Annotated in this window: 105 protein-coding genes, 1 tRNA gene, 1 other RNA gene, 2 pseudogenes and 2 riboswitches (1 of these 111 cut by a window edge); of the genes and pseudogenes, 40 read left to right on the top strand and 69 right to left on the bottom strand. The window is 71.6% G+C overall.

The features are described from left to right. The 5 genes and pseudogenes from EXE59_RS25040 to EXE59_RS00020 all read right to left on the bottom strand — a co-directional run. A partial coding sequence (locus tag EXE59_RS25040; RefSeq protein ID WP_168218342.1) for a cutinase family protein occupies window positions 1-1,563 on the bottom strand: 1,563 nt, incomplete at its 3' end. Between the two features lie 88 nt (window positions 1,564-1,651). Next, window positions 1,652-1,906, bottom strand: a complete 255-nt coding sequence (locus EXE59_RS24730) for a YqgE/AlgH family protein (protein WP_281280278.1) — start codon at window positions 1,904-1,906, stop codon at window positions 1,652-1,654. A 118-nt stretch (window positions 1,907-2,024) separates the two neighbouring features. Then, window positions 2,025-2,207 (bottom strand): annotated as a pseudogene (locus tag EXE59_RS24735) (YqgE/AlgH family protein); the annotation flags it as partial. Between the two features lie 49 nt (window positions 2,208-2,256). Then, on the bottom strand, window positions 2,257-2,781 hold the full coding sequence (locus EXE59_RS00015; RefSeq protein WP_135837072.1) for a hypothetical protein: 525 nt from the start codon (window positions 2,779-2,781) through the stop codon (window positions 2,257-2,259). Between the two features lie 391 nt (window positions 2,782-3,172). Further along, window positions 3,173-4,261 carry an IS110 family RNA-guided transposase gene (locus tag EXE59_RS00020; protein ID WP_135837073.1) on the bottom strand — a complete coding sequence of 363 codons (1,089 nt, stop codon included), beginning with the start codon at window positions 4,259-4,261 and terminating at the stop codon, window positions 3,173-3,175. Between the two features lie 135 nt (window positions 4,262-4,396). Between EXE59_RS00020 and EXE59_RS00025 the strand changes: the two genes are divergently transcribed. After that, on the top strand, window positions 4,397-5,053 hold the full coding sequence (locus EXE59_RS00025) for a TetR/AcrR family transcriptional regulator (RefSeq protein WP_135837074.1): 657 nt from the start codon (window positions 4,397-4,399) through the stop codon (window positions 5,051-5,053). On the opposite strand, the gene EXE59_RS00030 is transcribed toward EXE59_RS00025, so the two are convergent. The 3 genes from EXE59_RS00030 to fabG form a co-directional block, all read right to left on the bottom strand. Further along, complete coding sequence (locus EXE59_RS00030) at window positions 5,037-6,059, bottom strand: DUF3048 domain-containing protein (protein WP_168218343.1); 1,023 nt, start codon at window positions 6,057-6,059, stop codon at window positions 5,037-5,039. The genes EXE59_RS00025 and EXE59_RS00030 overlap by 17 nt on opposite strands. Before the next feature lie 127 nt (window positions 6,060-6,186). Next, window positions 6,187-6,744 (bottom strand): C40 family peptidase, encoded by a 558-nt coding sequence (locus tag EXE59_RS00035; RefSeq protein WP_135837076.1) that lies wholly within the window; start codon window positions 6,742-6,744, stop codon window positions 6,187-6,189. 2 nt (window positions 6,745-6,746) lie between these two features. Further along, window positions 6,747-6,909: riboswitch (cyclic di-AMP (ydaO/yuaA leader) on the bottom strand. 147 nt (window positions 6,910-7,056) lie between these two features. Then, on the bottom strand, window positions 7,057-7,824 hold the full coding sequence (gene fabG / locus EXE59_RS00040) for a 3-oxoacyl-ACP reductase FabG (RefSeq protein ID WP_135837077.1): 768 nt from the start codon (window positions 7,822-7,824) through the stop codon (window positions 7,057-7,059). Between the two features lie 129 nt (window positions 7,825-7,953). Here fabG and EXE59_RS24280 point away from each other — a divergent pair, with 129 nt between their 5' ends. After that, entirely contained in the window at window positions 7,954-9,018 is a 1,065-nt protein-coding gene (locus EXE59_RS24280; protein ID WP_135837078.1) for a phosphatase PAP2 family protein, read from the top strand. Between the two features lie 190 nt (window positions 9,019-9,208). Here EXE59_RS24280 and EXE59_RS24960 read toward each other — a convergent pair. Both EXE59_RS24960 and EXE59_RS00055 read right to left on the bottom strand, forming a co-directional pair. After that, window positions 9,209-9,463: pseudogene (locus tag EXE59_RS24960) on the bottom strand (HIT family protein); the annotation flags it as partial. Between the two features lie 25 nt (window positions 9,464-9,488). After that, on the bottom strand, window positions 9,489-9,860 hold the full coding sequence (locus EXE59_RS00055) for a PH domain-containing protein (RefSeq protein WP_135837080.1): 372 nt from the start codon (window positions 9,858-9,860) through the stop codon (window positions 9,489-9,491). Window positions 9,861-9,989: 129 nt separating this feature from the next. On the opposite strand from EXE59_RS00055, the gene EXE59_RS00060 reads away from it, so the two are divergent. Beyond that, a complete protein-coding gene (locus EXE59_RS00060; protein WP_135837081.1) occupies window positions 9,990-11,438 on the top strand; it encodes a hypothetical protein in 1,449 nt (482 codons plus the stop codon). Window positions 11,439-11,466: 28 nt separating this feature from the next. Here EXE59_RS00060 and EXE59_RS00065 read toward each other — a convergent pair whose 3' ends face one another. Continuing rightward, window positions 11,467-12,201 (bottom strand): matrixin family metalloprotease, encoded by a 735-nt coding sequence (locus EXE59_RS00065; RefSeq protein ID WP_135837082.1) that lies wholly within the window; start codon window positions 12,199-12,201, stop codon window positions 11,467-11,469. Window positions 12,202-12,419: 218 nt separating this feature from the next. Here EXE59_RS00065 and EXE59_RS24965 point away from each other — a divergent pair, with 218 nt between their 5' ends. The 6 genes from EXE59_RS24965 to EXE59_RS00095 all read left to right on the top strand — a co-directional run bounded on the left by EXE59_RS24965 (window position 12,420) and on the right by EXE59_RS00095 (window position 16,403). Continuing rightward, complete coding sequence (locus tag EXE59_RS24965; protein WP_210428828.1) at window positions 12,420-12,956, top strand: excalibur calcium-binding domain-containing protein; 537 nt, start codon at window positions 12,420-12,422, stop codon at window positions 12,954-12,956. After that, window positions 12,934-13,113 carry a hypothetical protein gene (locus EXE59_RS24970; RefSeq protein WP_210429251.1) on the top strand — a complete coding sequence of 60 codons (180 nt, stop codon included), beginning with the start codon at window positions 12,934-12,936 and terminating at the stop codon, window positions 13,111-13,113. The genes EXE59_RS24965 and EXE59_RS24970 overlap by 23 nt, the downstream gene beginning before the upstream one ends. Window positions 13,114-13,131: 18 nt before the next feature. Next, window positions 13,132-13,650: a putative immunity protein gene (locus tag EXE59_RS00080; RefSeq protein WP_135837084.1), complete on the top strand. Its 519-nt coding sequence runs from the start codon at window positions 13,132-13,134 to the stop codon at window positions 13,648-13,650. A gap of 103 nt (window positions 13,651-13,753) precedes the next feature. Then, the gene (locus EXE59_RS00085) at window positions 13,754-14,353 is read left to right on the top strand and encodes a SigE family RNA polymerase sigma factor (protein ID WP_135837085.1); all 600 of its coding nucleotides are present in this window, start codon (window positions 13,754-13,756) and stop codon (window positions 14,351-14,353) included. A gap of 1 nt (window position 14,354) precedes the next feature. Beyond that, on the top strand, window positions 14,355-15,500 hold the full coding sequence (locus tag EXE59_RS00090; protein ID WP_135837086.1) for a hypothetical protein: 1,146 nt from the start codon (window positions 14,355-14,357) through the stop codon (window positions 15,498-15,500). A gap of 30 nt (window positions 15,501-15,530) precedes the next feature. Further along, on the top strand, window positions 15,531-16,403 hold the full coding sequence (locus tag EXE59_RS00095) for a cobalamin-binding protein (protein WP_135837087.1): 873 nt from the start codon (window positions 15,531-15,533) through the stop codon (window positions 16,401-16,403). A 9-nt stretch (window positions 16,404-16,412) separates the two neighbouring features. Here the strand turns inward: EXE59_RS00095 and EXE59_RS00100 are convergent, their stop codons facing one another. The 9 genes from EXE59_RS00100 to napA all read right to left on the bottom strand — a co-directional run bounded on the left by EXE59_RS00100 (window position 16,413) and on the right by napA (window position 21,757). After that, on the bottom strand, window positions 16,413-16,904 hold the full coding sequence (locus EXE59_RS00100; RefSeq protein ID WP_135837088.1) for a GNAT family N-acetyltransferase: 492 nt from the start codon (window positions 16,902-16,904) through the stop codon (window positions 16,413-16,415). 13 nt (window positions 16,905-16,917) lie between these two features. After that, entirely contained in the window at window positions 16,918-17,541 is a 624-nt protein-coding gene (locus tag EXE59_RS00105; protein ID WP_135837089.1) for a class I SAM-dependent methyltransferase, read from the bottom strand. After that, window positions 17,538-18,122 carry a GNAT family N-acetyltransferase gene (locus tag EXE59_RS00110; RefSeq protein ID WP_135837090.1) on the bottom strand — a complete coding sequence of 195 codons (585 nt, stop codon included), beginning with the start codon at window positions 18,120-18,122 and terminating at the stop codon, window positions 17,538-17,540. The genes EXE59_RS00105 and EXE59_RS00110 overlap by 4 nt, the downstream gene beginning before the upstream one ends. Before the next feature lie 96 nt (window positions 18,123-18,218). Then, window positions 18,219-18,589: a transfer-messenger RNA gene (gene ssrA / locus EXE59_RS00115) on the bottom strand. Between the two features lie 79 nt (window positions 18,590-18,668). Beyond that, window positions 18,669-19,421 carry an HlyC/CorC family transporter associated domain-containing protein gene (locus EXE59_RS24300; protein ID WP_246056384.1) on the bottom strand — a complete coding sequence of 251 codons (753 nt, stop codon included), beginning with the start codon at window positions 19,419-19,421 and terminating at the stop codon, window positions 18,669-18,671. Continuing rightward, on the bottom strand, window positions 19,418-19,723 hold the full coding sequence (locus tag EXE59_RS24305) for a hypothetical protein (RefSeq protein WP_246056386.1): 306 nt from the start codon (window positions 19,721-19,723) through the stop codon (window positions 19,418-19,420). Before EXE59_RS24305 ends, EXE59_RS24300 begins: the two co-directional genes overlap by 4 nt. A gap of 10 nt (window positions 19,724-19,733) precedes the next feature. Next, window positions 19,734-19,872, bottom strand: a riboswitch (SAM riboswitch). An 88-nt stretch (window positions 19,873-19,960) separates the two neighbouring features. Further along, window positions 19,961-20,791 (bottom strand): trehalose-phosphatase, encoded by an 831-nt coding sequence (gene otsB, locus EXE59_RS00125; protein WP_135837092.1) that lies wholly within the window; start codon window positions 20,789-20,791, stop codon window positions 19,961-19,963. A gap of 73 nt (window positions 20,792-20,864) precedes the next feature. Next, on the bottom strand, window positions 20,865-21,410 hold the full coding sequence (locus EXE59_RS00130; protein ID WP_135837093.1) for a LytR C-terminal domain-containing protein: 546 nt from the start codon (window positions 21,408-21,410) through the stop codon (window positions 20,865-20,867). Between the two features lie 53 nt (window positions 21,411-21,463). Beyond that, a complete protein-coding gene (gene napA / locus EXE59_RS00135; protein ID WP_129453301.1) occupies window positions 21,464-21,757 on the bottom strand; it encodes a nucleoid-associated protein NapA in 294 nt (97 codons plus the stop codon). A gap of 189 nt (window positions 21,758-21,946) precedes the next feature. Between napA and EXE59_RS00140 the strand changes: the two genes are divergently transcribed. Then, window positions 21,947-23,389, top strand: a complete 1,443-nt coding sequence (locus tag EXE59_RS00140; protein WP_135837094.1) for an alpha,alpha-trehalose-phosphate synthase (UDP-forming) — start codon at window positions 21,947-21,949, stop codon at window positions 23,387-23,389. Between the two features lie 12 nt (window positions 23,390-23,401). Here the strand turns inward: EXE59_RS00140 and EXE59_RS00145 are convergent, their stop codons facing one another. The 4 genes from EXE59_RS00145 to EXE59_RS00160 all read right to left on the bottom strand — a co-directional run bounded on the left by EXE59_RS00145 (window position 23,402) and on the right by EXE59_RS00160 (window position 27,081). Continuing rightward, the gene (locus EXE59_RS00145) at window positions 23,402-24,973 is read right to left on the bottom strand and encodes an FMN-binding glutamate synthase family protein (protein WP_135837095.1); all 1,572 of its coding nucleotides are present in this window, start codon (window positions 24,971-24,973) and stop codon (window positions 23,402-23,404) included. A gap of 68 nt (window positions 24,974-25,041) precedes the next feature. Next, window positions 25,042-25,761, bottom strand: a complete 720-nt coding sequence (locus EXE59_RS00150; RefSeq protein WP_135837096.1) for an anti-sigma factor — start codon at window positions 25,759-25,761, stop codon at window positions 25,042-25,044. Next, window positions 25,748-26,389: an RNA polymerase sigma factor gene (locus EXE59_RS00155; RefSeq protein WP_210428829.1), complete on the bottom strand. Its 642-nt coding sequence runs from the start codon at window positions 26,387-26,389 to the stop codon at window positions 25,748-25,750. The genes EXE59_RS00150 and EXE59_RS00155 overlap by 14 nt, the downstream gene beginning before the upstream one ends. Before the next feature lie 41 nt (window positions 26,390-26,430). After that, a complete protein-coding gene (locus tag EXE59_RS00160; RefSeq protein ID WP_210428830.1) occupies window positions 26,431-27,081 on the bottom strand; it encodes a fasciclin domain-containing protein in 651 nt (216 codons plus the stop codon). 96 nt (window positions 27,082-27,177) lie between these two features. Between EXE59_RS00160 and EXE59_RS00165 the strand changes: the two genes are divergently transcribed. The 6 genes from EXE59_RS00165 to pdxY are packed head-to-tail and all read left to right on the top strand — an operon-like array spanning window position 27,178 to window position 33,630. Next, the gene (locus EXE59_RS00165; protein ID WP_135837098.1) at window positions 27,178-28,470 is read left to right on the top strand and encodes an alpha/beta fold hydrolase; all 1,293 of its coding nucleotides are present in this window, start codon (window positions 27,178-27,180) and stop codon (window positions 28,468-28,470) included. After that, a complete protein-coding gene (locus EXE59_RS00170) occupies window positions 28,467-29,828 on the top strand; it encodes an MFS transporter (RefSeq protein ID WP_135837099.1) in 1,362 nt (453 codons plus the stop codon). Before EXE59_RS00165 ends, EXE59_RS00170 begins: the two co-directional genes overlap by 4 nt. Beyond that, a complete protein-coding gene (locus EXE59_RS00175; protein ID WP_210428831.1) occupies window positions 29,821-31,269 on the top strand; it encodes a pyridoxal phosphate-dependent decarboxylase family protein in 1,449 nt (482 codons plus the stop codon). The genes EXE59_RS00170 and EXE59_RS00175 overlap by 8 nt, the downstream gene beginning before the upstream one ends. Continuing rightward, window positions 31,266-31,961: a uracil-DNA glycosylase gene (locus EXE59_RS00180; protein WP_135837100.1), complete on the top strand. Its 696-nt coding sequence runs from the start codon at window positions 31,266-31,268 to the stop codon at window positions 31,959-31,961. The genes EXE59_RS00175 and EXE59_RS00180 overlap by 4 nt, the downstream gene beginning before the upstream one ends. Before the next feature lie 22 nt (window positions 31,962-31,983). Then, a complete protein-coding gene (locus EXE59_RS00185; RefSeq protein WP_210428832.1) occupies window positions 31,984-32,757 on the top strand; it encodes a dioxygenase family protein in 774 nt (257 codons plus the stop codon). 9 nt (window positions 32,758-32,766) lie between these two features. After that, window positions 32,767-33,630: a pyridoxal kinase PdxY gene (gene pdxY, locus EXE59_RS00190; protein WP_135837101.1), complete on the top strand. Its 864-nt coding sequence runs from the start codon at window positions 32,767-32,769 to the stop codon at window positions 33,628-33,630. A 6-nt stretch (window positions 33,631-33,636) separates the two neighbouring features. Here the strand turns inward: pdxY and EXE59_RS00195 are convergent. Then, window positions 33,637-33,709, bottom strand: a tRNA-Thr gene (locus EXE59_RS00195). A 61-nt stretch (window positions 33,710-33,770) separates the two neighbouring features. On the opposite strand from EXE59_RS00195, the gene EXE59_RS00200 reads away from it, so the two are divergent. Both EXE59_RS00200 and EXE59_RS00205 read left to right on the top strand, forming a co-directional pair. After that, window positions 33,771-35,633 (top strand): glycoside hydrolase family 13 protein, encoded by a 1,863-nt coding sequence (locus tag EXE59_RS00200; protein WP_135837102.1) that lies wholly within the window; start codon window positions 33,771-33,773, stop codon window positions 35,631-35,633. A 9-nt stretch (window positions 35,634-35,642) separates the two neighbouring features. Further along, window positions 35,643-36,851: a DUF4032 domain-containing protein gene (locus tag EXE59_RS00205; RefSeq protein WP_135837103.1), complete on the top strand. Its 1,209-nt coding sequence runs from the start codon at window positions 35,643-35,645 to the stop codon at window positions 36,849-36,851. Here the strand turns inward: EXE59_RS00205 and EXE59_RS00210 are convergent. From EXE59_RS00210 to cysS, 3 genes are read right to left on the bottom strand one after another with little or no spacing between them, the layout of a single operon-like run. Continuing rightward, a complete protein-coding gene (locus EXE59_RS00210; RefSeq protein ID WP_246056388.1) occupies window positions 36,835-38,370 on the bottom strand; it encodes a metallophosphoesterase in 1,536 nt (511 codons plus the stop codon). The genes EXE59_RS00205 and EXE59_RS00210 overlap by 17 nt on opposite strands. Beyond that, the gene (gene rlmB / locus EXE59_RS00215) at window positions 38,367-39,326 is read right to left on the bottom strand and encodes a 23S rRNA (guanosine(2251)-2'-O)-methyltransferase RlmB (RefSeq protein ID WP_135837104.1); all 960 of its coding nucleotides are present in this window, start codon (window positions 39,324-39,326) and stop codon (window positions 38,367-38,369) included. Before rlmB ends, EXE59_RS00210 begins: the two co-directional genes overlap by 4 nt. Before the next feature lie 4 nt (window positions 39,327-39,330). After that, window positions 39,331-40,734: a cysteine--tRNA ligase gene (gene cysS, locus EXE59_RS00220; RefSeq protein WP_135837105.1), complete on the bottom strand. Its 1,404-nt coding sequence runs from the start codon at window positions 40,732-40,734 to the stop codon at window positions 39,331-39,333. A 110-nt stretch (window positions 40,735-40,844) separates the two neighbouring features. On the opposite strand from cysS, the gene EXE59_RS00225 reads away from it, so the two are divergent. Further along, window positions 40,845-42,047, top strand: coding sequence for a C39 family peptidase (locus EXE59_RS00225; protein ID WP_135837106.1), 1,203 nt, complete (start codon window positions 40,845-40,847; stop codon window positions 42,045-42,047). A 60-nt stretch (window positions 42,048-42,107) separates the two neighbouring features. Here the strand turns inward: EXE59_RS00225 and EXE59_RS00230 are convergent, their stop codons facing one another. After that, window positions 42,108-43,625: a molybdopterin-dependent oxidoreductase gene (locus tag EXE59_RS00230; RefSeq protein WP_135837107.1), complete on the bottom strand. Its 1,518-nt coding sequence runs from the start codon at window positions 43,623-43,625 to the stop codon at window positions 42,108-42,110. Between the two features lie 36 nt (window positions 43,626-43,661). Between EXE59_RS00230 and ispF the strand changes: the two genes are divergently transcribed. Further along, entirely contained in the window at window positions 43,662-44,147 is a 486-nt protein-coding gene (gene ispF, locus EXE59_RS00235; protein ID WP_135837108.1) for a 2-C-methyl-D-erythritol 2,4-cyclodiphosphate synthase, read from the top strand. Beyond that, window positions 44,144-44,851 carry an IspD/TarI family cytidylyltransferase gene (locus EXE59_RS00240; protein WP_135837109.1) on the top strand — a complete coding sequence of 236 codons (708 nt, stop codon included), beginning with the start codon at window positions 44,144-44,146 and terminating at the stop codon, window positions 44,849-44,851. The genes ispF and EXE59_RS00240 overlap by 4 nt, the downstream gene beginning before the upstream one ends. On the opposite strand, the gene EXE59_RS00245 is transcribed toward EXE59_RS00240, so the two are convergent. Together EXE59_RS00245 and EXE59_RS00250 are read right to left on the bottom strand one after the other, a co-directional pair. After that, a complete protein-coding gene (locus tag EXE59_RS00245) occupies window positions 44,832-45,245 on the bottom strand; it encodes a 2-C-methyl-D-erythritol 4-phosphate cytidylyltransferase (protein ID WP_246056390.1) in 414 nt (137 codons plus the stop codon). The genes EXE59_RS00240 and EXE59_RS00245 overlap by 20 nt on opposite strands. Window positions 45,246-45,415: 170 nt before the next feature. After that, window positions 45,416-45,901: a CarD family transcriptional regulator gene (locus tag EXE59_RS00250; protein WP_056602200.1), complete on the bottom strand. Its 486-nt coding sequence runs from the start codon at window positions 45,899-45,901 to the stop codon at window positions 45,416-45,418. 169 nt (window positions 45,902-46,070) lie between these two features. Here EXE59_RS00250 and EXE59_RS00255 point away from each other — a divergent pair, with 169 nt between their 5' ends. Genes EXE59_RS00255 through EXE59_RS00265 form a run of 3 tightly spaced genes read left to right on the top strand, consistent with a single transcriptional unit; the run spans window position 46,071 to window position 48,016 of the window. After that, a complete protein-coding gene (locus EXE59_RS00255; RefSeq protein WP_135837111.1) occupies window positions 46,071-46,781 on the top strand; it encodes a UbiA family prenyltransferase in 711 nt (236 codons plus the stop codon). 21 nt (window positions 46,782-46,802) lie between these two features. Continuing rightward, entirely contained in the window at window positions 46,803-47,276 is a 474-nt protein-coding gene (locus EXE59_RS00260; RefSeq protein ID WP_135837112.1) for a copper chaperone PCu(A)C, read from the top strand. Continuing rightward, complete coding sequence (locus EXE59_RS00265) at window positions 47,273-48,016, top strand: phosphoglyceromutase (protein WP_135837113.1); 744 nt, start codon at window positions 47,273-47,275, stop codon at window positions 48,014-48,016. The genes EXE59_RS00260 and EXE59_RS00265 overlap by 4 nt, the downstream gene beginning before the upstream one ends. Before the next feature lie 247 nt (window positions 48,017-48,263). On the opposite strand, the gene phoU is transcribed toward EXE59_RS00265, so the two are convergent. Next, complete coding sequence (gene phoU / locus EXE59_RS00270) at window positions 48,264-48,914, bottom strand: phosphate signaling complex protein PhoU (RefSeq protein ID WP_135837114.1); 651 nt, start codon at window positions 48,912-48,914, stop codon at window positions 48,264-48,266. Window positions 48,915-49,047: 133 nt separating this feature from the next. Between phoU and EXE59_RS00275 the strand changes: the two genes are divergently transcribed. From EXE59_RS00275 to EXE59_RS00285, 3 genes are all read left to right on the top strand, one after another. Next, window positions 49,048-50,271, top strand: coding sequence for a sensor histidine kinase (locus EXE59_RS00275; protein WP_135837115.1), 1,224 nt, complete (start codon window positions 49,048-49,050; stop codon window positions 50,269-50,271). Next, window positions 50,268-50,945, top strand: coding sequence for a response regulator transcription factor (locus EXE59_RS00280; protein ID WP_135837116.1), 678 nt, complete (start codon window positions 50,268-50,270; stop codon window positions 50,943-50,945). Before EXE59_RS00275 ends, EXE59_RS00280 begins: the two co-directional genes overlap by 4 nt. A gap of 110 nt (window positions 50,946-51,055) precedes the next feature. After that, complete coding sequence (locus tag EXE59_RS00285; RefSeq protein ID WP_246056392.1) at window positions 51,056-51,976, top strand: DMT family transporter; 921 nt, start codon at window positions 51,056-51,058, stop codon at window positions 51,974-51,976. Here the strand turns inward: EXE59_RS00285 and EXE59_RS00290 are convergent. The 4 genes from EXE59_RS00290 to EXE59_RS00305 all read right to left on the bottom strand — a co-directional run bounded on the left by EXE59_RS00290 (window position 51,973) and on the right by EXE59_RS00305 (window position 55,156). Then, window positions 51,973-52,497, bottom strand: coding sequence for a type III secretion system chaperone family protein (locus EXE59_RS00290; RefSeq protein WP_135837117.1), 525 nt, complete (start codon window positions 52,495-52,497; stop codon window positions 51,973-51,975). The two genes, EXE59_RS00285 and EXE59_RS00290, sit on opposite strands and share 4 nt — an antisense overlap. Further along, entirely contained in the window at window positions 52,494-53,750 is a 1,257-nt protein-coding gene (gene mshA, locus EXE59_RS00295; RefSeq protein ID WP_246056394.1) for a D-inositol-3-phosphate glycosyltransferase, read from the bottom strand. Before mshA ends, EXE59_RS00290 begins: the two co-directional genes overlap by 4 nt. Window positions 53,751-53,865: 115 nt before the next feature. Further along, window positions 53,866-54,234 (bottom strand): hypothetical protein, encoded by a 369-nt coding sequence (locus tag EXE59_RS00300; RefSeq protein WP_135837118.1) that lies wholly within the window; start codon window positions 54,232-54,234, stop codon window positions 53,866-53,868. A 37-nt stretch (window positions 54,235-54,271) separates the two neighbouring features. Next, entirely contained in the window at window positions 54,272-55,156 is an 885-nt protein-coding gene (locus tag EXE59_RS00305) for a ribonuclease HI family protein (RefSeq protein WP_210428833.1), read from the bottom strand. 25 nt (window positions 55,157-55,181) lie between these two features. Here EXE59_RS00305 and EXE59_RS00310 point away from each other — a divergent pair, with 25 nt between their 5' ends. Then, the gene (locus EXE59_RS00310; protein WP_135837119.1) at window positions 55,182-55,937 is read left to right on the top strand and encodes an SDR family NAD(P)-dependent oxidoreductase; all 756 of its coding nucleotides are present in this window, start codon (window positions 55,182-55,184) and stop codon (window positions 55,935-55,937) included. A 17-nt stretch (window positions 55,938-55,954) separates the two neighbouring features. Next, window positions 55,955-56,650 carry an aspartate/glutamate racemase family protein gene (locus tag EXE59_RS00315; protein ID WP_135837120.1) on the top strand — a complete coding sequence of 232 codons (696 nt, stop codon included), beginning with the start codon at window positions 55,955-55,957 and terminating at the stop codon, window positions 56,648-56,650. Here the strand turns inward: EXE59_RS00315 and EXE59_RS00320 are convergent. The 4 genes from EXE59_RS00320 to EXE59_RS00335 all read right to left on the bottom strand — a co-directional run bounded on the left by EXE59_RS00320 (window position 56,647) and on the right by EXE59_RS00335 (window position 61,045). After that, window positions 56,647-57,531, bottom strand: coding sequence for a hypothetical protein (locus tag EXE59_RS00320; RefSeq protein WP_135837121.1), 885 nt, complete (start codon window positions 57,529-57,531; stop codon window positions 56,647-56,649). The two genes, EXE59_RS00315 and EXE59_RS00320, sit on opposite strands and share 4 nt — an antisense overlap. After that, window positions 57,524-58,735: a class I SAM-dependent methyltransferase gene (locus EXE59_RS00325; RefSeq protein ID WP_135837122.1), complete on the bottom strand. Its 1,212-nt coding sequence runs from the start codon at window positions 58,733-58,735 to the stop codon at window positions 57,524-57,526. Before EXE59_RS00325 ends, EXE59_RS00320 begins: the two co-directional genes overlap by 8 nt. Before the next feature lie 121 nt (window positions 58,736-58,856). Continuing rightward, a complete protein-coding gene (locus EXE59_RS00330) occupies window positions 58,857-60,122 on the bottom strand; it encodes a hydroxyacid-oxoacid transhydrogenase (protein WP_135837123.1) in 1,266 nt (421 codons plus the stop codon). Continuing rightward, complete coding sequence (locus EXE59_RS00335; RefSeq protein WP_135837124.1) at window positions 60,119-61,045, bottom strand: NUDIX domain-containing protein; 927 nt, start codon at window positions 61,043-61,045, stop codon at window positions 60,119-60,121. The genes EXE59_RS00330 and EXE59_RS00335 overlap by 4 nt, the downstream gene beginning before the upstream one ends. Before the next feature lie 31 nt (window positions 61,046-61,076). Between EXE59_RS00335 and EXE59_RS00340 the strand changes: the two genes are divergently transcribed. Then, window positions 61,077-62,135, top strand: a complete 1,059-nt coding sequence (locus tag EXE59_RS00340) for an acyltransferase family protein (protein ID WP_135837125.1) — start codon at window positions 61,077-61,079, stop codon at window positions 62,133-62,135. Here the strand turns inward: EXE59_RS00340 and EXE59_RS00345 are convergent. Next, a complete protein-coding gene (locus tag EXE59_RS00345; protein WP_135837126.1) occupies window positions 62,110-62,898 on the bottom strand; it encodes a lysophospholipid acyltransferase family protein in 789 nt (262 codons plus the stop codon). The two genes, EXE59_RS00340 and EXE59_RS00345, sit on opposite strands and share 26 nt — an antisense overlap. 13 nt (window positions 62,899-62,911) lie before the next feature. Then, entirely contained in the window at window positions 62,912-64,147 is a 1,236-nt protein-coding gene (locus EXE59_RS00350; RefSeq protein WP_135837127.1) for a geranylgeranyl reductase family protein, read from the bottom strand. 83 nt (window positions 64,148-64,230) lie between these two features. Here EXE59_RS00350 and EXE59_RS00355 point away from each other — a divergent pair, with 83 nt between their 5' ends. Together EXE59_RS00355 and EXE59_RS00360 are read left to right on the top strand one after the other, a co-directional pair. Further along, on the top strand, window positions 64,231-64,815 hold the full coding sequence (locus EXE59_RS00355; protein ID WP_135837128.1) for a TlpA family protein disulfide reductase: 585 nt from the start codon (window positions 64,231-64,233) through the stop codon (window positions 64,813-64,815). A 2-nt stretch (window positions 64,816-64,817) separates the two neighbouring features. Continuing rightward, the gene (locus EXE59_RS00360) at window positions 64,818-65,585 is read left to right on the top strand and encodes a cytochrome c biogenesis CcdA family protein (protein ID WP_210428834.1); all 768 of its coding nucleotides are present in this window, start codon (window positions 64,818-64,820) and stop codon (window positions 65,583-65,585) included. A 235-nt stretch (window positions 65,586-65,820) separates the two neighbouring features. Here the strand turns inward: EXE59_RS00360 and EXE59_RS00365 are convergent, their stop codons facing one another. From EXE59_RS00365 to EXE59_RS00425, 13 genes are all read right to left on the bottom strand, one after another. Then, window positions 65,821-69,666 carry a DNA-directed RNA polymerase subunit beta' gene (locus tag EXE59_RS00365; RefSeq protein ID WP_135837129.1) on the bottom strand — a complete coding sequence of 1,282 codons (3,846 nt, stop codon included), beginning with the start codon at window positions 69,664-69,666 and terminating at the stop codon, window positions 65,821-65,823. 89 nt (window positions 69,667-69,755) lie between these two features. Beyond that, complete coding sequence (rpoB, locus tag EXE59_RS00370; protein ID WP_135837130.1) at window positions 69,756-73,337, bottom strand: DNA-directed RNA polymerase subunit beta; 3,582 nt, start codon at window positions 73,335-73,337, stop codon at window positions 69,756-69,758. A gap of 257 nt (window positions 73,338-73,594) precedes the next feature. Beyond that, complete coding sequence (locus tag EXE59_RS00375) at window positions 73,595-74,386, bottom strand: J domain-containing protein (RefSeq protein ID WP_135837131.1); 792 nt, start codon at window positions 74,384-74,386, stop codon at window positions 73,595-73,597. Next, a complete protein-coding gene (locus EXE59_RS00380) occupies window positions 74,383-75,069 on the bottom strand; it encodes a hypothetical protein (RefSeq protein ID WP_135837132.1) in 687 nt (228 codons plus the stop codon). The genes EXE59_RS00375 and EXE59_RS00380 overlap by 4 nt, the downstream gene beginning before the upstream one ends. Before the next feature lie 64 nt (window positions 75,070-75,133). Beyond that, window positions 75,134-76,447, bottom strand: coding sequence for an MCE family protein (locus EXE59_RS00385; RefSeq protein ID WP_135837133.1), 1,314 nt, complete (start codon window positions 76,445-76,447; stop codon window positions 75,134-75,136). Beyond that, entirely contained in the window at window positions 76,444-77,853 is a 1,410-nt protein-coding gene (locus EXE59_RS00390; RefSeq protein WP_135837134.1) for an MCE family protein, read from the bottom strand. Before EXE59_RS00390 ends, EXE59_RS00385 begins: the two co-directional genes overlap by 4 nt. Then, entirely contained in the window at window positions 77,850-78,998 is a 1,149-nt protein-coding gene (locus EXE59_RS00395; RefSeq protein ID WP_135837135.1) for an MCE family protein, read from the bottom strand. The genes EXE59_RS00390 and EXE59_RS00395 overlap by 4 nt, the downstream gene beginning before the upstream one ends. A gap of 3 nt (window positions 78,999-79,001) precedes the next feature. Then, window positions 79,002-79,964, bottom strand: coding sequence for an MCE family protein (locus EXE59_RS00400; RefSeq protein ID WP_135837136.1), 963 nt, complete (start codon window positions 79,962-79,964; stop codon window positions 79,002-79,004). Beyond that, complete coding sequence (locus EXE59_RS00405; RefSeq protein ID WP_135837137.1) at window positions 79,961-80,998, bottom strand: MCE family protein; 1,038 nt, start codon at window positions 80,996-80,998, stop codon at window positions 79,961-79,963. The genes EXE59_RS00400 and EXE59_RS00405 overlap by 4 nt, the downstream gene beginning before the upstream one ends. After that, a complete protein-coding gene (locus tag EXE59_RS00410; protein ID WP_246056396.1) occupies window positions 80,995-82,269 on the bottom strand; it encodes an MCE family protein in 1,275 nt (424 codons plus the stop codon). Before EXE59_RS00410 ends, EXE59_RS00405 begins: the two co-directional genes overlap by 4 nt. A 19-nt stretch (window positions 82,270-82,288) precedes the next feature. After that, window positions 82,289-83,113, bottom strand: coding sequence for an MlaE family ABC transporter permease (locus EXE59_RS00415; protein WP_135837139.1), 825 nt, complete (start codon window positions 83,111-83,113; stop codon window positions 82,289-82,291). A gap of 2 nt (window positions 83,114-83,115) precedes the next feature. Beyond that, window positions 83,116-83,901, bottom strand: coding sequence for an MlaE family ABC transporter permease (locus EXE59_RS00420; RefSeq protein ID WP_129453249.1), 786 nt, complete (start codon window positions 83,899-83,901; stop codon window positions 83,116-83,118). A 6-nt stretch (window positions 83,902-83,907) separates the two neighbouring features. Further along, window positions 83,908-84,864, bottom strand: a complete 957-nt coding sequence (locus EXE59_RS00425; RefSeq protein WP_135837140.1) for an ABC transporter ATP-binding protein — start codon at window positions 84,862-84,864, stop codon at window positions 83,908-83,910. 415 nt (window positions 84,865-85,279) lie between these two features. On the opposite strand from EXE59_RS00425, the gene EXE59_RS00430 reads away from it, so the two are divergent. Next, window positions 85,280-85,558, top strand: coding sequence for a hypothetical protein (locus EXE59_RS00430; protein ID WP_135837141.1), 279 nt, complete (start codon window positions 85,280-85,282; stop codon window positions 85,556-85,558). A gap of 168 nt (window positions 85,559-85,726) precedes the next feature. Here EXE59_RS00430 and EXE59_RS00435 read toward each other — a convergent pair whose 3' ends face one another. The 11 genes from EXE59_RS00435 to EXE59_RS00485 form a co-directional block, all read right to left on the bottom strand. Then, on the bottom strand, window positions 85,727-86,707 hold the full coding sequence (locus tag EXE59_RS00435; protein ID WP_135837142.1) for an electron transfer flavoprotein subunit alpha/FixB family protein: 981 nt from the start codon (window positions 86,705-86,707) through the stop codon (window positions 85,727-85,729). Further along, window positions 86,704-87,477, bottom strand: coding sequence for an electron transfer flavoprotein subunit beta/FixA family protein (locus tag EXE59_RS00440; RefSeq protein ID WP_135837143.1), 774 nt, complete (start codon window positions 87,475-87,477; stop codon window positions 86,704-86,706). The genes EXE59_RS00435 and EXE59_RS00440 overlap by 4 nt, the downstream gene beginning before the upstream one ends. Continuing rightward, window positions 87,477-90,014 (bottom strand): GcvT family protein, encoded by a 2,538-nt coding sequence (locus EXE59_RS00445; protein WP_135837144.1) that lies wholly within the window; start codon window positions 90,012-90,014, stop codon window positions 87,477-87,479. Before EXE59_RS00445 ends, EXE59_RS00440 begins: the two co-directional genes overlap by 1 nt. Window positions 90,015-90,157: 143 nt before the next feature. Then, window positions 90,158-91,864, bottom strand: a complete 1,707-nt coding sequence (locus tag EXE59_RS00450; protein ID WP_135837145.1) for a BCCT family transporter — start codon at window positions 91,862-91,864, stop codon at window positions 90,158-90,160. 137 nt (window positions 91,865-92,001) lie between these two features. Continuing rightward, complete coding sequence (locus EXE59_RS00455; RefSeq protein ID WP_210428835.1) at window positions 92,002-92,991, bottom strand: ABC transporter substrate-binding protein; 990 nt, start codon at window positions 92,989-92,991, stop codon at window positions 92,002-92,004. A gap of 27 nt (window positions 92,992-93,018) precedes the next feature. After that, on the bottom strand, window positions 93,019-95,079 hold the full coding sequence (locus tag EXE59_RS00460; RefSeq protein WP_246056398.1) for an ABC transporter permease: 2,061 nt from the start codon (window positions 95,077-95,079) through the stop codon (window positions 93,019-93,021). Beyond that, window positions 95,076-96,104, bottom strand: a complete 1,029-nt coding sequence (locus EXE59_RS00465) for a quaternary amine ABC transporter ATP-binding protein (protein ID WP_135837146.1) — start codon at window positions 96,102-96,104, stop codon at window positions 95,076-95,078. Before EXE59_RS00465 ends, EXE59_RS00460 begins: the two co-directional genes overlap by 4 nt. Before the next feature lie 338 nt (window positions 96,105-96,442). Beyond that, window positions 96,443-98,473 carry a choline BCCT transporter BetT gene (gene betT, locus EXE59_RS00470; protein WP_135837147.1) on the bottom strand — a complete coding sequence of 677 codons (2,031 nt, stop codon included), beginning with the start codon at window positions 98,471-98,473 and terminating at the stop codon, window positions 96,443-96,445. A gap of 29 nt (window positions 98,474-98,502) precedes the next feature. Beyond that, complete coding sequence (gene betA / locus EXE59_RS00475) at window positions 98,503-100,218, bottom strand: choline dehydrogenase (RefSeq protein ID WP_135837148.1); 1,716 nt, start codon at window positions 100,216-100,218, stop codon at window positions 98,503-98,505. A gap of 4 nt (window positions 100,219-100,222) precedes the next feature. Next, the gene (locus EXE59_RS00480; RefSeq protein WP_135837149.1) at window positions 100,223-101,704 is read right to left on the bottom strand and encodes an aldehyde dehydrogenase family protein; all 1,482 of its coding nucleotides are present in this window, start codon (window positions 101,702-101,704) and stop codon (window positions 100,223-100,225) included. Between the two features lie 80 nt (window positions 101,705-101,784). After that, window positions 101,785-102,603 (bottom strand): IclR family transcriptional regulator, encoded by an 819-nt coding sequence (locus EXE59_RS00485; protein ID WP_135837150.1) that lies wholly within the window; start codon window positions 102,601-102,603, stop codon window positions 101,785-101,787. A gap of 106 nt (window positions 102,604-102,709) precedes the next feature. On the opposite strand from EXE59_RS00485, the gene purU reads away from it, so the two are divergent. Continuing rightward, window positions 102,710-103,576, top strand: a complete 867-nt coding sequence (purU, locus tag EXE59_RS00490; RefSeq protein WP_135837151.1) for a formyltetrahydrofolate deformylase — start codon at window positions 102,710-102,712, stop codon at window positions 103,574-103,576. 62 nt (window positions 103,577-103,638) lie between these two features. After that, the gene (locus tag EXE59_RS00495; RefSeq protein ID WP_135837152.1) at window positions 103,639-105,318 is read left to right on the top strand and encodes a formate--tetrahydrofolate ligase; all 1,680 of its coding nucleotides are present in this window, start codon (window positions 103,639-103,641) and stop codon (window positions 105,316-105,318) included. A 10-nt stretch (window positions 105,319-105,328) separates the two neighbouring features. On the opposite strand, the gene EXE59_RS00500 is transcribed toward EXE59_RS00495, so the two are convergent. After that, entirely contained in the window at window positions 105,329-106,129 is an 801-nt protein-coding gene (locus EXE59_RS00500) for a class I SAM-dependent methyltransferase (protein WP_246056401.1), read from the bottom strand. A gap of 156 nt (window positions 106,130-106,285) precedes the next feature. Continuing rightward, the gene (locus tag EXE59_RS00505) at window positions 106,286-107,815 is read right to left on the bottom strand and encodes a trimethylamine methyltransferase family protein (RefSeq protein ID WP_135837153.1); all 1,530 of its coding nucleotides are present in this window, start codon (window positions 107,813-107,815) and stop codon (window positions 106,286-106,288) included. Between the two features lie 61 nt (window positions 107,816-107,876). On the opposite strand from EXE59_RS00505, the gene EXE59_RS00510 reads away from it, so the two are divergent. The 5 genes from EXE59_RS00510 to EXE59_RS00530 are packed head-to-tail and all read left to right on the top strand — an operon-like array spanning window position 107,877 to window position 112,810. After that, entirely contained in the window at window positions 107,877-108,671 is a 795-nt protein-coding gene (locus EXE59_RS00510) for an IclR family transcriptional regulator (protein ID WP_168218345.1), read from the top strand. Then, on the top strand, window positions 108,668-109,333 hold the full coding sequence (locus EXE59_RS00515; protein WP_135837155.1) for a corrinoid protein: 666 nt from the start codon (window positions 108,668-108,670) through the stop codon (window positions 109,331-109,333). The genes EXE59_RS00510 and EXE59_RS00515 overlap by 4 nt, the downstream gene beginning before the upstream one ends. Then, window positions 109,330-110,208, top strand: a complete 879-nt coding sequence (locus tag EXE59_RS00520) for a dihydropteroate synthase (RefSeq protein ID WP_135837156.1) — start codon at window positions 109,330-109,332, stop codon at window positions 110,206-110,208. The genes EXE59_RS00515 and EXE59_RS00520 overlap by 4 nt, the downstream gene beginning before the upstream one ends. Window positions 110,209-110,232: 24 nt before the next feature. Beyond that, window positions 110,233-112,221 (top strand): ASKHA domain-containing protein, encoded by a 1,989-nt coding sequence (locus EXE59_RS00525; RefSeq protein ID WP_135837157.1) that lies wholly within the window; start codon window positions 110,233-110,235, stop codon window positions 112,219-112,221. Then, a complete protein-coding gene (locus EXE59_RS00530) occupies window positions 112,154-112,810 on the top strand; it encodes a DUF1638 domain-containing protein (RefSeq protein WP_135837158.1) in 657 nt (218 codons plus the stop codon). The genes EXE59_RS00525 and EXE59_RS00530 overlap by 68 nt, the downstream gene beginning before the upstream one ends. Here EXE59_RS00530 and EXE59_RS00535 read toward each other — a convergent pair. Beyond that, on the bottom strand, window positions 112,807-113,305 hold the 3' portion of the coding sequence (locus tag EXE59_RS00535) for a methylenetetrahydrofolate reductase (protein ID WP_135837159.1). It continues 353 nt past the right edge of the window; only the last 499 of its 852 coding nucleotides appear in the window; its start codon lies off the right edge, out of view; the stop codon is at window positions 112,807-112,809. The genes EXE59_RS00530 and EXE59_RS00535 overlap by 4 nt on opposite strands.

Below are 113,305 nucleotides of genomic sequence, written 5' to 3' on the forward strand. Positions count from 1 at the left end.
CTCGCCGCTCGCAAGCACCGACCCGCGACCGAGTCCCAGATCCGCAGGGTCGCGCCGTCGACGAGCGCCAGGAGCATGCCGTCGCGCGACGCCGCCTGGAAGCCGGCCACGCCGAGGTCCTCGACGACCCCGCTGTCGGCGTTCCAGCGGCGGGTGGTGCCGCCGTCCGCGAAGGTGACGTTCGTCCGTCCGTGACAGGCTGGCCGCCCGCACGACGCCCTGGGGGACGGCCACCGACGTGCCCGCGACGCGGTCACGCAACCACCTGACACCCGCGTGGGGGTCGTGGAAGAGCACGTACCTGCCCGAGCCCGACACCTGGACGTCCGAGGCGCCGACGGGACGGCCGCTCGCGTCGACGCTGACCAGCTCGGTGCGCCCGGTCGTGGCGTCCCACGCGTACGCACGCGCGCGCAGCCGTCGGCCGGCCGGCCTGTCGCCGCGCACCAGGTTGGTCGCCGTCGACACGTACGCCACCACGCGGGCGTCGTCGGAGACCGAGGCGCCCCACGACGGGGCGTTGGCGGGCCGTGAGTCGACACCGCGACTGACAGGACGGTGCCGCGCTCGGCGGCCTGCCGACGCGCGTCGAGGACCACGGTCACCGTCCGGCGCACGCCGGCGCGACGACCCGGCTCCACACGCGGAGCCTGACGGCCGTACGCCCATGGGGAGCCCGTCCGACGATGTGCCCGCCTGAGATCCGCAGGCCCCGCGCAGTTTCCGCACCGCTGCCGCCCGAACCCTCGCAGGCCTCGCGGACTCAGCGGCACCCGCACCTTGTGCCTGCCGATCGCCGGCACGTGGCCTTCTCCGCGATCGCAGCCGGCCGGCCCGTCCGAAGAAGGAGGTCCGGTCGTAGCGTAGTGCCCCCACATGTCGTCCTCGGTCGCGCCCGGCCACGCACCTGTCCGCAGACGGGCTCGTCCCGAAGCAGGAGCGCGCGAGCATGTCCGCGCGCCGGATCCAGCGCGGCACGGCAGGTCCCCGGCCGGCGAGCACGCCCTCGAGCACCCGCTGCCCCTGGTCCCGGCGTCGTTCGTGCAGGGGGTCGCCGAGCAGCCAGAGGCCGCCGAGGTGCCGGCGCGCGGCGTCGTGCCCGGGTCTCGTCAGCCGCCGTGCCGCCTCGCGCGCGACGACGGCACCCTCCGAGTGCCCACCCAGCACGAGCATCGTGCCGGGGCAGGCCTCGGCGGACCGGTCCAGGACACGGACCGCGTGCCGGGCGTGCGCCCGCCAGCCGGCGAAGTGTCGGTGCCGCAGCCCCTGCCTGCGGACGTCGTCGAGGTCCGCGAGCGAGAGCCTCGGTGCCGCTGCCACCACGGCCGTCACCGACACGCGCTGTCCGGGCACGCGCCGGAGCTCGCGTACCGCCGCTTCGCGCGAGCGACCCCCCGCCCAGACCACTCGTACGTCGGGGCAGCCACCGGGCCTCGCCGGCGCGGCCGTGGGAGCTCCCGACGCCGGGGCGGTGGTCACCGCGGTCGTCGTCACCGCGGCCAGCCCGGTCACCAGCGCCGTGGCAGCCAGCCACGTCACGCCGTTGCGCAGTCGTCCGTGCACCGTGCTCCCCCTCGTCCCGATCGCCGCGCGGTCGCGCGCGCATGGGAGACGCGGACTCCACGGAGAAAGTTGTGGCCGGTGTGGGAGATCAGTTCAGGTCGGGATCGACCGGCCGGTTCACGTGCCAGGCGAGCATGCCCGGCTGGCGACGCATCACGTCGCGGCGCAGGCCGCTGGTGTCGCCGCGGAACGCGTCGCCCACCTCGCCGCTCACGACGTACCAGCTGCCCTCCTCGACCTCGCCGTCGAGCTGACCGGCGCCCCAGCCGGCGTAGCCCGCGAAGACCCGCATCGCGGTCAGGGCGCCGTCGACGAGCTCGGTCGGGGTGTCGAGGTCGACCATGCCGAGCAGGCCCGCGACGGGCCCGCCAGCCGACCGGTGGGTCCTGCGGGTCGCGCAGGGACGCCAGGGCGAGGGCACCGTCGGTGCCGACCGGCCCGCCGCGGAACAGCACCTCCGGCTCGGCGACCGCGTCACGCCACGGCTCGAGCACGTCGGCGACCAGCACCTGGGAGGGTCGGTTGAGCACGACGCCGAGGGCACCCTCGTCGCTGACGTCGAGCAGCAGCACCACCGTGTCGACGAAGTTGGGGTCCTGCAGGGCCGGCGTCGCCACCAGCAGCATCCCCGATGCGAGCTGCATGCCCTCCACTATGTCCGATGCGGCCGCACCGCACACCACCCTGGCGGGGTCAGGCCGCGAGCACCGCCCGGATCCGCTGCACCAGCGACGGCGCCGGGGCCGACCGCGGCGCGGCGCCCGGGACGTACGACGCACGAGCCGCGAGCTCGATCTCGCGGCCGACCCGCTGGGCCGCCTCGCCGGGTGCGCTGGCCCGTCCGGCCATGAGGGCGAGCAGCTCGTGCTCCTTGGCGGTCGCGACGCGGGTCGCGCGGGCCATCCCGGGGCTCGTCGGGTGGGCGGTGTGGTGGTCGATGATCGCGCGGGTGCCCGGCATGTCGTCGGCGGCCGCCAGCCAGGCGATGGCCACCGCGTTGCCGAGGTCGAGGGGCTGCTCGGCCAGCTCGCGCTCGATGTGGCCGGCCAGGCGGGTGTGCCAGCGCAGCTGCAGCGCGCCGAGGAGGGTGGGCTCGTCGCCGAACGTGTCGGCCGCGCCGTCCACGTCCATGGGCAGGCGGCCGTCGAGGCGGGTGTCAGCGGTACGGATCACGTCGCGGAGCACGTCTCCGCGTCGGTGGTGGGACGTCCAGGTCATGGCGGTCTCCTTTGGCTACATACCGACGGTACGTACTTTCAGTATGCCCACCCGAGTCGTCGTCGTTCAAACGCCGCGGCCGTGAGTCGGGTCACCTGATATGTAGGTGCCTTCTGTCAAGGGGCATGGCGAGGCGCCCGTCCCCGTTGGTTGCGGGGCGGGCGCCTCTTGCTTCGTCGTCGTCCTCGCCTTGGCGAGCGTGTCTTCGCGACGCGCGGGTCAGACTGATATTCGCGGGTTGGGTACCGCAAGACGGGGTTTCGGCTGGAGCGTTTTCGCGTGTCTAGGGGCGAGCGTCGCCCGGCGTGCGCCGGACTGCTCATAGGTGAATCGCGGGTCGCTCCACGCGCTGCCACCAGGTGTGGTTGGCGACGAAGCAGATCGTGGGGTGTTAGTCCATGACGGCCAGGGACCAGCACCAGCCGGCCAGCTCGCGAGCGATGGCCACGTTGGCGACGTTGTGGGTCTTACGGCGGTCGATGAACTTCACCCACCGCTGGTGCAGACGACGGTTGCCCTCATCGCCGCGGACCCGTGCCTGGGCTGGGGCCAGGTCCCAGCGGTCGCGCAGAGCTTTCCCGACCAGGTAGCGGGCGCGGTGGTGCCAGGCGGCCTCGACCAGGAGCCGGCGCGCGTGGCCGTTGCCGGTCTTGGTGATCGACCCGCGGTTCTTCGACTCCCCCGAGGAGTGCTCGGTGGGGGTGAGACCGACGAAGGTGCCGATGGAGTTGCCGGTGAACCGGTGCCAGTCACCAATCTCGACCGCGAGCCCGAACCCGGTCAGGGTGCTGACCCCACGCAGACAGCCGAGCCGGCGCACGACGGGGGTGAACTCCGAGTCGGCGGCCATCTCCTCGATCGCGGCGTCGAGCCGGTTCCGTCGGGCCTTCACTGCGAGCACGGCCTCGTAGTCGTTGTCGAAGGTCAGCCGGGTCGCGGGCGCGGTCAGCTGGGGAAGCGCCTCGTGGCGCAGCCAGATGTCGTGCTTGCCGGTCCACGCCTGGCCGCCGTAGTAGACGATGCCGTGGCGCAGCAGCAGTTTCGAGAGCCGGTGCCGGGCCCGCATCAGATCGGCGCGGCAGTCCTCCCGGGCCCGGACCAGGTTGCGAGCGGCTTCCTGGTCCGGGGTCGGGATCGACACCGTCGTGATCTCGTCGAGGCGCAGGAGCTTGGCGAGATGGATGGCGTCCTTGGCGTCGGTCTTGACCCGATCACCCGCCGGTTTCTGCAGCTTCGACGGCGCGAGGACCTCGCACCGGATACCGGCAGCGGTCAGGTGCCGGTACAGCCCGAAACCGGTCGGCCCGGCCTCGTAGGCCACCGCCACCGATCCCGGCAAGCCGACCAGCCACGACTCGACATGCTCATAGGACGGGGTCAGCTTCGTCTGGAACAGCTCGCCCGTGACGCCATCGATCGCCGCTGCTGCGACAGATCGGGCGTGCACGTCGAGCCCAACACTCGTACGCTCGGTAAACACCGGGGCCTCCCACAATTGTCGGATAGGCCGAGCAGGCAGCCCCTGCTCGGTAACCCACGAATCTTGTGAGTGAGGCCCCGGCCCGCAACCCCATCACGCCGAAGGGGTCACGTCATACCGTCTAGGCTGCGGGCCATGAGGACCCGGCGTCAGCGCTTCTCCGACTCGACCAAGCGCGCGCTCGTCGACGTCGCCGAACGGCTCTTCACCGAGCACGGCTACTCCGCCACGTCGCTGGACGCCATCGTGGCGGGCGCCGACGTCACCAAGGGCGCGCTCTACCACCACTTCAGCGGCAAGCAGGCGATCTTCGAGGCCGCCTTCGAGCGGGTGGAGTCGCGGGCGACGGCCGGCATCGCGCAGGCGACGGAGGGCCACCAGGACCCCTGGCTCAAGGCCCAGGCCGGCCTGCGTGCCTTCCTCGACGCGGTGCAGGAGCCGGGCTACCGCCAGATCGTGATCTCCGACGGCCCCTCGGTGCTCGGCCACGAGCGCTACCGCGAGCAGGAGGAGCGCTCGACGTACGCCATCGTCGACGAGATCGTGCGTGCGGTCCTGACCGACACCGAGTGGGACCTCGACGACGCCATGCTCGACACCTTCACCCGGATCTTCTTCGGCGCCATGTCGGCCGCGGGCGGGTCCGTCGCGGTCAGCGAGGACGCCGCCACCGCGGCCTTGCGGGTCGAGGCCGCGATCGGGTTCATCATGGCCGGCCTCCAGCGACTGCTGGAGGACGGCACCGAGCCGCCCGACCCCGTTCGTAGGTCCGGGGCTACTTCGCGAACGTGACGTTGCCGTTGACCGCTGGCACGAGCTCCATCCACACGTGCCCGGCCGGGACCGTGAGCTCGCCGTCCTTGGTCGACAGCTCGATCGCGCCCTTCAGGCCGTCCTTGCTCCACGTGCCGCGGATGACGCGACCGCCGTGGAAGAGCAGCGCCGCGCCCTTGCCCTCGAGCTTGGTCTCGGGCACCGGGTAGCCGGCGGGGTCGCGGTAGCCGGCGTCGCCGACCTTGACCCGCAGCACGAGGATCGAGTCGGCGGGGAACTGGTCGCCCTGGGCGGCGTAGGAGTCGGTGTTGACGTAGCCGCCCTTCTGGAACTGCCAGCTGGTGGAGTGCGCTCCGAAGTCGGCCGTGAGGGTGCGGGCCTTGCCGCCCCTGGGCAGGTCGGCCGGCGTGCCCCACGGCAGGTAGGGGGGCGGCTCGTCCTCGGCCTTGAGCCGCTTGGCGATGTCGCCGAGGCGGGCGAAGAGGTTGTAAGGGGCCGAGCGCGTGGTCTCGCGGTAGACCCCGGCGTCGCCCTCGGTGATCCACGGGATGCCGGCGCCGTTGATGCGGTTGATCGTGACCGGGGCGGCACCGCTCGTCACGACGGTCGCGCCGTCGGGGACGATGCCGATGTCGCTGGCGCGCATCGAGCGCACCGGGCCGATGCTGGCCGGGACCTTGGAGTAGTAGAAGGCCGCCAGGCGGGTGTAGCCGCCCTCGACGAGCTCCTCGACGACGAGGTCGGCAGTGCCGAGCCCGACCTGCGGGGCGCTGGAGGACGTGTTGTCGACCTTGGTGACGATCACCGGGTGCTTGGGCGCCTTGCTCGTGCGCTCGAGGCCGGTGAGGGGCCAGTAGGTCGGCTCCGGCGGCTCGGAGGTCTCCGAGGCGGTGGGCTCCGACGGCTCGTCACCGGCCGGCGTCGCCTCGTCGTCCCCGCCGCTGCAGCCGGCGAGCACCAGCGACGCCGCCACGAGGACGGCGGCGACTGCCTTGTACGACGGGAGGTGGGGGCGGTGACGCACGGGGGGCTCCGTTCGAGCGGGGGATCTCTGCCTTGCAGTGTGGGGGCGCGCCTCCTCCGATCGGAGAAGGCGCGCCACAGGGTAGATCAGCCGGGACTGCCTACCAATCCGAGCCTGTCACGGGGATTCAGGCGCGACGCAGGGTGCCGCCGAACCACTGCGAGGTCCATGGCACGGCGACCCGGACCCGGTCGCCGGAGCCCGGCGCGTGCAGCATGACGGCGTGCCCGCGCGACCAGCGCAGGAAGATCGCGGCGTGGTAGACGCCGCCGCTGCCGTGGAAGAACATCAGGTCGCCGGCGCGCATGTCCTTCTTCGCGACGCGGCGGGCGTGACCGGCCTGGGCGCTCGACGTACGGGGCACGTCGAACCCGGCACGGGAGTACGCGTAGCGGATCAGCCCGGAGCAGTCGAAGCGGTGCGGCCCGGCAGCGCCGTAGCCGTACGCGTCGCCGCGCTGCCGCATCGCGACGTCGCGGGCGCCGAGGACGCGCTGTGCGACGCGGCGCTTGGCGCTGAGCCGGGTCTTCTGGGAGGTCGTGGTGGTGACCTGGTCGGTGTCGCCGGCTGCGGTGTCGGCGTCGCCGGCGGCGGTGGCGGGCAGGGCCGTCAGCGTCGAGGCGGTGACGCCGAGACCGGCGAGGGCGAGCGCGCAGGCTCGCGCCGTACGAGTGGTCGCAGGCATGGAGTGTTCCTTTCCCACGCCTGCGGGGTGAGCTGTCGGGTTGGGACTGGAAGGTGTCCCGCCGCGCACTCCGAGACGGGCGCGGCTTCACCCCGAGCCGACATGTGTCGGCGTGGAACCTGTGGGTCCCCCACTCCTGCCCTCGTGACTCGGGGGTACGTCCCGGTCGGGCAGGACTCGGCGTAGCCCGGGACGGATCGGTCTCCCGATCGCGATCCAACGTGGCAGGGGCCTCGCCCGGATGCAAAGCCGGCCACGGTCCCGAGCGTGGGACCGTGGCCGGGATCACGCAGATCCACGCTCGTCAGGGGCTCAGCCGAGCTTGCGGCCTCCGTCGACGTACAACGTCTGCCCGGTGATGAACGACGCCTCGTCGCTGCACAGGAACGCCGCGGCCGCGGCGATGTCCTCGGGCTGGCCGACGCGGCGGACGGGGGTGGCCTCGGCGTTGAGACGCTGGAGCTCCTCGGGCTCGAGCTTGAGCCGGCGCGCGGTGGCGTCGGTCATCTCGGTGACGATGAAGCCGGGCGCGATGGCGTTGGCGGTGATGCCGAAGGGGCCGAGCTCGATGCCCAGGGTGCGGGTGAGGCCCTGGATGCCCATCTTGGCCGCGGAGTAGTTGGCCTGGCCGCGGTTGCCGAGGGCGGAGACGCTGGAGAGGTTGAGGATCTTGCCGTACTTCTGCTCCACGAAGCGCGACTGCGCGGCCTTGGTCATGTTGAAGACGCCCTTGAGGTGGACGCCCATGACCACGTCCCAGTCCTCCTCGGTCATCTTGAAGAGCAGGTTGTCGCGGGTGACGCCGGCGTTGTTGACCAGCACGTGGATACCGCCGAGCTCGTCGACGACGCGCTGGACGGCGGCCTCGGCGGCGGCGGAGTCCACGACGTCGCAGCCGACGCCGATGGCACGCGCCCCGTCGGTGAGCTCGAGGCGGGCGGCCGCCTCCTGCGCGGCGGCCTCGTCGAGGTCGAGGATCGCGACGGACGCGCCCTCGCTGGCCAGGCGCTGGGCGATGCCGAAGCCGATGCCTCGTGCTGCTCCGGTGATGACGGCGACGCGACGGTCGTAGCGACCCATGTGAACGGCTCCTCGGGCTGGGTGACTGGGGCTCGGGTGACGGGCTGTCCCGGGAGGATCTCATGAGAGTTGTGGAGATCCGGCACAGGGACGCGACGTACGGGCCGAGGTGTGACTAGCGTGGCGCGCATGGGTCGGGGGGACTTCCGAGGCGCAGCCGCAGTGGCGGCCGCGATGGCCGTGGCGACGCTGGTGGTCGCCGCGGCGTACGACCTGCCCGTGCGGGACCCCGACGGGGTCTCGGTCCCGACGTGGGTGCGGCTGCCGCTCATCGTGCTGGCCGCCGTGCTGCTGGACGTCGTCGCGCGGTGGGTGCTGGCGCTGCGGGGTCGCGAGGGTCCGGTCACCGTGTCGGACGCGAGGTCGGTGCTGCGGTCGGTGGTGGTCGCACGCTGGGACCTGGCCCAGGTCCGTTTCACCCTGAGCGGCCTGCTGGCGTGGTACGTCGCCTACGTCGCATTCCGCAACCTCAAGGGCTACCTGCCGTTCGTCAACGAGCGCCTGTGGGACACCGAGCTCGCGCGGCTGGACCGTGTCCTGTGGCTGGGCCACGACCCCGCCGCCGTGCTGCACGAGGTGCTGGGCACGGGCTGGGCGGCCTGGCTGATGTCGGGCGTCTACGTGCTGTGGATCGGACTCGTGCCGGCGGCCCTCGCCGTCGCGCTGGTGTGGACGCGGCGCTCGCTCGCCGGCGAGCTCTACGTCACCGCCATCTCCTTCAACTGGCTGCTCGGGGTGGCGGTCTACTACCTGGTGCCGTCGCTCGGCCCGGTCTACTCCCGTCCGCAGGGGTTCGCCGACCTCTCCCCCACCTTCAACACCCGGGTGCAGGAGTGGCTGCTGCAGGACCGCGTCGACGTCCTCGCCGGCGCGTGGGACACCAGGGCCGTCCAGACCGTGGCCGCCTTCGCCTCGCTGCACGTGGCCATCACGGTGACCACCTGCCTGGTCGCGGAGGTGCTGCGGCTGCCGTCGTGGGTGCGCGTCACGTGCTGGACCTTCGCCGTGCTCACGTCGGTGTCGACGGTCTACCTGGGTTGGCACTTCTTCGTCGACGTCCTGGGCGGAGCGGTCGTCGGGGACGTCGCGCTCGTGCTCGCCGCCACGGCGACCGGTCACCCCTTGCGGCGCGAGCGCGTACGCCCGCGTGACGTCGTCGCGGACGTGGACCGCGAGCAGGCCGGGCGGGCCTAGCTGAGGGCCGGCCCTCGGGCCGGCCGTCGGGCCGGCCGTCGAGTGCCGCGCGGAGACGGGCGGCGTACGTCTCGGGCTCGCCTGCGGCGTACTTCGTGCGGGGCCAGAAGAAGCCGCGCAGGCCGTCGCCCTTGGTGCGCGGCACGACGTGCAGGTGCAGGTGCGGCACGGACTGGCTCACCGTGTTGTTGACGGCGACGAAGGAGCCCTGGGCGCCGAGCCCGTCCTTGACCGCGGTCGCGATGCGTTGGGCGGCGAAGAGGAACGGGTCGCGCAGCGCCGCGGGGAGGTCGGGCAGGGTCTCGACGTGGTCGCGCGGCACGAGCAGGACGTGGCCCTTGAAGACCGGGCGGGTGTCGAGGAAGGCGACCAGGTCGTCGGTCTCGAGGACGAGGTGGCCGGGCACGTCTCCGGCGACGATCTGGCAGAACACGCATCCGTCCACGGACGGATCGTCGCACGCGGGTCGATCAGGCGTTCAGGACCGCCCAGGCGATGAGCTTGTCGAGCCGGCGGATGTCGATCTTCTTGTCGAGCTTGATCTTGATGTGCCCCGCCCGTGTCCACATCTCGAGCTCGGCGTTGAAGTCGAGCAGCTTGCCGGCGTTCTCGGACGACCACATGTCGATGCGGCTGTAGGGAAGTGAGTAGACCTCCACCTTCTTGCCCGTGAGCCCTTGGGCGTCGCGCACGACCAGGCGCTTGGTGGTGAAGATCGCTGAGTCCCGGAAGGTCTTGTAGGCCGCGACGGCCTGCTCTCCGTCGACGAGGAGGTCGTTGACGTCGGCGGGGACGGGGATCTCCTGGAGGAGGGTCCATGACGTGATCGCTGCGGTTTCCATGCGCGAGAGCGTCGCAGACGACAGGGCCGGCGCGTCGCGGATCACGCAACTTCGACAAGGTGGTCCTGATGGTCCGCGCGACCCATCCGCAGCGGGTCACTGTCGGTGGCGATCCCTACCATCGAACACATGACCGACACCCTCCCCGGGCTCGACGCGACCGGCCTCCTGGCTGCCGCGAGCGAGGCCGTGCGCGGGCGCCGGCTGGCCGAGGTCCGCGACCTCGAAGTCCTCGCCCAGTGGGCAGTGGTCCACTCCACCGACCCCACCGAGGGGCCCGACGGCGCACAGGCCCGACGTCTCGGTGACGTGCTGGTCCAGCTCGGCGGCGAGGGCACACCGGGTGTGCAGGACTTCTGCCTCGGTGAGATCGCGATCGCCCGGGGCACGGGCGTCACCGCCACCACCAACGCGCTGGCCGACGTGCTCGACCTCCAGCACCGGCTGCCGGCGACCTGGGCGATCGTCCGATCCGGCGAGGCGGAGGTCTACATCGCCCGACGGGTCGCGCGGCTCACGCGCCACCTGCCCGCCGACCGCGTCGGCGTCGTCGATAGCGCGGTCGCGAGGATCATCGCCCACGAGGCAGGCGGGCGGGTGCTCGCCGTCGCCGAGGGCAAGGTCATCGAGGCCGACCCGGCCCTGCACGACGAGCGCGTCGAGGCGGAGAAGGCCCGTCGCTACGTCGGCTCCGGGCGCACCGACGAGTACGGCCTGCGCACCGTGATCGCGCGCATCGAGGCCGGTGACGCCGTGTGGGTCGAGGCGACCGTGCAGCGGGCGGCCGACATCCTTGCTCCCACCCACCCCGAGGTCGGCGCCGACGAGCTGCGCGCCATCGCCTTCGGCCACCTCGCCCGCCCGGCCGAGCTCCTCCAGCTGCTCCTCGAGCACACCGACGACACCCTCCCCGGCACCGAACCGGCCGAGCCCGACCAGCCCGACCAGCCCGACCAGTCCTCGAGTCGTGCGACCGCGTTCCCCGCCGACCTCCTCGACGCTCTGCGCTCCCTCGACCTCACCCCGCTCGCACCGAAGGCCGTGCTGCACGTCCACCTCCACGAGGCGGCACTCGCCGGCGCCGATGCCGTCGCCCGGGTCGAGGGGCTCGGACCGACCTCCGTGTCCGCGCTGTGCGCGTTGCTGGGCCGCGCCCGGTTGACCGTACGTCCGGTGCGAGACCTGTCGTCGCGGGTGCGCACCACCGCCTACGAGCACCCCGAGTCCCTCAAGGAGCAGGTCTACCTGACGACCGGCGGGGACTACTGGCCCTTCGCCAGCTCCACCAGCCGCCGGGTCGACTACGACCATCCCACTCCCTACGACGACACCGGCCCACCCGACCCGAAGCATCCGCAGACGGGGTCGCACAACTCCGGCCCACTCGGCAGGCGGCACCACCGTTGGAAGACGCACGCCGGCTACCGATCACGCCAGTGCGGCCAGGGCCGCTATGTCTGGCTGAGCCCGCACGGGCTGGCCTTCAACGTCGACCACCGCGGAACCCGCGGCATCGATCCCCACCACGCGCGGGAGATCCTCGAGGCGCCGCCGGGCGTCGACCTCTACTTCACCTGAGCAGCTCGACCGTGGGTCCTGGGTGGCCTCAGGCCGAGCAGTCGAAGGTGGGGTCCAGCTCGCTGGGCCCGGGCGCAGCAGGCCCCGTCCCCGCGAGCACGGGTCCGAACAGGTAGGCCAAGGCATCCAGGTCGCACTGGGAGAACAGCGGGTCCGGGGCGTCGCCGATCCAGCCGTACCCCATCAGGTCGGTGCTCTCGAGCAGGTTGGTGGCGTGGCCGAGGCCGAGTGCGTGGCCCAGCTCGTGGAGCGTCACGTAGTACAGGTACTCCGGCGTGTAGCTCTCCTCGGTGGCGAACTCCGAGGACACGATGATGTTGCCGCAGCCCGTGGCCCCGCAGATCGCGTACCCGGCGAAGACGACCCCGCCTGCGTGCGGCACGTAGTGCAGGACGATGTCGGCGGACCTGCGCTTGGAACCCGTCACGTCCGTCAACGTGATCTCCCCGTCGAAGCACGAGCGGAGCACCTCGTCCCACGACTCGATGGCGTCGCGCACGGCGGCGAGATGAGCGTCGGAGACGTTGGGCGCGGCCTGCACGCCGACCGTGAGGTGCGTGTCGTCCCACACGTACTTGTTGGGGTAGTAGTAGTTGAGGATCACCAGCTCCTCGGCGTCGGACTCGGGCAGGTTGCAGTCCACACCGCTGCCCGCGGTCGATCCCGGCTTGGCCGACGTCGCGGGCGCAGCCGCCAGGCCGAGGCTGCCCAGCAGGAAGGCCAGCAGGAGGGCCAGCACGAGGAGAAGTCGTCGGATGCTCATCGCGCGCTCCAGGGCGGTCGGGGGAGCTCGACCGAGAGCAGGCTCCCGGGGGATCTCGACGCTACGCCGCCGGGACAGCATCGGGAAGAGCCGGCGCGCCCGCTCGTGCCGAGGACCACGCGACAGGGGGCGAGTTGGCGCGTTCTGCCACGCGCGCGCCCAGCCGGTGTGACCCTTGAGGAGTCAGCACCATCGTGATCCCGTGGGGGAACCGCACCATGACCACGCTCGTCCGCGCGCTCGCGCTTGCCGTCGTCTCGCTCGGCCTCACCGCCGGCCTCGCGATCGTGGTGCAGGCGCCCGCGTCGGCCTTCTCCGACCGCGACTGCGGCGACTTCCCGAGCCAGGCCGCCGCACAGAACTTCTTCCTGCAGGCCGGCGCGGGCGACCCGCACCGCCTCGACGACGACGGGGACGGGGTGGCGTGCGAGTCCAACCCGTGCCCGTGCATCGGCCGCGGCAGCACCGCGCCCCAGCAGCTGGCCAACACCCAGACGCAGCAGACCCACCGCGAGACGGGCAACGTCGTGCGCGTCACCGACGGCGACACGCTCCGGGTGCGCCTGCGCAGCGGCGCGCGTGTCGGTACGCATGCTCGGGATCGACACCCCGGAGCGCGGCCGCTGCGGTGCCCAGGAGGCGACGGCCAACCTCCGCCGGCTGGCCCCGGTGGGGTCGACCGTGCACCTGGTCTCCGACCGGACCCAGGCCGCGAAGGACAGGTACGGCCGGTTGCTGCGCTACGTGAAGCGTGAGGGCGGCTTCGCGGACCTGTCCTACCGGCAGGCGTGGAGCGGGTTCACCCGGCCCTACGTCTACGGCGGCAAGCCGGTCGCGCGGCACGGCACGTACGTCCGCGCGATCCGCGACGCGCGCGACCACCAGCGGGGCGCGTGGAACGGGTGCTGGTGACGCCGTAGCCTCGCCGTCGTGATCCTCCCGGCCGTCCGCGATCCCCGTCTGGTCACGGTCCGCCGGGGCGGCACGCTGACCGACGAGGGCCACCACGCCCTGGCCCTGTGGGCGGCCGCGTGCGCCGAGCACGTCCTCCCGCTCTTCGAGGGCTCCCGCCCCGACGACACCCGCCCCCGCGAGGCGATCGCCGCCGCGCGGGCCTGGACGCGCGGCGAGCTCTCGATGAGGCGTACCCGCGCCCTCGGCGGGCACGCGATGGGTGCCGCGCGCGACTTGACCGGCGCGCCCCGCTTCGCCGCGTACGCCGCCGGGCAGGCCGCGGTCGTCGCTCACGTCGCCGAGCACGACCTCGGCGCGGCGGCGTACGCGATCAAGGCGGCGATGGCAGCCGCTCCGGGGCAGGAGGAGACGGTGCGCCACGCGGAGTGCCGCTGGCAGCACGACCGGCTTCCCGCGACGGTGCGCGAGCTGGTGCTGGAGGACCAGCAGCGGCGCAACCCGATCTGCTGGAACGTGTTCGACCCTCCATCGTGAACAACGGTCGTGAGGAAAGGGCGTGGCCGACGCAACCTTCCACCGACGGCGGGAGTCTGGAGGGGTGGGACGGCACCACGGGGGTGCGGGGTGAGGGGGTGGCATGTTCTCGGGGACCGACAGGCAGGCACCCACGTTCGAGGAATACGCCGCCGTCTCCTGGCCGATGGTCTACCGCAGCGCCTACCTGCTGGCCGGCAACCACGCGGATGCCGAGGACCTGGCCCAGCAGGCGCTGATCAAGGCCCACCGTGCGTGGGCCAGGGTGAGCGCCTCTGACTCGATGAACGCCTACGTGCGACGGATCCTCACCAACACGTTCCTCTCCTCCAGGCGGCCGAAGGCGCGCCGGTTGGAGCTGCTGACCGACGAGCTCCCGGACTGGGGCGGCGCCGCCAGCGCGGCCGGGCGCCCCGCGGATACGCCGGGGGCGTCCGACGAGCTGATGGCGGTGTGGCCGCACGTCAAGCAGCTGCCGCGCCAGCAGCGCGCGGTCACCGTGCTGCGCTACTTCGAGGACCTGAGCGAGGCGGAGATCGCCGAGGCGCTCGGCTGCTCCCGCGGCACCGTGAAGTCCACGGCCCACCGCGCCCTCAAGAGCCTGAAGGCCGCGCTCGACGACCAGGACAGCCCGGCTTCCGACAGCCCGGCTTCCGACAGCCCAGCGTCCGACAGCCCAGCGTCCGGCAGGAAGGAGGCCTGACATGCACGAGGACATCGAGAGGATGCTGCGGACCGAGCTGCGTCAGGTCGCCGACGGCGTCGAGGTCCCGCCCGCGCCGGTGCTGGCCTCCCGACCGACGTCGCGCTTCGCCTGGCCACCGGTGCTGGCGGTCGCTGCCGCCGTCGTGCTGATCGCGCTGGTCGTCCTCGTGGGTGGCCCGTCCGACCGGGGCGGCCTGCCCCAGCCGGCCCCCCAGCCGACCGACGTGGTCACCGACGTGACCGACCCGTTGCCGGAGGCGGTGCCCACCGGGCGGCCCCGGGTGCCGTACGTGCTCGACCGGGTGGCGTACGTCGGCGACGACTCGTTCCCCGGCTTCGACGCGATCGACGGGACCGCCCAGGGCTGGCTGGCGGTGGAGCCGCCGTTCGTGTGGTCGTGGGGCAACGGCGGAGCGCCGAGGGGGCTGGACGTCGCCGTCGAGCAGCCGCCGGTCGTGTCACCCAACGGTCAGTTCATCGCCTACCTCTCCAGCGAGGGCGACCTGAACGGGTTCCAGACCGCACCCGACGGCGAGGGGATGGGCCTGCCCGTGCCGGTCCCCGTCCGGGACGACGACGGTGTCGGCACCCGCATCGGAGCCGTCACCGACGACGGCTGGGTGATCGCGAGCGGCCGGGGTGTCGGCGTCCTGTGGCGCCCCTTCGACGGCGCCGAGCCGGTCGACCTGACGCGGACGGCGCCCGGTCAGCTGGTGTGGAAGGCGACGCGTGCGGGTCTGGTGGTCGTCGACGGCAGCGGCGACGCCCGCGACCCGGGCGGCGACAACCGGGTCGCGGGCGACGGCCGGGTCTACCTGGCCGACCTGACGCCCGACGGCGAGCTGACCCCGATCGTCGACCTGCCCCACTTCGGGATCGCCGACGTCAGCGAGGAGTGGGTGGCGTGGGTGCCCCTCGAGCCGGTCGGGGGCGAGGTGGCCACGTTCGAGGAGATCCTCGTGCGTGACCTCGACGGCGGGAGCCAGGGCGCGCTCTCGGCGCCGCGGGGATGGCGCTTCATCAACACGGACTTCACCTTCGAGGACGCCCAGTTCCTCGTCGCCCGGGTGACCGACGGCCAGCAGCAGCGGATGACGCGCTGCAGCCCAGCGCTCCAGGAGTGCGTGCTGCTCGAGGCCCCCTGAGGTCCGGGCCGGGACGTCTAGGCTCTCCCGGTGCGCATCGTCTCGCTGATCCCCTCCGCAACCGAGATCCTGTTCGCCGTCGGTGCGGGCGACGACGTCGTGGGCGTGACGTTCGAGTGCGACCACCCCGCTGAGGCCCGGGAGCGGCGCGTCGTCTCGACGTCCGCGATGTCGGAGGGACTGACGCCGAAGGAGATCGACGACTTCGTCGCGGCAGCCATGTCGGCTGGTGAGGACCTCTACCGCCTCGACGCCGGAGCCCTCGCCGACCTCGACACGGACCTCGTCGTCACCCAGGACCTCTGCGCCGTCTGCGCGATCGACGTGACCACGGTCGACGAGGCGCTGCGCCACCTGGGCTGTCGGGCCGAGGTGGCGACGGTCGACCCGCACACCCTCGACGACGTGCTGGCGTCCGTGACCGAGATCGGCCGCTTGACCGGGCGGTCGGCCCGGGCGACGGCGCTCGTCGCCTCGCTCGAGGGACGGCTCGCGGCCGTGGCCGACCGGGTGGCGGGTCGCGTGCGGCCGCGCGTGCTGGTGCTCGAGTGGACCGACCCGCCGTTCGCGCCGGGCCACTGGATCCCGGAGATGGTGACCTCCGCCGGCGGTGAGCCGACTCTCGGCGTCGCGGGCACGAAGTCGACCCGCATCTCGTGGGACGAAGCCGTCGACTCGGCTCCGGACCTCGTCGTCTGCGCCCCGTGCGGCTACGACCTGGACGGCGCGGCCACGCTCGCGGAGGACGTACGCCACCGCTTCCCCGGCGTGCCCGTGTGGGCGGTGGACGCCGACGGACACTTCGCCCGACCGGGACCGCGGCTCGTGGACGGGGTCGAGGTGCTGGCCGGGATCCTTCACCCGGACGCCGCGGAGCCCTCGCCGTACGCCCGGCAGGTCTGACGACCGCCGTCAGCGCGTCTCGTCGCGGACGAGGACGTCGAACGGCCGCCCGTCCCGACGGGCTGCGAACGACCCGACCACCTCGAAGCCGAGGGACTCGACCGTACGACGTGCCCGCGCGTTGAACGACGCGACGGTCACGCGGAAGGCTGCCGGCGCGTAGCGGTCTCGGCCGTACGCCAGCCCGGCGGCGATCGCGGCCCGGCCCAGGCCCTGGCCGGTCAGCGACGGGCGCAGCCCTCCCCCGGTGTCGAGGGCGGTGTCGTCGTAGTCCCAGCCGGGCACGCGACCGTCGGGGCCGAAGGACCGGAAGCCGATCAGCCGCTCGCCCGCCAGCACCGCGTGGAAGCCCAGCGCGGGGTCGAGCAGGTCATCGGGCGCGGCGCCTGTCATGTCGTAGACGTCGTAGGGCGGGTCGTAGCGCCAGGTCACCATGTCCTCGGCGTGGGCCCGGGTCAGCGGGACGATGCGGAGGGCGCCGGAGTCGACGGGATCGGGCACGACCGGCACCCTCTCACGACGCCAGTGGGCGGAGGCGGAAGACGAGGATGCCGAAGTAGGTGTCCATCCACTCCTGCTTGTGAGGGTAGCGGCGGCGCGCGTCCTCCGACAGCTGCGGCTCGGCGGCCGCCTCGACCCACAGCCCGGCTGCGCTGAAGGTGTTGAGCAGGTCGGAGACGGTGTAGGTCCGCTTGGTGAGCGTGACGTCCTCGTGCCACCGCGTGCGGTAGGTGTGGGCGGAGGAGGAGAAGTACTCCTCGGCGAGCGACGTGCCGTTCTGCTCGGCGCGCTCGGTGGCGTAGCGCAGGGGCTGCGTCCTGGTCAGCACGATGAACCCGTCGTCGGCGAGCATCGATCGCGCCGACCGCAGGGTCGCCACTGGGTCCGTGGCGTAGCCGAAGGACTGCAGGAGGAGGATCCGGTCGAAGGTGCGCCCGGCGAGCCCGGGCAGGGCGCCGAGGTCGTTGAGGTCGCCCTGCCCGAGCTCCAGCCCGCGTGGCCTCGCGTCGACGAATGCGCCGCTGCCGTCGACCCCGACAGAGCCGGCCGCTCCGTCCTCGACCAACTCGGCGAGCTTGGCGCCGTCCGCGAGCTCCGCCCACGCCCGGCCCGGATCCTCAGACTCCGGGCCGCTCACGCCGGGCTCCGGCGCACCACGCGCCGCCGCAGGGTGGGCGAGGCCACCACCTCGTAGCCCGCCTCGAGGAAGACCTGCAGCAACCCGACCGACGCCTCGTCCCAGATCACGGTCTTGCCCGGCGGCGGCTCGATGGGGTAGCCCTCGAGAACCCGGGCGCCGACCTGTCCCCCGTACGCGACGGTGGCCTGGGCGAGCTCGTAGGTCAGCCCGGCCTTGCGCCAGCCCGTCCGGACGACGAAGCACGTGACCGACCAGACGCCTTCGAGCTCGGGGTCCATCCGCATCCACGGCTGCTTGCGGCTCCAGATGCGGGGGTAGTTCTCCCGGGGCTCGACCGCGACCCAGCCGGCCGGCTCGCCGTCGACGTACCCGATGAGTCCCGAGGTCGGCCCCGCGGTGCCGCACGCCGTCTGCTCGAGCAACGCGGCGTCCCGCTGCTCCTGCGTGGTGTCGCGCCAGATCCAGCCGGGCACCTTCAACCCCTGGCAGCGGCACTTGTGCGCGCCGCTCGTGGCGAAGACGGCGTCGACGTCCTCGACCGTCGCCTGGTTGGCCGGGAGCCAGGTGAAGTCGGGCATGTCGCGACCCTAGTGGTGAGCGCCGACACCGCCGGGACAGAGCACGAGAGCCGCCCCGACCGGTGTCGGAGCGGCTCTCGCCAAGAGGGCTGTGCGCAGTGGAGCTGCGGGGAATCGAACCCCGGTCCTCGAGCGTCGATCCAGGTCTTCTCCGGGTGCAGTTCGTGCTGTCGCTTTTCTCGGCCTCGGTGCTCCCACGAACAGGTCACCGACAGGCCCAGTCAGGAAAGAGTCCCGGTCACTCCTCCTGACAGGAAGTGACCAGCAAGTCTCCTAGATGAGGCCTGGGTCCGGGACGGAGACGGGTGCCCGGTCAGACCCTTCGATCACTGCTCAGGCAGCGAGAGCGAAGTCGTTGCGATTGGTGTTGGCAACTATGGATTTCCAGCGGTCGTTTACGAGATGACGCTGGCTTCTCGACCCGCTTCCCCTGGAACTAACGTCCCAAGTCGAAACCGATCAGCCCCTCTTGTGTTGTCAAGCGAGCCCGTGATCCAGCAGGACTCGCGGCTCCAGCCTACTGGTCCCAACCGACGCCGGCGAACGCTATTCCTCGTCCGGGGTCGAGCCGGGCTCCGAGCTCGGGGCGCGACGCAGCGGCTCGGCGTGCCACTCGCCGTCGTCGAGTCGCCAGACCTGGCTGTCCGCGCCGGGCTCGAGGCCGCGCGGCAGCGGCGTGCGGTCGTAGTCGAGGCCGGCCGCGGACACCGCCTTGGAGTAGCGCGTCCACGCCGAGCGGTACGCGTGCTCGATCTCGGCCTTCTGCTCGGGCGTCGCGTCGCTCGGGGTGGCCATCAGCTCGGAGGGCGGCTCCGGCTCGGCCGGCCGGACCTCGCCGTCCGGCGTGATGGCGAACACCCGCTCGTTGGTCATCCGATGACCGGCCCGGACGAGCAGGGTCCCGTCGTCGCGCCAGCGGAACCGCACCGACCACCCGTGCCCCATCAGGTGGCCGTCGCGGTGGCCGGCGACCGCGGCGTCGGGGAGGAACAGGCCCCAGGTGGCGAAGTAGTCGGCGAACGCGGCCTGCTGGGCGGTCGGGCCGGACTCGTCGGCCACCTCGTCGGCGGCACTGTCGGCCGCCGCGTCCCCGGCCGGCACGGTCGACTCGTGCAGGCGTACGCGCGTGATGCGGTGGCCGTCGAGACCGACCACCTCGAGGGGGCGGTCCTCGACCATCACCCGGTCACCGAGCTCGGCCATCCGGGCGAGACGGTGCAGGACGTAGCCGGCGACCGTCTCGTAGGGCCCGTCGTCGAGCTCGACACCGGTCCGCTCGCCGAACTCCTCGATCGTCACGCCGGCGTCGACGGTCGTCGGGTCCGCGGAGGCGGCGACCGCGGCGTCGGTGTCGTACTCGTCGTGGATCTCGCCGACCAGCTGTTGCGGGGACCGGCGGCGATCTCCGCGGCCGTCACCGTCGGGAAGTCGTAGGCCACCTCCAGTGGCCCGAAACACTCCGGACAGGCGTACGACGGGCCGAGCTCGACCTCGTGGCCGCACTCGCGGCAGGCCAGGGCGCGGGCGTTGCCGAAGGCGCCCTCCCGCAGGCCCTTGCGCGGGGTCGTCGTGCTCGCGGTCTCGTCCAGCAGGGTGCTCATGAAGTCCTCCTTCTCATCTGTCCCCGCGGATCTCGCGTGGGCCGGATTTGGCACCTGCTCCCGTGACTGCCGGACGATTCCGGACAGGAGGCTCACGGGTGGTTGCCGGGACTTCTACGGGCCGTTCCCTCAGTCCCTCGTGATGAGCACGCCCAGCCTAGGCGCGGCGTCTCACGATGCGCACATCGAGTCCACGATGTGGTCGCACCGGGCGGGGGTACGCGCGGGCGGGTGCGGTCAGCGGCGGCGCGCGAGCGTGCCGAGCAGGTCGACAACCCCGGCGGGACCGTCGACGACAACGTCGGCCAGGCCGACGAGGTCGGGCTGCTCGTGCGACGCCGAGCAGACGACGAGCCCGGGCAGCCCTCCGGCGCGCAGGGAGCGGACGGCCTCGAAGGCCTCCACGTCGCCGAGGTCGTCACCGCCGAAGACGACGGCCGTGGCCTCCTGCTCGGCCACGAACGTGCGCACCGCCTGCCCCTTGTGCATGTCTCCCGAGCGGATCTCGATGACGTTGCGCCCGGGCTCGATCGTGAGGTGGTGGCGCTCCGCCAGGGCGGCGACGGGCTTGACGAGCCGGTCGAAGGCACCGGCCGGGTCCTCCATCCGGCGGGTGTGGACCGCGACGGCCAGCCCCTTCTCCTCGATGTAGGCGTCGGCCGCACCCGCGCCGCGCAGCACCCTGGGCAGCTCGCGCTCGAAGGTCGCGAGGCCGGCCGGTGGGCGCGGCGACCGGATCCGCTGCTCCGTGGCCGACCAGCGCTCGTTGCCGTACTGGCCGAAGACGAACAGCTCTGCCCCACGGTCGAGCATGGCGTTGCCGAGCGCGTCGAGGTCGCCCATCGCAATGGCCTGGCGCGCCGGCCGTCCGGTGATCACCGCGACCGCGCGGACCGCCTCGGCGAGCTCGAGCAACGCGCCCGGCGCACCGGGGTGCAGGCGGGCGGCCTCCGGGTCGTCGACCACCGGCGAGAGCGTGCCGTCGAAGTCGAGCCCGACGACCGCGCCGTGGAGGACGTCGCGTACGGCGTCGTAGTGGGCACGCGCGTCGTCGGAGGTGAACTCCATGGACTCCACCCAACCATGCGACGCGCGCGGGCGTCGCACCGTCCCGCCATCCGAGGTGGAACAGCTCGGCGGGTCAGCGCGGGGCGTCGGCCGTGAGGATGACGGTGAGACGATCGCGCTTCATCACGCCCACGGCGGGCGCCGTGCGCTTGATGCCGAGGTCGAGGGCGAGCTGCTTGCCGGCAGCCTTGAGCCGCGGCGGGAAGTAGACGGTGCTGGTCGGGATCAGGCCCTGCCAGTTGTCCTCGCCCACGACCGACCAGCCGACGCCGGTGGCGCGGGCGGCCGTGGCGGCCGCGAGGCCCTTGATCCCGGAGTTGTTGTAGACCTCGACGTAGACCTCACCGCGCTTGACCCGGGGCTCGGGCTTGGCGGTCTCGGTCGGCGTCGGCTCCGGCTCGACGGACGGCGACTTCTCGGCGCTGGCGATCGTCGCGGTGTCGACCCGCCGCTCGGTCGGCGCCTGGTCGCGGGTGGCGATGAAGGTGATCGAGGCCATCGCGACCGCGAGGACCGACAGCATCACGAGCGGGGACGGGAACGCCACGCCCCGCTCGTCGCGAGGTCGGCGGCGCGGCGAGCAGCCGGGACTGGGGAAGAGGTCCAAGAGGAAGGCCATGGGGAAGGTGACCAATCGTGAGTGGGCGGGTCGCGCTGGATCGGGTCCGGCTGTCAGATCTCGAAGCCGAGGCGGCGGGCGGAGCGCTGCCGCTGGCGGGACGCGCGGAGCCGCCGGAGGCGACGGACGAGGAGCGGGTCGGCCTCGAGGGCCTCCGGGCGGTCGATGAGGGCGTTGAGGACCTGGTAGTAGCGGGTCGAGGACATGTCGAACTTCTCGCGGACGGCCTGCTCCTTGGCGCCCGCGTACTTCCACCAGTGACGCTCGAACTCGAGGATGTCGCGGTCGCGCTGGCTCAGCCCGGCAGCAGTCTCCTGCTCGGTCGGAATGTGCTTCGCTGCGTCCATGCGTGTTGTTCCTCCTCGACCCCACGACCACCCGTGGCCGGGTGGACTGCGCTCAGTCTAGGTGACGAACCACAACGATGTCATTCGCCTCCGGCGAGTCGTCTGGACAAACCCGCGGCGCTCCTGCGAGCAGCGCGGGGGACACTCCGGGGTGATATGTGCGTCCTCCGCCGTCGATAGGGTGGCGACGTGAGCCCCACCCCGCAGGCAGACCTCGTCATCGTGGCCAACCGACTGCCCGTGGACCGCGTGATCGGGCCCGACGGCTCCGCGTCGTGGCGCACCTCCCCCGGCGGGCTGGTGACCGCCCTCGAGCCGGTGCTGCGCGCCAATGACGGGGCGTGGATCGGCTGGCCGGGATCGGCGGACGACGAGGCCTTCGAGCCGTTCGTGGAGGACGGGCTCTCGCTGGTCCCGGTGGCGCTGAGCGCGCAGGAGGTGGAGGAGTTCTACGAGGGCTTCTCCAACGGCACGCTCTGGCCGCTCTATCACGACGTGATCGCCAAGCCGGAGTTCCACCGGGAGTGGTGGGACTCCTACGTCGCGGTCAACCAGCGCTTCGCGGACCGGGCCGCGGAGGTCGCCGCCGAGGGCGCGACGGTCTGGGTCCAGGACTACCAGCTCCAGCTCGTGCCCCAGATGCTGCGCACCCAGCGCCCCGACCTGCGCATCGGCTTCTACCTCCACATCCCGTTCCCGCCGGCCGAGCTGTTCTCCCAGCTGCCGTGGCGCCGGCAGATCCTCGAGGGCCTGCTGGGCGCGGACCTGATCGGCTTCCAGCTGCCCGGCGCGGCCGCCAACTTCGTACGCCTCGTGCGCAGCCGGGTGGGCCACAAGACCCACCGCGACACCATCTACCTCCCCGACGGCCGCCCGGTGAAGGCGACCGCGTTCCCGATCTCGATCGACACCGCGGGGTTCGAGGAGCTCGCCCGGTCCGAGGGCGTGGAGAAGCGCGCCGCCGAGATCCGCGACGCGCTGGGCAACCCGCGACGGATCTTCCTCGGCGTCGACCGCCTCGACTACACCAAGGGCATCCACTCGCGCCTGCGCGCCTTCGGCGAGCTGGTCCGCGACGGAGAGCTCGACGTCGAGGACGCAGTGTTCGTCCAGGTCGCCACTCCCTCGCGCGAGCGCGTCGAGCAGTACCGCATCCTCCGTGACGAGATCGAGCTCCTGGTCGGCCGGATCAACGGCGACCACGGCCGCATCGGACGTCCGGCCATCTCCTACATGCACTCCTCCTACCCCCGCGAGGAGATGGCCGCCCTCTACCGAGCGGCCGACGTGATGGTCGTGACGCCGTTCCGGGACGGGATGAACCTCGTCGCCAAGGAGTACGTCGCCTGTCGCTTCGAGGACGACGGCGCGCTCGTGCTCTCGGAGTTCGCCGGCGCGGCGCAGGAGCTGCGCCAGGCCTGGCTGGTCAACCCCTACGACATCGACGGCATGAAGTCCGCACTCCTCGAGGCCTTCGCCGCCGACGGCAAGGAGACCGCGCGGCGGATGCGGGCGATGCGCAAGACGGTCGTCGCCAACGACGTGTCCAAGTGGGCCGCCGACTTCCTCGACGAGCTCGAGGCCCTGCCCGAGCACCACGACAAGACCGTGCGCCAGTCGCGGGCCCGCTGACCCGAGGCGAGCCTACGCCCGCTCGCTGGTGCCGGCGACCGCCCCGTGGGTGGCGTGCTGCGCCGTCATGATCGCCTCGATGTCCGTGACCAGTCCCGGACCGAGCCGGCGCCAGGACGGGTCGTAGCCGTACGTCTGCGCGAGGCCGACGGCCGACCGCGTGCCGTCGAGGAGGTCGATGTCACCCGGGGCGATGAGGCCGGGGTGGACCACGCCGACGGCCTCGGAGACCTTGAGCAGGTCGCGGCGCAGCGACCGGACGTAGTTGGCGGCCCGCACGCTCTTGAGGCTGACGTCGAGCCCGCGGGTGTAGCGAGGGTTCTGGGTGGCCAATCCGACCGGGCAGTGGTCGGTGTGGCACTTCTGCGCCTGGATGCAGCCGATGGCCATCATCGCCTCGCGGCCGACGTTGACCATGTCGGCACCGAGCGCGAACGCCACGATCGCGTTCTCCGGGATGCCGAGCTTGCCGGCGCCGATGAACACGACGTCGTCGGTCAGGCCGGCCGCCGCGAACCGGCGGTAGACCTCGGCGAACCCGATGCGGAAGGGATAGGCGACCGAGTCGGCGAAGATCATCGGCGCGGCACCGGTGCCGCCCTCGCCGCCGTCGATGTTGACGAAGTCGACGCCGCGTCCGTCGCGTGACATCTCCTCGGCCAGCTCGTCCCACATGGTCAGGTTGCCGACGGCCGACTTGACGCCGACGGGCAGGCCCGTCGCCTGCGCGACCGTCTCGACGAAGTCGAGCATCGAGTCGACGTCGGAGAAGACCGCGTGCCGGCTCGGCGACGCGCAGTCCTTGCCCTCCGGGATGCCGCGGATCTCGGCGATCTCCCGGCTCACCTTCTCCCCCGGCAGCATGCCGCCGAGGCCGGGCTTGGCCCCCTGGCTGAGCTTGATCTCGATCGCGCGGACGGGCGCGGACGCCACGAGGTCGACGAGGCGGGCCAGGTCGAAGCGACCCTGCTCGTCCCGGCAGCCGAAGTAGGACGTGCCGATCTGGAAGACGATGTCCCCGCCGTGGCGGTGGTGCGGCGAGAGCGCGCCCTCGCCGGTGTTCTGCAGGCAGTCGACCATTGCGGCGCCCTTGTTGAGCGCCTCGATGGCCTTGCCCGACAGCGAGCCGAAGCTCATGCCGGAGATGTTGACCACCGACGCGGGGCGGAAGGCGTGCGTACGTCCGCGGGCCGCTCCCATCACCTTGGCGGCGGGCAGGGCGATCTCCTCCTGCGCGTGGGGCTTCGTCGCCGCCCCCGGGCCGGCGAAGGTGCGGTGCTTGATGATCGGGTAGCCCTCGATGCGCTCCACGTCGTTGTCGGTGCCGAAGCCGAAGTAGTTGTTCTCGAGCTTGGAGCTGGCATAGACCCAGCGGCGCTGGTCGCGGCTGAACGGGCGCTCCTCGTCGTTGCTGGTGACGATGTACTGGCGCAGCTCGGGCCCGAACTTCTCCACGAGGAACCGGCCGTGGCCCACGACGGGGAAGTTCCGCAGGATCGCGTGCTTGCGCTGCACCAGGTCGTGGACCGTCGTCGCGGCAGCCGCGGCCGCGGTGCCGCCCAGGATCGCGTACCTCCACCTCATGGAGACGTTCCTAGCCGCACCGCGCCGTCATGTCGAGGGAGCCCACCCCTGCGGACCGGGACGCAGGCTCAGGCGAGCTCGCCGCGGGCCAGGCTCACGCCGGAGTGGGTGGGGTCGCCGTCGTCGGGCTCGACCGAGATGTCGACGATGCGGTAGCCCTCGTCGATGAGCTCCATCGGGACCGCGAACTCGCCCTCGTCGCCCGAGGCGAGGATGCCGATGGAGATCATCCGGACCCCGTCGACGTTGATGAGCCACACCTCGTGCAGGCCCGGCTCGTCGCCGAGCTCGCTGGCACTGACCCGGATGGAGAAGGTGTCCTCGGACTGAACGGCACTGGCCTCGCCGCGGCCGGCGTCGCTGTCGAGCGCGGTGAGCGTGGCGGCGGCCACCACGGTGCCGGTGTCGGCAGGATCCGGGACCGCCTCGGGAGCCTCGGTCCCGTCAGCGCCCCACCGCCCCAGGCCCACCCCGGCGAGCAGGGCCAGGGCCGCGGCCACGGAGGCGAGCCAGAGCGGGACCCCGCGACGCGGCGGCTGCTCGTCGCGCACGGGCAGGGCGACGGGCGCCGGGGGGGCGCCGGCGCGGACCTCGGCCAGCACCTGTGCGCGGACCCGCGCGGGCGGGGCGACGAGCGGGTCGGCCCCTGCGCGGCGGCGTACGCCCATGAGTGCGGCCACCATCCCGGCGCACTCGGGGCACGTGGCGGCGTGCTCCCGGACGTCGTCGGGGCCGTCGGTGGGGTCGAGGGCGAGCCCGGCCAGCTGGTCGGGATCAGCGTGACTCATGGCGCACCCCCTCGAGCTGCTGGTGCAGCTTGATCAGGCCACGGCGGACGTGGCTCTTGACGGTGCCGAGCGGCAGGCCCACGGTCTCGGCGATCTCGGCATGGCTGCGCTCCTCCCAGAAGGCGAGCAGCATGATGGTGCGGCGCGGGTCCGGCAGCTCGTCGACGGCCTGCCGCACCACCAGCCGTTCGGCGGCCTCGTCGTCGACGGACGGGTCGGAGCCGTCGTGGACCCCCGGCAGGGAGACGACGGCGGCAACCCGGTCGGCGTCGCGAGCCCGCGCCGCCCGCGCGTCGGACACCTTGTGGCGTGCGATGCCCAGCAGCCAGGCGGGCAGGGCCGTGGGGGTCGGGGTCAGCGTGTGGCGACTGCGCCACGCCGCGACGAACACCTGCTGGGTCACGTCCTCTGCGTCGTGCCGGTCGTGGAGGGCGCGGAGCGCGTAGGTGTGGACGAGGGCGGACCACCGGTCGTAGATCTCCTCGAGGGCGCTCTCGTCGCCGGAGACCAGCCGAGCGGCGAGCGCGCGGACAGCATCGTCCTGCTCGTCCTCGAGCGACATCGCCTGGGTCACCACGAGGTCACCGTACCGGCGGGGCGAGCGGGCGGGGAACGGGATGATGGTCATCGCCGCTCCCCGCCCGTCAGGCTTCGCGTCGCCGTCTGTGATCAGAGGTCGATCGGGCGCAGGACGCGGTCGACCGCGTGCGCGATCTGCTTGTTGCCCTTGTTGATGTCGAGGGCCGCGATGATCGCGCGGGCGTTGCGGTCGTTGCGGTCCTTGTCGCGCAGCGTGACCACCGGCGCACGGTGCTCGCGCATCTTGACCTTGACCCTGACCGTCTTGCCGGCCGCGGTGTCGAGCTTGGCCCCGTCGGCCTTGAGCACCTTGCCGCTGGTGAGCGTGGCACCGGGCACGACGTGGTAGAGCAGGATGGTCTCGATCGTGTCGACCCCGGCGAGCTCCACCAGCGCGTTGAACAGCTTCTTCTCGCTCCTGATGGTCTGGCCGGTGAGGTCCTCGGCCAGGAGACGGAAGGCCTGGTCGGTGGGGGCGAAGACGGTGAGCCGGGTCTTGCCGTCAGCCAGCAGGGCCACCGGGGAGTCCGGCTTGGCGCCGATGACCGCGAGAGCGGCCTCGGTGACGATGTCGAAGTCGTTCTTGTTCTTGTCGAACGTGTTGCCGTCCGAGGTGAGCACCTCGGCGAGGCTGGTGTTGCCGGGCTTGGCCGCGGGGGCAGCGGACGCGGCGGGTGCTGTGGCCATCGTGCCGAGGGCGAGGGCCGAGGCGGCGAGGATGGCGGGTACGCGACGTGCCATGAGAAGTCCTTCCATCAGGGGCGCCCGGTGGCGCCCGTCACCGCCTTCTCCGGCCGAGGGCGCCCGGTGGATGCACCCGGGCCGTAGATTTCTTCCATGGACCTCATCCCCAAGCCCGAGCAGGTCGTCGCCGCGGCCGGTAACGTGGCGCACACCCTGCTCTACGGCGGGCTGGCCGACCTGCGCCCGATGCCCCGCACGTTGATCAGCGACGGGGAGCTGCGCGAGGTCTACCACTACCGACCGGCCAAGGACGTCCCCGAGACGGGCGACCCGGTCCTGCTGGTCACACCGCTGGCCGCGCCTGCGCTGTGCTTCGACCTGCGCCGCGGCTGCTCGCTGGTCGAGCACCTGGTCGCCGGGGGTCGGCCGACCTACCTGCTCGAGTACGGGCAGGTCTCCTTCCGCAACCGGTCCCTCGGCATGGAGCACTGGGTCGACGAGGTGCTGCCCGAGGCGGTCCGGGCCGTGCACGAGCACTCCGGCGGCCGCGGGGTGCACCTGGTCGGGTGGAGCCTCGGTGGCATCTTCACCCTGCTCGTCGCCGCCGACCGGCAGGACCTGCCGATCGCCTCGATCACCGTGGTCGGGTCGCCCGTCGACGTCACCAAGGTGCCACTCGTCGCGCCGGTCCGCCCGCTGCTCAACCTGACGCAGGGCCGCGGAGCGATCACCCGTGCCTACCGGGCCCTGGGCGGCATCCCCCAGCCGCTCGTCAACTGGGCCTTCACCGCCGCGTCCGCCCAGAAGGTCGTCACCAAGCCACTCGCGGTGCTGACCCACCTCGACGACACCGACTACCTCGCCCAGCTCGAGGCGGTCGACCGCTTCCGGGCCAACATGTTCGCCTACCCGGGTCGGACCTTCGGCCAGCTCTACCACCGCTTCGTCAAGGGCAACGCCCTCGCGCGGGGCACCATGCAGGTCGGCGACCGGACGATCGACCTGGCGGCGATCTCGGTCCCGACGCTCGTCTTCGGCGGCAACACCGACGGCATCGCGCCCCTGCCCGCCGTACGCGCGGTGGTCCCGCTGCTGACCGGCGCGCCGCAGGTGCGCTTCGAGGTCGTGCCCGGCGGGCACCTCGGCATGCTGACCGGCCGGGCGGCCCGCGGGACGACGTGGACCGTCATCGACGAGTGGGTCGACGAGTGGTCGGGCAAGGCGCCCGTGAAGGCCCCGGCGAGGAGGAAGGCCGCGCGCACGGCTGCGGCGCGCAAGGTGGCTGGCACGAAGGCTCCTGCGAAGAAGGCCCCGGTGAAGAAGGCCCCGGTGAAGAAGGCCACCGCCACGAGGACGCCGGCGAAGAAGGCGTCCGCCGACACGATCGGCTCGAACCCGTCCCGTCGCTACGGGTCGGCCGGCTCGCGGGCGCTGGGCCAGCGGTGACCTCGGCCGTCCCGGCGGGCGGGCCCGCGACGCTGCCGCGCGGCGTCCGGATCGGCTACGGCAGCGGGTCGGTGGCCACGGGCGCGTTCGGCACCGTGCCGGGCCTGATGCTGCTCCCCTACCTCACCGACGAGCTGGGGATCGCCGCGCTGTGGGCGGGCGTCATCGTCTTCCTCCCGAAGGCGTGGGACGTGGTGCTCAACCCGGTCGCCGGTCGGGTGAGCGACCGGACCGTCGACCCGGCCGGTCCCCGACGGCCGTGGCTGATCCGGGCGGGGCTCATGCTCGCCGGGGCGTTCGCGCTCATCTTCGCCGCCCCCGACCTGCGGAGCTCGCTGCTCGAGGCGGGCTGGGTCCTGCTCTTCTTCGTGCTCGCCGCGTCGGCGTACGCGTTCTTCCAGGTGCCCTACGTCGCGATGCCCGCGGAGATCACCACGTCGTACGACGAGCGGACCCGCCTGATGACGTGGCGGGTGGCGATCCTGGCCTTCACGATCATGCTCGCGGGCGCGACCGCGCCGCTGATCCGCGACGAGGTCGGCGGCCGCGACGGCTACCGGGTGATGGGCGTGGTCATGTCCGTGCTGATCGCCGTCGGGGTCGCGAGCGCCTGGTGGGGCACCCGGAGGGCCCCGATCGGCGCGGTCGCCGCCGGCGCGGGCACGCTCCGCGAGCAGCTACGGGTCGTGGGGCAGGCGCGTGACTTCCGCGTGCTGCTGACCACGTTCGTCCTGCAGGCCCTCGCCACCGGCTGCATGCTGGCGGGGGTGGACTACCTCGCCGGCGACGTGCTGGACCGGTCCGGGGCCGCGACCGTCCTCTTCGTGTGCTTCGTCGGCCCCGCCCTGCTGCTGACACCCGTGTGGGCCTCGCTCGGCACGCGCATCGGCAAGCAGCGGGGCTACGTCATCGCCTCGCTCGTGCTGGCGGCGGGCGCGGTGCTCGCGAGCACCGCCCGGGTCGCGCCGCCCGCCGTCGTGTTCGCCGCGACCGCGCTGGTGGGGGTGGGCTACGCCGGGTGCCAGGTGTTCCCGATGGCCATGCTGCCCGACGCGGCGGCGGTCGACTCGGCCCGCACCGGCGAGAACCGGGCCGGCGTCTACACCGGCGTGTGGACGGCCGGGGAGACCCTCGGCCTCGCCCTGGGACCGGCCCTGTTCGCGGTCGTGCTCGCCCTCGGCGGCTACCTCTCGAGCGAGGGCCGCGAGATCACCCAGCCGGACTCGGCCCTCACCGCCATCACGCTCGGGTTCTCGGTGCTGCCGGCGGTCCTGACCCTGCTCAGCCTGCGGTGGCTGCGGCAGTACACCCTCGACGCCGCCGAGGTGGCGGCAGCGGAAGGAGCCGTCCGTGCCTGACCCGATCGAGCGACTGGCCGAGATGCAGCGTGGCGACCTGCCCGTGCACGGCGGGCGGACGCTGGCCTACGTCTACGACTCCGGCGACCCGGAGGTCGACCGCATCGCCCGCGAGGCCGTCGCCGCCTATGCCGCCTCGAACGCGCTCGACCCCACGGCCTTCCCGTCCCTGCTCCGGATGGAGAACGAGCTCGTCGGCTTCGCCTGCGACCTCCTCGACGCCCCGGAGTCCGCGGTGGGGACGGTGACCGCGGGAGGCACGGAGTCGATCCTGCTGGCGGTCCAGGGGGCTCGCGACAGCCGCCCCGACGTCGTACGTCCGCGGATGGTCCTGCCGGCCACCGCGCACGCGGCCTTCCACAAGGCGGCGCACTACTTCGGGGTCGAGGCGGTGCTGGTGCCGGTCGGTCCCGACTTCCGGGCCGACGCGCGGGCGATGGCCGAGGCGATCGACGACGACACGGTGCTGGTCGTGGCCAGCGCCCCGTCCTACGCGCACGGCGTGGTGGACCCGGTCGGCGAGATCGCGGCGGCGGCCGCCGCCCGCGGGGTGCGCTGCCACGTGGACGCCTGCATCGGCGGCTGGGTGCTGCCGTACGCCGCCCGGCTGGGGCGCGCGGTGCCGCCGTGGACCTTCGCGGTCGAGGGCGTCACGTCCATCTCGGTCGACACCCACAAGTACGCCTACGCCCCCAAGGGCACGTCGCTGCTGCTGCACCGCGACGCCGGCCTCCGCTCGCCGCAGTTCTTCGCCTCGGCGGCCTGGCCGGGCTACACGATGCTCAACGCGACGACCCAGTCGACGCGGTCCGGCGGCCCGATCGCCGGAACCTGGGCGGTCGTCGAGCACATCGGGGACGCGGGCTACCTCGAGCTCGCCGACAGCGCGTTCGCGGCGGTCGACGCGATCGTGGCCTGCATCGACGCCGAGCCCGCGCTGCGGCTCCTGGTGCCGCCCGACTCGACGCTCGTCACGCTCGCGACCGACGCCTCGTGCGACGCCTTCACGCTGACCGACGAGCTCGTCTCGCGCGGCTGGTACGTCCAGCCCCAGCTGTCGTACGGCGACGGGGGTCCCAGCATCCACCTGTCGGTCAGCGCCGGCACGCACGAGCACGTCGGCGAGCTCGCCGCGGCGCTCGCGGAGTCGGTCGCGGCGGCGCAGGCGGCGGGACCGGTCGCCGTCGACCCGGACGTGGTGGCGTTCATCGAGGCCCTGGACCCGACCGCGCTCGGCGACGACGACTTCGACGGCCTCCTCGCGGCGTCGGGACTCGTGGGCGCCTCGGCGGACGGCGGCCTCGAGCTGCCCGGCCGGATGGCCGCGGTCAACGCGATGCTGGACGTCGCCTCGCCGGCGATGCGGGAGGCGCTGCTGGTGGCGTTCCTCGACCGGCTGCAGCGACCAGCCGGACGCCATCCCCGCGAGGGCGCACGATGAGTGCGCTCGCCGGACTCGTCGAGAAGGGTCGCGTCGCCCCGGACTGGGCCGAGGCCCTCGCGCCGGTCGACGAGCAGATCGCCGCGATGGGCCGGTTCCTGCGGGACGAGGACGCGGCCGGCCGCGGCTACCAGCCCGCCGCCGACCGGATCTTCCGGGCGTTCGAGCGCCCGCTGGCCGACGTACGTGTCCTCGTCGTCGGGCAGGACCCCTACCCCAACCCGACGCACCCGATCGGGCTCAGCTTCGCCGTCGAGCGGCACGTGTGGCCGCTGCCGCCGAGCCTGGTCAACATCTACGTCGAGCTGCGCGACGACCTCGGCATCGTGCCGCCCCGCCACGGTGACCTGTCGGCGTGGGCCGACCAGGGGGTGATGCTGCTCAACAGGTCGCTCACCGTCCGGCCCCACGACTCCAACAGCCACCAGGGCAAGGGGTGGGAGGCCGTCACCGAGCGGGCGATCGTGGCGCTGGCCGAGCGCGGCGGGCCGTGCGCGGCAATCCTCTGGGGTCGGCACGCCCAGTCGCTCAAGCCCCTGCTCGAGCCGGTCCCGTGCGTGGAGTCGGCCCACCCGTCGCCGCTCAGCGCGCGCCGCGGGTTCTTCGGGTCGAAGCCATTCAGCCGTGTCAACCGGCTGCTGGAGGAGCAGGATGGTGACCCGGTCGACTGGGCCCTCCCGGAATATAGTTGAATCATGAACTATTGAGGATGTCATGAACGAACGAATGCCTGCCCTCTACATCGGCCACGGTGCGCCGCCCCTGCTCGACGACCCCGTGTGGTCGGGCCAGCTCTCCGCATGGGCCGGCGACCTGCCGCGCCCGACGGCGATCCTGATCGTCTCCGCGCACTGGGAGTCCGCACCGGTGAGCCTGAGCGCCAGCGGTGCCCCGCTGGTCTACGACTTCGGCGGGTTCGCGCCGAAGTACTACCAGATGACCTACGAGACCCCCGACGCCTCGGCACTGGCCCGTCGGGTGGCCGCGATGATGCCCAGCGGCGAGCCGGTTCACCAGCACGCCTCGCGCGGCCTCGACCACGGCGCGTGGGTGCCGCTCAAAATCATGTTCCCCGAGGCCGACATCCCGGTGCTCCAGATGTCGCTGCCGACCGACGACCCCCACCGCCTGATGAGGCTCGGCGAGCGGCTGCGCCCGCTCCGCGACGAGGGCGTGCTGATCATCGGCTCCGGCTTCCTCACCCACGGCCTCCCGTTCCTCACCGAGTGGCGCATCGACGCCGCCGTGCCCGGCTGGTCGCGCGACTTCGACCTCTGGGCGGCCGATGCGCTGACCCGGGGCGACGTCGACACGCTGTCCGACTACAAGGCGAAGGCACCCGGCATGCCGTACGCCCACCCGACGGTCGAGCACTACACGCCGCTGTTCGTGACGCTCGGCGCGGCGACGACCGCCGACGACCCGGGCATCCAGGTGATCGACGGCTACTGGATGGGCCTGTCGAAGCGCTCGTTGCAGGTGGCCTAGGTTGAGGGGATGCGCGTCCTCTCCATCCAGTCCCACGTCGCCTACGGCCACGTCGGCAACTCCGCAGCCGTCTTCCCGCTCCAGCGCCTCGGCCACGAGGTGTGGCCGGTCCTGACGGTGAACTTCTCCAACCACACCGGGTACGGCGCGTGGCGGGGTCCCCTGATCGCGGCCGAGGACGTCGCCGCGGTGATCACCGGCATCGGTGAGCGCGGTGCGTTCGAGACGTGCGACACGGTGCTCTCCGGCTACCAGGGATCCCCGGAGATCGCGGACGTCATCGTCGACGCGGTCGCCCAGGTCAAGGCGGCCAACCCGGACGCGACGTACACCTGCGACCCGGTCATGGGCAACGCCACCTCGGGGTGCTTCGTCAACCCGGCGATCCCGCCGAAGTACCGCTCCACCGTCATCCCGGTGGCCGACGTGCTGACGCCCAACCAGTTCGAGCTCGGCTTCATCACCGACCGCGATGCACTGAGCGGGCCGTCGTCGCTGTCCGACATCCTGGCCGCGGTCGACGAGGTGCGCGGTCTCGGCCCCTCGGCGGTGCTGGTGACCTCGGTCGACCGCGAGGGAGCTCCCGACGACGCCATCGAGATGCTCGCCGTCACGGCAGACGGCGCCTGGCTCGTGACCACGCCGCGCCTGCCGATGAAGGCCAACGGTTCCGGCGACATCACCGCCGCCCTGTTCACCGCCCACCTCAAGGCGACCGGCTCCCCCGCCGACGCGCTCGCGCGTACGGCCTCGTCGGTCTTCGCCGTCCTCAAGGAGACCCTGGACTCGGGCGAGCGCGAGCTGCGCCTGGTCGCCGCGCAGGACGCCATCGCCTCGCCGGCCGGTGAGTTCGAGGTCGAGCAGGTCCGCTGAGGGCAGAGCCGGTGACAGGAGTCGAACCCGCGACATCCATATTACAAGTATGGCGCTCTACCAACTGAGCTACACCGGCGTGCGTCCGGGGACGCGGCGGCAATCCTAGTCAGGGCGTCCCTGCTGAGAGGATGAGGCCCGTGAGCCTCCTCCACCTCCCCCACCACGACGGCTCGCCGCTGTTCGTCTCCGACGAGGCTCCGAGCCTGGGTGACACCGTCGCGGTCCGCGTGCGCACGCATGCCGACGACGCACCGGTCGAGAGCATGTGGCTGCGCACGACGTACGACGCGGAGCCCGTCTACGTCGAGATGCACCCGAGCGCGGCGGGGTCCACCACGTGGTGGGAGGCCGGCCTGCTGGTGCACAACCCGGTGACCCACTACCGGTTCCTGGTCGTGCGCACCGACGGCTCGCAGGAGTGGCTGACCGGCGCCGGGTTGCTCGGCCACGACGTGCCGGACGCGACCGACTTCCGGATCTCGGCGTACCCGTCCGCGCCCGACTGGGGCCGTGACGCCGTGGTCTACCAGGTGTTCCCCGACCGCTTCGCCCGGTCGGCGGCCGCCGCAGACCGGGCCACGCCCGACTGGGCCCTGGCAGCGGACTGGGACGACGAGGTGGCCTTCGAGCCCGACGACCCGCGCACCCCGATGCAGCTCTTCGGCGGGGACCTCGACGGCATCACCGAGCACCTCGACCACGTCGCCGAGGTGGGCGCCGACGTCGTCTACACCACGCCCGTCTTCCCCGGCGAGAGCAACCACCGCTACAACGCCTCCACCTTCACCGAGGTCGACGACCTGCTCGGCGGCGACGAGGCGTACGCGCGGCTGAGCACCGCGGTCCACGAGCGCGGGTGGCGGATCCTCGGCGACCTGACCACGAACCACACCGGCGACACCCACGAGTGGTTCCTCGCGGCCGCCGACGACCCCGACGACCCGCACCGGTCGTTCTACTGCTTCGACGAGGATGGGACCTACGCCTGCTGGATGGGCCACGGCACGCTGCCCAAGGTCAACCACGCCGACCGCGACCTGCGGCACGCCATGGTCGAGGGCCCGGACTCGGTGGTCGGACGGTGGTTGCGACCGCCCTACGACGTCGACGGGTGGCGGATCGACGTCGCCAACATGACCGGGCGCCTGGGCGCCGTCGACGTCAACCACGAGGTGGCCCGCGCGGTCCGCGCCACCGCGGAGGCGCTGCGCCCGGACCCGTGGGTCATCGGCGAGCACAACCACGACGCGACGGGCGACGTCGACGGCGACGGCTGGCACGGCACGATGAACTACTCCGGCTTCTCGTGGCCGGTGTGGTCGTGGCTGCGCGACCCGGCCTCCCCGGCGCGCGCGTTCGGCCGTCCGGTGCCGGTCGCCCGCCGCGACGGGGCCGCCGTCGTCGAGACCTTCCGCGCCTGGCAGGGCACGCTGGGCTGGCGGGCGACGGAGTCGAGCTGGAACATCCTCGGCTCGCACGACTCGGCCCGGATCCGCACGGTCGTCGGCGGCGACGCGGGCCTCCACCGGGTCGCCGCCGGGCTCCAGTTCACCCTGCCCGGGGTCCCGATGGTCTTCGCCGGCGACGAGATCGGCCTCGAGGGCGTCACCGGCGAGGACGCCCGCCGCACGATGCCCTGGCACCGCCGCGACGAGTGGGACGCACGGACCCTCAGGACGTACGCCGACCTCGCGGCGCTGCGTCGCGACCACGTCGCGCTGCGTCGGGGCGGACTGCGCTGGGCCCACGTCGACGCCGACACCATCGCCTACGCCCGCGAGCACCCGGACGGGAAGATCCTCGTGGTGGCGCGCAGAGCGGCGGCGCCCGGCTTCTCCCTGCCACTGGAGCAGGGTCGACACCTCTTCGGCTCGGAGCCGGGCGGGGCCGACCTGGTCGCGGGACCAGACGGCATCGACGTACCGGCCGCGAGCGGTCCGCGCGTCGACATGTGGAGCCTGGCGGACCAGGTGGGGTCTCGACGCGCACGTCGCGGCTAGTGTCATCGCATGGCCATGCGGATCGTCGCCAGCCGGCCTGACCCGGCCATCCTCACCCTCCCGTGGGACCTCCCCCTCGAGGAGTGGCCCGACGACGTCGTCGTCCCGCTGCCGCGCGGCCTGTCGCGCCACGTCGTACGCATCGTGCGGCTCGGCAGCAACGTCTACGCCGTCAAGGAGACCAACGACGACATCGCGTTCCGTGAGTACCGGATGCTGCGCGACCTGCAGAGGATGGGCATGCCCGCGGTCGTGCCCCAAGGCGTCGTCACGGGGCGCGAGGCCAAGGACGGCGAGGCCCTGCCGGCGGCGCTGATCACCCGCCACCTCCAGTTCTCGCTCCCCTACCGCACCCTCTTCAGCCGCGGCATGGACGCCGAGCACGTGCCGACGCTCATCGACGCCATCGTGGTGCTGCTCGTGCGCCTGCACCTCGCCGGCTTCTACTGGGGTGACGTGTCGCTGTCCAACGTGCTGTTCCGGCGCAATGCCGGCGCGCTCGCGGCCTACCTCGTCGACGCCGAGACGGGCGAGCTGCACGACACCGTCGGCGACCGGCTGCGCGACTACGACATCACGGTCGGCTGCGAGAACATCTTCGCCGAGCTGATGGACCTCTCGGCCAGCGGCGCGGTCCAGAAGGAGATCGACGGCTTCGCGATCATCGAGCACCTGCGTTCGCGCTACGAGGCGCTGTGGAGCGAGCTGACCGACCTCGAGGAGTTCGGGGCCGACGAGATGTGGCGCATCGAGCGGCGTGTCGAGCGGCTCAACGACCTCGGCTTCGACGTCGACGAGCTCGACATCGTCACCGACCTCGGGGGCGACACCATCCGGATCCAGCCCAAGGTCGTCGACCTGGGCCACCACACCCGCGAGATCCGGGACCTGACCGGCATGACGGTCGAGGACAACCAGGCGCGACGGCTGCTCAACGACATCGCAGCGTTCACCGCCCACTTCGACCTCGGCCGCGAGGACCGCCACCTGGTGGCGAGCAAGTGGATGCAGGCCATCTTCGAACCCATCATGGCGATGATCCCGCCCGACGCGACCGGCAAGCTCGAGCCGGCCGAGATCTTCCACGAGATCCTCGAGCACCGTTGGTACCTCTCGGAGCGGGCCGGGCAGCAGGTCGACATCTTCGACACCGCGCGCGACTACATCGAGCGCTTCCTCACCGCCAAGCCCGACGAGGCCATCACAGGTCAGGAGTGAACGGGGCAGGAGCGACGGGCTCCCACTCGCCGACCCGCCAGGACCCGTCGGTGCGGAGTCGCACCCACTGCAGCCCCACCGGCCGCCCCTCGGCGTAGGTCACCAGGCTCACCTCGGCGTCGCGCCGCGGCTTGCTGCCCAGTGCGATGGCGTACGCCGCACCGCCGGTCGTGCCGTTGGTCCAGGAGTAGCCGGTCGCGCCGTCCGCGCCCACGACGGGCTCAGGGCCGGACTGGACGTGGGTGTGGCCGCCGACGACCAGGTCGACGCACCCGCGCGCGAGCGCCTCGTCGCCGAGGTTGGCGTCGTGCACGAGCACCGTGCTGACCCGCTCGCCGTCCTCGGCCGCCGCACACGCGTCGTCGGCGAGGCGGTCGCCCACCTCGGCGAAGCTGAGGCCGGACTCGTCGCGCCAGTTGCCGAGGCCGCTGCTGCGGGGGTCGTCGACCCCGAGCAGGGTGCCGCCCCACGGGGCGTCGACCACCTCGCCGGCGAGCATCGTCCAGCCCTGGTCGGCGAGGTAGGTGCTGACGAACGTGCCGTGGTCGTGGTTGCCGGCGACGCCGAAGCGCTCCCAGTCGGCGAAGGCCGACTGCACCGAATCGAGGCTGAACGCCTCCCACGGCTGGCCCGTCGAGGTGTCGTCGCCCGCGTTGAGCACGACCGAGGCCCCAGCGGCGTCGCCGATGGCCCGCGCCACGCGGTCCATGCCGATGTTGTCGTGCCGGTCGCTGACGAGGAGCGCGACGGTCTCGTCCTCCTCCGGCTCGCGCAGGCCGAGCTCGACGAGCCCCGCCGCGCTCTCGGCGGCCGCCGAGTAGAACTCACGGCTCCGGTCGTAGGTGTCGATCGCGCTCAGGACCAGCCGCCTGCTCTGGGTGGTGACCGGCCCGGTGCGGACCTCGATGTCGCGCACCTCCGCCGGCAGCACGACGTCCGGGCCGGCGAGCTCGGCGAGCGTCTGCCAGCTGCCCTGCTCCTCCTGGGTCTCCTCCGCCGACTCCCACGGCTGCCAGACCAGGACCGGCAGCACCAGCAGCAGGGCGAGCGCGACCAGGCCGTGCCGGGTTCGTACGCCCCGGAACAGCTCGCCGCGGCGGTGCCGGCCGAGCAGCAGGAAGAACGCGACCGGGACGAGCCCCACGCCGAGCCCGCGCAGCGCGGCGGAGACCGCCATGTCGAGCACGACGTCCTGCACCTTGTCGATCGGCGCGCGCGGGTCGCCGGCGATGAGGGCGTAGCGCTCGACGAGCTCCTCGATCGAGCCGACCTCGGTCTTGCCGAGGGTCAGGGTGACCCCCAGGGGACCGACGTCGCGGAACCGGAGGTCGGGCAGCAGGGGTCCGGTCTCCACCACGGCGTCCTTGGCCAGCGTGGGACGGACGACCGTGTCGTGGCCGACGAGCACCACCGTCCGCGAGCTGGTGAGGAAGAGCGAGACCGCCACGGCCAGCCCCAGCGCGACGCTGAGCGACACCAGTGCGGCGCCGACCAGCAACCGCCGGGGGGTGGGCCTCACGTCGTGCGGGCCTGCGAGATCGCGTAGAGGGCGACCGAGGCGGCCACACCGGCGTTGAGCGACTCCAGCTGGGCGGCCATCGGGATCGACACGATCTGGTCGCACGTCTCGGCGACCAGACGACCCAGGCCCTTGCCCTCGGACCCGACCACGACGACGAGCGGGCCCTCGGCGAGGCCGCCCGGGGCGACGAGCTCGGGCAGCGAGAGGTCGCCGTCGGCCGCCAGGCCGACGACCATGCAGCCCGCCTCCTGGTAGGCCTTGAGCTGGCGGGTCAGGTTGACGGTCTGGGCGACCGGCAGCCGCGCGGCGGCACCGGCGCTGGTCTTCCACGCCGAGGCGGTCATGCCCGCGGCCCGACGCTCGGGGATCAGCACGCCGTGGGCGCCGAAGCCGGCGGCGGAGCGGATCACCGCGCCCAGGTTGCGAGGGTCGGTCACGGAGTCGAGCGCGACGACGAGCGGCGGCTCCTTGGCCTCGTCTGCCCGGTCCAGCAGGTCGTCGGCGTGGGCGTACTCGTACGCCGGGAGGCGCGCCGCGAGGCCCTGGTGCACCGCACCGCCGGTCATCCGGTCCATCTCGTTGCGGGTGACCTCGAGCAGGGTCAGGCCCTGCTCGGCGGCCAGCTTGAAGGCCTCGCGCATCCGGCCGTCCCGCTCGGCGCCCTCGGCGACGTAGACCGCCGAGACCGGCACCCCGGCCTGGAGCAGCTCGACGACGGAGTTGCGGCCGGCGGCCCACTCGGCGTCGGCGGTGGTGCGTCGCTTGGGGCGGGTCTCCTTCGCCTTCTCGGCGCGCTTCGCGGCCTTGTGGGCCTGGTGGTAGGGCCGGTCCTTCGCCTTCGGCGTGGGGCCCCTGCCCTCGAGCCCGCGGCGGACACGACCGCCCGAGCCGGCAGTGGGGTTGCCCTTGCCGGTCTTCTTGATGGCGCCCTTGCGCTTGGAATTGCCAGCCACGGTCTCACACGCTCCACTTCGGGCCGGTCGGGGTGTCCTCCACCTCGACGCCGGCCGCCTTGATCCGGTCACGGATGGCGTCGGCGCGGGCCCAGTCCTTGGCCTCGCGAGCCGCCGCCCTCTCCTCGAGCAGCCCCTTCGCGAGGGCGTCGACGACCTCCGTGAGCCGGTCGTCGGACCCGCGGGTCGCCCACGCCGGGTCGGCTGGGTTGAGGCCGAGGACGTCGAGCATCGCGGCGACGGCGACGGCGTTGCGCCCCGCCTCCTCGCTAGCCCTGGCATCCAGCAGGCGGTTGCCCTCGCGCACGCAGTCGTGGATGACCGCAACGGCGCCCGGGGTGCCGAGGTCGTCGTCCATCGCCGCGACGAACGCGTCAGGAAGCTCCGATGTCGCGTCGACGGGGACGTGCACGCGCGCCCGGTCCAGGAAGTCCTCGATCCGCCGGAACGCCTTGGCCGCCTCGTCGAGCGCCTCGAAGCTGAACTCGACGTGGGAGCGGTAGTGCGCCGCGACCATGTAGTAGCGCAGCTCGATCCCGCGCACGCGCTCGAGCACGGACGGGATGAGCAGTGAGTTGCCGAGCGACTTGCTCATCTTCTCGCCGGCGGTCGTGATCCAGGCGTTGTGCAGCCAGTACGAGGCGAACGGGCGACCGGCCGCACGCGACTGGGCCTGCTCGTTCTCGTGGTGCGGGAAGCGCAGGTCGACGCCGCCGCCGTGGACGTCGAAGGCGGGGCCGAGGTACTTGCCGGCCATCGCCGAGCACTCGATGTGCCACCCCGGGCGCCCGGGCCCCCACGGGGACGGCCACGACGCGGTCTGCGGCTCGGAGTCCTTCTTCCAGCCCTTCCACAGCGCGAAGTCGCGCGGGTCGCGCTTGCCGCGCGGGTCAGCGTCGCCGGCAGGCTCCATGTCCTCGACCCTCTGGCGGGTCAGCTCGCCGTACGCCGGCCAGCTGCGCACGTCGAAGTAGACGTCGCCGCTGCCGTCCTCGGCGGCGTAGGCGTGGCCCCGCGCGATGAGCTGCTCGATCAGCTCGACGATCTCCGGGACGTGCCCGGTCGCGCCCGGCTCGTAGGTCGGGGGCAGCACGTTGATCGCCGCGAGGGCCGCGTCGAGCTCGCGCTTCATCGCGGCGGCAAGGGCGTACCAGTGGACGCCCTGCTCGGCCGACTTGGCCAGGATCTTGTCGTCGATGTCGGTGACATTGCGGATGAAGTCGACCTCGTGGCCGGTGGCGGAGAGCCACCGCCGCAGCACGTCGAAGTTGACCGCAGACCGCACGTGGCCGACGTGCGGCTCGGACTGCACGGTGAGCCCACAGACGTAGATGCCCGCCCGGCCGGGGACCAGGGGGACGAAGTCGCGGGTCTCGCGCGTCGCGGTGTCGTGGAGCCTCAGGGTCACCGGGCAAGTCTAGGGGTGGACGTCCGTTCGGCTGGCTTCCGCGGCGTCGGCCGCCGGACAGAGGCTGTGACTCCTGAGACGTGTGGGACTTCTCGGGTTATCGTCGACCGGTGCTCCGACGTGCCGCCGCCCTCGCCCTTCCCCTGCTCCTCGCCAGCGCGCTGGCGCCCGCGTCGGGCGCCGAGACCCAGTCGGAGGCGCGCAAGCGGGCCACCCCACAGGTGCAGCTGACCTCCTGGAGCAGCTACGCCGAGCTCAAGGCCGGCGCCCGCAAGGGCCTCAAGATGGGCCGCGGCCACGTGGCGCTGCGCAAGGCGAAGCCGCGCACGGTCGCGGGCAAGGCGTACGAGGCCGGCACCTGGACCTCCCCGTGGGCCACCCCGGGCTTCGGCGCTACCGCGCTGGTCCCGAGCTGGGAGGCGACGACGCCGGGGAGGAGCCTGGTCCGCGTCGAGGTCCGGGCCCGCGACGCGAGCGGACGCACCGGCACGTGGGACACCGTCGCCGACTGGAACCTCACCAACCGCCCGCTCAGCCGGCGTACGTACTCCGGGCAGGCCGACGACCTCGGTCGCGTCAGCGCGGACACCTGGCTCGCCGCGGGCTCGGTCACGTCGTGGCAGGTGCGCGTGACGCTGATGCGACCGCGCGGGTCCAGCCTGGCCGTGAGACTGGATCGCGTCGGCGCCGTGGCGTCGGCCGATGCCGATGCGGCCCGACCTCCGTCGAAGCCGGGTCCGGCCGCCGGCACCGTGCTCGCGGTCCCCACCTACTCCCAGATGGTCCACAGCGGCCACGACCCGCAGTGGGGCGGTGGCGGCGAGGCGTGGTGCTCGCCCACCTCGACGGCCATGGTGCTCGCCTGGTACGGCATCTCCCCGACCCCGCGCGGCATCGCGGCCGGCCACGCCGACGCCGTGGTCGACCACACCGCCAGGATGGTCTACGACCACGGCTACCGCGGCACCGGGAACTGGGCGTTCAACACCGCGTACGCTGCGACGCTGGTCGGCGGCGACTCCTACGTCACCCGGATGCGTGACCTGCGCGAGGCCGAGGACCACATCGCCGCCGGGGTCCCGCTCATCGTCTCGATCGCGTTCGGCCGCAACCAGCTCACCGGCGCCCCGATCTCCGCGAGCAACGGCCACCTGCTCGTCATCGTCGGGTTCGAGGCCGACGGCGACGTCGTGGTCAACGACCCCGCCGGCGCCACCAACGCCGAGGTCCGCCGCGTCTACGACCGCGCGCAGTTCGAGCGACTGTGGATCGCGGCCTCGGGCGGCACGGCGTACGTCATCCGCAACAGCTGACGGCGGGGAGCTCCGGCTCGCCCTGAGCAAGCCGGCGCTCCCCGCTCACGGCCCGACCGCTCACACCGCGCTGAACTCGACCGTGTGCCACCCGGTGGCACCGTCGGGGTCGGGCGCCCGCAGGACGCTGGTCTGGGTCTCGCCGTCCTTGCCGATGGCCCGTACGCGCACGTCGTGGTCACCCTCCTCGACCTCGAGGGTCACCGCCCACTGGACCCACGTGTCCACCGACGGCACCCCGCCGAGCTCAGCCCGCGTCCACGTGCCCCCGTCGACCTGGACCTCGACCGCCTCGATGCCGGTGTGCTGGTGCCAGGCGACGCCGCCGAAGGAGACCTGCCCCGCCGGCACCTCGTCGCCGCCGCGCGGTACGTCGATGCGCGAGGCGATCTTGACCGGGCCCTCGGCCGACCAGCCGCGGGTCGTCCAGTAGCCGGTGGAGTCCGCGAACGTGCTCACCTGCAGGTCGACGACCCACTTGGTGGCCGACACGTAGCCGTAGAGGCCGGGCACGATGGTGCGCACCGGGAAGCCGTGCTCGATCGGCAGGGGACGTCCGTTCATGGCGACGGCGAGCATCGCGTCGCGGTCGTCGGTGAGGGCCGCGAGGGGGGTGGCGCAGGTCCAGCCGTCGTGGGAGGTCTGCAGCACGCAGTCGGCCTCGTCGGAGACGCCGAGGCCGGCGAGGAGGTCGGAGATCCGTACGCCGCTCCAGCGGGCGTTGCCGATCAGGCCGCCGCCGACCTCGTTGCTCACGCAGTTGAGGGTGATCCACGACTCGGTCATCTCGCGGTCGACCAGGTCGGCATAGCTGAGGGTGAGCTCGCGCTCGACCAGCCCGTGGATCCGCAGCGACCAGTCCTTCGGCTCGATGGTCGGCTTCGCGATGGTCGTGTCGATCAGGTAGAAGTCCTCGTTGGGCGTCTGCCACGGCGCGATCCCCCGGAGCCCGATGGACGTGTCGGCCGGAGGCTGGCGCTGGGTGACGCCGGGGATGCGGAGCAGCCGACGGCTCACCTCGACGTGGCGGCGCCCGGCCCCCACGAGCCGGCCGGCCACGGCGATGCCGATCGCTGCCGCCGACACCACGCCTGCGACGACGAGGAACACCCGTCGCTCGTGGGACTCCAGGTCGGGCCTGCTCAGGCCCCGGTGCAGCGCGTCGGTGAGGGCCGAGTGGAGCGTGACCCAGGTGACCAGGCCGACGGCGACGGGCAGGACGTCGACGGGACCGGCGCCGCGCTGGACCAGCACGGCGCCGAGACCCACGCCCGCGAGCGCGAACCACACCAGGAGCGGTGCCCACCAGGCACGCCGGGCCAGCACCCCCGCCGCCGCGAAGCAGCCCACCAGCAGGAGCAGGATCACGCCGACGAGGAAGGGCTTGTCGAAGAGCCCGAGGATCGAGATGGCCCGCTCGGCCACCGGTCCGGGTGTCAGCTTGATGACCAGCTCCGCCACGGCCACGACCGGCGACTCGCGGATGGTCAGCACCATCGCCGTGGCATAGCTGGTGGCCAGGCCCGCCAATCCGGCGAGGACTCCGGCCAGCACCCAGGGAGGACGACGAGTGGTCACGCTCCCATTGTGGCGCGCGTAGGGAATGATGCCGACGTGACCTCTCCGTTCCCCACCCCGAGCATCGGGATCGGCACCGACGTGCACCGCCTCGTCCCGGGCGTACCGATGCACCTCGCCGGCCTCGCGTGGCCCGACGAGCCGGCCGGGCTGGAGGGCCACTCCGACGCCGACGTCGCAGCCCACGCCGCGTGTGACGCGTTGTTCTCGGCGGCCGGCCTCGGCGACCTCGGCAGCCACTTCGGCACCGCGGAGCCGGAGTGGGCCGGCGCCTCCGGAGCCACGCTCCTGGCCGAGACCGCGCGGCGCGTACGGGCCGCCGGCTGGGAGATCGGCAACGTCGCGGTGCAGGTCATCGGGAACGTCCCGCGGCTCGGGCCGCGACGTGACGAGGCCTCAGCGGCCCTGTCGGCCGCGGTCGGAGCGCCGGTGAGCCTCTCGGCCACCACCACCGACGGGCTCGGACTCACCGGCCGCGGCGAGGGCGTGGCGGCCATCGCCACCGCGCTGGTCACGCGGTGAGCGCCAGCCCGCCCGCCACGGCCGTCGTGATCCTCGCGGCGGGGTCGGGGAGCCGGGTCGGCGCCGAGGTCAACAAGGTCCTGCTGCCGCTGCGGGGGGTGCCCGTGCTGGTGTGGTCGCTGCGCGACGCACTGGCGCTGCCCGGCGTACGCCGCGTCGTGCTCGTGGTGCGGCCCGAGGACCGGACCGCCGTCGGCGAGGCCGTCGCTCCCCACCTCGGCGACCGCGAGGTGCTCGTGGTCGACGGCGGCCCGAGCCGGCACGCCTCGGAGTGGGCGGCCCTGCAGGTCCTCGCCGCCGACGTCGAGTCGGGCGAGGTCGAGGTCGTCGCGGTCCACGACGGCGCACGGCCGCTGGCAGGCGTGCCCCTGTGGCGGGCCGTCGTCGAGGCGGCCCGGACCTCCGGCGGGGCGGTGCCGATGGTGCCGGTGACACAGCTGGTGCAGGACGACCTGGCCCCGGTCACCGACGCGGTGGGCGGCGTGCAGACCCCGCAGGCGTTCCGCGCCGGCGAGCTGCTCGCGGCCTACCGGGCGGCGGCGCGGGACGGGTTCGAGGGCACCGACACGTCCGCCTGCGTGGCGGCGTACGGAGACGTGGTGGTCACGGCCGTCCCGGGCAGCGCACTGAACCTCAAGGTGACCTTCCCCGAGGACGTGGCGCTCGCGGAGGAGCTCAGCCCGCTCAGCGCAGCGGACGTGTGAGGGCCTCGAGGAGGCGTACGTCCTCCGCGGAGGCCACCCGCCGACCCTCCGGGGGCGCCTCGACCGTCTCGACCCGGTGACCGGCCGCAGCGAGGTCGCCCACGGCCCGCGCCAGGTCGGGGGACGGGCGCTGCGCCAGCGAGGCCAGGACCGCGGCGGGCAGGACCAGGGGCGAGGCGATCGCGAGCAGGCCGTCCCGGTCGAGGGTCGGGCCGACGACACCGTCGGCCACGACCTTGACGGTGTCGGTCACCGGGCGTACGCCGACCACCACGTGGCCCGTCTCGCGCGCCCGATCCAGGCAGGCGGCGAGGAAGGCCGGCGGCGCCGTCGGGCACAACGCGTCGTGCAGGACGAGGTCTCCCCCGGACTCGACGAGCCCGGACCACGGCACGCTGGCGTCGACGAGGTCGATCCCTGCCTCCCCCAGGGCCCACGCGGCACACGCGACGAGCGCCTCGCCGTGGACGAGGGTGTAGGGGAGGGCGCCCCGGTCCTCGTCCAGAACGAGACCGAGGCCCCTGGGAATCTCGTCCCAAGGGCCTCGGTCGGTGTCGTTGCTGCTCAGGAGGCGAGCACCTCGTCGAGCATTGCCTCGGCCTTGTCCTCGTTGGTCTTCTCCGCGAGCGCGAGCTCGGAGACGAGGATCTGGCGCGCCTTGGCCAGCATCCGCTTCTCGCCCGCGGACAGGCCGCGGTCACGCTCACGGCGCCACAGGTCGCGCACGACCTCCGACACCTTCATCACGTCGCCGGAGTGCAGCTTCTCGAGGTTCGCCTTGTAGCGACGCGACCAGTTGGTCGGCTCCTCGACGTGGGCCGCGCGCAGCACGTCGAAGACGCGGTCGAGGCCCTCCTTGTCGACGACGTCGCGGACGCCGACGAGGTCGAGGTTGCAGGCCGGCACGCGAACGACCAGGTCCTGCTGTGCGACGATCCGGAGGACGAGGTACTGGCGGTCCTCCCCCTTGATCGTCCGCATCTCGATGTCCTCGATGACCGCGGCCCCGTGATTGGGATAGACGACCGTTTCGCCAACGGTGAAAGTCATATGTTCAGTTCCCCTTCCTAGGTGACCATTCTAACACGGGTTCGAACCTGCTCCTCACGCGTTTGTGCAGGTCAGAGGCCCTATGCGGGCTTGACAGAACGCGTGGTCGTGTGGTGCGCGCCCGTGTCGCACCGCCCGATCGCCGCCGACGCGGGCCATACTCCGTGCCATGCCCCGGGCCCTGCCGACGACGCCGTCGCTGCTCCTCGTGCGGTCGGCCCATCCCCGCCAGGCCCTGGCGACCGCCGTTGCGCTCGCCGCGGCGGCGGCCGTGGCCGGGAGGCCGCTCCGCGAGGTCGGGCTGGTGGCCGCGACCGTGCTGGTCGGCCAGTCCGTCCTCGGCTGGGCCGACGACCTCGCCGACCGCGAGCGCGACGCCCGGCGCCGACCCGACAAGCCCCTCGCCGGCGACCGGCTCGACCCGGGCACCGTGTGGTTCGCGCTCTCCTGCGCGGTCCTGCTCGTCGTGCCGCTCGCGGTGGCCCATGGTCGGCGGGCGGGAGCGACGTACCTCGCGATCCTGGTGGTGTCGGCGGTCGGCGACCGGCTGCTCCACGCCCGGGCGCTGTCGTTCGTGCCCTGGATGGCGAGCTTCGCGCTCTACCCCGCGTTCCTGGCGTACGGCGGGTGGGGCGGCGTCGGCGCCGCCACGCCGCCGACGGCGGTCATGGTCGCCCTGGCCGCGGCACTCGGGCTCGGCGTGCACGTGCTGGTCGCGCTGCCGGGCCTCGTGGACGACCACGAGGAGGGCGAGCGGTCCCTCCCGCTGCTGCTGGCACTGCGGACGGGCACCCCGCGCCTGCTCGTGCTGGCAGGCGTGCTCACCGCGCTCGTCGTCGGCGCCATCTTGATCGCAGGGCGGACGGTCGGACTGACCTGAGCCGACGCTAGGCTGTCGGCCATGCGACTTCGACCCCTCGCGACCGCCGCCGCGGTCATCGCGTTCGCCGCACCGCTGACCTCCTGTGGCTTCGACTACGCCACGGAGCGCGACTACACCCCGGGCAGCGGCGCCAACACCCGCGAGGGCGAGGTGGACGTCCTGTCCGCAGTGGTCGTCTCGGCGGCCGAGGGATCGGGCACGTTCATCGCCTCGCTGTCCAACAACGACCGCTCCGACGAGCAGAGCTTCACCGGCATCACCGGCGCCGAGGGCACGACGGTCGAGGTCGCCGAGTTCGAGCCCGTCTCGATCCCCGCCGGTGGCCTGGTCAACCTCGCCGAGCCGCCCGCCGAGATCGTCCTGACGGGCGAGTTCACCGCGGGCGACGTGGTCCCGCTGTCCTTCGACTTCGGCAACGGCGAGCGCGTGCAGCTCAACGTCCCGGTCGTCGCCGACGACACCGGCTACTGGGAAGGCATGGACGCCTCATGACGTACACCCTGGTCCTGCTCCGCCACGGCGAGAGCGAGTGGAACGCCAAGAACCTCTTCACCGGCTGGGTCGACGTCGACCTCACCGAGAAGGGCCGCGCGGAGGCGGTCCGCGGGGGCGAGCTCCTCGTCGAGGCCGGGCTCCTGCCCGACATCGTGCACACGTCGCTGCAGCGCCGCGCGATCACCACCGCGCACCTGTCGCTCGACGCCGCCGACCGCCACTGGATCCCGGTGAAGCGGTCCTGGCGCCTCAACGAGCGCCACTACGGCGCGCTCCAGGGCAAGGACAAGAAGCAGACGCTCGACGAGTACGGCGAGGAGCAGTTCATGCTCTGGCGCCGCTCCTTCGACACCCCGCCGCCGCCCATCGAGGACGACGACGAGTGGTCGCAGTCCGGCGACCCGCGCTACGCCGACCTCGGCGCCGAGATGCCCCGCACCGAGTGCCTCAAGGACGTCATCGCGCGCTTCCTGCCCTACTGGGACGCCGAGATCGTGCCGGACCTCCAGACCGGGAAGACCGTGCTGGTCGCCGCTCACGGCAACAGCCTCCGCGCGCTGGTCAAGCACCTCGACGGCATCTCCGACGAGGACATCGCCGGGCTCAACATCCCGACCGGCATGCCGCTGGTCTACCGTCTCGACGAGGACCTGCGTCCCACCGTCGCCGGCGGCGAGTACCTCGACCCCGAGGCGGCAGCAGCCGCTGCCGCGGCCGTCGCGAACCAGGGTCGGTGACCAGCGCGGACCGACGCAGTCGGTCCGCGCGTGGGGTCACCGAGATTGAGCAAGCCCCGCGGCTGAGGCGCCGTCCTGAGTGCCCGTGAGGGACGAGCGGGTGTGTCGAAGGGCACGAAGCCGCGACGGGCGCGTCGAAATCCGTTCAGCCGACCGGCGGGTGCGGCATCCACAGCCTGTGGCACCGCCCCGAGTAGTCCGCGGGTGGGGAGGGAGGCCGGGGCGCAGCGGGCCGCGTCGGCGTACGTCAGTCGCGCGCCGGCATGTCGCCGGTGACGACGAAGACGACCCGGTTGGCCACCGACACGGCGTGGTCGGCGATCCGCTCGTAGTAGCGGCCGAGCAGCGCGATGTCGACGGCGGCCTCGACGCCGTGCTGCCAGTCGGTGGAGAGCAGCTCGGTGAAGCTCCTCCGACGCAGCTGGTCCATCACCTCGTCGTCGCGACCGAGCTCGATGGCCGCCTCGACGTCGCGGTCGATGATGATCCCGCGGACCCGGCGGACCATGTCCTCGGCGGTCTCCGCCATCCGCTCCATGGTGGGGCGGAGCTCGTCGGGGACGGCGACCGAGGGCACGCGCAGGCGCGCGATCTTGGCGACGTGGACCGAGAGGTCGCCCATCCGCTCGAGCTCGCTGACCATCCGCAGCGCCGAGACGATGATCCGCAGGTCGCCGGCGACCGGCTGCTGGAGCGAGAGCAGCGCGAACGCCGTGTCGTCGACGCGCTCGCGGGCCGCGTCGATCGCCTTGTCGTTGCCGATCACCTGCTCGGCGGTGTGCACGTCGCCGGTCATCAACGCCCTGGTGGCCTCGCGTACGGCGATCTCGACCTGTCCGCAGATCTCGGAGAGGTCGGCGAAGATGCCGTCGAGCTGGTCATGGAAAGCCTCACGCATGTCGCGCACTCTAGGCAGCCCAGGCGAACAGATGTGGGTGCCCGATGAACGAGGGGTGAACAGTGCGTGAGGGGTGCTGCTCGGGGTGTCCATCACGGCCGGGCGCCGGCGCGCGATGCGTACGATGGTGAGCGTGGATCCGACGATGCAGGCCGCCCTCGCGGCGGTCATCGGGGCCGTCGTCGCAGGAGGCGCGGTCCTCGCGTGGCACATCAGCGACCGCCAGCGCCACACGCTGCCGGAGGTCGAGGAGCCTGTCGTGCAGGCGGGCGTCGCGGCGGTGCTGAGCATCCTGCGCTCCAGCGCGGTCGTCGTCGACGAGTCCGACCACGTGCGCAAGGCCTCCGCCCCGGCGTACGCCTTCGGCCTGGTGCGCGGCGACACCGTGCTGGTCCCGGAGCTGGTCGACCTGATCGCCCAGGTGCGGCGCGACGGCCAGATCCGCGAGCGCGACATCGACCTGCCCGCTCCCGACGGCGGCTTCACCCGTACGCTCACCGCGCGCGTCGCGCCGCTCGGCGCCCGGCTCGTGCTGGCCCTCGTCGAGGACCGCACCCGCGAGCGACGCGTCGAGGCCGTGCGGCGCGACTTCGTGGCCAACGTCAGCCACGAGCTCAAGACCCCGGTCGGTGCGATCCGGCTGCTCGCCGAGGCCGTCACCGACGCCGCCGACGACCCCGAGGCCGTGCAGCGCTTCGCCGGCCGGATGCGCACCGAGAGCGACCGGCTCTCCAAGCTCGTCCAGCAGATCATCGAGCTGTCCCGGCTGCAGGGCAACGACCCGCTCGAGACCCCGGTCATGGTCGACATCGACGCCGCGGTCGCGACAGCTGTGGACACCAGCGCCATGGAGGCGGCGGCCAAGAACATCACCGTCGACTCGCGCGGCGAGCCCGGGCTGGAGGTCTTCGGCTCCCAGGAGCAGATCGGGGCCGCGATCAGCAACCTCGTCGCCAACGCCGTTGCCTACTCCAACGAGGGCTCGCGGGTCGTCGTCACCACCCGCGCCGAGGGTGCGAAGGTGCAGATCTCGGTGGTCGACCAGGGCATCGGCATCCCCGCCGAGGACATCGACCGCATCTTCGAGCGGTTCTACCGGGTCGACCCCGCGCGGCACCGCTCCACCGGCGGCACCGGCCTGGGCCTGTCCATCGTCAAGCACGTCGCGGCGACCCACGGCGGCGACATCTCGGTCTGGTCGGTGCAGGGCCAGGGCTCCACCTTCACCCTCACCCTCCCCCACCACGCCGAGCCCGGACCGGGCTCGGGCCAGACCACCACCCCGGTCGAGGTCGTCGCACCCGCCCGACCCGCCACCGCACCACGCAGAACGCAGCAGGAGACCACCACACCATGACCCGCGTACTCGTCGTCGAGGACGAAGAGAGCTACAGCGACGCGCTCGCCTACATGCTCCGCAAGGAGGGCTACGAGGTGGCGATCGCCGCTGACGGCAACACCGCCCTCACCGAGTTCGACCGCTTCGGCCCCGACATCGTCCTGCTCGACCTGATGCTGCCCGGCGTGCCCGGCACCGAGGTGTGCCGCCAGATCCGGCAGACCTCCTCGGTCCCGGTGATCATGGTCAGCGCCAAGGACGACGAGGTCGACAAGGTCGTGGGCCTCGAGCTCGGCGCCGACGACTACGTCACCAAGCCCTACTCCCCGCGCGAGCTGGTCGCCCGGATCCGGGCCGTGCTGCGCCGCGGCTCCGAGCCCGAGCTGATGCCCGACACGCTGGAGGCCGGCCCGGTCCGGATGGACGTCGAGCGCCACGTGGTCACCGTCGACGGCACGGAGCAGCGGCTGCCGCTCAAGGAGTTCGAGCTCCTCGAGATGTTCCTGCGCAACCCCGGCCGGGTGCTCACCCGCGGCCAGCTCATCGACCGCGTCTGGGGCTCCGACTACGTCGGCGACACCAAGACCCTCGACGTCCACGTGAAGCGGCTGCGCGCCAAGCTCGAGCCCGACCCGGGTGAGCCGAAGTACCTCGTGACGGTCCGCGGGCTCGGGTACAAATTGGATCTCTGAGCGGGTGCTCGCCGCGGAAGTCCCTCCTCGACCAGCGGACCGGCGGGATGTCGGCGTACGCCGTCCGAAATGCGCTGGCGGGCCGTCATGACCGTACCTAGCCTTGACCCGTGACCACCGCCAGCCAGACCACGGCCCCGACCACCACCGGACCCACGGCACCGGCCCCTTGGCTGCCCGTCGCGGCCGGAGCGGTGACGCTGGTGATGTGGGCCTCGGCGTTCGTGGTGATCCGCCACGTCGCCCACGACGTCAGCCCGGGCGCCCTCGGCTCCGGGCGCCTGCTCGTGGCGGCCCTGGTCGTCCTGCCGCTGGTCCTGCGCCGCGGCTGGGTGCGACCCAACCGTCGCGAGTGGACGCTGCTGGCGGTCGGCGGCATCGGCTGGTTCGGCATCTACAACCTCGCCCTCAACGCGGGCGAGCGCCACGTCGACGCTGGCACCGCGGCGATGATCATCCAGATCGGGCCCGTGATCGTGGCGCTCCTCGCCGTGCCGCTGTTCGGCGAGCGGCTGCACGCGTGGCTGCTCGGGGGCATGGTCGTCGGCTTCGCCGGGGTCGCGGTGATCGCGCGGGGCTCCTCCACCTCCGCCGACGCGAGCCTACTCGGCGTGCTGCTCGTCCTCGTCGCCGCCGCGATGTACGCCGTCGGGGTGCTGACCCAGAAGGTGCTGCTGCGCCGCCTCCCCTCGGTCCAGGTCGTGCTCGTGTCGTTCCTGATGGGCGCGGTGACCTGCCTGCCGTTCTCCGGCGACCTCCCCGCGATCGTGGCCGACGGCGGCGCCGAGCTGTGGTGGATCGTCTACCTCGGGGTGTTCCCGACCGCGGTCGCCTTCACGACCTGGGCCTACGCACTGACCCACACCGACGCGGGCGCCCTGTCGCTGACGACGTTCCTCGCGCCGCTGATCGCGACCCTCGTCGCGTGGCTGACCATCGACGAGGTGCCACCGTCCCTGACGTTCCTCGGCGGCGCCCTCGCGATCGTGGGCGTGCTGATGACGCGGCACAAGCCGCGTCCGGCAGCCTAGGCGGTCGGCTCCGGGTCGCTTCCCGCCTCGAGCCAGCCCCGGAAGGCCTCGAGGTTCCGGGTGGACTCGCCGCGCGAGATCCGCCACTCCCACTCCTTGCGGATGGAGGACGCGAAGCCGAGCTCGAGGATCGCGTTGAAGGACTCGTCTGCGTTGGCCAGCACGGACCCGAGGATCCGGTCCAGCTCGTCGGGGTCGACCGAGGCGAGCGGCAGCCGGGCCTCGAGGTAGATGTCGCCGGAGTGGTCCACGGCGAACGAGACGGCGTACATCCGCAGGTTGCGCTCCAGCAGCCAGCGGTAGACGCGCGCGTGGTTCTCGTCGGGGTTGCGGCACACGAAGGCGTGGACGGCGAGCGCGTGCGCGCCGACGTCGAGGCGTACGGGCGTCTGGAGCTTCTTCTCCCCCGGCAGGGTCAGCGAGAAGCTGGCCCCCTCGACGCCCTCGCGGGCCGCCTCCTCGTGCTCGATCCCGTTGTCGACGAGGTAGGAGCGGACGGTCTCGACGGGCGTGGGGGTCATGACGCCATCACAGCAGGCATGCGGCTGCCCGCGCGCGCGTACGCCTCCAGGGTGCGCTCGGCGGTGCGCTCCCACGAGAAGTCCTGCGCGTGGGCGATCGCCCCGCGCCCGAGCCGTTCGACCAGCGCCGGGTCGTGGACCAAGCGGCGGAGCGTGGCCGCCCAGTCGCGGGGGTCGTGGGTGTCGACGAGGAGCCCGCTCACGCCGTCGCGCACGACCGTCGTCAGGCCACCCACGGCGGCGGCGACCACTGGGGTGCCGGTCGCCTGCGCCTCGACGGCGACGAGGCCGAAGCTCTCGTTGTAGGAGGGCACCGCGACAGCGGTGGCGGCCGACGACCACACGGCCAGCTCGGACTGGGTGACGGGCGGGACGAAGCGGACGACGTCGGCGATGCCGAGGTCGGCGGCCAGGTCGGCCAGCGCTGTGGGGTGCTCGAGGCCCGACCCGGACGGTCCGCCGACCACGGGCACGACGAGCCGGTGGCGCAGGGTCGGGTCCTGCTCGAGCAGCACTCCGACGGCGCGCAGCAGCACGTCGGGACCCTTGAGCGGCTGGATCCGGCCAGCGAACAGCAGGACCGCTGCGTCCTCGGGCAGGCCGAGCTCACGCCGTGCCTCGGCCCGGCCCCGCGGCGCGAAGACGGAGAGGTCGACTCCGGGGTGGATGACCTCCACCGCGCCGGGGTCGGCGCCGTAGAGGTCGACGAGCTGGCCGGCCTCGGTGACCGTGTTGGCCACGAGCAGGTCGGCGGCCTCGACGACCTGCTCCTCGCCGATGACCCGCGAGACCGGCTCGGGGGTGTCGCCCTCGGCCAGCGCCTCGTTCTTGACCTTGGCCATGGTGTGCATCGAGTGCACGAGCGGGACGTTCCAGCGGTCGCGGGCGAGTGCCCCGACCTGCCCGGAGAGCCAGTAGTGGGAGTGGACGGCGTCGTAGTGGCCGAGCGGCTGCATCGCCTCCGTGCGCAGCACCTCCCGCGCGAAGGTGCACAGCTGGCCGGGAAGCTCGCCCTTGGTGAGCCCCTCGAACGGGCCGGCGGCCACGTGGCGCACGAGCACGCCGTCGGCGGCCTCGACCACCTGCGGCAGGCTCGAGGACGTGGCCCGGGTGAAGACGTCGACCGCGATGCCCTGGGCGGCGAGCCGCTTGGACAGCTCGATCACGTAGACGTTCATCCCGCCCGCGTCGCCCGTGCCGGGCTGGTCGAGGGGGGAGGTGTGGAGGCTGATCATCGCCACCCGCTCGCCCACGCTGCCTCCTCGGGGATGTCTGGTCGTCACGGCGCCCGGGACGGGCACCCAGAGCACAACCACGCGGAGCCCCCGGAGATTCCCGCGACCTTCGACACACCCTCCCCCGAGCGGGTCAGCGGGCGTGGGCGCCGGCGGACGGCCGCCCCGACCTGCCGCGCCCGCGCAGCAGCGCGATCCCGCCGATCAGCGCGGCGACCGCACCCCAGAACCCGTCGTACCAGGTGCTGTCGGCGGGTCGGAACGCCTCGATCAGCGAGAGCGTGAGCAGTCCGGACGCCAGCGCGACCACGACGCGCATCGCCACCGCGTCGCTCTTGACGAGCGTGGCGCCGAAGAGGGCCGACGCCACCAGCACGCAGGCGAGTCCGACGAAGTGGAGGGTGCCGGCGAGCGGGTCGCTGCCGCCACCGAGCAGCGCGTGGACGATCCACAGCGCACCACCCAGGAACGAGAGGACGGCTGCCAGCCTGGCGGGAGACACCCCGCGAGTCTGCCACGCCACACCCCGGAGGACGGGATCAGGGCTCGTCCGTGCCCTGGTGGAACCGGGCCTGCCACTGCCCGCCCGAGCGCACCCACAGCGTGCTGCGCAGGGTGGAGCGCTCGTCGGTGCGCGTCCGCCACAGCAGCAGGATGGTGTCGGGCCCCAGGCGGTCGGTCGAGACGACCTCGAAGTCCACCGGCTCGATGGGACCGATCCCGTCGAGGGTCTCCTCGCGCGTCCACAGCCGGCCGGAGCGCCCCACCTCCTGCCAGTCGGGGTGGAGGAGGGCGGCGACCGCGGCGCGGTCCGAGCGCACCTCGTCGCTCAGGAGCGCGCGCTCCATGGCGACCACGTGCTCCTCGTCGGTGGGCACGTCGAGGTCGGCGAGACCCGAGAAGAGGTCGGGCTCCGGCTCGACCTGGCCGACCTCGGCCGCGGGGTGGGCGGTGGTGCTCCCACGGAAGCCCGGACCGGGGTCGGGCTCGACGCCGCGCTGGTACGCCGTCGCTGCGGCGTTGGCGCGGCGGTCGGCCGCCTCGTTGAGCTCGTGCCCGGCGTGGCCCTTGACCCACTCGAAGTGGACGCGGTCGCGCCGGCCCTCCATGGCGGCGTCGATCGCCTTCATCAGCTCGACGTTGAGGACGGGCTTCCCGTCGCCCTTCTTCCAGCCCTTGCGCTTCCACCCCGGCATCCACCTGGTGACCGAGTCGATGACGTACTTGCTGTCGCAGAAGACGCGCAGGTCGTCGTCGAGGTGGGCGGTCTGCTGGAGGAGGTCGAGCACCGCCATCAGCTCACCCATGTTGTTGGTGCCGTGGGGCCACCCGCCCGAGGCCCAGCAGTCGTCGTCGACGTACCACGCCCATCCGGCCGGACCGGGGTTGCCGAGTGCCGAGCCGTCGGCCGCCGCGATGATCACTGGCACATCTTGGCAGGATGGCCGCATGAGCGACGACAGCACCCAGTCCCGTACGGCCGTGGTCACCGGAGCCTCCAGCGGCATCGGTGCGGCGACCGCACGCGCCCTGGCCGAGCAGGGGTTCCGGGTCGTGTGCGTCGCCCGGCGCACCGACCGGATCGAGGAGCTCGCCGCGGAGATCGGCGGCGAGGCCGTCACCTGCGACGTGACCGACGCGGCGTCCGTCGAGGCGCTCGCGGCGGCGGTCCCCGTCTGCCACGTCCTCGTCAACAACGCCGGCGGTGCAGTGGGGGTCGACCGCGTGGACGACGCCGACCTCGAGGCCTGGCGCTGGATGTACGAGGTGAACGTGCTCGGCCTGGTCCGGGTCACGAAGGCGCTGCTGCCCGCCCTCCGCGCCAGCGGGGACGGCGTGGTGGTCAACGTCGGGTCGACGGCCGGGCGCTGGGCGTACGAGGGCGGCGCCGGCTACACCGCTGCCAAGCACGGCGTGAAGGTGGTCACCGAGACCCTGCGCCTCGAGCTCAACGGCGAGCCGATCCGCATCAGCGAGGTCGCCCCGGGCATGGTGCGCACCGACGAGTTCGCCCTGGTGCGCTTCGGCGGCGACCGCGAGCGCGCCGACGCGGTGTACGCCGGGGTCGACCAGCCGCTGCTCGCCGAGGACGTCGCCGACGCGATCGCGTGGGTCGCCACGCGGCCCTCCCACGTCGACATCGACGAGCTGGTGATCAAGCCGCGTGCCCAGGCTGCGGCACACAAGGTGCACCGGACCGGGTAGGTGGCAGACTGCGGCGCGTGAAGACCATCGGACTCGTCGGCGGCATGAGCTGGGAGAGCAGCGCGGTCTACTACCGCGACCTCAACCTCGGGATGCGGGAGCGGCTGGGCGGGCTGTCCTCGCCGAAGCTCGCCCTCACCACCGTCGACTTCGCAGAGGTGACCCACCTCGAGGACGACGAGCGCTGGGACCAGGTCGGGCTGCTGCTCGCCGACGCCGCGCGTGGCGTCGAGCGCGCCGGAGCCGACTTCCTGCTGCTGTGCACGACGACCTTCCACAAGGTCGCCGACCAGGTGGAGGAGGCCGTCGACATCCCGGTGCTGCACCTGGCCGACGTCGTCGCCGCCGCCGTCAAGGCCGCCGGCGTCGACAAGGTCGGCCTGATCGGCACCAAGGTCGCGATGTCGGAGTCGTTCTTCGTCGACCGGCTCGAGAGCCACGGGCTGTCGGTGCTGGTGCCCGACGCCTCGCACCACGACTTCCTCAACGACGCGATCTACGAGGAGCTCGTGCACGGCGTGGTGCTGCCGCGCACCCGCAGCCGGGTCGTCTCGATCATCGAGGAGCTGTGGGACGCCGGCGCCGGGGGCGTGCTGCTCGGCTGCACCGAGCTCGAGCTGCTGGTCAAGCAGGCCGACGTCGAGCTGCCGGTGTTCCCGTGCACGACACTGCACGTGCAGGCCGCCCTGGACGCAGCACTCGCCGAGTCCTAGAGAGGCATGCCTGTCGCGACGGCGAGCCAGCACAGCGCCGTCCAGGCCGGACCCCCCAGGTCCGTCGGACCCGCCTCCGGCGGCAGGTCGACGGCGAGCACCTCCGACCGCGCGCCCTCGGTGCTGACGATCAGCTCGCCCACGGCGTACGCGATGCCCTCCCCCTGGTCCTGTGCGGGCAGCTCCCACGAGGCCACCTTCTGCCACGACGGGTACGCCGTGAGGTGGGCCGAGGAGTAGGTGCGCACCACGACACCGCCGCCACCCGGCAGGAACGTCGCGTCGGTCACGAGGCCGGGCGCCTCGGCGACCTCGACCAGCCGGTTGGGCCGATCGCTCCGCAGCCGCCGCGGCGCGGCGTACACGGTCCCGGCGAAGACACCCTTGGTGACCACGTGCAGCCGCCCGGTCAGCGGGTCGGCGAGCAGCGCCTCGGCGTCCCGTGCTCCGTCGGGGTAGACGAGCTCGTACGCCGCCGGGGTGACGGCCCGGTCCCCCGGACCGACGGGGACACGCAGCACCTCCACGGAGTCGCGCACGCGCCGGTTGTCGCCGATGTCGGCCACCCAGACGTGCCCGCGACCGGCCGGGGCGAGCGCCTCGACGTCGACCGGGTCGCCGCCCCACGAGGTCACGCCGACCGTGCTGCCGGTGGAGGTGTCGACGGTGAACACGCGACCGGAGTCGCCGGAGTCGTTGACGGTGTGCACCAGTCCACCCCGCGTGGTGGCGGTGAAGGCGAGCCCGCTGGACTCGACGATGTCGGGGTCGCCGAAGCGCAGGACGGGTGTGCCCGTGGGGTCGGGGGCCCCCGCGGCCGCGCCCAGCAGGAAGGGCACTGCGACGGCCACGGCCAGCGCAGCGCGTCGGGCGTCAGCCACGGTCGTCGACAGCCAGCAGCTCGCCGAGCCGGGGGCGTACGCCCCACGCGGCGAGCAGCTCGTCGTACTCGCGGGACGCCTCGGCGCCCTCGGCACCGGTCCGGACGGCGCGCAGCAGGGTGTTGCGCGGCGTGTGGGCGCTCTCGACGAACTCCACCACGTCCACGCGGTAGCCCTCGCGGCGCATCAGCGAGGCCCGCAGCGCGTCGGTGAGGGTGTCGGCGAAGCGCTCGCGCAGGATGCCGTGGCGGGTGAGCATCCCGTAGGGCCCGGGCGCCTCGGCGGTCCGCAGCTGGGCCGCGATGTCGTGGTGGCAGCAGGGCGCGGCCAGCACGAGCGGCGCCTGCCACTCCAGCGCGCGGTGCAGCGCGTCGTCAGTCGCGGTGTCGCAGGCGTGGAGGGCGAGCACCACGTCCGGCGCGAGCTCGAGCTGCGCGTCGGCGATCGACCCGACCACGAAGTCCGCGTCGATGCCGAGACGCTCGGCGACCTTCGAGCTGTGGTCCGCCGACTGCTGCTTCACGTCGACGCCGGTCATCCGTACGGGCCACCGGCTGCTGAGGTGGGCGTGGGCGGCGAAGGTGAGGTAGGCGTTGCCGCAGCCGAGGTCGACGACGCGCAGGGGCTCCTCGGTCGTCGGGGTGCGTACGCGTCCCTGCTCGATCGCGTCGGACAGGCCGGCGTCGAGCAGCCGGACGAACTCCTCCACCTGCCGGTACTTGGCCTGTCGTGTCGGCTTCACCCGGCCCTGCGCATCGCTGATGCCCAGCGCCGCCAGCACCGGGTGGTCCTCGGGGAGCAGCCGGTCCTTGGGGCGGTCGTGGTCCCGCACCGGCTCGACCTCCTCGGCACGGGCCGAGGCGTGCAGGAGGGGCGCCCCCTTCTTGGTCACCCGCAGCTGCAGGGTCGACGTGGTGGTGTCGACGTGCCAGTTGGCGAACGGCTCGGCGAGCAGCGCGTCGACCGCGATCTCGGCGTCCTGGCCGAGGCGGTGGTTGGCGGTGTGCGCCTGCGTCGCGTCGTAGGACGTCACCTGCAGGTGCCGACCGGCCCTGAGGTCGACGACGCGGACCTCGACGCGCCGCACGTCGCGGTCGCCGACGCGAGGGACCGGCTGTCCCTTGCGGCGGCCGCTGGCCAGCGCACGGACGAGGTGGTCGGCGTCGAGGACCGCCGAGCGGATCGTGGCGAGCTCGTCATCCACAGGCGGGGCTCACAGGACGGCGGCGAGGACGACGATGAGGATGAGGGCCCCCAGCGCGACCGGGATCACGAGTCGGCGGTGGCGGGGGTTCATGCGTCCCATCCTAGGTCGGCGGCCGCCGTCACCAGTGCTCGAGGGAGCCCGCGAACACCGCCGCCAGGTCCTCGGCCGTGACGGCGACCGGCGCCGTCGCGAGCAGCCGTTGCTGCTGGAGCGCCCCCGCGACCAGGTCGTCGACGTCGGCCGCGCCGTAGCCGAGCTCCGCGAGGCCGCTCGGCAGCCCGACGTCGCGCATCAGCCCGCGCAGCACGTCGGGCAGCGGCTCGCCCGTGCCGCCGAGCAGCTCGGCCGCGCGCCGGTGCCGCTCGGGGGAGGCGTCGTGGGTCAGCGTGAACGCGGCCGGCGCGGTCATCACCACCGCCATCCCGTGCGGCACGATCGGCTCGTCGACGGGATAGCCCTCGGGGCGGTAGTCGCGGACCCGACCCGCGACGGGGTACGCGCACGCGTGCGGGACGTGGACGCCGGCGTTGCCGAAGCCGAGGCCGGCGAAGGTCGCGGCGAGCGCCATCTGCTCGCGTGCCTCGGCGTCCGAGCCGTCGTGGACCGCGCGGCGGAAGGCACCCGCGAGGAGGGTCAGCGACTTCTCGGCCCACATGTCCGCGATGGGGTTGGCGCCGCAGTAGGGCACCCGCTGCTCGGGCCGCTTGGCGTCGAAGTCGGCGTACCAGCGAGCCGTCCAGCTCTCCAGCGCGTGGCACAGGATGTCCATCCCGGCCGACGCGGTCACCATCGCCGGCTGGGTCATCGTGAGGTCGGGGTCGACCACGGCGAGCGTGGGCCGCAGCCGGGCGTGCGAGATGCCGGTCTTGACCTTGAGCGCGAGCACGTCGAGCACGCAGATGGTCGTCGACTCCGCGCCGGTCCCGGTGGTCGTCGGCACCGCGATCAGCGGCAGGAGCGGGTGCTCGGGGGCGCGGCCGGCGCCGACCGGGGCGTTGACGTAGTCCATGAGGGAGCCGGGGTTGGTGAGCATCAGGTCGACGGCCTTGGCCGTGTCGATGGACGAGCCGCCACCGACCGCGACGACGGCGTCGAAGGGACCGGCGTCGCGGGCGAAGGCGACGGCCGCCTCGAGCGAGGCGTCGGTCGGCTCGACCCGAGCCCCGGCGTGGACGACGACCTCGAGGCCGCGGGCCCGCATCTGCCCGGCGATGCGGTCCGGGTGGCCGGTGGCGGCGACGCCGGGGTCGGTCACCAGCAGCACGCGGCGCGCGTCGCCCTGCTCGCCGCGGCACAGCTGGTGGACGTCCCAGCCGATCTCGTCGCTCGCGCCGCGGCCGAACTTGAGGCCGGGTGCGGCGTAGGTGAAGACGGTCTCGGTCATGCGCGGTCCCCTTCGGCGCCTGCGGTGGTCGTACGCGCCCGGGCCCAGCGGACCAGCTCCAGCACGTCGACGGTGCCCGCGTCGATGTCCGTCACCGGCACCCAGGCGACGGCGTCGGTGGTGCCGTCCTGCTCGAGCACGCGTGGTTGGCCGTCGGCCACGGCGGCACCGAAGACGAGGTGGACGCCGTGGTAGTCCTCGATGCGTCCCGAGGGGGCGGTCCCGGCGAAGTGGGTGTCGTGGACCCCGAGCAGCTCGCCGACGCGGCACGGAAGACCGCACTCCTCCTCGACCTCGCGGGCCAGCGCGACCGACGGGTGCTCGCCGTGGTCGACGCCGCCACCCGGGAGGGTCCACCTGCCCGGGTGCGCGGCGCGCGCCGACAGCCGGGTCAGCAGCAGCTCGTCCGCGCCGTTGCTGCTGCGGGTGACGAGGGCGTACGCCGCGACGCGCTGCAGGCGGAACGGCCGGTGGTCGACGAGGGCCTCGGTCACGACCGAGGCCACCGGCACCGCACCGGACGCGACGTCGTCGAGGGGACGCCAGGCGGCCTCGATCGTCGAGCCGTCGACCTCGACGACCCGCGGCGTCGGGGAGTCCGGGGAGACCCAGCCCTCGTAGACGAGCCGGATCGCGTGGGCGTCGACGAGCTGGCCGTCGCGGGGCGACCTGGGCATGTGCGCGCTGTAGACGCGGGCCCGGTCGCCGACGGTCGCGGCGAGGCCGGTCTCCTCGTGGACCTCCCGGATCAGCGCGTCCCGCGGGTCCTCGCCGTGGTCGACGCCGCCCCCCGGCAACGTCCACAGCTCGGAGCGCGAGACCCGCGGCGCGAGCCTGCTCAGCAGGATCTCGACGCGTCCGTCGCGCTCGCGCAGGATGACGGCGTACGCCGCCACCCGCTGTCGCCTCGGCAGGGATCCCATGGCCCCAACCTAGTGAAGTAGCGTGAGCGCCGTGGCTCCCCCGTCCCGCGATCCGTGGCTCGACAACGTCAAGATGGTCCTCGTCACGCTCGTCGTGGTCGGGCACGCCATCGGGCTGGTCGAGGAGACGGCGGGCAGCCACTGGGTCTACGACTTCATCTACCTGTGGCACATCCCGGCGTTCGTCTTCATCAGCGGCTACCTCTCGAAGTCGTTCGAGTGGGACCGACGCCGGATGAAGAGCCTGGTCTACACCCTCGCGATCCCCTACCTGCTCTTCGAGCCGGCCCTCTTCTACTACCGCCGGGAGGTCGTCGGCGAGGACGTGACGGGACCGCTGTGGTTCGAGCCGCACTGGACCATGTGGTATCTCATCGTGCTGCTGATGTGGCGGCTGATCACGCCGATCCTCAAGTCGCACTGGCTCTTCCTGCCGCTGTCGGTCATCGTGAGCCTGGTCGGCGGGATCTGGGACACCGAGGCCCTGATGATCCCGAGGTTCCTCGGCCTGCTGCCGTTCTTCGTGCTCGGCCTGCACCTCAAGCCCCGCCACCTCGCGCACCTCGACGACGTGTGGGTGAAGCTCGCGGCCGTGCCGATGCTCGTCGGCATCGGGATCATGGCGGTCTACACCGACACGTGGGCGGAGTCGGCGCTGCTCTGGTACGACACCGGCTACTCCGAGATCCCGATCGACAACGAGTTCGTCTTCCAGACCCGGCTGACGGTGATGATGGTCGGCCTCCTCGGCGCCTTCGCGGCGATGTCGCTGGTGCCGCGGCGCGGCCTGGGCTGGTTCACCACGATGGGCACGGCCACCCTGGTGGTCTACCTCTTCCACGGCTTCGTCATCAAGACGTTCAAGGCGCTCGGCTGGCCCGACTTCACCGCCTCCTACCCCATCGCCGGCCTGGTCCTCACCATGCTCGGCGCGGTGGGCCTCACGCTCCTGCTCGCAGCCCCGCCCGCACGCCGGGTGCTGGAGCCGTTCACCAACCCCCTCGGGTGGCTCGAGGCCAGGCGCGACGCGCGACGCCGCAAGGGCTCCTCCAGCGACGACTCGGCTAGCTCGGCCCCCACGTCGGCCTGACCGCCGACCGCGGCACGACGTCGTAGGGTTCCGCCGCGGTCCGGGTGAGGGCGTGCCCACCGAGGTGCGCGGGGTACCACGGCGCGTGCTCGCCGGGCTCGGGCACGTGGTGCGGGAGCCGCTGCAGCTCCTCGAGCTGCCGGGTGAGCACCTCGCCCAGCCGCCGGGTCCACGCGGTGAGGTCCTCGCCCGGGCCGATCGTCATCGGCTCGCCGAAGGACACGTCGATCCGCCGACCCCGGGTGAGGTCGGGCCGCGGCTTCCGGCCACGCTCGTCGGGCAGCCCGACCGACCAGACCCGCTGGGACCCCCAGATCGCGACCGGCACCAGGGGCGCACCTGTCTCCCGGGCCAGGCCGGCCATGCCTGGCATGAGGGAGCGGACGGTGTAGGACCAGCTGATCCCGGCCTCGGGGAACCCGCAGACCGCCTCGCCCTCGCGCAGCAGGCGCCGCGCCGTGACGTACGCCCCGGCCGGCGCCTGCCGGTCGACCGGGACGTGCCGCATCCGCGTCATCGCCTGCGCCACGACCGGCACGTGCCACACGTCGTGGCGGGTCATGAAACGCAGGAAGCGGCCCGACGACCGGACCGCCCCCTGCACGAACAGGAAGTCCGGGTAGGACACGTGGGTGGCCGCGAGCAGCACCGGACCCGTCCCGGGGACGTGCTCGGCGCCGGTCCCGGTGACCGTCATGCCGAGGGTCCGCAGGCCGACCCTTCCGACCCGCACGGCAGCCCGGTAGGTCCGCTCGCGGGTCATGCGTCCGGGCGCATCAGGAGAACGGCGGACGGGCGTCGCGAGCCATCGACCGGCGACCGGCCCAGCGCCACACGCGCGCGGCCCGGTCGCGGTCGGCGTCGTCGACGAGGTTGCCCATCCAGCGCAGGGCGAGCGTCATCAGCCAGTCGGACCGCATGCCGGCCGGGCCGAGGGCGGAGACCACCTTCGGCTGCGTGGCGATCCCGGCGAGCCGACGCGCGATGGAGAACGACTCGCCGTAGTGCTCGACGAGGGTGGCCCGCCAGGCCTCGCCCAGCCCGGCGCCGCCGGTGATGTGCTCGGCGACCAGGCGCCCCGTCTCCAGGCCGTAGTCGATGCCCTCGCCGTTGAGCGGGTTGACGCAGGCGGCGGCGTCACCGATCAGGGCCCAGTTGGGGCCGGCCACGTTGCTGACCGCGCCGCCCATCGGGAGCAGTGCGGACGTCGGCATGCGCAGCTCGCCCGACAGCCCGAAGTCCTGTCCGATCGTGTCGGCGTAGGTCTGCATGAGCGGCTTGATCGCGACCTCGGCGGGCCGCCTGCTGGTCGCCAGCGTGCCGGCGCCGAGGTTCACGGTGCCGTCGCCCAGGGGGAAGATCCAGCCGTAGCCCGACACCAGCTCGCCCTGCTCGTCGCGCAGCTCCAGGTGCGAGCTGATCCACGGGTCGTCGGACATCTCGGAGTCGACGTAGGCGCGCCCCGCCACGGCGTACACGGTGTCGCGGTGCCACTCGCGCCCGAGCACCTTGCCGAGCGGCGAGCGCACCCCGTCGGCGACCACGAGCCAGCGGCAGGCGATCTCGAAGGTGCCCTCGGCGCCGCGGAGCTCCACGGCCGCGACCCGCTCGCCCTCGCGGCGTACGCCGACTGCGCGGACCCCGTCGATCGCGCGGGCGCCACTCTTGATCGCCACCGTGCGCAGGTGGTCGTCGAGCTCGGTGCGCGCGACGGCCGATCCCCAGTCGGGGAGCGAGCCACCGGGCCACGGCAGCAGCAGGGTCTGGCCGAACCCGTGGGCGCGGAGGCCATGGTTGACCGTGTGGGCGCGGAGCCAGTCCTCCAGCCCAAGCTTCTTCATCTCCCCGATCGCGCGCGGCGTGAGGCCGTCGCCGCAGGTCTTGTCGCGCGGGAAGGTCGCCGCGTCGACGAGCACGACGTCGAGGCCGGCGCGGGCGGCCCAGGCCGCGGCAGCGGAGCCGGCCGGGCCGGCGCCGACGACCAGCACGTCGGTCGAGGTGGGGGTCTGCACGGGCAAATCCTAGGTGGCGGCCGTAAGGGTCCCGTAATCCCGGCACCGGCCGCGGCCATGGGTCTCGCTGTCATGCTGGTTCCATGAGACGTCTCGCGCTCGCCGTCGTCGCGCCGCTCGCCCTCTCGCTCGCGGCGTGCGGCGGGGAGGCGACCACCGCCGACGCCCCGGGCTCGACCAGCGCGCCCGACTCCCCCAGCGAGTCCCCCGGCGACACCCCCAGCGACTCAGCGGCGACCGACGGCGCCGAGCAACCCGACGCGGCCGTTCCCGCGCTGCTGGACTTCACCTCCACGACGGTCGCGGGAGAGGACTTCGACGGCGCCTCCCTCGCGGGCAGGCCGGTCGTGCTGTGGTTCTGGGCGCCGTGGTGCCCGACCTGCCGCGGTCAGGTGCCGCAGGTCGAGGACCTCGCCGGCACCTACGGCGACGAGGTCTCGGTGGTCGGCATCGGCTCGCTCGACAGCGCCGAGGCCATCGCCGACTTCGCACGCGACGTGGAGGGGATCACCCACCTCGAGGACACCGACGGCGTGCTGTGGCAGCGTTTCGGGGTCACCGAGCAGTCCTCGTTCGTGGTGCTCGGCGCTGACGGCGAGGTCGCGTTCGAGGCCGGGTACGGCGGCGAGGACGACCTCGCGGCCGAGGTCGAGGCCGTGCTCGGCTGATCGTGGGCGACACACTGGCCCTCGCCGTCGCGGCAGGGATGCTGGCGGCGGTCAACCCGTGTGGCTTCGCGCTGCTCCCGGCCTACCTCTCGGTGCTGGTGCTCGGCGACGACGCCCCGGGTCCGCTGCGGTCGGTCGGGCGGGCGCTCTGGCTCACCGCCTGGATGACCGTCGGCTTCGTGGCCGTCTTCGGGGTCTTCGGCCTGGTGGTGTCGCCGGTCGCCGCCCAGGCCCAGCAGTACCTGCCGTGGTTCACCACGGTCTTCGGCGCCGTGGTCGCGCTGGCGGGATTGTGGCTCCTGGCGGGACGCGAGCTGCCTCGCCCGCAGCTCGGGCGCGGGGGCGGCCGGCCGGTCACCCGCCGCGTGCCGGCGATGGTCGGGTTCGGCATGTCGTACGCCGCCGCCAGCCTGACCTGCTCGATCGCGCCGTTCCTCGCGATCGTGGTGACCAGCTTCCGCACCGGCTCGCCCGCCGAGGGGGTGGGCCTGTTCGTCGCCTACAGCGTGGGCATGGGCCTGCTCGTCGGGGTGGCGGCCGTGGCCGTGGCGCTGGCCCGCCGCGGGCTCGTCACCGGGCTGCGACGCACCGGCCGGTGGATCCCGCGTGCCTCGGGGCTGCTGCTCGTCGTCGTGGGCGCCTACGTCGCCTGGTACGGCGCGTGGGAGCTGCGGGTCCTCGGGGGCGCCGAGGCCGACGACCCCGTCATCGAGCTGGCCGCCCGGGTCCAGCGCACGCTCGCGGGGTGGGTGCGGGCGCTCGCGCCGTAGGCGACCCGGTGGTCGAGGACGGCGCCCTGGCCACCCCGCTGGTCGAGGAAGACGCCTTGGCGCCTGTCACGAGACCCCGATCCACAATGAGCCGAGCCCCGGCCTCTCGTTGGAGAGACCGGGGCTCGGGCTGCTTCGACATGGATCTGGTTTCGAGACGCCTCACTCGTCCGGACTGCGTCCGTCCGAGTCGAGGCTCCTCAACCTGGTTCCTTGCACCAGAACTTCGCTTCGCTCAGTTCTGGTAGGAACCAAAGTCGAAGTCGTCGAGCGCGACGGCCTGCGACGACGGACCGAAGTCGTAGTCGTAGGAGTCGTAGCCGGTGACCGAGTAGGCCGCGGCGCGTGCCTCCTCGGTGGGCTCCACCCGGATGTTGCGGTAGCGCTCGAGGCCGGTGCCGGCGGGGATGAGCTTTCCGATGATCACGTTCTCCTTCAGGCCGCGGAGGCTGTCGGAGCGACCGTTGATCGCGGCGTCCGTGAGGACCCGGGTGGTCTCCTGGAAGGAGGCCGCCGAGAGCCACGACTCGGTCGCGAGCGAGGCCTTCGTGATGCCCATGAGCACCGGGCGACCCGAGGCCGGCTTGCCGCCCTCGGAGACCACGCGCCGGTTCTCCTCCTCGAACCGCACCCGGTCGACCAGGTCGGACGGGAGCAGGTTGGTGTCACCGGACTCGATGACCGTCACGCGGCGCAGCATCTGCCGCACGATGATCTCGATGTGCTTGTCGTGGATCGCCACGCCCTGCGAGCGGTAGACCTCCTGGACCTCGTCCACGAGGTGCTCCTGGGCCTTGCGGACACCGAGGATGCGCAGCACGTCCTGCGGGTCGGGCGTACCGGACGTGATGTGGTGACCCACGTCGATGTGGTCGCCGTCCTCGACGTTGAGGCGCGACCGCTTCGACACGGGGATCTCCTGGACCTCGGAGCCGTCGTCGGGGGTGACCACGACGACGCGAGCCTTGTCGGTCTCCTCGATCTTCACGCGACCGGCGGACTCCGAGATCGGCGTACGACCCTTGGGCGAGCGGGCCTCGAAGAGCTCGACCACACGGGGCAGACCCTGCGTGATGTCGTCGGCGGAGGCGACACCACCGGTGTGGAAGGTACGCATGGTCAGCTGCGTGCCGGGCTCACCGATGGACTGGGCGGCGATGATGCCGACCGCCTCACCGATGTCGACCAGCTTGCCGGTGGCCAGCGAGCGGCCGTAGCACTTGGCGCAGGTGCCGGTGCGGGCGTCGCAGGTCAGGACCGAGCGGACCTTGACCTCGGTGATGCCGGCCGCGACCAGCTCGCCGATCTTCACGTCGCCGAGGTCCTCGCCGGCGGCGGCGAGCACGTCGCCGGTCTCCGGGTGGGTGATCTCGACGGCGGAGGCCCGGGCGTAGGCCGAGGTCTCCACGTGCTCGTCGTCGATCCGCTTGGGCAGGCCGCGCTCCGTGCCGCAGTCGTCCTCACGGATGATGACGTCCTGCGAGACGTCCACCAGACGACGGGTCAGGTAGCCCGAGTCGGCGGTGCGCAGCGCGGTGTCGGCGAGACCCTTGCGGGCACCGTGGGTGGCGATGAAGTACTCGAGGACGGTCAGGCCCTCGCGGAAGTTGGCCTTGATCGGGCGCGGGATGATCTCGCCCTTCGGGTTGGCCACCAGTCCACGCATGGCCGCGACCTGCCGGATCTGGTTCATGTTTCCGGAGGCACCCGAGTCGACCATCATGTAGATCGGGTTGGCGCGGTCGAAGTTCGACTCCATGGCCCGTCCGACCTCGGCCGCAGCCTGGGTCCACAGCTCGATGAGCTCCTGACGACGCTCGTCGTCGGTCATCACGCCGCGCTCGTAGTTCTTCTGGACCTTCTCGGCCTGCGCCTCGTAGCGGCCCAGGATCTCGGCCTTGCTGTCGGGCGTGGTGACGTCGTCGATCGAGACGGTCACACCCGAGCGCGTGGCCCAGTGGAAGCCGGCGTCCTTGAGGGCGTCGAGCGAGGCAGCGACCTGCACCTTGGTGTAGCGCTCGGCGAGGTCGTTGACGATCGCGCCGAGGCGCTTCTTGCCGACCTCCTCGTTGACGAACGGGTAGTCCGCCGGGAGCGTGTCGTTGAAGTAGACGCGGCCCAGGGTGGTGTCGAGCAGGATCGCGGTCCGCCCCTCCCAGTCGGCACCGAGCTCGAGGTCGAGCGGCGGGACGACGTCGTCGAGGCGGATGCGGATCTTGCTCTGCAGCGTGATCTCGCGGCGGTCGAAGGCCATGATCGCCTCGGCCGGGGTGGAGAAGACGCGACCCTCGCCGGGCTCACCGTCACGGTCGGCGGTCAGCCAGAACAGGCCGATGATCATGTCCTGCGAAGGCATGGTCACCGGACGGCCGTCCGACGGCTTGAGGATGTTGTTGGTCGACAGCATCAGGATGCGGGCCTCGGCCTGCGCCTCCGCGGAGAGCGGCAGGTGGACGGCCATCTGGTCACCGTCGAAGTCGGCGTTGAACGCGCCGCACACGAGCGGGTGGATCTGGATGGCCTTGCCCTCGATCAGCTGCGGCTCGAAGGCCTGGATGCCGAGGCGGTGCAGGGTGGGGGCACGGTTGAGCAGCACGGGGTGCTCGGTGATGACCTCCTCGAGGACGTCCCACACGACCGGGCGGGCGCGCTCGACCATCCGCTTGGCGGACTTGATGTTCTGCGCGTGCGACAGGTCGACGAGGCGCTTCATCACGAACGGCTTGAACAGCTCGAGAGCCATCTGCTTGGGCAGGCCGCACTGGTGGAGCTTGAGCTGCGGGCCCGAGACGATGACCGAACGGCCCGAGTAGTCGACGCGCTTGCCGAGCAGGTTCTGGCGGAAGCGGCCCTGCTTGCCCTTGAGCATGTCGGACAGCGACTTCAGCGGCCGGTTGCCCGGTCCGGTGACCGGACGACCGCGACGACCGTTGTCGAAGAGGCTGTCGACGGCCTCCTGCAGCATCCGCTTCTCGTTGTTGACGATGATCTCGGGCGCACCGAGGTCGAGCAGTCGCTTGAGGCGGTTGTTGCGGTTGATGACGCGGCGGTAGAGGTCGTTGAGGTCGGAGGTGGCGAAGCGGCCACCGTCGAGCTGGACCATCGGGCGCAGGTCCGGCGGGATCACCGGGACGGCGTCGAGCACCATGCCGATGGGCTGGTTGCCGGTCTTGCGGAAGGCGTCGACGACCTTGAGGCGCTTGAGGGCGCGGACCTTGCGCTGGCCCTTGCCGTTGGCGATGGTGTCGCGCAGCGACTCCACCTCGGCCTCGATGTCGAAGTCCTGGAGGCGCTTCTGGATCGCCGTGGCGCCCATGTGGCCCTCGAAGTACTTGCCGAACCACGTCTTCATCTCGCGGTAGAGCAGCTCGTCGCCGAGCAGGTCCTGCACCTTGAGGTTCTTGAAGGTGTCCCAGACCTCCTCCAGCCGCGCGATCTCGCGGTTGGCGCGGTCGCGGAGCTGGTTCATCTCGCGGTCGGCGCCGTCGCGCACCTTGCGCTTGGCGTCGGCCTTGGCGCCCTCGGCCTCGAGGGTGGCGAGGTCCTCCTCGAGCTTCTTGGCGCGGTCCTCCACGGAGGTGTCGCGACGCTTCTCGAGGCGCTCGCGCTCCAGGCCGACCTTGTTCTCGAGGGAGTCCATGTCGCGGTGACGGGCGTCCTCGTCGACCGAGGTGATCATGTAGGCAGCGAAGTAGATGACCTTCTCGAGGTCCTTCGGGGCCAGGTCGAGCAGGTAGCCCAGGCGCGACGGGACGCCCTTGAAGTACCAGATGTGGGTCACGGGAGCGGCGAGCTCGATGTGGCCCATCCGCTCGCGGCGGACCTTGGAGCGGGTGACCTCGACGCCACAGCGCTCGCAGATGATGCCCTTGAAGCGCACGCGCTTGTACTTGCCGCAGTAGCACTCCCAGTCCCGGGTGGGACCGAAGATCTTCTCGCAGAAGAGGCCGTCACGCTCGGGCTTGAGCGTGCGGTAGTTGATGGTCTCCGGCTTCTTGACCTCGCCGTGGCTCCACGTGCGGATCTCGTCCGCGGTGGCCAGGCCGATCTGAAGCTGGTCGAAGAAGTTAACGTCGAGCACGATGGCTGCTGTCCTTCGTTAGTACGTGGAAAGAGTTGAGCTGGGACTGAGGGCGGTACGCCGGCCGGTCGGGCCGGCGTACCGGTGGCTCAGACTTCCTCGACGGAGCTGGGCTCGCGGCGGGACAGGTCGATGCCGAGCTCCTCGGCCGCCCGGAAGACGTCTTCCTCGGCGTCCTTCATCTCGATGGTGGAGCCGTCCTGCGACAGCACCTCCACGTTGAGGCAGAGCGACTGCATCTCCTTGACGAGCACCTTGAACGACTCGGGGATGCCGGAGTCGGGGATGTTCTCGCCCTTCACGATGGCCTCGTAGACCTTCACGCGGCCCGGCACGTCGTCGGACTTGATCGTGAGCAGCTCCTGGAGGGCGTATGCGGCGCCGTAGGCCTCCATCGCCCAGACCTCCATCTCGCCGAACCGCTGGCCGCCGAACTGGGCCTTGCCGCCCAGGGGCTGCTGCGTGATCATCGAGTAGGGGCCGGTCGAGCGAGCGTGGATCTTGTCGTCGACGAGGTGGTGCAGCTTGAGGATGTACATGTAGCCGACGGCCACCGGCTCCGGGAACGGCTCACCCGAACGACCGTCGAAGAGGTTGGCCTTGCCGTCCTCCTTGACCATCCGGTCACCGTCGCGGTTGGGCAGCGTGGAGCCGAGCAGGCCGGTGATCTCGTCCTCGCGGGCACCGTCGAACACGGGGGTCGCGACCTTGGTGTTCGGGTCGGCCTTGTCCGCGCCGATGGAGATGAGGCGCTTCTTCCAGTCGGACTCGCCCTTCTCACCGGAGAGGTTGAGGTCCCAGCCCTGCTTGGCGAGCCAGCCGAGGTGCAGCTCGAGGATCTGGCCGATGTTCATGCGACGCGGCACACCCAGCGGGTTGAGCACGACGTCGACCGGCGTGCCGTCCTCCATGAACGGCATGTCCTCGACGGGCAGGATCTTGGCGATGACGCCCTTGTTGCCGTGGCGTCCGGCGAGCTTGTCGCCGACCGAGATCTTGCGCTTCTGCGCGACGTAGACGCGGACCAGCTCGTTGACGCCGGGGGGCAGGTCGTCGCCGTCCTCGCGGTTGAAGACGCGCACGCCGATGACCGTGCCGGACTCACCGTGGGGCACCTTCATCGAGGTGTCGCGCACCTCGCGCGCCTTCTCACCGAAGATCGCGCGGAGCAGGCGCTCCTCGGGGGTGAGCTCGGTCTCGCCCTTGGGCGTCACCTTGCCGACGAGGATGTCACCGGTGGTGACCTCGGCGCCGATGCGGATGATGCCGCGCTCGTCGAGGTCGGCCAGGCCCTCCTCGGAGACGTTGGGGATGTCCCGCGTGATCTCCTCGGGGCCGAGCTTGGTGTCGCGGGCGTCGACCTCGTGCTCCTCGATGTGGATCGAGGTGAGGACGTCCTCCTGCACCAGACGCTGGCTGAGGATGATCGCGTCCTCGTAGTTGTGGCCCTGCCACGGCATGAAGGCGACGAGCAGGTTGGTGCCCAGCGCCATCTCGGCGTCGTCGGTGCAGGGACCGTCGGCGATCGGCGTGCCGACCTCGAGGCGGTCACCGGCCTTGACCAGCGGACGCTGGTTGATGCAGGTGCCCTGGTTGGAGCGACGGAACTTGGCCAGGCGGTAGGTCTGGTAGGTGCCGTCGTCGTTCATCGTCTCGATGGCGTCGGCGGACACCTCCTTGACCACACCGGCGTTGTCGGCGACGACCACGTCACCGGCGTCGACGGCGGCGCGGTACTCCATGCCGGTGCCGACCAGCGGGCTGTCGCTGGTGATCAGCGGCACGGCCTGGCGCTGCATGTTGGCGCCCATGAGCGCGCGGTTGGCGTCGTCGTGCTCGAGGAACGGGATCAGGGCCGTCGCGACCGACACCATCTGGCGCGGCGAGACGTCCATGTAGTCGACCTCGGCGGCCAGGATCGCGTCGACCTCGCCGTCCTTCTGGCGGACCAGGACGCGCTCCTCGACGAAGCGCATGTTCTCGTCGAGCGGCGCGTTGGCCTGCGCGATGACGTAGCGGTCCTCGTCGTCGGCGGTGAGGTAGTCGATCTGGTCGGACACGACACCGTCGACGACCTTGCGGTAGGGCGTCTCGACGAACCCGAACGGGTTGATCCGACCATAGGAGGCCAGCGAGCCGATCAGGCCGATGTTGGGGCCTTCAGGGGTCTCGATGGGGCACATGCGGCCGTAGTGCGACGGGTGGACGTCACGGACCTCCATGCCGGCGCGGTCGCGGGACAGACCACCGGGACCGAGCGCCGAGAGGCGACGCTTGTGCGTCAGGCCGGCGATCGGGTTGGTCTGGTCCATGAACTGCGAGAGCTGCGAGGTGCCGAAGAACTCCTTCAGCGCCGCGACCACGGGGCGGATGTTGATCAGGGACTGCGGCGTGATGGCCTCGACGTCCTGGGTCGTCATCCGCTCGCGGACCACGCGCTCCATGCGGGCCAGGCCCGTACGGAGCTGGTTCTGGATCAGCTCGCCCACCGTGCGCATGCGGCGGTTGCCAAAGTGGTCGATGTCGTCGGCCTGCACCTTGACGGGCGAGCCGTCGGGACCCTCGACGACGGCGCCGGAGGCGTCGACCAGGTCGGGCGACTCGGCCTGGACACCCGCGGCGTGCAGCTGCACGACGTAGCGGATGGCGGCCACGACGTCGTCGATGGTCAGCGTCTGCTGGTCGAACGCCTCGTGGAGGCCGAGCTTCTTGTTGATCTTGTAGCGGCCGACCTTCGCCAGGTCGTAGCGCTTGGGGTTGAAGTAGTAGTTGTTGAGCAGCGTCTGCGCAGCCTCGGCCGTCGGCGGCTCGCCCGGGCGGAGCTTGCGGTAGATGTCGAGCAGCGCGAGCCGGGTGACCTCGTCGTTGACCTGCTCGGCGGTCGGGGCCTCGCCCCGCGCCTTCTTCTGCAGCTCCTCGTAGACGACCTCGTAGCGGACGCTGTCCTTCTCGAGGGTCAGCATCATGGACTCGTACTGGCCGAACTCCTCGCGGATCTGCTCGGTGGTCCAGCCGAGGGCCTTGAGCAGGACGGTGACGTTCTGCTTGCGCTTGCGGTCGAGGCGGACGCCGACCAGGTCGCGCTTGTCGATCTCGAACTCCAGCCAGGCACCGCGGCTCGGGATGAGCTTGGCGGTGAAGATGTCCTTGTCGGAGGTCTTGTCCGGGGTCGACTCGAAGTAGACGCCGGGCGAGCGGACGAGCTGCGACACGACGACGCGCTCGGTGCCGTTGATGATGAAGGTGCCCTTGCGGGTCATCATGGGGAAGTCGCCCATGAAGACCGTCTGGCCCTTGATCTCACCGGTCTCGTGGTTCATGAACTCGGCCGAGACGTAGAGGGGGCGGGAGTAGGTGAAGTCCTTCTCCTTGCACTCCTCCTCGGTGTACTTCTCGTCCAGGAAGACGGGGTTGTCGAAGGAGAGCATCATCGTCTCGGAGAAGTCCTCGATCGGGGAGATCTCCTCGAAGATCTCCTGCAGACCGGTCTTCTCGGAGACGTCCTCGCCGGCGGCCCGACGGGCTGCCACCTCCTCCTCCCAGCGCTCTCCGCCGACCAGCCAGTCGAAGCTGCTCGTCTGGAGCGAGATGAGGGGGGGAACCTCGAGAGGTTCGGCGATCTTTGCGAAAGAGGTGCGACGGTGGTTACCAGCGGAGCTGCGCGCGGCCAAGAGGTGTCCTCACAAATGATCCAAGTGATCTCGGCGCCGGCCGACCACCGCAACAGCCGTCCGGAGGGCGTCGGGCATCTGAGGGCAGGCGCAAGGAGCAACACTAGCGCACTTCGGGACACGCCTCAAACGCGGGGTCGCTGTTTCTTCTGACTGGGGCCAGGAGGTCCGGTTGCCACGCGTTGGCGTCGACTATGAACGCCGAAACTGCCCGGGTCAAGCAGAACGCGCCGATCCGCGCGTGCCGACCGACCCGCTCACCCCTGGACGGGTGAGGTCGTCAGGTCGTCGACGAGCCACTCACCGTCCACGAGCTGCATCGCCACGGTCACCTGGTCCTTGTAGACCACGGGCTCGGCGTTGAGCTTGTTGGTCGTCGGCCGGTCGACGAAGACGAGCACCTGGACGCGGTCGGCAGCGGCGCGCACGATGCCGGAGGCGATCACGTCGGCGGTGACCCTGGTCCGGGTCTGGGGCGCGTTGTCCTCGAGGACGGTGAAGAGCTTGTCGTACTCCTCGCGGTAGCCGCCGGTCATCAGTGCCTGCGCGGCCCGCTGGTCGGCCTCGAGCGTCTCGTAGTCGTAGGACAGGACGGGTACGACCGCGCGCTCCGCCGCGACCTGGGCCTCGCGGGCCGCGGAGTCGTCGCCCTCGTCGCCGGAGGTCCACGTCCACGCAGTCGCGGCCACGAGGCCGGCGGCCAGCACGCCGAGACCGGCGAGCAGCCACGCGGGGACGTCGCCGGCGGCCCGCCCACTGGTCGAGGCCGCCTTGCTGGTCGAGGAACGGCGGAGCGCCGACCTGAGGAGGCCGCCTTCCTCGACGAGCGAGGGGCTCGGGTCGTCGGCGACCTCCGCGTCCAGCCCGGCGTCGTACGCGTCTCGCGCGGGCGGGTCGAGGAGCACCTTGGCGGCCCTGTTGAGGGCGTCGAAGCGGCGGTCGCCGGGCTCGAGGTCGGCGATCTGCGCCTTCCAGGCCGCCCTGATCTCGTCGGTGGACGCGTCGCGCGACACGTCGAGGAGGTCGTACCAGGTGGGTGCGTCGCTCACGGGGTGCTCCCCTCGGTGGTGCCGGTGCCCGTCGCCGGGTCACCGGACTCCTGCGGGGCGCTGACGGGGGTGAAGTCGTCGACGAGCCACTCACCCTCGATCCGCACGAGGTCGACGGTGAAGCGGAAGGGCAGCGGCTCCTGGTCGACGGTGCGGGCCTTGTCGCCGGCGCCCTGGGTGTAGCTGTCGGTGAACGCGCCGGCCACCAGGACGCGAGCGGAGTCGTCGTCGACCGACGACACCGCGGTGGCGAACACCTCCGCGCTGCGGGTGATGCCGCCCTGGGCGACCAGCTGCTCGGCCGTGGCGACCTCCTTGTCGAAGTCGGCCGCGAACTTGGGGGTGATGACCTCCCGGACCTGCTCGCGGTAGGCGGGCATCTGGCCGGAGTCGTCGAGCATGTCAGGGCTGTAGGTGCCGAGGCGCTTGACGAACTGGTCGGTCAGGCTCATCGCCTGCTCGCGCTCACGGGGCAGGTCGAGCCCGCCGGACGCGGACGACCGGCCGCCGGCGGCCATCCAGACCAGCAGCACGATGCACGTGACGACCACCCCGGCGAGGAGCCCCGCCAGCAGTCGTCGCAGGCGGGTTCGGCGCGACCCGTCGGGGGCGTCCGGCGGTGCGGACTCCTCGGACTCCTGGGCCTGGTCGTCGCCGACGGACGTGTCGGTCAGCACGGGCATGGTGTTCCCTCCCTCGAGAACGTCGGGGCCACCCTCCCGGGGCCCGGTCTGTCTCACTGCTGGTCTAACGAGTCTCCCCGGCCGGGGTCACGCCCCTGGCCAGCAGCGGCTCGAGGTAGAGCCACTTCCACGAGTCGCGGCCCAAGGTCCCCGGCGCGGTGGCCCGTGCCCCGAGGAGCCGCCGGATCTCGGCCGGGTCGGAGGTCACGGCTCCCGACTCCGGGTCGTACGCGAAGTCGGCCGTCCCCCACCCGGTCGCCGCGCGCGGGGCCTGGATGTTCTGCGCGCCGCGGGCGTTGGACTTCGAGGCGGGCTCGGTGCAGCGGGCGTCCTCGTTCATCGGGGCGTTGCTGCCGTCGAGCGGCGAGCGCCGGTCGGTGCCCTCGTAGCCGCCGAGGCACACGTGCGGCTCGGACGTCATCACCATGCCGAAGTGGGCGTCGTACAGGCCCGTGCCCGGCGACTTCGACACGACGGTGAAGCCGCCCTCGACGACGTAGGGATAGAGCACGAGCAGCTGCTCGATGCCGTCGATGTGCTTCACCACCACCTCGCCGGTGGTCACGAGGTTGTTGATCAGGTCGCCGAGCTCGACCTCGTTGTCCTCGAGGAAGACGCGCAGCTCGTTGGCGCCGAGCGAGCCGTCCTCGATCAGGCGGCGCAGGTCCTTGTCGTTGTCGGCCACGGTCGTGGTGAACAGCGACAGGTCGCGGGCGAACCGGCGGAACGCTCGCTCGGAGTCGATCTGGCCGTTGAGCACGGTGTTGCTGTCGCGGATCAGGTCCACGGTGACGTCGAAGTTCTGCTCGGCGGCGGTGATGAAGTCGTCGCTGCTGTCGAGGATCGTCTGGAGGTCCTCGCCCGCCCCGGAGAAGGCCAGCCCGAACTCGGAGGTGACGGTGCGGAGGTCGTCCTCGTCGACGCTGCGGACCGTCTCGTCGAGGTGGGTCAGCAGGGTGTCGGTGGCGATCGGCGTGGTCGTCAGCTCCCGGGCGATCTCGGAGCCGTCCTCGAGGTAGGGGCCGCGGTCGCTCTGCGGCTGGAGCTCGACGTACTGCTCGCCGACGGCGGAGCGGTTGCCGACGAGCGCGTGGGCGTCGGCCGGGATGTCGTCGTGCTCGTCGTCGATGTCGAGGACCAGGTCCACGCCGTCGTCGGTCAGCACCAGCTCGCGGACCTCGCCGACGCGTACGCCGCGGTAGGAGACGAGCGCGCCGGCGAACGCCCCGCCGGAGTCGGCGAAGTGGGCCGTGACGGTGTAGCTCTGGTCCGTCAGGAGACGGTCCAGCCGTGCGTAGCGGGCACCCACGAAGCTGACGCCCACCAGCGTGATGATGGCGAAGACGAGCAGCTGGAGCTTGGTCCGACGGGTGATCATCGCTGCACCATCCCGGGGATCAGCAGGCTTACCAGGTCGGCGTCGTAGGTCTCCATGAGGTCGCCCATCGTCGGGTTGCCCGGGCGGGGCTTCTCGTCGGTGCCGGCGCGCGGCAGACCGGAGCCGAGGGTCGGCACGAGCGTGGGCAGGAGGGTCGACGGGATCGGCAGCGAGGGCTCGGGCGGCAGGCCCGGGATCGAGTTGAGCTCACGGCAGACGTCCTTGTCCTTGTTCTCCGCCTTGGCGCACTCCTCGCGCAGCCGGGTCAGCTTCTCGAGGTTGGCGAGCACCTTGGCGCAGGCCTCGCTGGTGAGCGAGCCGCTCTGCAGACAGGCCAGGACGTCGTTGACCACGACGGTCGGGTCGATCACCGTCGGGAGGTTGGTCGGCAGCGTCGGCGTACCGGTGGTGCCGCCTGCGACGTCGACGTCGAGCGTGACCGAGAGGTTGGTGTAGTCGCCCATGTGCAGGTTGCGGGCGACCTGCGGGTCGCGGCCCACGACCTCGTCGACGAACGGGTAGGTGAGGAAGACGTGGAAGGCGTTGGTGAAGTCGTCGCCGGAGGCCGCGAGCTGGGTGAGGACCGGGTTGAGCCGCTCGAGGGAGGTGATGGTCGCTCCCTTGGAGCGGGCGATGACGTCGACGGCGACGTCGGACAGGTCGTTGAGCGCGGCCAGCATCTCCACGAGGTCGTCGCGCTGGCGGTCGATCGAGTCGAGGGCGCTGGGCAGCTCCTCGAGGGCCTTGTCGATCGTCGGGAGCTGCTTCTCCGCGGCGAGCGCGAGGCGGTTGAGCGACTCGATCGCGGCGATGATGTCGGCCTTGTTCTCGTCGAGCTGCCCGGTGAACGTGCGCAGGTTGCGCAGCACCGACCTCGCCGACTCCTCACGACCCTCCAGCGCCTTGTTGAGCTCCTGGGTGATGGTCTTGAGCTGCGCGACGCCACCGCCGTTGAGCAGCAGGCTCAGGGCGCCGAGGACCTCCTCGACCTCCGGGTTGCGGCCGGCACGCTCGATCGGGATCGTGTCGCCGTCGCCGAGGGCGTTGCTGCTGGCGCCCTCCTCGGGCGCGCTCAGCTCGACGAACTTCTCGCCGAGCAGGCTGGTCTGCCGCAGCTCGGCGACCGCGTTGTCGGGCAGCTCGACGTCGCGGCGCACCGCGAGGGTGACGAGGGCCTGGTAGCCCTCGAGGTCGATGGCGGTCACCTTGCCGACGCTGACGTCGTTGACCTTGACCGTCGACTGGGGCACCAGGTCGAGGACGTCGGCGAACTCGACCTTGACCGTCATCGGGTCCTCGCCGACGTCCGGTCCGCCCGGCAGCGGGAGGGAGTAGACGCTGGCGTCGCACCCGGACAGCAGGAGCCCGGCGAGCGCGGCGGGGACGAGGACCTTCAGGCGCTTCACCGCTCCACCTCCACGAGACCACCGAGGGTCGGGTCGAACACGTCCTGTGCGGGCAGGGCCGCGGTCTCGCCGAGGGCACCGGCACGCGGGCGGGCATCCAGCAGCTGGGTGATCCGGTCGCACACCTGCCCGGAGCGCTCGACCTGCCCCACGAAGCCGCACAGGAACGCGGCTGGGTCGAGCTCGAGCTGGTTGATCGACTCGCCGAAGTTGGCCCGCGTGTCGAGCGTGCCGGCCTGCGGGTTGTAGGTCAGCGCGAGGTTGTTGAGCGCCCCCGGCGCGACGCGCAGGATCTCGTCGAGCGCGGCGCGCTGGCGTACGAACACCTTGGCCACCCGGTTGAGGCCGGTGATGTTGCGGCTGAGGGAGCCCTTGTTCTCCTCGACGAACTCCTTGACCGCGGTCAGCGCCACGGACAGGTTCCTGGTCGCTGCGACCAGCTCCTCGCGCTCGCCGGCGAGCATCGTGGAGACGTCGGCGAGGGACTGGTTGAACTGACGGACCGTCTGGTCGTTGTCGGCGAGGGTCTCCATGAAGTTGCCGAGCGCCTCGACCGAGCCGAACAGCTCGTCGGAGTTCCCTGCGAGCGTGCTGCTCAGGCGGGAGTAGTCGCGCAGGGTCTGGCTGAAGGTCGTGCCCTGGCCACCGAAGTTGTCGGCGGTCACCGAGAGCAGGTCGGACAGGGCCCCGGTCCGGTTGGCCCCGCGCGGGCCGAGCGCGACGTTGAGGCGGTCGAGGCTGTCGTAGATCTGGTCGAGCTCCAGCGGCTGCGAGGTGTCCTCGACGCTGAGCTCGGCGCCGTCGGCGAGGATCTCGCCCGTGCCGGAGTAGGCGGGGGTGAGCTGGACGTACCGGTCGCCGACGACCGACGGGGCGATGATGACGGCCTTGGCGTCGGCCGGCAGCTTGACCTCGTCGTCGTACGTCATCGTGACGGTCACGTCGGTGCCGGTGGGCTCGACGCGGGTGACGGTGCCGACGGGGACGCCCAGCACGCGGACGTCACTGCCCTCGTAGACCGAGATCGCCCGCGGGAAGTGCGCGACGACCGTGCGGGACGTGTCGCCGCCGAGCACGCTGACCGCCGCCGCGACGACGAAGCCGAGCACGACCAGGGGGACGAGGATGCGCTTCACGAGGTCCATGGGTCAGCCCACCTGCGGGACGGGTGGGAAGTTGGAGATCCAGGTGTCGAACCACGGACCGGTGCCGAGCGTGTTGGCGAACACGCGGTAGAACGGCGCCATCAGCCGCAGGCTGCTGTCGAGGTTGTCCTCGTTCTTGTTGAGCACCGCGATGACGCTCTCGAGGTGCGCCAGCGCCGGCTTGAGGTCCGCGCGCGACTGGTCGATGAGCCTGGTGAGCTCCTTGGACAGGGTGGTGCTCGAGACGAGCAGGTCGTGCACCGCCTCCCGGCGGGCCACGAGGGCACGGAACAGCACGTCGCTGTCCTCCATCAGCTTGATGATGTCCTGGTCGCGCTCGTCGAGGACCGTCGAGACCCGCTCGAGGTTGACGAGCAGGGTGTTGAGCTGCTCGTCCTTCGAGGCGATGTTGGCCGAGAGCCGGCTCAGGCCGTCGAGCGCCCCGCGGAACTCCTCGGGGGTGTTGCGGGTGAGGTCGGCCAGCGTGGTCAGCGACTCGGCGAGCTGGTCGGTGTCGATCTGCTCCGACGTCGAGGCGAGGCCCTCGAAGGCCTCGACGACGTCGAACGGCGACGACGTGCGCGCAGCCGGGATGGTGGCCCCCTCGTCGAGCTGCCCGCCGCCGGCCGGCTCGAGCGCGAGGAACATCGACCCGAGGATCGTCTTGACCTTGATGGCGGCGCGGGTGTCGGACCCGAACTCGGCGGCGTCGTCGACCTTGAAGCTCACCTTGACCTCGTTGCCGGCCAGCTCGATGTCGTCGACCTTGCCGACGCGTACGCCCGCGATGCGGACCTCGTCGTTGACCTTGAGGCCGCCGGCCTCGGTGAACATCGCGTGGTAGGTGTCGCCGCCGCCGATGACCGGGAGGTCGTCGGCGCGCAGCGCGGCGACCAGCACCATCGCCAGCACGACGATGCTGACGGCGCCGACGACGACCGGGTTGCGCTCGCGAAATGGCTTCATCCGAGATCACACCTGTCGGAGCCGGTGGTGTACTTCACCGGGACCTGCACGTTGCCGGGCAGGTTGACCCGGCCCTGGAACTCGCAGAGGTAGAAGTTGAAGAACGAGCCGTAGATCGCGGTGCGACCGATCTTGTTGAGCTTGATCGGCAGGACCTGGAGGGCGCGGTCGAGCTCGGCCTTGTTCTTGTCGATGTTGCCCGCGACCGCCCGCAGCTCCTTGATGTCCTTGACGAAGGGCTCACGGATGCCGTCGATGAGCGAGGCCGTCTCGACCGACAGGGCCGAGACCTCCTCGAGGGAGCCGAGGATCGCGTTGCGGTCCTTCTTGAGGCCGCCGACGAGGGTCCGGAACGACCGGATCAGGCGCGTCAGCTGCTGGTCGCGGTCGGCCACGTGGTCGAGGACGAGCGAGAGGTTGTCGATCAGGTCGCCGATGACCTCGTCGCGGTCGGCCAGCGTGGAGGTGACCGACGCGGTGTGGGCAAGGAGCCCCTCGAGGGTGCCGCCCTCGCCCTGGAAGACCTGGATCAGCTCGAAGGAGAGCTGGTTGACGTCCTCGGGCGAGAGGGCCTGGAACAGCGGCTTGAAGCCGTTGAACAGCACGGTCAGGTCGAGTGCAGCCTTGGTGCGGGAGACGGGGATCGTCGAGCCGTCCGGCAGCCGCTGGGTGTCCCCGACCTCCTGGGTCAGCGAGATGTAGCGCTGGCCGACGAGGTTGCGGTAGCGGATGGCGGCGTTGGTGCCGCCGTTGACCGAGGTCTCGTCGTCGACGGTGAACGTGATCAGTGCGCGGGTGCGGTCGACGATCTCGACGTCGTCGACCGTGCCGACCCGAACGCCGGCGACGCGGATGTCGTCGCCCTTGTTGACGCCGGTGGCGTCGGTGAACTCCGCGCGGTACTGGCGCGAGGACCCGAAGCCGAGGTTGCCGATGGTGACGACGAGGACCGTCGTGGCGAGGGACGTGACGACCACGAAGACCAGGAGCTTGAACAGGTCGACGGACGTTTTCTTGTCGAGGAGCTGGCTCATCGCAGCGACACCTCCGCACCGCGCGCCATCGGACCGACGAGGAGCACGCCCAGGTCGGGCACGTCGTCGGCGCTGACACCGAGCCCAGGAGCGAGGAGACCCTTGAGGAGCGCGGTCTCCTCGCGCCCGCCGACGTAGCCGGCGGAGGTGCCGGACCAGCCCGGCCCGACCCGGCTGGTGCCCTTGCCCGTGGGCTCGTCGACGCCGTCGACGAAGTCGGGCTGGTGGGTCACGGGGTTGCTCTGCGACCACGGCGGGCTGGGCAGCCGGCCGCAGTAGGGGCCCCGCTTGTCGCCGTAGACGGGTGCGTCGGCGGCGGTGTAGCCGCGCGGCTGGTTGGGCAGCGTCTCGAGCACGATATGGAGTGTGAAGCCGCGGAACGCCTCGGCCTGGAGCTTGCCGGCACCGACGATGCCGCCGAGCAGGCACGGGTAGCCGGGCGCGTAGCGGGCGAACACCTCGAGCTGCGCGGCGCCGAGGTCGGCCAGCCGCACCAGGTTGTCGCCGTTGGCGCGGGTGAACCTGTCGGCGACGGCGGCGAACTTGGAGACGTCGTTGAAGAGGGCCTTCAGCTTCTCCTCGCGGTCCTCCAGCGTGGAGGTGGTGGTGATCGTGTTGCGCAGGATCGTGGCGACCTCGGGCAGCACGTCGGCGTACGTGTCGGACACCTCGGCGGTCAGCCGCAGGTCCTCCACGAGCGCGGGCAGCTCGGGGTTGAAGCGGGTGAGGTAGCGGTCGAGGGTCTCGATGGTCTCGCCGAGCCGCTCACCGCGACCCTCGAGCGCCGTCGCGACCGCGTTGAGGGTCATGTTGAGGTCGGCGGGCTGCACGGCCCGCAGGAGCGGGTAGAGGTCGCTGAGCACCTGCTCGACCTCGATCGAGAGGTCGGTGCGCCGGATGACATCGCCGTCGGCGATGGGTGCTGCGGACGAGCCGCCGTCGGGGACGTCGAGCGAGACGAACTTCTCGCCGAACAGGGTCTTGGGCAGGATCGAGGCCGTCACGTCGCCCGGGATGTCGGTGGTGCGGTCCTGGTAGAGCCCGAGGGTGATCTCGGCCCCCTCGGCGGTGGGCTCGTAGTCGAGCACCTCCCCGACGATGACGCCCTTGATCTTGACGTCGGCGCGCTGCGGCAGCTGCAGTCCGATGCGGGACGCCTGCACGGTCACCTCGTCGTAGTCGCTGAACTTCTTGGTGAACACGCCGTACGTCGCCCAGACCGCGGCGAGCATCAGGACGAGGAACACCACTCCCAGCGCCTTGGTCTTCATCCCGGTCCTCATCAGCCCCTCACCCCGCCAACCGCACGGTCGTGGACGCGCCCCAGATCGCCATCGACAGCAGCAGGTCGAGCACGTTGATCGCGACGATGCTGGTGCGTACGGCACGCCCGACGGCGACGCCGACGCCGGCGGGACCGCCGGAGGCGTTGTAGCCGTGGTAGCAGTGGATGAGGATGACGGTGACGGCGAAGACGAGGACCTTGCCGAAGGACCACAGCACGTCGCCCGGCGGCAGGAACGCGTTGAAGTAGTGGTCGTAGGTGCCCGAGGACTGCCCGTAGATCTGGGTCACGACGAGCCGGCTGGCGAAGTAGGACGACAGCAGGCCGACGACGTAGAGCGGGATGATCGCGATCAGGCCCCCCACGACGCGCGTCGCGACGAGGAAGGGCATCGACGGGATCGCCATCACCTCGAGGGCGTCGACCTCCTCGGAGATGCGCATCGCGCCGAGCTGGGCGGTGAAGCCGCACCCGACCGTGGCGGCGAGGGCGATGCCGGCGACGAGGGGAGCGATCTCGCGGGTGTTGAAGTAGGCCGAGACGAACCCGGAGAAGGCCGCGGTGCCGAGCTGGTTGAGGGCGGCGTAGCCCGACAGGCCCACCTGGGCCCCGGTGAAGAAGGTCATCCCGATGATCACGCCGACGGTGCCGCCGATGACCGCGAGGGCACCCGAGCCGAGGGTCACCTCGGCGAGGATCCGCATGATCTCGCGGGGGTAGTGGGTCACCGAGCGGGGCACCGACCGCAGGACCTTGAGGTGGAAGGCCAGCTGGCCACCCAGGTCGTCGAGGGAGGAGAGCGGCTTGGCGTAGACGTCCTTGAGAGCCATCGTCATCCGCCCTTCGGGGGCACGACCTGCAGGTAGATCATGCTGAGGACGAAGTTGGCCACGAAGAGCAGCAGGAACGTGATGACCACGGACTCGTTGACCGCGTCACCGACGCCCTTGGGGCCGCCCTTGGCGTTCATGCCCTTGTAGGACGCGACGATCGCGGCGATGAGGCCGAAGACCAGCGCCTTGATGAGGCCGATCCACAGGTCGGGCAGCTGGGCCAGCGCGGTGAAGCTGGCGAGGTAGGCGCCCGGGGTGCCGTCCTGGAGGATGACGTTGAAGACGTAGCCGCCGGTCACGCCGACCACGCTCACCATGCCGTTGAGGAAGAACGCCACGAGCATGCAGGCGAGCACGCGGGGCACCACGAGGCGCTGGATCGGGTCGATCCCCAGCACCATCATCGCGTCGAGCTCCTCGCGGATCTTGCGCGCGCCGAGGTCGGCGGCGATCGCGGACCCGCCCGCACCCGCGATCAGCAGCGCGGTCCCGATGGGCGCGGCCTGCTGGATCACCGCCAGCACCGACGCGGAGCCGGTGAAGGACTGGGCGCCGAACTGCTTGATCAGCCCGCCGACCTGGAGCGCGATCACGGCGCCGAACGGGATGGCCACCAGCGCCGTCGGGATGATCGTCACCGAGGCGATGAACCAGGACTGCTGGATGAACTCGCGCAGCTGGAAGGGCCGGCGGAACAGCCCGCGGAAGACGTCGAGGGCGAACGCGAACAGGTTGCCCGCGACCCCGATGGGGGCGAGCGCGCGCGAGGACAGCGAGGTGGACACGGCTCGTCAGACCCCCGGGGCCAGGCCGGCGTTGCTGGACTCGAAGGACCCGGGCGGCGGGGTGATGCCGTTCTCGCGGCACCACTCCCCCGCGGGCCGCTGGCTGCGCCGCGGGATGCCGTTGGACGGGTCGAGCTGGAGCGGGATGGGCGGCAGCGGCGGCAGCTCCTGCCCGGCCTCCGCGGCGAGCTCGTCGGCGTCCTTCTCCTCGGACATGCCGATGGGCCCGACGCGCTGGGCGTTGAGGAACTGGCGCACGACCGGCTCCTCGGAGCTGAGCAGCTGCTCGCGCGGGCCGAACATGGCGAGGTGGCGGTGGTAGAGCAGCCCGATGTTGTCGGGGACCGTGCGCGCGGTGTTGATGTCGTGGGTGACGATCAGGAACGTGGCGTCGATCTGGGCGTTGAGGTCGACGATCAGCTGGTTGAGGAACGCGGTGCGCACCGGGTCGAGGCCGGAGTCGGGCTCGTCGAAGAGCACGATCTCGGGGTCGAGCACGAGCGCGCGGGCGAGGCCGGCGCGCTTGCGCATGCCGCCGGAGATCTCGCCCGGCAGCTTGTCCTCGGCGCCGAGGAGGCCGACGAGGTCCATCTTCTCCATGACGATGTCGCGGACCTCGGACTCGGACTTCTTCGTGTGCTCGCGCAGCGGGAAGGCGACGTTGTCGTAGAGGTTCATCGAGCCGAACATCGCGCCGTCCTGGAACAGCACGCCGAACAGCTTGCGGATCTCGTAGAGGTCGCGCTCGGAGCAGCTGGCGATGTCGGTGCCCTCGATGATGATCGAGCCCTTGTCGGGCTTGAGCAGACCGATGAGGGTCTTGAGGAAGACCGACTTGCCGGTGCCGGACGGGCCGAGCATCACACAGATCTCGCCCGCGGGCACGGTGAGCGTCACGTCGCCCCAGATGAGCTGCTTGCCGAAGGACTTCGTGAGGTCGTTGACCTGGATCTCGACACCCATGTGCACCCTCCTGCCGTCTGGTTCCCTGGCTCGCGCCGGGCTCCCGTCCCGCGCTACTACTGGGTAGACAACGCGGGAGGTCGCGAGAGGTTACGGGCGGGACGAGACGGTCGTCACCACCCGTGGGGAGGGACGGGCCGGGCCGACCTCCCGAGGGTCCAACGACAGGACCGCCGACGACGTCGAGGCCAAGCTCGGGGCGACAGCCCCTCGACCGTCGTGCCACTCAGGCGCTCGAGACCGTCCGCGACCTCCTCACGTCGGGCGGTGCGCGTGACGTCGTCCTGGTTCCCTGGCAGGGATGGTCCCTGCGACGGCGTGCCCGAGATCATGGCGCCGTCGTCTTGGATCGATCCAATCCCTGCCGCAGACTGGAGGTCCACCCGGGACTCATCGTGACTCGAAGGGGTTGTCCATGACGAGCCAGACCCGCCTGACCGACGAGCTCGACGCGCTCTACGCCGCCTACGTCGAGTCCATCAACGATGCCGTCGCGGCCGACGACCTGGCCCTCGCTGCCGAGCTCGCCGAGTCGTACGACCGGGACGCGATCGTGCTGATGGCCGAGCGAGAAGGGCGACAGGACCTGCTGTCCCACTTCGGTCTGACGCCGGACGGCGGGCGGCTCAGCGTGGAGCGCGACACGCCACTGCGCCGTCTCGTGAAGAGCGTCGCTGCGCTGCGCTCCGTCTGAGCGACCGGCACGTCAGCCGGACCGCCCGTAGGGCAGCCGCTCGACCGTGGCCGGGCGGCGCAGGTCGTCCAGGGGCTCAGTGGGGAACCATCCGCACCTCCAGCGGCCCGATTCGCGTGCCGTTGGTTCCCCAAGGCCGCAAGAGGAGGGCCGAGCCCGACGGGCGACTCAGCCGCGGCGGCGGCGGATCTCGGCGTTGACCGCCGGGATGACCTCGTGCAGGTCGCCGATGACGGCGTGGGTGGCCTTGGTGACCATCGGGGCGTCCGGGTCGGTGTTGATGGCGAGGATGGCCTTGGCGCTGCTGCACCCGGCCCAGTGCTGGATGGCGCCGCTGATGCCGCACGGGATGTAGAGGTCGGGCGAGATCCGGCTGCCGGTCTGGCCGACCTGCTCGTGGTGCGGACGCCAGCCGAGGGAGGTCACCACGCGGGAGACACCGAGCGAGGCGTCGAGCAGGTCGGCGAGCTCCAGCAGGTCGTCGAAGCCCTCCGCCGACCCCGCGCCCCGCCCGGCGCCGACCACGACCTTCGCGGACTTCAACGTCCCCGACAGGTCGGGCTCGGGCTCGTCGGTGGACACCACCCGCGCCACCAGGTCGGCGTCGGGGACTTCGGGCGTCTCGACCACCAGTTCGCCCGCGCCGTGGGTGTCGGCGGGACGCGCCTCGACCGCGTGGCCGGCGACGGTGAAGAGCGCCGGGCGCTGGGACAGCTGCATCTCCTCGAGCGCCGCTCCCCCGACGACCTGGCGGGTCACGGTGAACGGCGAGAGCCCGCCGAACGACACCACGTTGGCGGCCATCGGCACCGCAGCGCGCGCGCCGAGGTGGGCGAGCACCTCGTTGCCGCGCGGGGTGCCGGACGCCATCACGACCACGGAGCCCGCGCCGGCGCGTACCTGCTCGACGCCGGCCGCCCACGCGGCGCCGGAGAAGGAGTCGTACGCCGCGCCGGTGAGGGCGTGGATGCGGCGCACGCCGTGGGCGGCGAGCACCCCGACGAGGGCGTCGTCGGGCGTCCCGACCAGCACCGCGTCGATCGGGACGCCGCCGCCGGCAGCGGCGAGGTCGCGGGCGAACGTGATCGCCTCGCGGGACGTCTCGACGGCCTCGCCCGCGGGCGACACCTCCACCAGCACCAGGATCATCGCGCCAGCACCCCCAGCTGCTCGAGGAGGTCGACCACCGCTGGCGCGGCGGCGGGGCCCTCGCCGAGCACCTGCACCGTGGAGGGCGAGGGCGGCGGGAGCACGAGGCGTACGCGGGACGGGCCCACGGGCTCGGCGGCCGGCTCCCGCTCCTCGATCGGCGCCTTCCTGGCCTTCATCCGCCCGGGGACGGTCGGGTAGCGGGGCTCGACGCCGCCCTCGAGGACGGTGACCACGGCGGGCAGGGGCAGCCGGAAGGTCTCGTGGCCGTCGGGGCCGGAGCCGCTCGCGGTCACCACGCCGCCGTCCACCGACACGGCGCTGACGCCGTTGACGACGGGCCAGCCGAGCTCGTACGCGAGCCGGATCCCGACCTGGAAGTCGCCGCTGTCGGCGGCGTCGTTGCCCAGCAGCACCAGGTCGTGGGGAGTGCCGGCAGCGGCGTGGTCGCGGACCACCGCGGCGATCTCGCGGGCGACGTCGGCGGGGCCGAATGCCTGGGGGTCGGCCAGCACGTGCGTCGCGGCCGTGCACCCGACCGCCAGCGCGGAGCGCAGCTGCTCGACCGCGTCGGCATCACCGAGCGTCAGGACTGTGGCACCGCCCCCGCCGTCCGCGGCGATCCGTACGGCGAGCTCGACCGCGCACTCCTCGTGGGCGCTCGTGGTGAACCCGGCGAAGCGGCCGTCGACGCCCTGCCCGTCCTCGGTGAGGACGACCTCGCTGGAGGAGTCCACGACGCGCTTCACGCAGACGAGCGGGCTGACCATCACCTGATCCGCTCGTTGGTCGGGTCGAGGAGCGGGGTGGCGTCGATCGAGCCGACGGTCACGGGGTAGAGCTCCTCCATGTAGGAGACGGCGAGCTCGTTGCCGATCACCGCCTCCGCCGGCGGCAGGTAGGCCAGGAGGACGTGCTTGCCGAGCGACGGCGCCGACCCGGCACTGGTGACGTAGGGGTGGTGGCCGTGGCCGTCGGTGAGCGTGCCGCCGTCGCGGGTGAGGATCGGCTCGCCGCCGAGCATGTAGCGCTTCGTGCCGGACGCCGAGGTGTGGTCGTCGACGGTCAGGGTGCAGAGCACGGTCTTCGGCTCGGCCTCCCGCTGGGCCAGGTAGGCCTCCTTGCCGACGAAGTCGGCCGCCTTGACCTTGGGCCGCTGCATGCCGGCCTCGACGATGCTCCGCTCGGAGTCGAGCTCGGCGCCGTAGGCGCGGTAGCCCTTCTCGATGCGTCCGGTCGTGCCGTAGACGCCGATGCCGGCCGGGACGGCGCCGTGCGGCGCACCGGCCTCGAGCAGGACCTCCCACAGGTCGGCCGCCCGGTCCATGGGTACGTACAGCTCCCAGCCGAGCTCGCCGACATAGGAGATGCGCGAGGCGAGGACGGTGATCTGCTTGCCCGACCCCGACGCCACCGAGATCTCGCGGCAGGACAGGAAGCCGAAGCCGGCGTCGGAGACGTCGTCGGAGGTCAGCGAGGAGAGGATGTCGCGGGCCCGCGGGCCCCAGACGCCGATCGTCGAGACGCCGTCGGTGCGGTCGGTGAGGGTGGTGGTGCCGGACTCGGGCAGGTGCCCGGTGAACCAGGCGCGGTCGGCCATGCCGTGCGCGCCGCCGGTGACCACGCGGAAGTGGTCGTCGCCGAGGCGCATGACGGTGAGGTCGGAGCGGAAGCCGCCCTTCGCGTCGAGGACAGGCGTGTAGACCACCTTGCCGACGGCGACGTCGCACTGCGCGACGCACGTCGTCTGCACGACGTCGAGCGCCTCCGGGCCCTCGATGTCGAACACGCAGAACGCGGACAGGTCGATGACCGCCGCGGCCTCGCGCATCCGGAGGTGCTCGGCGTTGATGATCGGGCTCCACCACCGCGAGTCCCACTCGTGCTCGCGCGGCATCACGGCGTCGCCGTACTGCTCGAGCAGCCCGGCGTTGGACTCGTACCAGAACGGGCGCTCCCAGCCGGCGGTCTCGAAGAAGACCGCGCCGAGCTTGGCCTGCGAGTCGTGCATCGGGGCGAGCCGCTGGTCGCGGTCGGACTCGTACTGCTCGGCCGGGTGGATGATGCCGTAGGTCTTGATGAACGACTCGGTGGTGCGCAGCCGGGTGTGCTCGCGACGCTTCTGGTGCTGGTGGAAGCGGGCGATGTCGCTGTGGTGCAGGTCGATCTCCGAGTGGCCGTGGGTCATCCACTCCGCGACCGCGCGTCCCACGCCCGGCCCCTCCTTGATCCACACGGCCGCGGCGGTCCAGAGCCCGGCGACCTCGCTCTCGCCCAGGATCGGGTTGCCGTCGCAGGTCAGGGACAGCAGGCCGTTGATGGCGTAGCGCATCTCCGCACCCTCCGCGCCGAGCAGCTCGGGCATCAGCTCGTAGGCCTGCTCGAGCTGGGGGTCGAAGTCGTCGGAGGTGAAGGGCATCTCGGTGGGCGACAGCTTGGCCTGCTCGATCGAGGGGATGTCCTCGGGCTCGTGGAGGATCGCGCGGTGGGCGTAGGAGCCGACCTCCATGTCCGCGCCGTGCTGGCGCTCGTAGCAGAAGGTGTCCATGTCGCGGATGATCGGGAAGGAGATCTCTCCCTCCTTCTCCGCCAGCTGGGGGCAGGGACCGACACTGATCATCTGGTGCACGGCCGGGGTGAGCGGGATGCTGACGCCGGCCATGTCGCCGAGCTTGGGGCTCCACACGCCCGCCGCGATGACCACGGTGGCGGCCTCGATGTCGCCGCCGGTCGTGCGCACGCGCGTGATGCGGCGGCCACGGGGGCCGTCCTCGGTGTCGAGGCCGACGACCTCCACGGTCGGCACGACGGTCAGCTCCCCCGTGGCGAGCGCGCGCTCGCGCATGATCGTGCCCGCTCGCAGGGAGTCCACGACGCCGACGCCGGGCGTCCAGAACGCACCGATGAACTGGTCCTCCTCGATGAAGGGCACCTTCTCCTTCACGAACGCGGGGCTGACCAGCTCGGCCTCGATCCCCCACGCCCGCGCGCTGGACATGCGGCGCCGCAGCTCCTCCATCCGCTCCTCGGTGCGGGCGATCTCGAAGCCGCCCGACTGCGTGAACACCCCCATCTCCTCGTACTGCGCGACCGAGTCGAGGGTGAGGTCGGTGATCTCGCGGGAGTGGTCGACGGTGAAGATGAAGTTGGAGGCGTGGCCGGTGGACCCGCCGGGGTTGGGCAGCGCCCCCTTGTCGATCTGCACCACGTCCTTCCACCCGAGCCGGGTGAGGTGGTGCACGAGGCTGTTGCCGACGATGCCGGCTCCGATCACGACGACGCCGGCGGTTGTGGGGACCTCTGCCATGGCTGGCTCCTGTGCGGGAGGGTGGATCTGACGCCGTTGCGCATCGCGCAACTGGTTGCGCTATGCGCGACACTTGAAATGTACGCCGCCGCCCCCGCGCACTGTCAAGGGCGCGGGGGCGGCGGTGGGACGGGCTCGACCCGTCAGGCCTCCCTCTCCCCCTCGGGCGTCGGGCTCACGTCGTCCGGGTCGGCGCCGAGCGCGGCCAGCGCGACCGAGTGGTTCTCGACCGAGTCGTACTTCTGGGCGTGGAGCACGGCCTTGCGCACCCGCGACGGCAGCGTCGACTCGTACGGCTCCTCGCGCAGCGACTTCATCAGCGACACGCACATCGCGCAGATCACCAGCATGAACGGCCCGGCCACGATGATCACGAGCGTCTGCAGCGCGCCCAGTCCTCCCGAGAACAGCAGCACGCCGGCCACGGCGCCCTGGGCGACGCCCCAGAAGATGACGAGCCAGCGCATCGGCTCCTCCTTGCCGTGCTGGCTGAGCATGCCCATCACGATCGAGGCGGAGTCGGCGCCGGTGATGAAGAAGATCGCCACGAGGAACACCGCCAGCACCACGGTGACGCTTGCGAGGGGGTACTCCCGCAGCGTCGTGAACAGGGCGCTCTCGGTGCCCTCCTCCGCCAGCACCGCGCCGAGGTCCTTGGCACCGGAGAGCTGGAGGTCGAAGGCGGAGCCGGCCAGGATCGAGAACCAGACGAACGAGACCAGGCTCGGCACCAGGATGACGTAGACGACGAACTGGCGGATCGTGCGGCCCTTGGAGATCCGCGCGATGAACATGCCCACGAAGGGCGTCCACGAGATCCACCAGGCCCAGTAGAAGATCGTCCAGGCGCTGAGGAACTCGCTGCCGCCGAACGCGCCGGTGCGGAAGGCCATCGTCGGCAGGTGCGTGAGGTAGCCCCCCAGCGACTCGGTGAAGGTGCTGAGGATGAACACCGTCGGGCCCACCACGAAGAGGAAGAAGACGAGCAGCACGGCCGCGATCGCGTTGGCGTTGGAGAGCAGCTGCACGCCCTTCTCGATGCCGGTGACCGCGGACAGCACGAAGCACAGCGTCAGCACCACGATGACGGCGACGGTCAGCCAGCGCGAGCTGCCGGTGCCGAACACGTCGTCGAGACCGCCGGTGATCTGCAGGGCACCCAGGCCCAGCGAGGTCGCGGAGCCGAAGAGGGTGGCGAAGATGGCGATGATGTCGATGGCCTTGCCCGGACCCTGCGTGGCCCGTGCACCGAGGAGCGGCCCGAAGGCGCCCGAGACCAGGTTGCCGGCGCCCTTGCGGTAGGCGAAGTAGCCGATCGCGAGGCCGATCACGCTGTACATCGCCCACGGGTGGAAGCCCCAGTGGAAGAACGCGTACTCCATCGCGACGCGTGCGCTGTCAGGCGTGGACGGGTCACCGCGCCCCGGCGGGATGCTGCTCGCGTCGGTGGCGGTGAGGTAGGTCAGCGGCTCGGCCACACCCCAGAACATCAGGCCGATGCCCATGCCGGTCGCGAACATCATCGACACCCAGGAGAACGTCGAGAACTCCGGCTGCGAGTCGTCCGGGCCGAGCCGGATGTTGCCGTAGCGGGTGATGGCGAGGTAGGCGGAGAACAGCAGGAAGACCGCGCTCACGAGGATGAACAGCCAGCCGAACAGTGAGGTCAGCTTGCCGAGGATCGTGGACGTGGTCTCGCCCATCCCGGTGGAGTCGATCGTCCCCCAGAGGAGGAAGGCGACGGCCAGCCCGGCGGCGACGCCGAAGGTCACCTTGTCGAGGGGGAAGTGGCCGTCCTTGCCTGCTGGCGGTGGCACCAGCGACTCCCCCACAGGTTCCTTGAGCGCCATGCCGCCCCCGTCCTGTTGCGCCTGGCGCAACGTAGTGCGTGACCTGCAACACAGGTACAGTGCTCCCCACCCGGACGGGTGTCAAGGACCCCCGGCCCGGGGACCGGGCCGGGGGTCCGACGGGAGCTGGACGGGGATCAGCCGAGCCAGGTGTCGACCGTGTCCTGGTTCTCCTCGATCCACTTCGCGGCCGCGTCCTCGGGCGACATGCCGTCCTCGGCGATGTAGCCGGCGACGACGTTCTGGTCCTCGTTGGTCCAGGTGAAGTTCCGCACGAGGTCGACGGCGGTGGAGTCGGACGCCGCCCACTCGGTCCCGACGATCTTCTTCAGCTCGGTCTCGGGGTAGTCGCACGCGACCTCCTGCGGGTCGTCCTGGCACCCCTCCTCGTACGGAGGGAGCGCGACGCGCTGCATGGGGACCTCCGCGTTGAAGTACTGCGGCTCGTACCAGTAGCCGATGACCCACTCCTTGTTCTCCTCGGCCTTGCGGAAGGCCTCGATGCTGGCGGCCTCCGACCCCGAGAAGACGACCTTGAAGTCGAGGTCGAGGTTGGACACGATCGCCTCGTCGAACTGGACGTACGACGGGTCGGCGCCGAGGAACTGGCCCTTGCCGCCCGACTCCGAGGTGGCGAACTCGGAGGCGTACTTGTTGAGGTTCTCCCATTCGAGGATGTCGGGGTGCTCCTCGGCGAGCCACGGCGGGACGAACCAGCCGATGATGCCGACGTTGCCCTGCGGGCCGAAGTCCTCGGCGGTGCCGTCGCCCTCCTCGGCGAAGAACTTCTTCTCCAGGTCGGGGTGGCCCCAGTCCTCGATGACGACGTCGACCTCCCCGGTGCCGAAGCCCTGCCAGGAGACGTCCTCCTTGAGCTCCTTGTAGTTGACCGTGCAGCCGAGCTGGTCCTGGGCGACGGTGCCCACGACGTACGCGCTGGCCTCGTAGCCGACCCACGGGTTCACGGCCATGTTGAGGTCGCCGCACTCGCCCCCGGCCTCGCCCGCGGCTTCCTCGTTGGCCTCGGTCTGCTCCTCGATGGAGCCCCCGCCGCAGGCGGAGAGCACCATGACGGCGGCGGTGACGAGCACGCCCAGGCGGACCGCTCGGCTTCGGGTGTTGCGCATGGTGCTGCTCCTTCTGTGAGGGTGGTGCTAGTTGCTCGGCGGACCGATCGGCAGCCGGAGGTTGAAGGCGCGACGGGACCCCGGCCCGTCGTCGCGGCGTACGTCGGCTGCCGCGCGGGTGATCCGGTCGAGCATCACGCCCAGCAGCACGATCGTGATGCCCGCGGCCAGTCCCTTGCCCCACGCCTCGCTGCGGGCGAAGCCGTAGACGACGTCGTAGCCGAGCGCGCCGGCGCCGACCAGACCGCCGATGACCGTCATCGCGAGGACGTAGAGCAGACCCTGGTTGGTGGCCAGCACCAGCGACCCCTTGGCCATCGGCAGCTGGACCTTGGTGATCTCCTGCCAGGTGGTCTGGCCGGTGGAACGACCTGCCTCGATGGTGGTCGGCGAGACTCCCTTCACCCCGTCGGCGACGAGCTTGATGGCGGCCGGGGCGGCGTAGACGATCCCCGCCACGATCGCGGTGAAGCGCGAGGGCCCGAACAGCGCCAGGACGGGGATCAGGTAGACGAAGGGCGGGATCGTCTGGCCGGCGTCCAGCAGCGGGCGGATGCCGAGGTCGACACGGCGGTCGCGTGCCATCCAGACCCCGAAGACCAGGGCCAGGACCATGACCAGGACGGTGGCCACCAACGTCATGTTGAGGGTGATCATCGCGTCGTGCCAGAGGTCGAAGTACCAGATGCCGGCCAGGCAGACGATCGTGCTGACCAGGGCACGCACGCCGCCGAAGACAAAGGCGAGCGCGGCGATCGCCGCGAACGCCAGCCACCACGGTGAGTCCGCGAGCAGGGCCTGCGTGCGGTTGAGGAACTCGTTGGTGATGACGTCCTTGATCCACTCGGTCGCGCCGCCGAAGGTGTCGGTGAACCAGTCGATGCCGTCGCTCACCCCACTCGCGACCCGGTCGCCGATGCTGTACTCGGGGAACTCGGCCAGGCTGACGTACGTGCGCGAGAGGTAGACCGCGACCAGGGTCGCCACGCCGCCGCCGATGATCAGCCCACGGCGTACCCTGGGGTCCCCGCCCCCGCCACGGGCGACCTTCTCGGCGCGCTCGCTGGCCGCCGTCGTCGTCCGGTCGAGCATGACGGCCATGACCACGATCAGGGCGCCCGGGACGAACGCCGTGCCGACGTCGTTGATGCGCAGGCCGGCGAGCACGGGCTTGCCGAGCCCGGGTCCGTTGACGAAGGCGGCGAGGGTGGCCATCGACAGTGCCGCCAGGGTGGTCTGGTTGAGGCCGACGATGATGGTCTTGCGGGCCATCGGGAGCTGCACCTTGACCAGCCGCTGCCAGTAGGTCTGCCCGGCCGAGTCGGTGGCCTCGACGGTCGTCGACGACACCTCGCGGATGCCGAAGCCGGCGATCCGGATGATCGGCGGTAGGGCGTAGATCAGCGTGGACACCACGGCCGCGCTCGGGCCGATGCCGAAGAAGAGCACGATCGGCAGCAGGTAGACGAACGTCGGCATCGTCTGCATGAAGTCGAGGAACGGCGTGACGATGGAGCTGGCGCGCCTGCTGGTGCCGATGAGGACGGCCAGCGGGATCCCGATGACGACGGCGAGCACCACTGAGATGCCGGTGATGACGAGCAGGTCGAGGGAGTCCTCCCAGAAGCCGAGGACGCCGAACGAGAGGAAGGAGGCCAGCACCAGCAGGGCGATCCGCCAGCTGGCGACCACCAGCGCGACGTACGTCGCGAGGGTGGTGACGCCCAGCCAGCCGATCTCGGGCACTGGCCGGGGGAAGCTCGGCACCACGACCAGCTTCTGGATCCACTCGAAGAGGCTGCGCAGCGCGTCGGCGATCGCGTTGGTGAACTGCATCAGGGGGTTGGTGTCGCGTCCGGCGAGCAGGTCGTTCTGGAACTCGGTGAGGCGGTCGTGCAGGTCGGTGCGGGACGTGCCGGGCAGCGAGAGGGTCTGGGTGCCGTTGGTGAAGTACCAGACCACGATCCAGGCAGCGAGGATCACCGTCGCAGGGATCCAGCGGCTGATGCTCGTGTGCTCCTCGACCGGCGGCGGAGCACCGGGCTCGACGGGCTGGGGCGTCGACGAGCGAGCGATGGTGGCGGTCACGTCACGTCTTCCTCCGCCACGACGACCCGCATGATGTCCTCCTCGTCGACCACCCCGACCAGGGCGTCCCCCTCCATGACCCGGATGGGGGCGTCGGACGCGATCGCGGCTCGGGCCGCCTGCCGCACGATCGTCGACACGGGCAGCGCAGGACCGTCCATCGACTCCCCCGCCCGCGGCTCGCGCATCACCCACTTCAGCGTGAGCACGTGCGCCTTCGGCACCTCGGAGACGAAGTCCTTGACGTAGTCGTCGGCGGGCTGGGCCACGACCTCGTCGGGCGTCCCGATCTGCACGATCTCGCCGTCGCGCAGGATCATGATCCGGTCGCCGAGCTTGAGCGCCTCGGTGAGGTCGTGGGTGATGAAGACCATCGTCTTGCCGAGCTCGCGGTGCAGCCGGATGACCTCGTTCTGCATGTCGCGGCGGATGAGCGGGTCGAGGGCCGAGAAGGGCTCGTCGAAGAGCAGCATCTCCGGGTCGCCCGCCAGCGCCCGGGCCAGGCCGACGCGCTGCTGCATCCCGCCGGAGAGCTGGTCGGGATAGGACTTCTCGTAGCCCTGCAGCCCGACCAGCTCGACGATCTCGGCGGCCTTCGCCCGTCGCTCCTTCTTGGCGACGCCACGCACCTCGAGACCGTAGGCGACGTTGTCGATGACCTGGCGGTGGGGCAGCAGGCCGAAGTGCTGGAACACCATCGAGACCTGCGTACGGCGCACGTCGCGCAGCTGGCTCGCCGACGCCGAGGTGATGTCCATCCCGTTGATCGAGACCGTGCCGCTGGTGGGCTCGATGAGCCGGGTCAGCAGCCGCACCAGCGTGGACTTGCCCGAGCCGGAGAGGCCCATCACCACGAACACCTCGCCAGGAGCCACCTCGAAGGAGACGTCCTTGACCCCGACCACGCAGCCCGTGCGGGCCTTGAGGTCGGCGCGCGAGAGCTCGGCGTCGGGCGTGCCGATGATCTTGTCGGCGCGCGCGCCGAAGATCTTCCAGAGACTGTCGACCGACAGGGCTGTCGTCATGCCGGCTCCTCGGCAGGTCGTCGGACGTCACCGAGGACGGAGGTCGGGTCCTCGGTGGAGTGCCGGATGGACATGGCGCCACGGTGGACCCCGACGGGTGCGAGCGCGGGCGGGTGCGGGGACATACCCAGGATGTGGGCGACGCCCCTCGACTCTGTGACCTTGAGATCCGGCACGCGTGCCTCGCCCTCGCCGTTGTTGTTGCGTATGCCGCAACCGGATGCTTCAAACGCAACCAGCCGGACCATCGAAGGATCCTGCGACTCACGCCCGCGGTCAAGAGCAGGGACGACACCGTGCCCTGCCCGTGACCCGGTCCAGACCGGCGACCCGGGCCTTCACACGGCGCGGAGGAACTCCAGATGACGCTCGTACTGGTCGAGACAGTCGTGGATGACCTGCTCGGCCGTGTAGCCCATGACGTCGTAGTCCTGTCCGCCGTCGACGAGGTGCACCTCCAGTCGCGCGTACTGGTCGCGGTTGCCGATCATCCGGCCCCCGTAGGTCGGCACCGGGGAGCGCCGGACCTCGACGCGGTAGACGAAGCGGTCCACCTCGACGTCGGTGGCGAGCTCCACCCACGGGAGCTCGTCGCTGCCGATCGCCCCGCCACCGACGACCCCCGCGGGCACCCCCATCGACGAGAGCTCGTCGGCGACCTCCGCCAGCGCGGGACGCACGGTCGAGACGAGGTAGGCGGCTGCGGCCTCGTCGTCGACGAAGTTGATGGCGCGGGCCAACCGGGCCTTCCAGGCCTTCCGATTGTCCTCGACCGACCCGGTACGCGCCGACAGCAGCGGAGAGATGCCGCGTACGCCCTCGGCCTTGCGGCCCTCGTTGCGGATCGAGCGGAACAGTCCCCACATGACCAGCACCAGCACGAACGCGAACGGCAGGCCCATGATGATGGTGGCGTACTGCAGGGCGAGGATGCCGCCGACGGCGAGCATGGCGACCGTCAGCAGACCGGTGGCGCTGGCCCACGTGATCCGCAGCCACGCGGCGCAGTCCTGCTGGACGTCCTGCAGCTCCGAGCACAGGTTGCCCATGACCAGCGCCGCGGAGTCGGCCGAGGTGATGTAGAAGAGCAGGCCGACCACGACGGCGAGGAAGACGACGACGTCGGCCAGCGGGTAGTCACGCAGCAGGTCGTAGAAGCCGACGCCGGTGAAGTCCACGGCGGCCTCGGCGAAGGCGTCGTCGCCTCCGCGGACCTTGTCGATCGCGGCGTTGCCGAAGATCGAGATCCACATGACGATGTAGCTGAACGGGATCACCATCGTGCCGAGCACGAACTGACGGATCGTGCGCCCGCGCGAGATCCGCGCGAGGAAGAGGCCGACGAAGGACGCCCAGGCCACCCACCACGCCCAGAAGAAGAGCGTCCAGAGCTCCATCCACTCCTGGGTGTCGGTGAAGGCGAACGTCTCCATCGACTTGGCGGGGAAGGACCGGATGAAGTCGCCGACGTTCATCACGACGGCGTTGAGCAGGAACGAGGTCTTGCCCGTGATCAGCACCCAGCCCGCGAGCGCGAGGGCGAGCAGCACGTTGAGCTGGGACAGGAACCGGATGCCCTTGTCCACGCCGGTCGTGGCGGAGATCGCCGCGACCGTGACGGCGAGCAGCGCCAGGGCGGCCTGCGCCCCCGTGCCCACGGGCACGCCGAAGATCACGTTGAGCCCGACGTTGAGGAACACCACGCCGATGCCGAGGCTGGTGGCGACGCCGAAGATCGTGCCGAGGACGGCCGCGGTGTCGACGGCGTGGCCCAGCGGACCGTTGACCCGCTTGCCGAAGACCGGGTGGAGCGCGGAGCGTACGGCCAGCGGCAGGTTCTTGCGGTAGGAGAAGTAGGCCAGCGCGAGGCCCATCAGCGCGTACATCGCCCAGCCCGTGACGCCGTAGTGGAAGAGCGTCCAGACCGTCGCCTCCCGGGCCGCGTCGACGGTCCCGGGCTCACCGACGGGCGGTGCGGTGTACTGCGAGACGGGCTCGATGACCGAGTAGAACATCACGTCGGTGCCGATGCCCGCGGCGAACAGCATGCTCGCCCACGCGAAGGTCGAGAACTCCGGGCGGGAGTGGTCCGGGCCGAGCCGAATGCTGCCGTAGCGGGACGCGCCGAGGAAGATCACGAAGCCGACGATCACGGTGGCCAGCGCGACGTAGAACCAGCCGAAGCCCGTCCCGACGCGGCCCACGAGCTCGCCGATGACGCTCTCGGCGTTGGTCGGCGCGACGATCGCCCACAGGGTGATCAGGCAGACCCCGACGAACGACGTGACGAAGACCGGCCACCGCACGGTGGGGCCGGGTGCGCCACGACCCGGGTCGGTGGGTGCGTGCGCGTCGAGCTGTGCGGTCATGTGGGGCTCCGGTCTCGAGCGGGTCGGGGTCACGTGGCGTTGCGGGGATCTCCGGGCGGGTAGAGCGGAGACTGGTCGCGGTGACGGTAGTAGGGGACGTCGGCCGGCGCGAGCGGGGTGTTGCCGAGGATGAGGTCGGCGGCCTTCTCGGCGACCATCATCACGGGGGCGTAGATGTTGCCGTTGGTCACGAACGGGAACACGCTGGCGTCGACGACCCGCAGGCCCTCGGTGCCGTGCACCCGCAGGCTGGCGGGGTCGGTGACGGCGAGGTCGTCGGTGCCCATCTTGGCCGTGCACGAGGGGTGCAGGGCGGTCTCGGCGTCCTTGCGGACCCAGTCGAGGATCTCCTCGTCGGTCTCGACCGACGGCCCCGGCGACAGCTCGCCGCCGTTGAACGGGGCGAAGGCGGGCTGGTTGAGGATGTCGCGGGCGACCCGGACGACCTCGACCCACTCCTTGCGGTCGGTGGGGGTCGAGAGGTAGTTGAACAGCATCCTCGGCTTCTGGCGCGGATCGGTCGAGGAGATCCGCACCCAGCCGCGGGTGTCGGCGTACATCGGCCCGATGTGGACCTGGTAGCCGTGGGCGTACTTGTCCTGGCCCTCGGGCGCGGAGCCGTCGTAGCGGATCGCGATGGGCAGGAAGTGGAACATCAGGTTGGGCCAGTCGACGTCCTCGTTGGAGCGGCAGAAGCCGCCGCCCTCGAAGTGGTTGGACGCCGCGGTGCCGGTGCGCCTGAAGAGCCACTCGAGCCCGACCAGCGGCCGGTTGTGCCACTTGAGGCCCTCGACGATCGAGACCGGCTGGAGGGAGGCGTACTGGATGTAGACCTCGAGGTGGTCCTGGAGGTTCTCGCCCACGCCGGGGAGGTCCTGGACGATGTCGACGCCCAGCGGCACGAGGTGCTCGGGGTTGCCGACGCCGGAGAGCTGGAGCAACTGCGGGGAGTTGATCGCGCCCCCGCAGAGGACGACCTCGCCGGCCGCGGCGTACTGCTGCCGGCGCCCGGCGCGGAGGTACTCCACCCCGACGGCGCGCCTGCCCTCGAAGCGCACGCGCGTGGCGTGCGCGAAGGTCTCGACGGTGAGGTTCTTCCGCTTCATCACCGGGTGCAGGTAGGCCCGCGCGGCGGACATCCGTACGCCCTTGACGATGTTGCGGTCGAAGCGCCCGAAGCCCTCCTGCCGGTAGCCGTTGACGTCGTCGGTCAGCGGGTAGCCGGCCTGCTGGGCGGCCTCGAAGAACGCGTTGAACAACGGGTTCGTGGCGGGGCTGCGCTCGAGCGTCAACGGCCCGGAACCACCGCGCCAGGGGTCGGCCCCGACCTGCCCGTCGGGCATGACGAGGGACTCCATCCGCTTGAAGTACGGCAGGCAGTGGCGGTAGTCCCACGATTCCATGCCGGGCTCGGCGGCCCAGCGCTCGTAGTCCATCGGGTTGCCCCGCTGGAAGATCATGCCGTTGATCGAGGAGGACCCGCCGAGCACCTTCCCGCGCGCGTGGTAGACGCGGCGACCGCCCATCGCCGGCTCCGGCTCGGACTCGTACCTCCAGTCGTAGAGCGGGTTCCCGATCGGGAAGGGCAGCGCGGCCGGCGCGTGGATCAGCGGGTCGAACCGGTCCGTGCGGCCGGCCTCGAGGACCAGCACCGACGTCGAGGGGTCGGCGGACAGGCGGTTGGCGAGCGCGCAGCCGGCCGACCCGCCGCCGACGATCACGTAGTCGTAGTGCTGCGGGGCCACTGCGCTACCCCCGGTCCCCGGGCGAGAACCAGTGCTGCACCGCCGGCCTGATGTTGTGCCAGACGTGCTTGGTCTCGCGGTACTCCTCGAGACCGGCGAGTCCCAGCTCGCGCCCGGTGCCCGACTGCTTGTAGCCGCCCCACTCGGCCTGGGGCACGTAGGGGTGGTAGTCGTTGATCCACACGGTGCCCATCCGCAGCCGGCCCGCGACGCGCTGGGCACGTCCGCCGTCCTGCGTCCAGACGGCACCGGCCAGGCCGTAGATGCTGTCGTTGGCGATGGTCACCGCGTCGTCCTCGTCGCGGAAGGTCTCGACCGTGAGCACCGGGCCGAACGACTCGTCCTGGGTGACCGACATCGAGCTGGTGCACCCGTCCAGGACCGTGGGCAGGTAGTAGAAGCCGTCGGCCAGGGCCGGGTCGTCGGGACGCGCGCCGCCGCAGCGCAGCACTGCTCCCTCGGCGAGCCCGCGGGCGACGTAGGCCTCGACCTTGTCGCGGTGGGCGGCGCTGGTGAGCGGGCCGGTCTCGGCGTCGTCGTCGAAGGGACCACCGAGCCGGATCTGCTGCGCCCGCGCGACGAGCTCGTCCACGAAGCCGTCGTGGATCGACTCCTCGACCAGCAGGCGCGCGCCGGCCGAGCAGACCTGTCCGGAGTGCAGGAAGACCGCCGTGAGCGCGTAGTCGAGGGCCACGTCGAGGTCGGCGTCGGCGAAGACCACGTTGGGGTTCTTGCCACCGAGCTCCAGGGCGACCTTCTTCACGGTGGCGGACGCGGCGGCGGCGATGCGGCGGCCGGTCTCGAGGCCTCCCGTGAAGGAGACCATGTCGACGCGGGGGTCGGTGGACAGCGGGGCCCCGGCGGTGGCACCGGCGCCGAGAACGAGGTTGCCGACCCCGGGCGGCAGCCCCGCCTCGTCCAGCAGTCGCATGAGGTGGATGGCCGAGTGCGGCGTGAGCTCGCTGGGCTTGAGCACGAACGTGTTGCCCGCGGCCAGGCACGGCGCGACCTTCCACGACACCTGGAGGAGGGGGTAGTTCCACGGCGTCACCAGACCGCACACGCCGATCGGCTCGTGGACGATCCGGCTGACCACGTCGGGATTGCCGGTGTCGACGACCCGGCCCGACTCCTCGGCGGCGATCCGTCCGTAGTGGCGGAAGACAGAGACCACGTCGGCGACGTCGTACTGCCCCTCGACGAACCGCTTGCCGGTGTCGAGCGCCTCCATCCGGGCGACCGCGTCGGTGTCTCGCTCCAGCAGGTCGGCGAGCCTGAGGAGCAGGTCGCCGCGCTCGCGGCTCGGCGTGCTCGGCCACGGCCCCTCGTGGAACGCGGTGTGCGCGGCCGCGATGGCGGCCTCGGTGTCGGCCTCGCCGGCCTCGTCGACCTCGGCGACGAGGGTGCCGTCGGCCGGGCAGCGGATCTCGCGGCGCTCCCCCGAGCGCGCCGACTCCCACTTTCCGTCGATGAACAGGTCAGGCACGGTCGCCTCGCTCTCTCTGTGGGGAAGGATCCTGCGGCCCGGGTGGGGACGTCAAGGTCCGGGCTGGTCGGGTCGTCGGGTCAGCGGTGCCCCCAGCCGAGGCGGTGCGACACCTCGACCGCGGCGGCGACGACGAGGCGTACGACCTCCTCCACCCGCTCGTCGGGCAGCCGGAAGGACGGGCCGGACACGCTCATCGACGCGACCACGTCACCGTGTGTGTTGCGGATCGGCGCGGCGACCGCGGTGAGTCCGACCTCCAGCTCGTCGACCGCAACGGCGTAGCCCTGGTCGCGCACCCGGGCCAGCTCCGCGCGCAGCTCGGGGAGGCCGGTGATGGTGCGCGAGGTGTAGGTCGCGAGCGTGCCGAGGACGGCGTCGAGGCCGTCGTCGTCGAGGCCGCCGAGCAGCACCTTGCCGTTGCTGGTCGCGTGGAGCGGGATGTGCTGGCCGACCCAGTTGTGCGGCTGGAGCGCGGACGACCCGGCGACCTGGTCGAGGTAGAGGGCCGAGCTCTCGGACAGCACGGCGATGTTGACGGTCTCACCCGTGTCGGCGGCGAGCTGCCGCGCGATCGGCCGGGCCTCCTGCACGAGGTCGAGGCGGGCCGTCGTGGCTCCCGCGAGCCTGAGGATGCCGACGCCGAGGCGGTAGCGGCCACGGTCGGCGGTCTGCTCGACGAGCCGGTGGGCCTCCAACGTCGCCACCAGCCGGAACGCGGTGCTCTTGTGCACCCCGAGCTCCAGGGCGATCTCGGTGACCCCGGACTCCCCGGTGCGGGCCAGCACCTCGAGGATCCCCAGCGCGCGGTCCACGGACTGCACGCCGGCGCCGGTGACCGCAGAGCTCGACTGCGCGGGCTCCGGGCCCGGATCGGGGGTGTCGGCCACGTCCACCATGGGGGGACACTAGCGCAGCCGCTGTTGCGTATCGCAGACTGCGTTTCGTCAAGCGCAACAGCGTGCCTGGCAAGACGCCCCCATCACCCCCGCTCCAGGAGACACCATGTCGTACGGCCCCACCGGAGCCGAGTTCGTCCTCACCCTCTCGTGCCCCGACCGTCCCGGCATCGTCCACGCCGTGTCCGGCTTCCTGGTCGAGCGCGGCGCCAACATCGTGGAGAGCCAGCAGTTCGGGGACCGGCTCACGGACCGCTTCTTCATGCGCATCGCCTTCGTCACCGAGGCGGCCGCGGAGGCCGGCGACCTCCGCGAGGCGTTCGCACGGGTCGCCGGGCCCTTCGACATGGCCTTCGAGCTCTGGGCCGCCACCGCGCCCTACCGGACGCTGATCATGGTCTCCAAGCACCTGCACTGCCTCAACGACCTGCTCTTCCGCGCCAGCACGGGCGCGCTGCAGATCGAGATCCCGGCCATCGTGTCGAACCATCCAGACGCCGGTGCGCTCGCCCGCTCGTACGGCATCGACTTCCACCACGTCCCCGTGTCGCCGGACACCAAGGCCGAGGCCGAGGCGCGCCTGATGCAGCTCGTCGACGAGACCGGCACCCACCTCGTGGTCCTCGCGCGCTACATGCAGGTGCTGTCCGACGACCTGTGCCGGCGGCTGTCCGGGCGCGCGATCAACATCCACCACTCGTTCCTGCCGAGCTTCAAGGGAGCCCGGCCCTACCACCAGGCCTTCGACCGTGGCGTGAAGCTGGTGGGCGCGACCGCGCACTACGTGACCGGCGACCTCGACGAGGGACCGATCATCGAGCAGGACGTCCTGCGCGTGGACCACGGCTACGACCAGGACCAGCTCGTCTCGGCAGGACGCGACGTGGAGGCGCAGGTGCTCTCCCGGGCAGTGCGCTGGCACAGCGAGTCGCGGGTCCTGCTCAACGGCGAGCGCACCGTCGTCTTCCGCTGAGACGACGGGACCAGCCGCCACCCCACCGCCCGCCACAGTCCGCCGCCCGCCAGGAGCCCGCCATGCAGTCCGACATCGAGATCGCCAACGCCGCCGTCCTGCGGCCCATCCGCGAGATCGCCGAGGAGACGCTCGGCATCGACGAGGAGCACCTGGTCCCCTACGGGCACTACAAGGCCAAGGTCGACGTCGGCTACCTCACCTCGCTCGCCGACCGCCCGCTCGGCCGGCTCGTCCTGGTCACCGCCCTCTCCCCGACCCCGCCCGGCGAGGGCAAGACCACCACCACCGTCGGGCTGACCGACGCGCTCCACGGCCTGGGCCACCGGTCCATGGCGTGCCTGCGCGAGCCGTCGATGGGGCCGGTCTTCGGCATGAAGGGCGGCGCCGCCGGTGGCGGCTGGAGCCAGGTCGTGCCGATGACCGACATCAACCTGCACTTCACCGGCGACTTCGCCGCCATCGCGGCGGCCAACAACCTGCTCTCCGCGCTCATCGACAACCACGTGCACCACGGCAACGAGCTCGACATCGACGTGCGCAGCGTGACGTGGAAGCGCGTGGTGGACACCAACGACCGGGCCTTGCGCGAGGTCGTGGTGGCGCTCGGCGGACACGTCAACGGCTTCCCCCGCGAGGACGGATTCGACATCGTGGTGGCCTCCGAGCTGATGGCGATCTTCTGCCTCACCGAGTCGTGGGCCGACCTCAAGCGGCGCATCGGCGACATCGTCATCGGCTACACCCGCGCGATGGCGCCGGTGACCGCACGCGACCTCGGTGCGGAGGGTGCGATGGCGGCCCTGCTGCGCGACGCCCTCGCACCCAACCTGGTCCAGACGCTCGAGGGCGCCCCCGCCTTCGTCCACGGCGGGCCGTTCGCCAACATCGCGCACGGCTGCAGCTCGGTGATGGCCACCCGTGCCGGACTGCGGCTGGCCGACATCGTCGTCACCGAGGCGGGCTTCGGCGCCGACCTCGGCGCGGAGAAGTTCGTCGACATCAAGTGCCGCAAGTCCGGCCTGCGTCCCGACGTGGCCGTCGTGGTCGCGACCGTACGCGCCCTGAAGTACCACGGCGGGGTGGCGCTGGAGGACCTCGGGCGCGAGGACGTCGCCGCCGTCGAGGCCGGCATGGTCAACCTGCGCCGCCACCTCGCCAACATCCGCGACGTCTACGGCATCCCCGCGGTGGTGGCCGTCAACCGCTTCCCCACCGACACCGACCTCGAGGTGGACCGGGTCGTCGCGCTCGTGGCCGAGGAGGGCGTACGCGCCTTCCCAGCGACCCACTTCGCCGACGGCGGCAACGGCGCGAAGGGCCTCGCCGAGGGCGTGCTCGCGGCACTGGACGAGCCCTCCCCGTACGAGTTCTCCTTCACCTACGACGACGACCTCACGCTCACCGAGAAGGTCGAGGCCATCGCCACCCGGCTCTACGGGGCGGGCCTGGTGACCTGGGACGCCAAGGCCCGGCGCCGGCTCCAGCGCATCGAGCGCGACGGCTACTCCAGCCTGCCCGTCTGCGTCGCCAAGACCCAGTACTCGTTCTCCACCGACCCCGCCTCGCTGGGCGCTCCGTCGGGGCACGAGCTGCACGTGCGGGAAGTGCGCCTCTCCGCCGGCGCCGGGTTCGTGGTCGTGGTCTGCGGCGACATGATGACCATGCCCGGACTGCCGCGCGACCCCTCGGCGGCGCGCATCGACCTCGCCGACGACGGCACGATCCTCGGGCTCAGCTGACGCGTAGCAGTCAGGCATCGCGCCGCCGCGCCACGTGGAGGACGGCGCCCCACCCGCGGCGGAGCCGCCCGTCCTCGCGCTCGGCGAGCAGGCGCCGGACCTCCGAGTGGAGGCGGTCGCGCTGCCACCGCTGCATGGCGATGTGCCCTGAGAAGGTGTCGAGCAGCCGGAGATAGCCGTCCGCGTCGTAGTCGAGCTCCCAGTCGAAGTGCCGTACCAGGACCGTGTCGAACAGTCCGCTGCTCTCGATCTCCTCGCGCTGCTCGGGCAGCTCGCCCGGCGCGGGGCGCGGCACATCCTCGCGCAACCCCTCGCCGATCTCGTTGTAGACGACCTGCAGGTCGTGGAAGATCGCGTCCCCGCCGGCCGGGAAGACGTGTGTCGCGCTCCAGAACGCCAGGTGCCCTCCCGGGCGCAGCAGCTCCCATGCCCGCCGGTAGCGGACCGCGGGGTCGATCCAGTGCCAGGAGGTGGCAGCAACGACCAGGTCGTACGCCGGTTGCGTGGACGCGTCGAGGTCCTCGAACGTGCCGTCGACGACCTCGACCTGTGGGAAGTCCGCCAGGTTGGCCCGAGCGAGCTCGGCGAGCGCCCGCCCAGGCTCCACGCACGTGATGCGGAAGCCGCGACGAGCCAGCGGCAGGGTCGCCTTCCCCGTCGCGCAGCCGACCTCGAGCAGCCGCGCCCTGCTGTTCAACCCGGCTGCGCCCACGACGGCGTCGTACAGCTCGTCCGGGTAGTCGGGACGCGCCTGCTGGTAGAGCTCGGCGGCCGAGTCGAACGTCATCCGCAGCGGCGTCTCGTCTGGCACGCATCGATCATCTCCCGCCGGCCCGGGAGGCTGTGGGGAACCAGCGGCATCCCTTCGGCCGCAGTCCGCCTGCCGTTGGTTCCCCACTGAGCGCGACCTCTGGGGCAGCGCGGCTCGCTCGCGGCAGTGCCACCAACGCCGTCGGCGGTCCGTCCGTCAGTCGCCGAGCTCGGCCCGCCGGCGGATGACGTACTCCTCGAGCTCCTCGCGGACCGCGTCGTCGAGGTCCGGCTGCTCGTACTCCTCCAGCGTCTTCTGATAGGCCACGGTCGCGCGGTCGTTGGCGTCGTTGCCGCCGTTGCGCATCCAGCGCTCGTAGTTCTCCGAGGACGACAGCAGCGGCCGGTAGAAGCAGGTGCGAAAGCGTTCCATGGTGTGCATGGCGCCGAGGAAGTGCCCGCCGTGGCCGACCTCCTGGTGGGCGTCGAACGCCATCGACGCCTCGTCGATCTCCAGCGGCGTGAACTCGTGGCGCAGCATCTGGAGCAGCTCGACGTCCACGATGAACTTCTCGTAGCCCGCGACCAGGCCGCCCTCCAGCCAGCCGGCCGAGTGCATCACCCAGTTGGCCCCGGCGAGGAAGGTCGGCATCAGCGTCATCAGCGCCTCGTAGCCGGCCTGGGCGTCGGCGACCTGCGAGGAGGTCAGCCCTCCGCCGGTCCGGAACGGCAGGCCGAAGTGCCGGGCGATCTGGCCGGTGCACAGCAGGCCGAGCCCGGACTCGGGCGTGCCGAAGGTCGGGGAGCCCGACTGCATGTCGATGTTGGAGAGGAACGACCCGAAGATCACCGGCGTGCCGGGCCGGATCAGCTGGGACAGCGCGATCCCCGACAGGGCCTCCACGATCTGCTGCACGAGCGCGGCGGGGATGGTGACCGGGGACATCGCGCCCATCAGGATGAACGGCGTCAGCACCACCGGCTGGCCCGCACCGGAGTACTCGAACTGCGCCTCCAGCATCCGGTCGTCCCAGCGCAGGGGCGAGTTGCAGTTGATGAGCGAGATCGTCGCCGGCGTCTCCTCGATCGCCTCGCGGGAGCCGAACAGGATCGAGGACATCGCGATCGTGTCGGCCGCATTGACCCCGGAGACGACGTTGCCCATGTAGACCTTGTCGGTCAGCGTCTGCAGGGCGTAGGTCATGTCGAGGTGGCGGCTGTCGAGCGGGGTGTCGTTGGGCTCGCAGATCACGCCGCCCGCCGAGTCGAGCACGGCGAACGACTGGGCCAGCTTGGTGAAGCTGCGGAAGTCCTCCATGGTGGCGTCGCGGCGTACGTCCCCCTGCCGCACGAACGGCGGGCCGTAGACCGCGCCGAAGGCCATCGAGTCCCCGCCGATGTGGATGTTGTTGGCCGGGTTGCGCGCCTGGACGTCGAACTCGCGGGGCGCCTTGGCGACCTGCTCGAGCACGAAGTCGGGGTCCAGGAAGACGGTGTTGCCCTCGACGCGCTGGCCCGCCTTGCGGAACAGCTCGAGGGCGCGGTCGTCCATGAACTCCACGCCGATCTCGGTCATCAGCCGCCGCCACCCCTGGTCCAGGGTGGCCATGGCGTCCTCGGACAGCACCTCGTAGCGCGGCATCGTGTTGCGGAACACGGGTCCTCCTGGGTCCGGCTGGGTCGGAGCGGCCGGGAACCGACGTGCCCGAGGCCCTTGACCTCGACTCACGACGGCTTCTAGCCTCATGATGTGGAACACGGTTCCACATCATGGAACCTGTGGGAACCCCTCCAGTGAAGGAGCTGCCGTGAGCGAGGCTGCCACCGGCACGCGGGCACTCGACCGCGCCGCCGACCTGGTCGCCACGGTGGTCCACGCCGACGAGCCGCTGTCGTTCGCCGACCTCCAGGACGCGAGCGGGCTCGCCAAGTCGACGACCTCGCGGCTGCTCACGGCCCTCGAGCGCTCCGGGCTCGTCGAGCGCGACCCGGCCGGGTCCTACGTCGCGGGACGGCTGTTCTGGCTCTACGCCGCGCGGCACGACCCGTGGGAGGAGCTGGTGCGCCTCGCCCGGCCCGTCATGGACGTGCTCGGGGCCGACACCGGCGAGACCGTGCACCTCAGCGTCACCCGTGGCGACCGCGTCGTGCAGGTCGCCCAGGTCGACTCGACCTTCCTGCTCGGCACCCGCGACTGGACCGACATCGAGGTGCCCGCCCACTGCTCGGCGCTCGGCAAGGCCCTCCTCGCGTGGGGCGCGCTCGACCTCCCCGAGGGCGAGCTCGAGCGGCCGACGCCGGCGACCCTTCCCGACCGCGAGGCCGTGCGCCGCGACGGGGAGCGCTCGCGCGAGCGGGGCTGGGCGCTGACCGAGGACGAGCTCGAGATCGGGCTGACCGGCATCGCCGTCCCCGTCTTCGGCATCCGCGGCGACGTCGTCGCCTCGCTCGGGATCTCCGGTCCCACCCCCCGGCTGGCGCAGCGGCTCGACGAGCTCGGTCACCGCCTGCTGGACCAGTCCGCCGCGCTGTCCTCCCTGCTGCGCGGTCCCGCCCGTCCGACACCCAGCCGCACCGCTCGCACCCAGGAGGTGGTCGCATGACCCCCGAGGAGATCCTGCAGGCCCTCTACGACGAGACGCTGGTGGGCAACGCACCACGCGTGCTCGACCTGACCAACGAGGGGCTCACCCTCGACATGGAGCCTCAGACACTGCTCTTCGACGCGCTCATCCCCTCCCTCGAGGAGGTCGGGGCCCGCTTCGAGCGCGGTGACTTCTTCGTCCCCGAGATGCTCATCGCCGGACGGGCCATGGCCGGCGCGATGGAACGGCTGCGGCCCCTCCTCGCCGAGACCGGCGTGGAGACCGTCGGGAAGTTCCTCATGGGCACGGTCAAGGGCGACGTCCACGACATCGGCAAGAACCTCGTCAACATCATGCTCGAGGGAGCCGGCTTCGAGGTGATCGACCTCGGGGTGCAGGTGGCACCGGAGAAGTTCGTCGCCGCCATCGAGGAGCACCAGCCCGACATCGTCGGCTTCTCGGCGTTCCTCACCACCACCATGCCGATGTTCAAGGCCAACATGAACGCCCTCGAGAAGGCCGGCATCCGCAACGACGTGATCGTGATGGTCGGTGGCGCGCCCGTCACCCAGGAGTACGCCGACGCGGTCGGCGCCGACGGCTACGCAGCCGACGCCTCCCAGACCGTCAAGCGCGCCAAGAGCCTGCTCGACACGAAGCGCGCCAAGGTCCCCGCATGAGTGCGGAGCCGCTGCGCACGATCCTGCGCTCCGCCTCGCGCGAGGTCGCCATCGGGCACGACACCCGCTTCACCCTCATCGGCGAGCGGATCAACCCGACCGGTCGCCGGATCTTCCAGGAGCAGCTGCGCGCGGGCGACTTCTCCGCCATCGAGCGCGACGTCAAGGCCCAGGTGGAGGGCGGCGCCGACGTCCTCGACGTCAACATGGGCGTCCCCCTGACCGACGAGCCCGAGCTGCTGGCCAAGGCCATCCAGATGGTGCAGGAGCTCACGGACCTCCCGATCTGCATCGACTCCTCGGTCGTCGAGGCGCTCGAGGCCGGGCTCTCGGTCTACCAGGGTCGCGCGCTGGTCAACTCGATCACCGCCGAGGACGACCGGATGGAGGCGATCCTCCCGCTGGTGAAGAAGTACGACGCCGCCGTGATCGCCCTGCCCAACGACCACGACGAGATCCCCATGGAGGCCGACAAGCGCGTCGAGCTCACCGCCAAGATCGTGCGCGTGGCCACCCAGGAGTACGGCATCGCCCAGGCCGACATCGTGATCGACCCGCTGGCCATGCCGATCGGCGCCGACACCACGACCAGCCTGGTGACCTTCGAGGTGATGCGCCGCATCCGCGACGACTTCGGCGTCAACATGACCTGCGGGGCCTCCAACGTGTCCTTCGGCATGCCGGGCCGGCACACCCTGAACGGCACCTGGCTGCCGATGGCGATGACCTCCGGCCTCACGAGCGCGATCATGGACACCCGCACGCCCCAGGTGGTGGAGGCGGTCAAGGCCGCCGACGTCTTCCTCGGCCACGACGACTGGGGCATGGTCTGGATCTCCGCCCACCGGGCGAAGCAGGCTGCGGACGGCGCGTGAAGACGGCCCCGTGAGAGCACCACGATGAGCCGACCTCCCGACGGGCCGGACTTCTCCCTCGCCGACGTCGCCCGCGAGGGCCTGATCGAGAGGCCGGGCGCCGACCCGCCCGCCCACGACGGCACTGGTCGCGTCGACCTCGCCTTCACGGTCCACAGCACCGCCGAGGACGGCGCGGCGGTCCCGCCCACGACACGAGGCGTACGCGTCCCGCCCGGGGTGACTGTCTTCGACGCCGCCTCGTGGAACGGGATCGCGATCGACTCGACCTGTGGCGGCCACGGCACCTGCCACAAGTGCCGGATCCAGGTCACCTCCGCCGTCGAGGTGCCCGTCACCCGCCACGACGTACGCACCTTCACCCCCGACCAGCTCGCCGACGGGTGGCGGCTCGGCTGCCTCCTCCACGCGACCCGTGACCTGGCCGTGGAGGTCCCGCCGCTCACCACCCGGCCCAAGGCGGCGACCGTCGGCATCGGTCGGCAGGTGATCTTGCGCCCGGCTCTCCAGAAGCGCTACGTCGAGCTCGCCGAGGCGACGCTGGCCGACCAGCGCACCGACCTCGTCCGGCTGACCGACGCGATCGACGACCTCGAGCTCACCGCGGACCTCCATGTGCTGCGCCGGCTCTCGACCGTGCTGCGCCAGGCCGACTTCAAGGTCACCGCCGTCATCCTCGACGAGGCGCTGGTCGACGTGGAGCCGGGTGACACGACCGCGGTCCGCCACGCGATCGCCTTCGACCTCGGCACCACCACGGTCGTCGGCACGCTCCTCGACGTCGGCACCGGCACCCCGCTGGCCGTCGCCTCCGCGCTCAACGCCCAGCAGCCCTTCGGCGGTGACGTGATCACCCGGATCAGCGCCACGATGATGGACCCCGACGCGCTCGGCCGCCTCCAGCGGGCCGCCGGCCAGACCTTGGCCGACCTGGCCGCTCGCGTGTGCCGGGAGGCCGGGGTCGACCCGCACGACGTCTACGAGGTGGCGGTCGCCGGCAACGCCACGATGACCGCCCTGGCCCTCGGCATCGACCCCGAGCCCCTGGGCGTCGCCCCGTTCGTCATGTCGTCCGCGCAGCCCCCCGACGTCCTCGCCTCCGAGATCGGCCTGAGCCTGCACCCGCGGGCCCGGGCGTTCTTCTTCCCGGCGCTCGGGGCCTACGTCGGCGGCGACATCGTCGCGGGGATGCTCGCCACCGGCATGGACCGCGACAAGCGCACCCGGCTGTTCATCGACGTCGGCACCAACTGCGAGATCGTGCTGAGCGACGGTGAGACGCTGCTCTCCACGGCCGCCCCGGCCGGGCCGGCGTTCGAGGGCGGTGCGATCCGCTGCGGCATGCGCGCCGCCGACGGTGCGATCGAGGTCGTGAAGGTCGACCCGCACGCGGAGGACCCAGCCGCGGCGGTGACGCTCGGCGTGATCGGTGATGTCGAGCCCCGCGGGCTGTGCGGCTCCGGCCTGGTCGACGCGGTGGCCGAGCTCGTGCGGATCGGGCTGCTCGACGCCACCGGCCGGCTCGTGCCCGACGAGGCCGCCAAGGAGGTCGCCCCCGCGCTGGCCGACCGGCTCGCCCTCGTCGGCGAGGAGCGAGTCTTCCTGCTGCACCGCCCCACCCCTGACGCCGAGCCCGCGGAGTGCGTCTACCTCTCGCAGCGCGACGTCCGTGAGCTCCAGTTCGCCAAGGCCGCGATCTCCACCGGCTGGTCACTGCTGCTCGAGCAGCTCGGCCTGGAGCACCGCGACGTCCAGCAGGTGCTGCTCGCCGGATCGTTCGGCAGCTACCTCTCCCCCGCCTCGGCCGTCCGCATCGGCCTGGTCCCCAAGCTGCCCGTGCTGCGGATCGTCGCGGCCGGCAACGTCGCCGGCGAGGGCGCGAAGATGGCCCTGTTGTCCGTGCGCGAGCGGGCCGGCGCGCTGGCGCTGCTGGAGGAGGTGACGTATGTCGAGCTCTCCGACCGCCCCGACTTCAACGACGCCTTCGTCGAGCAGCTCTCCTTCGGTTCCTGAGCGGATCGCGCTCGTCGCCTGCGGCGCCATCGCCCAGCCGGCCGCCGCCGTCGTCGAGCGCCGCGGCTGGCCGGTCGACGTGCACCCGCTGCCACCCCTCCTGCACAACCACCCCGGACGGATCGCGGACGAGGTGCGGGCCCTGGCGGCGCGGCTCGCGGAGTCGTACGGCCGGGTCGTCATCGGCTACGCCGACTGCGGCACGTACGGCGCCCTCGACGAGGTGTGCCGCGACCTCGCCGTCGAGCGGCTCCCCGGCCTGCACTGCTACGACGTGTACGCCGGGGCGTCGCGGCTCGAGCGGTTCTTCGACGAGCAGCCCGGCACCTACCTGCTGACCGACTTCCTGGTGCGCTCCTTCGCGCGCACGGTGGTCAAGGAGATGGGGCTCGACCGGTACCCCGAGCTGCGCGACACCTACTTCGGCAACTACACGCGCGTGGTCTGGCTGGCCCAGTCGCCCGACGACGAGCTGCACGTCCTCGCGCAGCAGGCGGCCGAGAGGATCGGGCTCCCGCTCACCGTCGTCGACACCGGGGACCACGGGCTCGAACGCGCACTGGCCGCCCTCGTCTCCCCCGGTACCTAGGTACCGTCCCGCAGGCGCTCGAGCATGTCGGTACGCCAGGCCTCGGTCTCGCCGATCTGGTTGAACGTGAAGACGTGCAGCCCCTCGACGATGGCTCCGTCCTCACCGAGCGCCGGCGCGCACCGCTCCAGGAACGTCTCGCCGGTGAAGCCGCCCGGCGCGGCGAGGCGGGCGAAGAGGCCCTTGTTCTTGGCGAGGAACTTGGTCGACTCGCCGACGCCGATCCGGGTCGCCATGCCCAGCAGCTTGGCTCGCTCGACCGGACCGGGGATCCCGAGGAGCAGCGGCATCGCGACGCCGCGGGCGCGCAGCCGACGCACCCAGTCGCGCACCACCGCCGGGTCGAAGGTGAGGTTGCTGACGATGTGGGTGGCGTAGCGGCGCTTGTCCCACATGGACTGCACGGTGAGGTCGTCGTGGATCGTCGGGTGCGACTCGGGGTAGCCGGTGATCCCGACGTGGGCGAACGGCGAGCCCAGGTCCCTGAGGTCCTCG

The sequence above is a fragment of the Nocardioides eburneiflavus genome (assembly GCF_004785795.1).
GTDB lineage: Bacteria > Actinomycetota > Actinomycetes > Propionibacteriales > Nocardioidaceae > Nocardioides > Nocardioides eburneiflavus.

Excerpts from the sequence above, each read along its gene's own strand:
- EXE59_RS00035 (WP_135837076.1), bottom strand. The coding sequence starts at position 6,744 with ATGCCTGCGACCACTCGTACGGCGCGAGCCTGCGCGCTCGCCCTCGCC.
- EXE59_RS00090 (WP_135837086.1), top strand. The coding sequence starts at position 14,355 with ATGCACGAGGACATCGAGAGGATGCTGCGGACCGAGCTGCGTCAGGTC.
- EXE59_RS00405 (WP_135837137.1), bottom strand. The coding sequence starts at position 80,998 with ATGAGCCAGCTCCTCGACAAGAAAACGTCCGTCGACCTGTTCAAGCTC.
- pdxY (WP_135837101.1), top strand. The coding sequence starts at position 32,767 with ATGCGCGTCCTCTCCATCCAGTCCCACGTCGCCTACGGCCACGTCGGC.
- EXE59_RS00290 (WP_135837117.1), bottom strand. The coding sequence starts at position 52,497 with ATGACCCCCACGCCCGTCGAGACCGTCCGCTCCTACCTCGTCGACAAC.
- fabG (WP_135837077.1), bottom strand. The coding sequence starts at position 7,824 with ATGGGTCGCTACGACCGTCGCGTCGCCGTCATCACCGGAGCAGCACGA.
- EXE59_RS00485 (WP_135837150.1), bottom strand. The coding sequence starts at position 102,603 with ATGGTGGACGTGGCCGACACCCCCGATCCGGGCCCGGAGCCCGCGCAG.
- EXE59_RS00060 (WP_135837081.1), top strand. The coding sequence starts at position 9,990 with ATGACCGACACCCTCCCCGGGCTCGACGCGACCGGCCTCCTGGCTGCC.
- EXE59_RS00345 (WP_135837126.1), bottom strand. The coding sequence starts at position 62,898 with ATGACCCGCGAGCGGACCTACCGGGCTGCCGTGCGGGTCGGAAGGGTC.
- EXE59_RS00065 (WP_135837082.1), bottom strand. The coding sequence starts at position 12,201 with ATGAGCATCCGACGACTTCTCCTCGTGCTGGCCCTCCTGCTGGCCTTC.
- EXE59_RS00180 (WP_135837100.1), top strand. The coding sequence starts at position 31,266 with ATGAGTGCGCTCGCCGGACTCGTCGAGAAGGGTCGCGTCGCCCCGGAC.
- EXE59_RS00015 (WP_135837072.1), bottom strand. The coding sequence starts at position 2,781 with ATGACCTGGACGTCCCACCACCGACGCGGAGACGTGCTCCGCGACGTG.
- EXE59_RS00380 (WP_135837132.1), bottom strand. The coding sequence starts at position 75,069 with ATGCCCGTGCTGACCGACACGTCCGTCGGCGACGACCAGGCCCAGGAG.
- EXE59_RS00445 (WP_135837144.1), bottom strand. The coding sequence starts at position 90,014 with ATGGCAGAGGTCCCCACAACCGCCGGCGTCGTCGTGATCGGAGCCGGC.
- otsB (WP_135837092.1), bottom strand. The coding sequence starts at position 20,791 with ATGGAGTTCACCTCCGACGACGCGCGTGCCCACTACGACGCCGTACGC.
- EXE59_RS00085 (WP_135837085.1), top strand. The coding sequence starts at position 13,754 with ATGTTCTCGGGGACCGACAGGCAGGCACCCACGTTCGAGGAATACGCC.
- EXE59_RS00110 (WP_135837090.1), bottom strand. The coding sequence starts at position 18,122 with ATGCCCGACTTCACCTGGCTCCCGGCCAACCAGGCGACGGTCGAGGAC.
- EXE59_RS00465 (WP_135837146.1), bottom strand. The coding sequence starts at position 96,104 with ATGACGACAGCCCTGTCGGTCGACAGTCTCTGGAAGATCTTCGGCGCG.
- EXE59_RS00385 (WP_135837133.1), bottom strand. The coding sequence starts at position 76,447 with ATGATCACCCGTCGGACCAAGCTCCAGCTGCTCGTCTTCGCCATCATC.
- EXE59_RS24280 (WP_135837078.1), top strand. The coding sequence starts at position 7,954 with ATGGGTCGGGGGGACTTCCGAGGCGCAGCCGCAGTGGCGGCCGCGATG.
- EXE59_RS24305 (WP_246056386.1), bottom strand. The coding sequence starts at position 19,723 with ATGAGCACCCTGCTGGACGAGACCGCGAGCACGACGACCCCGCGCAAG.
- EXE59_RS00355 (WP_135837128.1), top strand. The coding sequence starts at position 64,231 with ATGAGACGTCTCGCGCTCGCCGTCGTCGCGCCGCTCGCCCTCTCGCTC.
- EXE59_RS00525 (WP_135837157.1), top strand. The coding sequence starts at position 110,233 with ATGAGCCGACCTCCCGACGGGCCGGACTTCTCCCTCGCCGACGTCGCC.
- EXE59_RS00450 (WP_135837145.1), bottom strand. The coding sequence starts at position 91,864 with ATGGCGCTCAAGGAACCTGTGGGGGAGTCGCTGGTGCCACCGCCAGCA.
- EXE59_RS00155 (WP_210428829.1), bottom strand. The coding sequence starts at position 26,389 with ATGACCATCATCCCGTTCCCCGCCCGCTCGCCCCGCCGGTACGGTGAC.
- EXE59_RS00455 (WP_210428835.1), bottom strand. The coding sequence starts at position 92,991 with ATGCGCAACACCCGAAGCCGAGCGGTCCGCCTGGGCGTGCTCGTCACC.
- EXE59_RS00160 (WP_210428830.1), bottom strand. The coding sequence starts at position 27,081 with ATGGCACGTCGCGTACCCGCCATCCTCGCCGCCTCGGCCCTCGCCCTC.
- EXE59_RS00530 (WP_135837158.1), top strand. The coding sequence starts at position 112,154 with ATGTCGAGCTCTCCGACCGCCCCGACTTCAACGACGCCTTCGTCGAGC.
- EXE59_RS00130 (WP_135837093.1), bottom strand. The coding sequence starts at position 21,410 with ATGGCCTTCCTCTTGGACCTCTTCCCCAGTCCCGGCTGCTCGCCGCGC.
- EXE59_RS00255 (WP_135837111.1), top strand. The coding sequence starts at position 46,071 with ATGCCCCGGGCCCTGCCGACGACGCCGTCGCTGCTCCTCGTGCGGTCG.
- EXE59_RS00505 (WP_135837153.1), bottom strand. The coding sequence starts at position 107,815 with ATGAGGCTAGAAGCCGTCGTGAGTCGAGGTCAAGGGCCTCGGGCACGT.
- EXE59_RS00515 (WP_135837155.1), top strand. The coding sequence starts at position 108,668 with ATGACCCCCGAGGAGATCCTGCAGGCCCTCTACGACGAGACGCTGGTG.
- EXE59_RS00250 (WP_056602200.1), bottom strand. The coding sequence starts at position 45,901 with ATGACTTTCACCGTTGGCGAAACGGTCGTCTATCCCAATCACGGGGCC.
- EXE59_RS00265 (WP_135837113.1), top strand. The coding sequence starts at position 47,273 with ATGACGTACACCCTGGTCCTGCTCCGCCACGGCGAGAGCGAGTGGAAC.
- EXE59_RS00495 (WP_135837152.1), top strand. The coding sequence starts at position 103,639 with ATGCAGTCCGACATCGAGATCGCCAACGCCGCCGTCCTGCGGCCCATC.
- EXE59_RS00150 (WP_135837096.1), bottom strand. The coding sequence starts at position 25,761 with ATGAGTCACGCTGATCCCGACCAGCTGGCCGGGCTCGCCCTCGACCCC.
- EXE59_RS00400 (WP_135837136.1), bottom strand. The coding sequence starts at position 79,964 with ATGAAGCCATTTCGCGAGCGCAACCCGGTCGTCGTCGGCGCCGTCAGC.
- EXE59_RS00335 (WP_135837124.1), bottom strand. The coding sequence starts at position 61,045 with ATGGGATCCCTGCCGAGGCGACAGCGGGTGGCGGCGTACGCCGTCATC.
- EXE59_RS00395 (WP_135837135.1), bottom strand. The coding sequence starts at position 78,998 with ATGGACCTCGTGAAGCGCATCCTCGTCCCCCTGGTCGTGCTCGGCTTC.
- betT (WP_135837147.1), bottom strand. The coding sequence starts at position 98,473 with ATGACCGCACAGCTCGACGCGCACGCACCCACCGACCCGGGTCGTGGC.
- EXE59_RS00310 (WP_135837119.1), top strand. The coding sequence starts at position 55,182 with ATGAGCGACGACAGCACCCAGTCCCGTACGGCCGTGGTCACCGGAGCC.
- EXE59_RS00165 (WP_135837098.1), top strand. The coding sequence starts at position 27,178 with ATGGACCTCATCCCCAAGCCCGAGCAGGTCGTCGCCGCGGCCGGTAAC.
- EXE59_RS00025 (WP_135837074.1), top strand. The coding sequence starts at position 4,397 with ATGAGGACCCGGCGTCAGCGCTTCTCCGACTCGACCAAGCGCGCGCTC.
- EXE59_RS00435 (WP_135837142.1), bottom strand. The coding sequence starts at position 86,707 with ATGATCCTGGTGCTGGTGGAGGTGTCGCCCGCGGGCGAGGCCGTCGAG.
- EXE59_RS00430 (WP_135837141.1), top strand. The coding sequence starts at position 85,280 with ATGACGAGCCAGACCCGCCTGACCGACGAGCTCGACGCGCTCTACGCC.
- napA (WP_129453301.1), bottom strand. The coding sequence starts at position 21,757 with ATGGACGCAGCGAAGCACATTCCGACCGAGCAGGAGACTGCTGCCGGG.
- EXE59_RS00205 (WP_135837103.1), top strand. The coding sequence starts at position 35,643 with ATGGCCATGCGGATCGTCGCCAGCCGGCCTGACCCGGCCATCCTCACC.
- EXE59_RS24730 (WP_281280278.1), bottom strand. The coding sequence starts at position 1,906 with ATGGTCGACCTCGACACCCCGACCGAGCTCGTCGACGGCGCCCTGACC.
- EXE59_RS00410 (WP_246056396.1), bottom strand. The coding sequence starts at position 82,269 with ATGAAGACCAAGGCGCTGGGAGTGGTGTTCCTCGTCCTGATGCTCGCC.
- purU (WP_135837151.1), top strand. The coding sequence starts at position 102,710 with ATGTCGTACGGCCCCACCGGAGCCGAGTTCGTCCTCACCCTCTCGTGC.
- EXE59_RS00280 (WP_135837116.1), top strand. The coding sequence starts at position 50,268 with ATGACCCGCGTACTCGTCGTCGAGGACGAAGAGAGCTACAGCGACGCG.
- EXE59_RS00520 (WP_135837156.1), top strand. The coding sequence starts at position 109,330 with ATGAGTGCGGAGCCGCTGCGCACGATCCTGCGCTCCGCCTCGCGCGAG.
- EXE59_RS24965 (WP_210428828.1), top strand. The coding sequence starts at position 12,420 with ATGACCACGCTCGTCCGCGCGCTCGCGCTTGCCGTCGTCTCGCTCGGC.
- EXE59_RS00415 (WP_135837139.1), bottom strand. The coding sequence starts at position 83,113 with ATGGCTCTCAAGGACGTCTACGCCAAGCCGCTCTCCTCCCTCGACGAC.
- EXE59_RS00440 (WP_135837143.1), bottom strand. The coding sequence starts at position 87,477 with ATGGTCAGCCCGCTCGTCTGCGTGAAGCGCGTCGTGGACTCCTCCAGC.
- phoU (WP_135837114.1), bottom strand. The coding sequence starts at position 48,914 with ATGCGTGAGGCTTTCCATGACCAGCTCGACGGCATCTTCGCCGACCTC.
- EXE59_RS00055 (WP_135837080.1), bottom strand. The coding sequence starts at position 9,860 with ATGGAAACCGCAGCGATCACGTCATGGACCCTCCTCCAGGAGATCCCC.
- EXE59_RS00330 (WP_135837123.1), bottom strand. The coding sequence starts at position 60,122 with ATGACCGAGACCGTCTTCACCTACGCCGCACCCGGCCTCAAGTTCGGC.
- EXE59_RS00425 (WP_135837140.1), bottom strand. The coding sequence starts at position 84,864 with ATGGGTGTCGAGATCCAGGTCAACGACCTCACGAAGTCCTTCGGCAAG.
- EXE59_RS00185 (WP_210428832.1), top strand. The coding sequence starts at position 31,984 with ATGAACGAACGAATGCCTGCCCTCTACATCGGCCACGGTGCGCCGCCC.
- EXE59_RS00145 (WP_135837095.1), bottom strand. The coding sequence starts at position 24,973 with ATGAGGTGGAGGTACGCGATCCTGGGCGGCACCGCGGCCGCGGCTGCC.
- EXE59_RS00260 (WP_135837112.1), top strand. The coding sequence starts at position 46,803 with ATGCGACTTCGACCCCTCGCGACCGCCGCCGCGGTCATCGCGTTCGCC.